Raw genomic sequence first — 115,343 nt, 5'->3', positions numbered from 1 at the left:
TTACTGATCTGGCGCTGTTTTTCACGGCGGCGTTGCTGTGAAATTCGCTGACCAAAGAGTTCGGTTTCGCAGATGATGCTCACAGCGGTTTGCGCCCCTAGCCCCAGTACACAACCACGGGATAAGGGCGAAACGATCAAGCCAAGTTTGGCATCACTTTGAATAAATTCATCAAAATGACTAAATACGCTAGGCTTTAGCTGGATTTTACCAAGAAGTTCGAGCAGCGCTTCACGGCGGCCTTCAGATTCTGCGCTAAACAGCATTCGCGGAGCACGTTCGGCATAATATTCGAGTGCGATTAATGGTTGCTTTAATTTGTGATTGGCGCTTACCTCGGGCAAAACACTGGCATCAATCTGCGCCGCAGCACCATTGGTGTCAGGATTTGGGGCGACAAATTGATAGCGAGGCAGTGGCTTAAAGGCGGCAAATAATTCTTCTATCAGTAAATACAGCTCTTTTGGCGCAAGCAGTGGCCGTAGCGGATCGACTCGCCTGTCTTCATAGCGGGTTTCCACTTCATGCAAATGGGCGCGGGCGGATTTTTCGATATCGCCCAAGGTGACTAACTGAGTGTTCTTCGGCAGGTAATCGAACAGTGTCGCAACCTCATCAAAAAACAGTGGCAGATAGTTTTCAATCCCTGCGGGCATCAGATTGCGGCTTACCAATTGATAAACCGATTCTGGTTCTTTAACTATTACCTCAAAACGGCGGCGATAACGTTGTCTAAAGCCTTCGATGGCGCTGTTATCGGTTGGAAATTCTTTTGCTGGTAATAACCGCACCGCATCGACTGGCGTGGATGAGCGTTGGGTCTCTGGGTCGAAATGGCGAATGGTTTCGACTTCATCATCGAAAAGCTCGATACGCAGTGGCATATTCACGCCAGTGGGGAAGATATCGAGGATCGAGCCCCGAATGGCAAACTCGCCGTGCTCGTAAACCTGTTCAACTAAGTGATAACCGGTATCTGTTAACTGTTGGCGCACATCATGGAGCTGATATTTATCGCCTTTTTTTAGCACAAAAACATTAGAGCTTAAATAGGATTTCGGCGGCAAGCGGATCATCAGCGTTGTCACCGGCACGATAACCACGCTGTGCTCGGCATGGGTGATATGTGACAGGGTTTCTAAACGCTGGGAAATCAAATCCTGATGCGGTGAAAAACTGTCATAGGGCAGGGTTTCACGGTCAGGGAACAGCCGCACCTTAATGGTGGTTTTTGCCAATAAATAATTGAGTTCTAACTCAAGACTCAATGCCGTTGGCGTGTCACTGGTGACGATCAGCGTGGTGCCTTGGTGTTGACGAATAAGACTGGCAAGGGTGACAGCTTGACCAACCCCAGCGATACACGACAGAGTTTGCATTTGAGTGCCATTTTTTACAACGGGCGGTGTTAGTGCTGAAAGTAGTGTCATTGGCGTGGGATAAACGGATTCATTCACAAAAAGTTGCATTTATTGTAGTGACTTGGGCGCAAGGGTGCCAGTGAAAACTCTCGCCTTTATTGGCGTTCGTCCCTAGCAAGTTTACGCAGTTTTAGTTGTTTTTGTTGCACATTAAGGCTCGCTTTGACGAGTTGCTCTACATCCGAATCCAGTATTTGGCTGAATTCTAGATCGACTAAATAGTGCAAAGAAGCATTGTCTCGCTGTGCTTGCGGCGCATCGGATTGGGCTTGCTGTGAAAGCATACACGCGGTGACCTTGGCAAAACATAAAATCGCAACCAGTTCGTCATGGATAAATAAGGTGACTTTGAAATGGCGTCCTAAAGGCAACGCAGCGGTACTTAGCAAGCGAATACCGCTGCCTCCAAATTGACAACCAAGATATTTATCGCCTTCTTGGACCTCTTTCTCGAGCACATGTTGCAGGACTAAATCCACCTTGCGTGATTGCAGCTTAAGAAAGTCCACCACGACCTTTGCTTCGTTATCTAAATTCCGCAGTTGTAATAAACAGCTTGCTTCAAGGGCTTTTACTTCACTTAACAGCTGGATCCCCAAGGATTGCATTGATTTTAAAGCCATTTCACTGGGTAAAGGCCTGTTTTCGTCCCAGAGGCTTAAGTAGGCGGTAAAGGGATGAGGCACACTAAAATACGGATTGGTGTCAGGGAACAAGGCTTGCCTCTTTATTTATAGGACCTAAACCCCTATTATCGTGCCCATCTTTATGATTTAGCAAGTTCAGCACACAGGACGCAGCCCTCTTTCAATGGATCTTCGATTTCCTCTCTACGTTGGTTACCGTTATTGGCGGGCCAGAAAAGCAAACGCATTTGCTTCTTTTATTACCTTATTTGCCGTTTCGGGCATTTTTTTAGGGGTTGCCGCGTTAATCGTGGTCAGTTCGGTGATGAATGGCCTTGAAAGTCAATTAAAGCAGCGCATTCTTGGCGCTGTGCCGCAATTGACGGTTTACACGAAAGCTCCCTTAAGCGATTGGACAAGTGCGGCAGAAAAGCTAACCATGCTGCCCGGCGTGCAAGGGGTGACACCTAGTGTGTCGACGCAAGCCATGGTGCAGTCAGCGGCCAATATCCGTGCGGTACAAGTATTTGGGGTGTTTCCTGAGCTTGCCGAAAAACTTTCTGCGGTGGCGCAACATACTTATTCCGGCGCGTTTAACGAGTTAACCAGTGGCCAGTATCAGGTCATATTGGGCAGCGAACTGGCGCGCCAATTAAAGGTCAGCCCTGGGGATACGGTACGCTTATTAAGTGGCGATGGCGTGGTGTACTCGCCGCTTGGCCCTGTGCCCAGCCAACGCAAGTTTTTAGTGTCTGCGGTGTTTGAAATGGGCTCACAGGTGGATGCGGGTGTCGCTTACGTTCATTATCAAGATGCAAAGCGGTTGATGCGCCAGCCTAGTGATGAAATCAACCAGCTAAGGCTTTATTTAAACGATCCTTTCACAGCGCCTACGCTTGCCAAGGATGTGCAGCAAATCTTGACCGCGCAGGGCATTGAGGCGACGACGAGCGATTGGCGTGACACTTATGGTCATCTGTTTAGCGCAGTGAAGATGGAAAAAAACATGATGTCGCTGATGCTGAGCCTGATTGTCGCGGTAGCGGCATTCAATATCGTCTCGGCGTTGGTGATGATGGTTGTCGATAAAACCACCGATGTGGCGGTGCTTAAAACCCAAGGTTTAAGAACCTCCTCAGTCATGGGCATTTTTGTCGTGCAAGGTTTACTCAATGCAGTATTAGGTTTAGTGCTGGGCTTAGTGGTGGGCATTCTTATCACCCTTAATCTCAATGGTCTTATGGCAACCCTTGGGATCTCGATTTTAGGGGCAGGGCAAATGTTGCCGGTAAAACTGGCGCTTGGGCAATTATCGCTGATTATTGTCGGTACCTTAGTGGTGACCTTAGTGGCGACTCTTTACCCTGCGCTACGGGCTGCAAGGGTGCAGCCAGCCACAGCGCTGCGTTATGAATAACGGTATTTTCAACGACTAAAAAATTGCGCCAAAGTAAAAGTCGAATTTAGACGTGGCACTTAACCCATGTCATATAGAATCAATAGCGAGAATCTCAATGCAAGATGTGTTACTGCAAGTGCAGGCGGTGAGTAAGAGTTATCACGACGGCGATGTGACCACGCAAGTGTTATCCGACGTCGATTTACAGGTATTTAAGGGCGAGCAACTGGCGATTGTGGGCACTTCTGGCTCCGGCAAAAGTACGTTACTGCATATTATGGGGACGCTTGATAAACCTTCATCGGGCAAAGTGTTGTTGGCAGGTGAGGATTTATATCAGGTGAGCAGTGCGCGTCAGGCGCAGATCCGTAATCAGGATTTAGGCTTTATTTATCAATTCCATCATTTATTGCCCGAGTTCACCGCCCTTGAAAACGTGGCTATGCCATCGTTTATTCAAGGCAGAGATCGCGTTCAGGCTCAGGCCGATGCCAAAGTGTTGCTCGAGAGAGTCGGGCTTGGGCACAGAATGAGCCATATTCCTGCTGAGCTTTCGGGTGGGGAACGGCAGCGGGTGGCAATCGCCCGTGCGCTTATCAACAAACCCAAGTTAGTGCTGGCCGATGAGCCAACGGGAAACCTTGATGCCAAGAGCGGTGAGGCTGTGTATGAACTCATTCGCGAATTGGCCAATCAACTTGGTACGGCGTTTGTAGTGGTCACCCACGACCCTAAATTAGCCGCGCGGATGGACAGACAACTCACCATGAAAAATGGTTATCTGCAAGTACCGGAAAGCGCCCAATGAAAGTACCATTAGCCCTCTCTATTGGTTGGCGTTTTTACCGTGCGCGCCAATCCAATAGTTTTATTAGCTTTATTTCCTTTGCATCGACAGCGGGTATCGCCCTAGGCGTAGCCGTATTAATTATCGTGCTCTCGGCGATGAATGGTTTTGAGCGCGAGCTGGAGCAACGTTTACTCGGGGTGATCTCCCAAGCGGATGTGGTGGGCGTGAATGAGCCGATTGCTGACTGGCGCGCTGTTGAGCAAACCGCGCTGCAGATTGAAGGCATTACTGCTGCGGCACCTTTTATTCGTATGCAGGGTCTAGTGCAAAAGCCTGGTGGTTTTCAGGGGCTTGCTGTCGTTGGCATTGATCCTGAGCAAGAGGCAAAAGTCTCGACATTATCGCAATTTATGAGTCCAGAGACTTGGCAAAGCTTGAGTGAAGATGATAATCACATCGTCCTCGGGGAGAGTTTACTGAAAAAACTCGGCCTCGAGGTTGGCGATACGTTGGCGCTGTATGTACAAGATCTCGACCCTGAACATGCGGGAAGTTTACGTGCGGCAAAAAGCCATCGCTTTGTGGTGTCAGGTGTTTATCGCTTAGGTGGTGAGCTTGAATTAACCACGGCTTATATTCCCATGCGTTATGCGGCAAATATTCTGAATTTACACCAAGGCGTGACGGGCGTTCGTATCAGTGTGGCGCAGGTATTTGATGCACCAGCGAAAATTCGCGAGTTAGGCTATGCGTTGAACCAGTCGGTATATATTAGTGATTGGACCCGTACACAAGGGCACTTATATCAGGATATTCAATTAGTTCGCACCATAATGTACCTGGTATTAGTATTGGTGATCGGGGTGGCTTGCTTCAATATTGTCTCAACACTGGTGATGGCGGTGCGGGATAAAGCCAGTGAAATTGCGATCCTTATGACCATGGGGCTTAGCCGATTATCCGTGATGGGCATTTTTATGGTGCAGGGCGCATTAAACGGTTTAGTGGGATGTGCACTCGGCGGGGTGATAGGTATCGCAACAGCGACTAATCTCAGTGCAATTGCCCGTAGCATTGAGCAACTCTTTGGGATCCAATTATTGTCTGCCGATGTGTATTTTGTGGATTTTCTTCCCTCTGAGCTGCATTTGTCGGATGCCTGCTTAGTCATTGCCACAGCGTTTGTGATGAGCCTTATTGCAACGCTCTATCCCGCATGGAAGGCGAGCCGAATTGGCCCCGCGCAGGCATTGGCGGGCAGATAACCAGTGTTGAATATTAATCCAAGTAGCGCTAGGTAAACTTAAAATCTCAAAATAAAAAGGCCAGTGATACTTCACTGGCCTTTTTGATATTGTTTCGGATAAAGGCGATTAACGCTTTAAGCCTTCGTTCAATAAAGGACGCATGGTTTTGACTAACTCAGTGGTCACTTTCGGAGAACCAGCAACGATATTGCCAGAGATCAGGTAGTTGTGACCGCCAGTAAAGTCAGTGACAGTGCCGCCTGCTTCACGACATAACAGATCGCCAGCAGCGATATCCCATGGCTTTAAGCCGATTTCAAAGAAACCGTCTAAACGGCCAGCGGCCACATAGGCTAAATCTAATGCTGCAGAACCCGTGCGACGTAAGTCTGAACAATGACCAAACACTTCGCCGAAGATGGTCATATAGGTTTCGGTATGTTGACGGGCTTTAAATGGAAAACCTGTACCGATAATCGTTGGTGCTAATTCATTTACATTAGTAACGCGAATGCGGAAATCGTTTAATTTGGCGCCTTTACCACGGATTGCGGTAAATAATTCTTCACGAACTGGATCATAAACAACGGCAACTTCAGTTTTGCCTTTGTATTGGAGTGCGATAGAAACCGCAAAGTGGGGAATGCCTCTAACGAAGTTGTTAGTGCCATCCAGAGGATCGACTATCCAAATATAGTCTTTGTTTTCACCGCGGTTTTCGCCTTTCTCTTCACCCACGATAGTGTGATCAGGGTAAGATTTACGAATTTGATAGGTAATAGCCGCTTCTGCTTCCTTGTCTACACTGGTAACAAAATCGTTGATACCTTTAGCACTGACTTCAACTCGGTCAAGTTCAGTGTAGGCACGCATAATAGTTTGGCCGGCCGCGCGGGCAGCGCGAACAGCAATCGTCAGCATCGGATGCATTGCAATCCCCTGGATGTTAAAGAACGTTAAAAATAGCGGGCGGCATTATACTCGATTTGAATGTTATATCAAATACCGATTTTCATATAAGCATTCGCGTACGCCTGTGATAGTATTCGCTCCCTGTGTTTTGTGAATTAAATTAAGTCGTTTCATGCTAAGTAATATTCGGGTGATTTTAGTGGGGACATCGCACCCCGGCAATATTGGCTCCACTGCCAGAGCGATGAAAACGATGGGGTTATCTACCCTGTACCTTGCAGAGCCAAGATGTGACGTCGATGGTCAATCTATCGCTTTAGCAGCAGGTGCTTCGGACATTTTAAAGCATCTGGTGAAAGTGGACTCCTTAGAAGAGGCAATTGCCGATTGTAGCTTGGTGATTGCGACTAGTGCCCGTAGTCGGACGCTAGACTGGCCCATGCTCGATCCGCGCGAGGCGGGACAAAAGTTGGTGACAGAAGGTTTAGCAGGGCCTGTCGCCATCGTCTTTGGTCGTGAAAATCATGGGTTAACTAATGAAGAATTACAGCAATGTACTTACCATGTGGCGATTCCTGCTAACCCTGAATACAGCTCATTGAACCTCGCGCAGGCTGTGCAGATCATTTGTTATGAGACGCGTGTGGCACATTTAGCCCAAACGGAGGTGTCACAAGAGGTTGAAGAATATCCACTCTCTACCGATCTTGAGCGTTTCTTTGTACATCTTGAAAGTACCTTATCATCGACAGGCTTTATTATTAAAAACCATCCCGGTCAAGTGATGACGAAGCTTCGCCGAATGTTTAGCCGTGCGCGCATTGAAAGCCAAGAGATGAATATTCTTCGGGGAATTTTGACTTCGATTGATAAAGTGGTGAGCAATAAACAAAAATAGCCAAAGCATACTTGGCATATAACGTTAATCGCGAAGGATTGAGTAATGGGTGTGATAGCTAGGCTAAAAGAAGACATTGAATCTATATATCACCGTGATCCCGCGGCGCGCAGCGCCTTTGAGATCTTGGTCAACTATCCCGGAATGCATGCCATTTGGTTGCATCGGATAAGCCATAAATTATGGAAGCGTGATTGGCGCTTAATGGCTCGCTGTTTATCCACGTTTTCGCGCTGGCTGACGGGTGTAGAGATCCATCCTGGTGCCACCATCGGCAATCGTTTTTTTATTGACCATGGTATGGGCGTGGTAATTGGCGAAACGGCTGAGATTGGCGATGATTGTACTTTGTATCACGGCGTAACACTCGGTGGAACCACATGGCAAGCTGGTAAGCGACATCCTACACTGGGTAATAACGTCGTTGTTGGTGCTGGCGCTAAAATCTTAGGCCCTATCACCATGCATGATGGGGCGCGCGTAGGTTCAAATTCTGTTGTAGTAAAAGATGTGCCTAAGGATACGACAGTGGTCGGTATTCCTGGGCGTGTGGTGGCCACACCATCACCACAATCGAAAGAAAAATCTGAGCGCCGAAGTGCCATGGCCAAAAAATATGGTTTCGATGCTTACGCGGTATCACCTGATAATCCAGATCCGGTTGCAAATGCTATCGGTCAAATGCTGGATCATATGCATTTAATGGATTCAAAGGTGCAGGAGTTGTGTCAAGCCATCCAGCGTTTAGGCGGCGATGTATGCACCGAAAGATTGCCTGAGCTGAATGTCGGCGATTTTAACGATGTTGAAAAGGCGGCTGCTGATAAGCGCCAAAGTGCGCTAGACGAGTTTGACCCAAGTATTTAGTCCTGACAAAGAGCAGAGTGGATGCGATTGATTCTAGAGCGTAGCCACTCTGCAACCCCGTTTTTATCTTGATACACATCTCCTGTTGCACAGCTTTTGAACACTTCGGACATGTGTTCTCTGCTTTCATTTCAAGATAGTGCGTTAGATCCCGATATCTGGCCGATTTGGCTGATTAATTGCCCTCTGGCATTGAATCTTTGGACAGAAAAAGGTTAAATACCCCACCAAGATTAAAGGGTATTGGTCGACTGCATACGTAAATACTTGAGTGGTTTACTAGGTTTTATACTTGACTGATTTACTCAGGTATGTTGAAATAGCTCCATACCTGTACGGGAGCTATGGTAGTTATGAAACTTACATCTAAAGGTCGTTATGCAGTAACCGCAATGCTCGATGTGGCTATCCACTCGGCTTCGGGACCGGTTCCCTTAGCTGATATCTCTGAAAGACAAGGGATTTCGCTTTCCTATCTGGAACAACTCTTCGCAAAGTTACGCAAACATGGCCTCGTGGCCAGTGTCAGAGGCCCTGGTGGTGGTTACCGCTTAGGCTTAGAAGCAAATGATATTTCTGTTGGCATGGTTGTTCATGCAGTTGACGAGTCTGTCGATGCGACTCGTTGTCAAGGATTAGGCAATTGCCAGAGTGGAACTCGCTGCTTAACTCACTCGCTTTGGGGCGATTTAAGTAAACAAATTTCAGATTTTTTAGATGGTATCAGTCTTGCTGGCTTAATGCAGAAACGAGATGTGCAATTTATCTCACTTAAGCAAGACACTATGCAAAAGGAACAAAGGGTCATCTTGTAGGCTTTTTGTTATACGATAAAAACTATTTTTGTACGTTGTATGTAGCCTCGGCAGAGACTGCTAAGTACGGAGTGTGTTATGAAGCTTCCTATCTATTTAGATTATGCCGCCACCACGCCAGTCGATCCGCGAGTCGCGGAAAAAATGTTCCAATACATGACGATGGATGGCATCTTTGGTAACCCAGCATCACGTTCTCACCGTTATGGCTGGCAAGCAGAAGAAGCAGTGGATGTTGCTCGCAACCAAGTGGCAGATCTTATCAATGCTGATCACCGTGAAATCGTGTTTACCTCAGGTGCAACTGAGTCGAACAACCTCGCTATCAAAGGCGTTGCGCATTTCTACAATAAGAAAGGCAAGCACATTATCACCAGTAAGACTGAACACAAAGCTGTGTTAGATACTTGTCGTCAACTTGAACGTGAAGGTTTTGAAGTCACCTATTTAGAACCAGAATCTAACGGCATTATCCCGATGGCACGTTTAGAAGCGGCGATGCGTGACGATACTATTCTTGTCAGCATTATGCATGTGAATAACGAAATTGGTGTGATCCACGATATCGATGCCATTGGTGAATTATGCCGCTCAAAAGGCATTATTTTCCATATGGATGCGGCGCAAAGCGCTGGTAAATTACCGATTGATGTGCAAGCCACTAAGGTTGATCTGATCTCCATTTCTGGCCACAAAATGTATGGCCCAAAAGGGATTGGTGCACTGTATGTTCGCCGTAAACCTCGCATTCGTTTAGAATCACAAATGCATGGCGGTGGCCATGAACGCGGTATGCGTAGCGGTACTCTGCCAACTCACCAAATCGTCGGTTTAGGTGAAGCCTCTGCGATTGCAAAAGCTGAAATGGCAACAGATAACGCACGAATTGCAAAGCTGCGTGACAAGTTATGGAATGGCATCAAGCATATTGAAGAAACCTATGTGAACGGTGATATGAATCAGCGCACGAGCGGTAGTCTTAACGTCAGCTTCAACTATGTTGAAGGTGAGTCGCTGATGATGGCATTAAAAGATTTAGCCGTTTCATCAGGCTCGGCTTGTACATCAGCCAGCTTAGAGCCTAGCTATGTGTTACGTGCACTGGGCTTAAATGATGAAATGGCCCATAGCTCAATCCGTTTCTCAATCGGCCGTTTTACGACCGAAGAAGAAATAGACCACGCTATCGAAGTTATTACTCAATCTATTGATAAATTAAGAGAAATGTCCCCATTGTGGGAGATGTTCAAAGATGGCATCGACCTGAATCAGGTGCAGTGGGCTCATCATTAATTCGACCAATTACAATAGATAATTTTGGAGCAGTATCATGGCTTACAGTGAAAAAGTGATAGATCATTATGAGAATCCACGTAACGTTGGTTCTTTTGATAAAAACGATCCTTCAGTCGTAACCGGTATGGTGGGCGCACCAGCCTGCGGTGACGTGATGAAGTTACAGCTTAAAATCGGTGCTGACGGTATTATCGAAGATGCTAAGTTCAAAACCTATGGTTGTGGTAGTGCGATTGCATCTAGCTCACTGGTAACTGAGTGGGTTAAAGGCAAGACAATTGAGCAAGCTGCAGCGATCAAAAACACTGATATTGCAGAAGAATTAGCTCTGCCACCCGTAAAAATCCACTGTTCTATTTTGGCTGAAGATGCCATTAAAGCGGCGATTGACGAGTACAAATCTAAACAAGCTAAGTAACATCTGGAGTTAAGATGGCAATTACAATGACCCCAGCGGCAACTGAACGCGTCAGGTCTTTCTTAGCAAATCGAGGCAAGGGCATTGGTCTGCGTCTCGGCTTAAAGACGTCAGGCTGTTCAGGTATGGCTTATGTGCTTGAGTTTGTTGATGCGCTGAACGATGACGATGAAGTTTATGATATTGATGGTGTAAAAATCATTATTGATGCCAAAAGCTTTATCTATCTTCAGGGCATTGAGTTGGATTTTGTTAAAGAAGGCCTGAACGAAGGTTTCCAATTTAACAATCCTAACGCAAAAGGTGAGTGCGGTTGCGGTGAGAGTTTCACTGTTTAATTGCCGAATTGACGCATGAATTATTTCGAGCTGTTTAAATTTTCCCCTACCTTCGATATTGACACCGCAGTGCTTGCAGATCGCTACCGCGAGCTGCAACGGGCGGTGCATCCCGATAAGTTTGCCAATGATACCGAGCAACAACGGTTGCTGTCGGTGCAACGTACTGCGCAAGTCAATGATGGTTATCAAACTCTCAAAGATCCCATCCGCCGTGCTGAGCATATTCTCTCACTGCGTGGTATTGATTTAAGCCATGAAACCACGACGGTGAAAGATACTGCATTTTTAATGCAGCAGATGGAATGGCGCGAAGCATTAGAAGATATCCGTGAGAGTACCGATCATCAAGCCATTATTAATGAACTGTACGATTCTTTTGCGGCTTACCGTCTAAAATTGACTAAATTATTGACTGCACAACTCAGCAGTGGCAGCGACGAAGACGCCTTGTTAGCGGCAGATCAAGTACGCAAACTTAAATTTATGGCAAAATTACAGGATGAGCTGACGCGTATCGAAGACGCTTTGCTAGATTAATTTTCCCTATTGCAGTTATTTTGCCGATTCCGATTGATTTGAGTCGGCGTTACTAAGTTGGATACATATGGCCCTTTTGCAGATTGCTGAGCCCGGACAAAGTGCCGCGCCGCACCAACATAGACTTGCCGTTGGCATCGATTTAGGTACAACTAATTCCCTTGTGGCCGCTGTACGCAGTGGCGTAACGGCGACCTTGCCCGATGAAAACGGACAGCATTCTTTACCTTCGATAGTCCGCTACACTCAAGAGGGCATTGAAGTGGGTTATGTTGCGGCCATGAGTTCAGCACAGGATCCTAAAAATACTATCGTTTCGGTCAAACGTTTTATGGGACGTAGTCTTACGGATATCCAATCTGGCGAGCAATCTTTCCCATATCAATTTGAAGCCAGTGAAAATGGTTTACCGCTGTTTGTCACGCCGCAAGGTCGAGTGAATCCGGTGCAAGTTTCGGCCGAAATTTTACGTCCCTTGATTGAGCGCGCCGAGAAAACTCTAGGTGGCGAGCTACAAGGCGCGGTGATAACTGTGCCAGCTTATTTCGATGATTCCCAGCGTCAGGGCACTAAGGATGCGGCGTCTTTATTGGGTATAAAGGTTTTACGTTTATTAAATGAACCAACCGCAGCTGCGATTGCCTATGGTTTAGACTCAAAGCAAGAAGGCGTGATCGCTATTTACGATCTGGGTGGCGGCACCTTCGATATTTCTATTTTGCGTTTGAATCGTGGCGTATTTGAAGTACTTGCTACGGGGGGCGATTCGGCGCTCGGTGGTGATGATTTTGATCATCTTTTACAAGCACATATGCAGCAAGTGTGGCAACTGACTGATATCGACTCTCAGTTAAGTCGCCAGCTATTGATTGAAGCGCGCCGGGTAAAAGAAGCCTTAACCGATTCGAGTGATACTGAGGCTAGTCTTACCCTTGCCGATGGTTCGGTGCTCAAACAAGTGGTTACTAAGGCGCAATTTGAGAGCCTCATTGCTGCGCTTGTGAAGAAAACCATCGCAAGTTGTCGCCGCACCCTACGTGATGCGGGCGTAACGGCTGATGAAGTGCTTGAAACCGTCATGGTTGGCGGCTCTACCCGCGTGCCATTAGTCCGTGAGCAAGTTGAAGCCTTTTTTGGTAAAGCGCCATTAACTTCAATCGATCCTGACCGCGTTGTCGCCATTGGCGCGGCGATTCAGGCTGATATTTTGGTCGGTAACAAACCCGAATCTGAATTATTACTGCTCGATGTGATCCCCTTGTCGTTAGGGATTGAAACCATGGGCGGTTTAGTGGAGAAAGTGGTGTCTCGTAACACGACTATCCCCGTGGCACGCGCCCAAGAGTTTACCACCTTTAAGGATGGACAAACGGCGATGGCGTTCCATGTCGTGCAGGGTGAGCGCGAGTTAGTCGATGATTGTCGCTCACTCGCACGCTTTACGCTTAAAGGCATTCCGCCGTTAGCGGCAGGAGCTGCCCATATTCGGGTGACCTTCCAAGTCGATGCCGATGGTCTGCTCAGTGTCACCGCGATGGAGAAATCCACCGGCGTGCAAGCAAGTATTCAAGTGAAGCCTTCGTTTGGTTTATCGGATACTGAAATCGCGACTATGCTCAAGGACTCGATGAAGCATGCGAAAGAAGATATTCGTCGTCGTATGCTGGCTGAGCAGCAAGTTGAGGCGGCGAGGGTGCTTGAGTCATTAAATGCCGCGCTCTCAAAAGATGGTGACTTGCTAACAAGCGATGAGCGTCAGCAAATTGATGCTGTGATGGCAGAGCTGGTTCAAGTCGCCAGTAGTGATGATGCAGATGCAATTAAAAAAGCGATCGAAATCCTTGATGAACATACTCAAGATTTTGCTGCAAAACGTATGGATAATTCTATTCGAGTGGCCTTTAAAGGTCAGTCAATTGACAAGATATAGGTGATGTGATGCCCCAGTTAGTGTTTCTTCCCCATGCTGAGTTGTGTCCCGATGGCGCAGTGTTGGAAGCCAAAGTAGGTGAAACGATTCTTGATGTGGCGCTGCGCAATGGCATCAATATCGAGCATGCTTGTGAAAAATCCTGTGCTTGCACTACATGCCATTGTATTGTGCGTGAAGGATTTGATGAACTAGAGCCAAGTGATGAACTTGAAGACGATATGCTTGATAAAGCTTGGGGACTTGAGCCTGAGAGCCGTTTATCCTGTCAGGCCAAAGTCGTCGATAGCGATCTGGTGATTGAAATTCCTAAGTATACAGTCAATATGGTGAGTGAGGGTTAATCAACTCAAGCTAGCTATATCGCCAAAAACCAGTCTTTGTGACTGGTTTTTGGCTTCTAGCGCCCAGCATTTGCGCAAGCGATAATAGCCATGATTGATTTATCCCTAAGCAAGCGTATTATGCCCTCAAAATGTAATGGTTGTCGGAGACCAGAATGAGAATCGCGATCTTATCGCAAGGGCCAGAGCTATATTCCACAAAGCGACTCGTTGAGGCTGCGACATTACGTGGTCACGAAGTTAAAGTGATCAACCCGCTTGAATGTTACATGAACATCAATATGCGCCAATCGAGCATTCATATTGGTGGTGAAGAATTACCGCCCTTTGATGCGGTGATCCCACGTATCGGCGCATCAATTACCTTTTACGGCTCTGCGGTGCTGCGCCAGTTTGAGATGATGGGCGTCTATGCGCTCAATGATTCAGTAGGCATTTCGCGCTCCCGCGATAAGCTGCGCTCAATGCAGTTAATGTCGCGCCGCGGCATTGGTTTACCTATCACGGGCTTTGCGAACAAACCAAGTGATATTCCTGATTTAATTGATATGGTCGGCGGCGCACCTTTAGTGATTAAATTGCTAGAGGGCACTCAAGGTATTGGTGTGGTGTTGGCTGAAACTCGTAAAGCGGCTGAGAGTGTGATTGAAGCTTTTATGGGATTAAAAGCCAACATCATGGTGCAAGAATATATCAAAGAAGCCAACGGGGCCGATATTCGCTGTTTTGTCCTTGGGGATAAAGTGGTCGCTGCGATGAAGCGTCAAGCCATGCCAGGGGAGTTTCGCTCAAACCTTCATCGTGGGGGTACGGCAAGTTTAGTCAAACTCACGCCAGAAGAACGCTCAGTTGCTATTCGCGCCGCCAAAACCATGGGCTTAAATGTTGCAGGTGTGGATTTACTGCGCTCAAACCATGGCCCTTTAGTGATGGAAGTGAACTCCTCGCCAGGCCTTGAAGGTATTGAAGGTGCGACCGCTAAGGATGTCGCTGGGGCCATTATCGAGTTTGTTGAAAAAAATGCCCTCAAGACAAAAAAGCCAACTCAAGCCTAAAGTTGCGCGGTTATTAAGCTAAACTCAGTGTAAATGTACGTAAGCTGCAGTTTGCATCAGGGGAAAAAGATGTCATTAAAGTGGATTGATTCATTAGATATCGCCTTAGAATTACTCGAGAAGCATTCAGAGGTTGATCCCCGTAAGCTGCATTTTACCGAATTGTATCAGTGGGTATTGGCACTAGATGATTTTGGTGATGATCCTAAACATTGCAATGAAAAGGTATTAGAAGCCATTCAGCAATGCTGGATTGAAGAAAAGTAGCTTAGGTCAAGCGCGTTACGAGCCCTGCGGTTGTGTCAACTTGTCCACGGAAATACGATAGAGAGTGATTTAGCTCACGTTTGGTTAGCTTTAATTTGAGATTGTTGTTGGAGTTTGATCAGTATCAAATTCATTATTATTGAATAACGTACCTTGTTATTTATCGGTTAAGTTATTAACCGCTTAATGTTATTTCGCAACGCAAGGATGTTCTCATGAAACTTTTGTTTGCTATGTTATTCACACTGTTACCCGCGTTGGCATGGGCTCATCCTGGTCATGGCGGCGTCGGTTTATTCCATCATTTGCTCGATTTAGCGCCTGCGATTATTTTGGTTGCTTTAATAGCATGGGCAGGAATTTGGGTAAAAAATAGAAAGTAACTTAATTTGACTACGTGTATCGGTACACTAAGCCCTTGAGATATATCGTTGTTAACAATCGCCTGTCGCCATAAAATCCGACTGGCGTTTTTTTGTGTGATCAATCTGGTTACAAATCCAGCCAACGTGCGCAATATCTCAGACTTATGTGCTTTAAAGATAGGATTTACCTTTTAAATTTCGTATAATCCGCGCGAATTTTTTCAAACTTGCTGACAAAGGAAGCTTGTTATGGCGATCGAACGCACATTTTCTATCATTAAGCCTGATGCTGTTGCTAAAAACCACATCGGTGCAATCTACAACCGTTTTGAAACTGCTGGTCTGAAGATCGTTGCAGCTAAAATGTTACACCTGACTAAAGAACAAGCTGAAGGTTTCTATGCTGAGCATAGCGAGCGTGGCTTCTTCGGCGCTCTGGTTGCTTTCATGACCTCTGGCCCAATCATGGTTCAAGTATTAGAAGGCGAAAACGCTGTTTTAGCTCACCGTGAAATTTTAGGTGCGACTAACCCAGCTCAAGCTGCTCCTGGTACTATCCGTGCCGATTTCGCTCAAAGCATCGACGAAAACGCTGCTCACGGTTCTGACTCTTTAGCATCTGCAGAACGTGAAATTGCTTACTTCTTCAGTGCGGAAGAACTGTGTCCACGTACTCGTTAATCTGAGTGCGAGACCGAAGAAGGGAGCCTTATGGCTCCTTTTTTATTGGCTAAGATTTATGCAGTGTGTCATTAATGTGGCAATTTTTTGATAAGACACTATTTTTATTTCATTTTTAAAGTTTTTCATTTTTTCCCTTGAAATCCGTTTTGCTATCCTTATATCTACTACAGGATCGCTCGATGAGGATCCTTGATTAATTCTGTGCCGCAAGGACAGAACTTAACTTCGGCGAGACATATCACGTATGTTTGTGACGATTGTCCGCTAATTTCCCATATTGCTTAAGACAAGGATATGAATATGCGTACTTATGATTTAACTCCTCTTTACCGTAGTGCCATTGGTTTTGATCGTTTAGCCCAGATGGCGGAACATGCCGCTGCAAATAATGGCAACTCAGGTTATCCTCCATACAACATTGAACTCCTTGGCGAAAATCGTTATCGCATTACTATGGCCGTGGCCGGGTTCTCAATGGAAGAGCTTGAGATCAGTAGCGAAGGCGAAAAATTACTGGTTAAAGGTAATAAAGCAGAAAGCCAAACTGAGCGTAAATACCTCTACCAAGGAATTGCTGAGCGCGGTTTTGAGCGCACCTTCCAACTGGCTGATTATGTGACTGTATTGGGTGCCAGCTTAGAGAATGGTTTATTGAATATTGATTTAGTGCGTGAAATTCCTGAAGCATTAAAACCACGCAAGATTGAAATCACCACATCGCGCTTATTAGATAGTCAATCCTAATCTGTGCTGATAAACAAGGGGAGCTTAATGCTCCCCTTATTGTTATCTCTGTCCCGCTCGAATTTGAGATGTTTTCTAAACGTTATCTTTATATAAGCTCTTTAAGCTTTCATCGCTTTTTCACCGCGGGCCAGACCTACTACACCAGAGCGTGATACTTCAACCACTTTGGTCACTTCACCCATCGAATGAATAAAGGCATCAAGCTTTTCGGTCGTGCCCACCAATTGAATGGTGTAGAGATTAGCGGTGACATCGACAATCTGCCCACGGAAGATATCGGCGGTGCGCTTAATTTCTTCCCTAAGCTCCCCTTGGGCACGGACTTTAACCAGTGCCAGTTCTCGCTCAATATAAGCTGACTCGGTGACATTCGACACCTTAAGCACATCGACTAACTTGTGCAGTTGTTTTTCGATTTGCTCAAGAACTTTCTCATCGGCAACCAGTGAGATATTAAGACGTGACAAGGTATTATCGTCAGTCGGTGCCACGGTTAAACTTTCAATGTTGTAACCGCGCTGGGAAAATAGGCCGACAACACGGGATAGGGCGCCGGACTGGTTTTCAAGTAATACAGATATAATTCGACGCATTAGCATTTCTCCGTTTTGCTTAACCACATTTCATTCATCGCGCCGCCGCGGATAAGCATCGGATAAACGTGCTCAGTCTCATCCACCATAATGTCGATAAATACCAATCTGTCTTTCATGGCGAGGGCTTCGGCCATCTTAGATTCAAGCTCAGCGGGATCGCTAATCGTCATGCCAACATGGCCATAGGCTTCGGCAATTTTTGCAAAATTAGGTACCGAATCCATATAGGAATGGGAATGGCGACCAGAGTAGATCATATCCTGCCACTGTTTCACCATGCCAAGGAACCGGTTGTTTAAGTTAATAATTTTAACCGGCGTATCGTATTGCAGAGCGGTTGAAAGCTCTTGAATATTCATCTGAATCGAACCATCACCGGTTACGCAGACGACGGTTTCATCCGGCATCGCCATTTTGACCCCCATGGCGGCGGGTAAGCCAAAGCCCATGGTGCCAAGGCCACCTGAGTTTATCCAGCGGCGAGGTTTATCAAAGGGATAATACAGTGCGGCAAACATCTGATGCTGGCCCACATCCGAGGCGACATAAGCCTCACCATTAGTGAGTTTATAAAGAGTTTCAATCACTTGCTGTGGCTTGATCCGATGACTTTCCTTATCGTATGCCAAGCAGTTGCGGTTACGCCACACAGTGATCTCTTGCCACCATTGGTTGAGTGCATCGCTATCGTTGCTCTCCTTCGATTCTTCAAGCAGGGCTAACATGCTGTCTAATACAATATCGGCCGAGCCGACGATCGGGATATCCACTCGTACGGTTTTTGAAATCGATGAGGGGTCGATATCGATATGTAAAATGGTGGCATTAGGGCAGTATTTTTCGATGTTGTTGGTGGTTCTGTCATCGAAACGCACGCCAATCCCGAAGATAAGATCGCAGTTATGCATCGCCATGTTGGCTTCGTAACGGCCGTGCATCCCCAGCATGCCTAAGCTATGTTGGTGAGTGCCAGGAAAAGCGCCTAGGCCCATTAAGGTGCTGACAACGGGAATATTTAACTTTTCTGCCAGCGTTAAGATTTGTTTTTCACATCCTGAGATAATCGCGCCGCCGCCCACATACAGCACGGGTTTCTTTGCGGTTAACAATGCTTGCAATCCACGGCGTATTTGACCTTTATGGCCCGTTGTCGTTGGATTATAGGAGCGCATTTTAATGCTCTCTGGGTAAATGTAATCGTGCAGTAATGCCGGATTTAAGCAATCTTTCGGTAAATCAACCACGACAGGTCCGGGACGACCGGTTGAAGCGATATAAAAGGCTTTTTTAATGATCTCAGGAATTTGTGTAGGATCTTGAACTAAAAAACTGTGTTTGACGACGGGGCGCGAAATCCCAATCATATCGCACTCTTGGAAAGCATCATTACCGATTAGGTTGCTAGGTACTTGGCCTGATAACACCACAAGCGGAATTGAATCCATATAAGCGGTAGCGATACCGGTAATCGCATTGGTTGCCCCAGGACCAGAGGTTACAAGCACTACGCCCACTTTACCCGTGGCGCGGGCATAGCCATCGGCCATATGCACAGCGGCTTGTTCGTGGCGAACCAGAATGTGTTCAATACCGGGGATAAGGTGCAGGGCGTCGTAGATATCTAACACTGAGCCGCCAGGATAACCAAAAATGTGCTTTACACCTTCATCAATAAGGGAACGCACAATCATGCTGGCGCCGGATAACTTCTCCATGTGAAACTCCTATTGCATAGTACCGTTACGGTAAACAGTATCTTGTTACAGCGACGGTAATCGCTCTAAAAATAAGCCTGAAGGGTAATTCAGACTCCGATTGCTTGGCTTAAAATCACCGATTTCAAGCACTCATCCTTTGGGATGCAGCAGCTGTTGCAATGAACAGAATTTCATCATATTCAAAAAAGAACACATTTCAAGGGTTTTCTGTAAAAAATAACTAACTTGAAACAATTTCATGTTTAGCGGCTAAAAATTGCTATCGAACAGACAGGTTGTTTTGTGGGTGTGTATTTTTATATCTTTAATAACAATATGATATGTAGATTTTTATGATAAATGGCACTTAAGTGCCATTTAATTAGAAAGTACTGAAATTGTGAACAGTAAATATCTGCAGCCTGCGGGATTCGAATTAAAACAATTGCATCAAGCAATCGACAAATCAATGTTTCGGCTTGGCTTGGTGGATTGGCCGATTAAATTGGCAGACTCCTACCAGTAACACCGCCGTGAGCATCAAGGCCGAGAAGGGGACAGCGGTGCCATTGTAAAACACTGCCAGTAATGGCCCTGCTAAGGCGCCAAAGCCGAATCTTAAGGTGCCAATTACGGCGGTTGCAGTGCCCGTTTCCTGCTTGAATTTCATTAAAACTATCGCATCGGCATTGACCGACATAATCCCAAGGCTTCCCATCAGCGGAATAAGCATTAGTACGGTAAAATGGTAACTCAGCCCAAGTAAATTAACCCCAAGTAAACCAGCTGCAGCGAGTGCTCCAAAAAAGGTCGAGACATGCAGCATTCTTAATGAACCATAACGACCGACAATTCGCGTATTGATAATATTTGCCAGCATCAGTGCGCCCACATTGGTACTAAAGAGTAGGGCAAATAAGGACTTATCTAATGAAAACACTTCCATATAGACAAAGGGGGACGCAGTTAAATAACAAAAAAAGGCAAAGGAAGTGAGTACACCGCTGGCAATATTCAGTTTGACGCCGGGGCGTGAAAATACCGTGGCATAAGCGCCTAAAAAGGATTTTTGGCTACGGGAACTCTGGTCTTTATCACTGGGCATTCTTAGCAGAATAGTCACTAATAACAGCAATAAGAGCGCATAGGCCGACTGAATAAAGAAAATCAAATGCCAGTCACCGAGTTCGAGGATGAGGCTGCCAATAGTTGGGGCTAGCAATGGAGCTAACATCATGATAAGGCTTACATAAGACATACCCTTAGCCGTATTTTCCCCATAAACCTCTTTAATATACCCAGGCACGACTACTGTGGCTGCTGCGCCGATAAAGGCTTGTAAAAAGCGTAAGCCTAAAAAAACATTTATCTGCTCGGCTAGACCTAATAAAAAACTGATCATCATGAAGCCGGTGAGGCCCATTATTACCATAGGGCGACGGCCAAGGCGATCGGCAAGCGGTCCAAAACAGAGCATGCCGAGAGCATAGCCGCCCAAATAAACACTTAAGGATTGCTGTACTAGGGTAATGTCGGTATTAAAACTATGGGTAAGTGTCGCCATAGCTGGCAAATACATGTCAATGGCCAAGGGGGTGATTGCAACAATGGCAGCGAGCATAGGGATGAGCAGGGCCAAATGGGGAATGTTGCTTTGTTTGATTGAATAGCTTGACGGTTGTGGATCCACTGTTACCTCGGGTGGCGAAAGAAGGCGGTTAACATAGTCATGTCACACGAAACAAAATTTTAGGCTGACAATTCAGGTACGTAGGCAACTCATTTTAACTCTAAAACCCATCGTATCTTGCCATGTAAATTTAAGAAGTATAGGGAAGAAATGAGTGTTGAGCGAAGCTAAATTGATGTCATTAACTACTGTTAGTTGTGCTAAGCGATGAAGCCCTCACATAGTAAAGTGCTCTGGCAAATAAGCCAATCCTGATGACGATATCTTTACACTTATATTGTAACCCAAAGAAATTAACTGCCTGTCGCCGCCCTGTTCGCTAAGGTTGACGTTACTATATGAGCACCATAGATTATCTTTTCGATGGAATTGTCATTCTACTGTCATTTGAATGTCATCTAACCGTCTTGAGTACGAATTAGTTTAGTGGGCTTTAACTTACGCCCTAATAACAACTTATTCAGGAATGAAGCAATGAAAACAACACGACGGCCACTGGCTGGTGCGATACTGGCAAGTTTACTCCTCGGAGCCTGCAATGGTGATGATGGTGCTAATGGTGAGCAAGGAGATAACGGCTTAAATTCCTTAGTGAAAGTCACTGCCTTAGCCATAGGTGATACCAACTGTCCTGCTGGCGGTCAACGTATCGATACTGGGCTTGATGTAAATCGCAATGGTCAATTGGAAGATGCAGAAATCATTACCGCGCAAACACAATTTATCTGCCAGCCCCAGTCTGCAGGCGTAAAAGCTGAGCTTATTGGTCGTCATCAAACTGGGATTTACGGCCTTAGTGCGGCAGAAATTGTGGAATACCACAGTGACTCTAAGCGTATTTTTGTGGTTAATGCGATTAGCGGTAAAGTCGATATGCTCGATGCCAGCTCACTTGTTAACGCGACTCAAGCCTCAGAACAATTAGCCTTGAATAATCTTGATAAGTTAGGTGAGCTAGATGTCGCTAAAGATGTGGGCCTTAGCTTTATGGGGAGCGTCAACAGTGTCAGTATTTCTGGCAACTTGTTAGCGGCGGCGATTGAGCGCGGTGATGCTGCGGGGAATAAAACGCAATCCAATGGCTATGTGGCTTTCTATCAATTCAATGGCAATGACACGCCACAGTATCTCAATGCGGTTGAAGTGGGGGCATTACCGGATAACGTCGTTTTTAGTCCTGATGGAAAAACCGTACTCGTTGCTAACGAAGGCGAACCAAATCAAGACTATAGTATCGACCCTGAAGGCAGTGTGGCCATTATCGCCATTGTGGATGGTAAACCCGAAGCGACGGCGACGCTAGTGACATTCACCGAGTTTAATCAGGGCAATGCTCGCTATAATGAAATCACCAAGGACATTAAAATCAATGGCCCTATGGCCACTGTCGCGCAGGACTTAGAGCCTGAGTATATCAGTGTCAGCCCCGATAACAGTCGTGCCTTTGTGAGCTTGCAGGAGAACAATGCCATCGCGGTGATTGATATCGCCAATGCCAAAGTAGCGAAGATTTTACCCTTAGGACTGAAGGATTATGGTCTTGATGTGAATAAAATTGATGCCAGTGATAAGGATGATATGGTCAACCTTCAGGCCTATGCGGGCGTGTATGGTATGTATCAACCGGATACCGTCGCGAGTTACCGTTGGAATAATACTGACTTTATTATCACTGCAAACGAAGGAGATTCCCGTGACTATGCTGGTTTTTCTGAGGAAGCTCGTGCAGTTGATTTAACCTTAGACCCAAATCATCCTCAATTTGCCGCAGCAAAAGATAAGACCCAATTAGCCCGTCTTAAAGTGACTAAGAGTACGGGGGATGACGATAACGACGGCGATTATGACAAAATCGTGAGCTTCGGTGCACGTTCGTTCTCAATCTGGACGGCCGATGGTCAACAGGTGTTTGACAGTGGTAGCGATTTTGAGCGGATCACTGCAGCATTATTAGGCAATAACTTCAACAATAACAATGAAGAAAACAAAGGCGATAGCCGCAGTGACGATAAGGGACCCGAGCCTGAAGCCTTAGCCCTAGGCAAAATTGGTCAAAAACTCTATGCCTTTATCGGGCTTGAACGTACCTCTGGTTTTATGATTTACGACGTGACCAATCCCTTTGACGTGCATTTTGTGGATTATGTGGTAAACCGTGATTTTGAGGCGGATTTCAGCATAGATACAGATACTGGCGGAGTGAAAGGGGATGCCAGTTTGGCGGGGGATTTAGGGCCAGAAGGGATGAAGTTTGTAAGTGCCGAGAAGAGTCCTAATGGCCAGCCTTTGCTGATTATTGGTAATGAAGTCAGCGGCACGACGAGTGTCTATCAGATTAAAGTGCAGTAATTGTAGCGAAGAGAAACAGCTGAACCATTTTAAATAGATATCTTGTTTTCGCTGTTTTATCTTACTCATCATGTTGACATTAGCGCCAGCGCATTGTGCTGGCGTTTTTATTGTTCGCATTTGAACTCTGGACCAATCTTTAGCCATTAAACCACCGAATAGGCGTTTTGCTTGAGGGCGTTAAAGGTGGATTCGATGCATTCGAGCGCAAGCTGGAATTGGGTATCGTTTTCGGCGCCACCTAAACTTAAACGGATAAAGTTATCATGGCAGTTAAAGTCATCCCCATTGCGGATCAGTACACCTTTAGCCGCTAAGGCGGTCACCAGATGATGGGCTTTAATGTCTTCTGGTAACTGTATCCAGCCATTTAAGCCTCGCCAGCGTTGTGTTAATCCGAGTCGTTGCCCAAGGGCAATGCATTGCTGTTGACGCTCGCGAATAATCGCATCGCGATTAGCGGTAATGTGCCCACGCTTAATTAACTGACAGGCCAGCTCCACATTGAGTGGCGATACCATCCAGCATTGACTATGAATTGCAAGTCGTAGCGCAGCGATAAGTGGCTCTGGTACTAAGATAAAACCTTGTCTTAGCCCGCCGGAAAATAGCTTAGACAGGCTCGAAATATAAATCACCCTTTGGATATTAAGCGCCTGCGCTAATTGCCAAAGGGGAGAGTGCCATTCCTCTGGGAGACAGTAGTTGACATCATCCTCGATAATATAAAATTGATACTGCTGTGCGAGCTCTAGCAGTTGTTGTCTTTGCTGCTCACTGTATTGAATACAAGTCGGATTTTGATTATTTAGGGTGAGATATATCAGCTTAGGTCGATGGATCTGCACTAAGGCTTCAAATCTGACTAAATCGACTCCTTCTGATGTCAGTGGTACGCCAATGCTATTGATCCCTAACTGTTTGGCACAAATACGAATCCCTGGATAACAATATTGTTCGTGCAGTAGCACATCTCCTTTGGTCAGAAAGGCGTTAAGGCAGGCAAAAATGGCCTGTTGCCCACCATGGGTAAAGATCAGTTGCTCGGGTTGCTGTTCAATACCGCGTTGTAAAAGCCAGTGGTGAAATATCTGTTGATGTTGATCTAAGGGGCTGGCGCGATAGCCAAGGAGTTGGCTGAGCTTGGTTGGATCCTTAGCCAGTTGGCTTAGGCAATCACTCAGCGTACTAATTTGATCCGTCAACGGTTGCTGACAAGTCGCCATATTGAGCTGCAAATGACTGAGCTCTGGCACGGGAGAGGCGTTGACATAGGTACCATCACCGATACGCGCTTCCACATAACCGCGTTGCTCCGCTAGGGCATAGGCTCGTGTGACAGTACCAATCGTCACCCCAAGGGCATCAGCTAACCGACGCTGCGGCGGGAGTTTAGTGCCATGGGGAAGCTCTTTTTGCAAAATACCCTGTTCGATTGCACTGACAAGACGTTGATATTTGGGGCCCACAAAAGCGTCTAGATCAGGTGTCCAAATTGTACCCATGACAATAAATCCATTGATCTCTAACATTCAATCTATATTATTTATTGCATTAACAGTTGTCAATAATTGTATGCGTACAATATAAGGTGTGTATGGATATCCAACTTATCAATGATCCGAAGCTATGGACGTTAATGGCCTCTGCTGCATTCTTTTGTGCAACGATGACCATGACACCCGGCCCAAATAATATTTTACTTGCCAGCTCCGGCGCCCATTTTGGCGTAATGCGAACTCTACCTCATATCGCGGGCATCCGTTTGGGCTCAACTTCACTGCATCTTTCTGTCTTACTTGGCCTTGGCGCTTTATTCGAGGTATTTCCTTATTTGCATCATATTCTTAAATATGCCGCATTGTTGTATTTGCTACATCTTGCCTATCGTTTGGTCACGTCTCCGGTGAACGCGGCTCATTTAGATGAGGGGCGTAAGCCGATGAGCTTAATGGAGGCAGCATTGTTCCAGTGGATAAATCCAAAGTCATGGATGTCGACGATTACCCTTTGTAGCGCTTTTACTTTGGGCGGCGAAGGGTTTTGGCTAAGTGCTTTATTGGGTGTGCTAGTGTTTAATTTGGTGGGCTTTCCCGCCTCATTTACTTGGGTGTTTGTTGGTGCTGCGATCAGCAAAACGTTGAATACCGATAAACGTCGCCGCCACTTTAACTGGTTTATGGGCGGTTTACTGTTGGTCTCGCTGCCAATGATCCTGCGGTAAACAACGCTAATTGCACTAAAACCTTAAATATTCTGGGATACTGGCTCGCTTAATGATTGGCTTTATGCCATAACCAACATATTATTGATGGCTTTTTTAGATAACAGCCTTAATACCTAAACAATCGGTAGATGCTGGATTTTGTGGTTATAACATCTAGATAAGGTGAGTTATTTAACCATAACAAGTTATTAGGGCGTGTTGACGTTTCGAGATTAGATTTTGTTCGTTCTGGCAAGCACGTGCTCGCGAAACGAGGAATGATGTGTAGTTATTCTACTCAAATGACGAGCGGCTCTTATGACAGAAAGTAAGAGCAAGGGCTTGCCAGACGAACCCTTCGGGCTGCATTTGGCTGGCGTTTCTGCTGCGTTATCGTCCGTTTATGTAGAATAACTACACTGCACGGACTTGGCCTTGCTGCAAAAATAACCCTGAAACGTCAACACGCCCTAATTAACTTGGAAGTATATGGAGGTTACCGCGTGAAGTTTCCCAGTTTAGTCTCGTTTATGCCCGGCTTAGCGCTAATGCTGCAATATGAGAAGCAATGGCTTAGGGATGATGTGCGGGCGGGGTTATCCGTTGCAGCTGTTGCCTTACCTGTGGCTATTGCCTATGCCCAACTTACCGGGGTGAATGCTGCCGTAGGCTTATATTCTTGTGTGTTGCCCATGTTAGTGTATGCACTGTTTGGTACCTCAAGACAATTAATCGTTGGACCAGATGCTGCCACCTGTGCTGTTATCGCGGCCGTGGTAACTCCACTTGCCGCTGGCGACAGTATGAAACACTGGCAACTGGTGATGACCATGACGGCGATGACGGGCTTTTGGTGTTTGATCGCCAGTCGTTTCCGTCTTGGCGTTTTGGCGGACTTTCTCTCTAAACCGATTTTGATGGGGTTACTCAATGGTGTGGCCATTACCATTATTGTGGGTCAGTTTTCAAAAATTTTTGGTTTTACCTTCGATGAGCGCTATTTAATCGAGCGACTTTCTGGCGCACCTTCATATTTAACCAAAACCCATTGGCCGACGCTACTGATGGGGTTAGTGACTTTGCTGACCTATGCTTTGGTAAAACGTTATCGCCCGCAGTGGCCTGCATCAATGTGCGCCATGGCGGTGGCAGCATTTTTAGTGTGGGCCTTTAACTTAACCAGCTTTAACATCAATGTGGTGGGTGAGGTGAGTGCTGGGTTACCTTCGTTTCAAGCGCCAGTTTTCGATCTCGGTATTGCACGTGAATTAGTGGTACCCGCACTTAACCTTGCCATGGTGAGCTTTGTGAGTATGATGCTCACCGCACGAAGCTTTGCAGCGAAGAATGGCTATGATATTGATGCAGATAAAGAATTTAGAGCATTAGGTATTGCAAATATCGCTTCTGCTTTATCTCAAGGTTTTGCGGTTAGCGGTGCTGACTCACGCACTGCGGTTAACGATGCTAACGGCGGTAAAAGTCAGCTTGTATCGATTATTGCAGCGGTATTAATTGCGCTTGTTGCGCTGTTTTTTACTGCGCCACTGAAATATATTCCCAGCTCAGCTCTCGGCGTAGTGTTAGTGATTGCCTCTATTTCGCTGATTGATTTAAAGGCGCTATGGAATTTGCGAGTTAGGGACCGTTCGGCATTCTTACTTGCTTGTACAACATTGTTCTCAGTATTGTTTATTGGTGTTATCCCTGGGATCACCTTGGCAGTATTGCTCGGGTTATTCCAGTTTTTAGCGACCGTAATGCGTCCAACGGATCAAGTGTTAGGGCTCGATCATAAAGGTGTTATTCGTAGTGTGGATGATTCTGGTAAGGCTAAATCTGTGCCTGGGGTATTTATCTATCGTTTTAATTCGCCCTTAACCTACTTCAATGCTACTTACTTTAAACGGCGGTTATTGGAGAAGTTTATCCGTGAGCCAGATCCTGTGGACTGTATCATTATCGATGCAGTACCTTGCTTTACCCACTTGGATTTAAGTGTGATGGCGATGCTTGCTGATCTGCATCAATTATTAAAGAAGCGAGGAATACGTTTAGTCTTAGCGGGGCGCAAAAGGCAGATGCTCGGCTGGTTTGAACAGGCGGGGATGCAGTCAGGCGAGGGCGGTATCTTAATTCGACCAGATTTATATCTTGCATTAAAAATGAATCAAAGCTACAAACAAGCACTAGCAGAAGGACAGGCGCCCGTGATCAAAAAAGCGCCTGAGGATGATGTGTTATTACATAGCCATTTATAGGATGTCATTTCAGCAAAAAGCGCGGTAAAGTGCGCGCTTTTTGCTTTACCGCTCAAAAAAAGAGTACATTTAAGCTCGACGCTATATGGCCTCGCCACTAAATTTTTATAAATCAGTCATTTTGAAGTTTATCTAAGGGGATCAACCCATGGTAGGCGTAATAGCCGATGGGCCCTAAAAGTAAACTGAGAAGGCACCAAAGGCATTTTTGGTTGGTGCTGAGGCTAACTTGACTCTTAATTACCCTAGCTGCGAATAAGCAATGCAGCAGGATTAAACCAATTAGCATCGCAATGATTATAATATCCGTATTATCCAAGTACATTATCCCTGTTATTCATCGTGAAGACTTAGCATTAAATGTTAAAAACGATTAAGTTACTTTATCGAAGTGGCACCTACTTTACGTGAACATTTTACCGATTGCTATTGGGTATATTAAAAATAAACGTTAATTCTTATTTACTTATAGACGTCCCTAACAAGCAAATTGGAGAATTTCCAGCATTCCAGATCACATATTTTTCCATAGCGTGTTGAAATACTTCACTGCTTGTTAGCTCAGTTAACCAAGCCGTGAGCCTTGGGTAGTCAGTGTTCAAATCACGTTTGGTGTCTACCGCATGAAATTGGCGGATGAATGGCATAATGGCATAGTCCGCGATAGTGAGTTGATGACTAATGAGATAGGGATGAAGGTGTAGACAGGTTTCGAGCCGTGCTAAGAATAGACTGGCGTTAGCAAAATAGTCTGCTTGAGAGTGCTCAGGATAGCGATCGGCATATTTGTACTTATCTAGCCAAGGTTTGAACTCAATATCATTTTGTATAATCAGTTCGCTGATGAGCCTTTGCTCTGCTGATGTCTGCCCAAGCAGCATCGTCGCTGAGGTTGAATTCCCAAGAGAAATCGCCCAGCTCATAATCTCTAGGCTTTCAGAAATTACTTGGCCGTTGGGGAGTTGCAATACAGGCACCGTTCCTTTAGCTGAAATGGCTAGCATCTCTGCAGGTTTTGCCTTCAAGGTAATTTCCCGTATTTCCACATTGCATTGTCCAAGTATTAAGCCGAGTCTCGCCCGTATGGCGTAGGGGCAACGGCGAAAACTGTAGAGTATGGGTAAGGGCATGTTGTCTGTTCCTCGGCGTTAACAGCAGGATTGCCATTAACGCGACCAGTATAAATGAACAATAATAGTGATTTTTAAGACAGAAAGACTGCCTTACTTTAGGATTACCTTCTGGTTGTCTTGTAAATAAGCAATGACCTTGGTTTTTGTCTGTGTTTATTCGAGTGTGACTCAGGTAGAATTCTGGCCGTTTTTGCGACCCAGCCATGGATTGGGTTATTACTAGGTTTATGCACTGGAAATTAAGTTCCAGCCAGCAGTTGAGGGTGTTATGTCTAACGTCGTTGTATGTGCTTTATATAAGTTTGTTTCATTACCGCATTTTGAGTCGCTGCGTGAGCCACTTCTATCTATGATGGAACAGGCTGAAATTAAAGGTACATTGTTGCTGGCAAGTGAAGGGATTAATGGCACTGTGGCGGGAAATCAAGCCGCAATTGATGCATTGCTCGTATGGCTTAATCAGCAAAATGGTCTAGAGAATATTACTTACAAGTTATCCTTTGACGATGAAATGCCTTTCTACCGCACTAAGGTAAAGCTTAAAAAAGAAATCGTGACCATGGGGGTTGAAGGTATTGATCCGCTTAAAGTGGTTGGCACCTATGTCAAACCTAAGGATTGGAACGCGCTGATTAGCGATCCCGAAGTGATGTTGGTCGACACACGTAACGATTACGAAGTGCAAATTGGCACCTTTAAAAATGCCATCAATCCAGTGACAGAAACCTTCAGAGAGTTTCCAGAGTATGTTAAGCAGAATTTAGATCCCGCTAAGCATAAAAAAGTCGCTATGTTCTGTACCGGTGGGATCCGCTGTGAAAAATCAACAGCTTATTTAAAAGAACAAGGTTTTGAAGAAGTCTATCATCTCGAAGGCGGCATCCTTAAATACCTCGAAGAAGTTAACAAAGCAGAAAGCCTGTGGGAAGGAGAATGCTTTGTCTTCGATAATCGTGTGGCGGTTGACCATGATTTAAAGAAAGGTCAATACGATCAGTGTAATGCCTGTCGTATACCAATCACTGAAGCTGAAAAATTAACCCCAGCTTATGTGCAAGGGGTGAGTTGCCCACATTGTATCGATAAGATTTCTGAGGAACAGCGAAAACGTTTTGTGGAACGTGAGCGCCAAGTGAATTTAGCCAAATCTCGCAATGAAGCTCATATTGGTAGCGATGTTAATCATGTGATTGAAGCCCGTCGTCAAAAGAAAGAAGCGCTGCGCAAACAATCTGCAGAGAAAAACAAAGCGAAACAGGCTAACGCTTAAATCGTGAATAGCTCGTCGCTGGCATAATATGGGATAGACTTTACCGCCAAAGTTATCGATGGCCCGATTTATTCGGGCCATTTTCTATCCATTTGCAGATGACATATTTATGCCGTTTTAACCCTATGGTAAATTGTTGAAATCACGTCTAATTGTTACATAATGCGGCATTGGTTTTACGCATCACATAAAAGGTGAACAAGGGAATGAGCATTTGGAAAGAGCTATACGATATTTTCGATAAAGAACGTAGCCGCTGGCAACAGTCCACAGCAAACAAGCAAGCCATCGCCTTTGAATTAAAAGCAAATTTAGGCTTTCTTGCCGATGCATTAAGCAGTGATTTACCGCCTCTAGCCATCATTCAAGGGCTTGAGTCATCTTTGTTTGAGGCCAAAATAAAAGAAGGGCTAACGCTCACAAGCCTTAATCGAAGCAAGGTGACGTTGACATTTATTGGGGAATTTACCGAGTTTACTAAGTATGTTGGCAAAGATAATGCGGAACTTATCGAAAATGCCTACTCAAAAATTAAATCCCTACAAAAGCTGGCTTTGGCCCAACCCGACAAGAATTATGATCTAAAGATTAAGTCTCTCTTCCGATTTCTGGTGTTTCTCGTTGCCCATCTTGAAAGTCGTCCGTTAAATCAACATTCTGCGCGTAAAATGCATAAGTAAACATTATCTTAACCACTTGGTTGATTGTTTGGGTTATTCCAATGACTGTTCGTTCAATAATATACCTTACAAGCCTGCTTTGACTCACCATCAACTAAATGTGTCAATCCAGCTAGTAGTTGTCAGCGTAAAAATCGTCAAAAGCATGTTGTGCCAACAGGTTTGGCACGAAATGGACACAAATTTAGAAAAACGGCAGATTGTGTGGGAACAGCGGTAAATCTGGATTAAGCAATAGAGGCAAAATCAGGCTGAGCCTAAGGGAGGGGCATGTTTGAATGTTTGTAGAAAAACCTAGAACAGGCACGAAGATTTTATCTTAGGCACAAATGAAAACTAAGCATCTTGATGGATGTTTATATTAAATTGAGGTTTTATAGAGAGTTAAAGCTAGAAATGGTACACCCGAGTGGACTCGAACCACCGACCCCTACCATGTCAAGGTAGTGCTCTAACCAACTGAGCTACGGGTGCACTGTTTGAATTTCGAAGTTTATACTCTTTGAAGAGAGTGGTACACCCGAGTGGACTCGAACCACCGACCCCTACCATGTCAAGGTAGTGCTCTAACCAACTGAGCTACGGGTGCATTGTATTTACTGTATCTAAAGCATTGCGCTTCGGAACGAGCGCTATATTAGGGGGATAGCGAAAGACTGGCAAGCAAAAAAACGAAATTTATTGCCAAATGGTGAATTGATGTTCAACTTGCCCAGTGTTTCAGCAAAGTTACTGATAAAACGGCAAGTTAGGTTTCAAAAATTGCAAAATTAAAAGAAATTAAACAAAACGGCGAGTTAATGCTCGCCGTTGGTTTAAGTAATTATGCCTGCTTAATGGTGCACGCTGTCGCCTTCAATCAGGCTTAAATGTACACCATGTTTTTGGATATAACGCAGGCGGATAAAAAATAGCAGGGCCGCGGAGGTGAGGCCTGCAATCAATCCTGTCCAAAAACCATGGGCGCCCATTGCCGGCACAATAAAGTCGGTATAGGCCAAGGTATAACCTAAGCTCATGCCGATCCCCCAGTAGGAAAATAGCGTGATATAAAACGCACTGCGGGTATCTTTGTAGCCACGCAGCGCGCCCGCGGCGACCACTTGTACTGAGTCAGATAATTGATACAGTGCCGCCATCAGCATCAAACTACCAGCAAGGACAACCACTTCAGGGTCACTGTTATACAACTCAGCAATTTGGAAGCGGAAAAGCACCGTCAGTATGGCTGTCGATAACGCTAAGGAAAGGGCTAACCACAAGCCGACTTTAGCGACTATGGCTGAAATATCCGCGCGATCGCGCCCGAGGTAATAACCAATCCTAATTGATACTGCGATACCAATGGAGAGCGGTAGCATAAACACGATAGCGGAGAAGTTCAGTGCTATCTGATGGCTGGCAACCACAGTGGCACCCAAGGGCGCCAATAAGAGGGCGATGATCGCAAATAGACTAACCTCAAAAAAGAGTGCCATCGCAATGGGCATGCCCAGCTTGGTCATTTTTTTCATAACGCCAAAGTCAGGTCGATGAAATTGGCTAAAGGGCGCTAGTGCGGCAAATTTCTTGTGGAATTGCATGTAAATTGCCATGGCAATTAACATGGCCCAAAACACCAATGCCGTCGCAATACCGCAGCCTGCGCCACCCATAGCAGGTATCCCGAAGTGGCCATAAATAAAGATATAGTTTGCAGGAATATTCACCGCTAGACCCACAAAACCGATGACCATGGTAGGCAAGGTATAAGAAATCCCTTCACTGCAACCACGGAGTACTTGGTAAAGCACAAATGCGGGTGCGCCCCATAAAATACCGTCGATATACCCAATGGTTAAGTTGTACAATTGCGGTTCTAAATTCATATGGCTAAGTACGAGTGGCGCGGATGCGAGAAACACCATCACGCCAAGACCACCGATTAAAGCCAGATAGGCCCCTTGAAATGCTAATGGTTGAATGGCTTTTTGATTATTAGCACCATTGTGGTGAGCAAATAAAGGGGTGAAGGCCATAAGTAGGCCTTGTACAAATAAAATAGCCGGTAACCAAAGACTGGTTCCCACGGCCACGGCAGCCATATCGACAGCACTGACTCGACCAGCCATGACAGTATCGATAAAACCCATCATGGTTTGGGTCACTTGGGCAATCAACACAGGGAGTGCGAGTTGAATTAAGCGTTTGGCTTGAAAGCCTGAATGTTTCATAAATACAGCCTTTAACGAATAAGCGAGCAAAAAATGTTTACTGGTATAGTTCAAGCCACCTGCGAGGTGGTTGCAATACATAAGAAAGATGGCCTAAATACCCTTGAGGTAGCGTTTAAACCTGATTTGCATGAGGGACTTGCGATTGGAGCAAGTGTGGCAAATAACGGGGTATGTCTTACTGTGACTCAGGTTGTTGATGATAGGGTATTTTTCGACGTAGTGGAAGAGACCTTAAGATTGACTAACCTGGCGAGTTTGTCTGTGGGGCAGAGTGTTAACATTGAACGTTCGCTCACCTTCGGCAGTGAGGTCGGTGGTCATATCTTATCAGGTCATATTCATACTAAAGCGAAAGTCACCCACATTAGTCATACCGCGCAGCATTTTGACCTGACCCTTAGCGTCGAACCTAAGTGGATGAACTATATCCTTTATAAAGGCTTTGTCGGGGTAAATGGCTGTAGTCTAACGGTAGGAGAGGTAACCGATAGCAGCTTTATGCTGCACTTAATTCCTGAAACCCTTAAGTTGACCAATTTAGGGCAATGTCAGGTCGGAGATGAGTTCAACATCGAAATAGACAGCCAAACCCAAGCGATTGTCGACACTGTCGAGCGTGTTTTGGCTAAACGTTTTAACGGACTATCTTAATAAAAAAGTCTAGTAAATTTGCTCGTCGTCCGAGTCAATATAGAGCTCAATGGTTCGACGGGCATCATCTACATGTAAACGTAAGTGAATAGGATTACAGCAAATCCGGCAATCATCATAATATTCTTGGTCGCCACTACTGGCGTCAATACTAATATGTTGATGGTGCCCGCAGTGGGGACAAGCAATCACTTTATTCATGATCCTCATGGTGCAACTCCTCACGAATCCAATACTTGGGATGAATGTCATTACTTAGCTAGCAGAGCTCAAGATTCATCACATAATCAACCTCAGTATACAAGCTTAGATTGAACTAACTTAGATAAAGTCGGTATCAAAACTTGCTCGGCTAGATTTTCTAGATACGATTACTCCTGGATTTTTTAACATCATTCTTATAAGCACTTTGAATGCGTCAGAGCGTTGCTCTGAGTGAAGTTGTAATCAAGCGAGTCAGTTTAATCCTTTACGGTGACTGTAACCGCCGGCCCTGCTGGTAATATACCGTCCTCGATGTTTTGTTTAATTGCCTGGGATAACTGCTTCATTTGCTGCTCCAGCTCTGCATGGAGATCCGCCTGCAATCCCTTTGAATCAAATTGGATTTCTACGGGGTCATCAAGATGTGACTTGGGCGGGATCATGGTCATTTGGTTAATCGTCACTGCTAATAGGATGCTTGTAAACATACCAACTCCTTTTGATGAGTTAAGTGCCGCAATTTGTCCGAGCGATATCTATTCAGTCTCATCTCAATATCGCCTTAATCAACTCGGCTAGACTAGGAGGGTTAGATGACTTCCACATGACATATTGACTGCAATCTGATTAATTGAATTGGGAAGGATATCGCGCAATTAACCCTTTTAGCTTGCGTGCCTTTAAGGCTATCCCGTAAAATGGCTGTCCTGCTACGCAAGGCGGCTAAGACTCCTGTACTGTCTTAACCTCGCGAGCATTACTCTTTTTACTTAATCACCATGTGGCCCTACGTGTGGGTCACCACTGGACAAGGATATTTCATGCCTGTAATTACTCTTCCTGATGGTAGCAAACGCGAGTTTGCACATCCCGTATCGACTCTCGATGTTGCCGCTGATATTGGCCCTGGTCTTGCCAAAGCCTGTATTGCGGGGCGCGTGAATGGCGAATTAAAAGACGCTTGCGATCTTATCGAAACCGATGCCGAACTTTCTATTATTACCGCTAAAGACGAAGAAGGTATTGAAATCCTTCGCCATTCTTGCGCGCATTTATTAGGCCATGCAATCAAGCAATTATGGCCACAAACCAAGATGGCGATCGGTCCTGTGATCGATAACGGCTTCTATTACGATATCGATCTTGAGCACAAACTGACTCAAGATGATATCGAAGCCCTTGAAAAACGCATGCTTGAACTGGCAAAAACCAATTATGACGTGGTTAAACGCGTTGTGAGCTGGCAAGAAGCCCGTGATACCTTCGCCGCACGTGGTGAAGAGTATAAAATTGCGATTCTGGATGAAAACATCAGCAAAGATGCGACCCCTGCGCTGTATCACCACGAAGAATACACTGACATGTGCCGTGGTCCGCACGTGCCTAACATGCGTTTCTGCCAGCATTTTAAGCTGATGAGTATTGCTGGTGCCTATTGGCGCGGTAACTCCGAAAATAAAATGCTACAACGCATTTACGGTACAGCTTGGGCGGATAAAAAAGCCCTGAGCACCTATTTAGCTCGCCTCGAAGAAGCCGCTAAACGTGACCACCGTAAGATTGGTAAACAGCTTGATCTTTACCATATGCAAGAAGAAGCACCGGGCATGGTGTTCTGGCATAATGATGGCTGGAGTATCTTCCTTGAATTAGAAAGATTTATCCGCCGTAAACTCAATCAATACACTTACCAAGAAGTAAAAGGTCCGTTAATGATGGACCGTGTGCTGTGGGAACGTTCAGGTCACTGGGATAAATACTCAGAAGCCATGTTCACCACCAGCAGTGAAAACCGCGAATATGCAATTAAACCCATGAACTGTCCAGGCCATGTGCAGATCTTCAACCAAGGGTTGAAATCTTACCGTGATCTGCCATTGCGTATGGCTGAGTTTGGTTGCTGTCACCGTAATGAACCTTCAGGTTCACTACACGGTTTAATGCGCGTACGTGGTTTTACGCAAGATGACGCCCATATTTTCTGTACTGAAGATCAAGTTCAAGCCGAAGTCAGCTCTTGTATCCAAATGGTATACGACACTTACTCCACCTTTGGTTTTGAAAACATTGTGGTAAAACTGTCAACTCGTCCAGAAAAACGTATCGGTGACGATGCAATGTGGGACAGAGCTGAAGAAGCACTCAAGCAAGCTTTACGTGCCAACAATATCGAATTCACCATTTTACCGGGTGAGGGCGCATTCTACGGTCCTAAGATTGAGTTTACACTCCATGATTGCTTAGACCGTGCATGGCAGTGCGGAACTGTTCAGCTTGATTACGCCTTACCAAGCCGTTTAGGGGCAACTTATGTGGCGGAAGATAACAGCCGTCAAACACCTGTGATGATCCATCGTGCAATTTTAGGTTCGTTGGAGCGTTTCTTAGGTATTCTAATTGAAGAATATGCTGGTCGGTTCCCAACATGGTTAGCGCCAATGCAAGTTGTCGTGATGAATATCACCGACAAACAGGCTGATTATGTTGAAGAAGTGGTCAAATTCTTCAAAGAACAAGGTATTCGTGCCTCATTTGACTTGAGGAATGAGAAAATAGGCTTTAAAATACGCGAACACACCTTAAGGCGTGTTCCTTATTTATTGGTCGTTGGTGACCAAGAGATGGAAAATAAGGAAGTCGCGGTGCGTACTCGTGATGGAGTCGATTTAGGTAAGATGCGAATCGAAGATTTCGCCGCTAAAATCCATCAACAGATTTCGCTCCGTAGTCTCAAATTGTTGGAGGAATAGGTCATAAAGATCAAGAAGACAGCAGGGCGTCAGCTGGCCCCTAATAGAATCAATGAAGAAATCACAGGTGTACCTGAAGTACGCTTAACCGGCATTGATGGTGAAGCTATTGGTGTGGTGAGCATCAGAGATGCTCAGAATTTGGCAGATGAAGCGGGTGTAGACCTAGTTGAAATTAGTCCAAATGCTGAACCTCCAGTATGTCGCATTATGGACTACGGTAAGTTCCTGTTTGATAAGGCTAAGTCAGCCAAGGAACAAAAGAAGAAGCAAAAGCAGGTTCAGGTTAAGGAAATTAAATTCCGTCCTGGAACTGACGAAAACGACTATCAGGTAAAACTACGCAACCTGATACGTTTTCTGGAAGACGGGGACAAAGCGAAAATTACGCTGCGTTTCCGAGGTCGCGAAATGGCCCACCAAAATCTTGGTATGGATCTGTTGAACCGTATCAAGACTGATTTGGATGAGTATGCGGTTGTTGAATCTTTCCCTAAAATGGAAGGTCGACAAGCCATCATGGTGCTAGCGCCTAAAAAGAAATAAGTAGGGCAACCTATAAAAGTAGCGAAGGCTATATGCCTTCGCTCGCCTTGCTTTTTATTTAATATCCCAATGCGGAGTTTTAGTAATGCCTAAAATGAAAACCGACAGAGGTGTAGCGAAGCGTTTTAAGAAAACCGCCAATGGTTTCAAGCGTAAGCAAGCCCATTTACGTCACATTCTGACCAAAAAGAGCACTAAGCGTAAGCGTCACTTACGTAACAAGTGTTTAGTTGCCAAAGTTGACGTTCCAGCAATCGCGCGTCAATTACCATACGCTTAATTTAGGAGATTAGAAAATGCCAAGAGTTAAGCGTGGTGTAACCGCACGTGCTCGTCACAAGAAAGTTTTAAAATTAGCTAAAGGTTATTATGGCGCTCGTAGCCGTACTTACCGTGTTGCTGTTCAAGCAGTAACTAAAGCTGGTCAATATGCTTACCGTGACCGTCGTCAGAAAAAACGTCAATTCCGCCAATTGTGGATTGCACGTATTAATGCTGCAGCTCGTCAAAATGGTCTGTCTTACAGCCGTTTCATCAACGGTCTGAAAAAGGCGTCTATCGAAATCGATCGTAAGATTTTGGCTGACATCGCTGTATTTGACAAAGTTGTATTCGCAACTTTAGTTGAAAAAGCAAAAGAAGCGTTAAACTAAGAAATTAGTTTGTCGCACTTAAGAAGGGACCGCTTGGTCCCTTTTTTTGTTGCTGATTGATAGGAATTTATTTCAGTTGAAGCCACAAAATGCAGATAAAAAATAGCAGGCTTAGGTGGTTAACCCGCGCCTGCTCTTTTTATTTGAGTCAACTCATGATCTAGATAAGACTTAGCTCAGATTATTTCTTTGCGTCTAGGTAACGCTCGGCATCTAATGCTGCCATACAACCCGTACCCGCAGAGGTAATCGCTTGACGGTAATGTTGGTCCATAACGTCACCTGCGGCAAACACACCTTCGATGCTGGTTTGGGTCGCGTTACCTTGAAGGCCGCTTTGCACCTTCAGATAACCATTGTTCATCTCTAATTGGCCTTCGAAAATCCCAGTATTTGGGCTGTGGCCAATGGCGACGAACACACCAGCAACGGCCAGATCTGTGATAGCACCATCTTTGGTGCTCTTCATTTTCAGGCCCGTTACACCCATAGCATCTCCAACCACTTCTTCCATGGTTTGGTCAAGGTGCAGGATAATGTTGCCGTTAGCCACTTTATCCATTAAACGGTCGATAAGGATTTTCTCTGAGCGGAAGGTGTCACGGCGGTGAATTAAGTGCACTTCCGCGGCAATGTTACTCAAATAAAGTGCTTCTTCAACGGCTGTGTTACCGCCACCAATGACTGCAACTTTCTGATTGCGATAGAAGAAACCATCACAGGTCGCACAGGCCGATACGCCGCGTCCTTTGAATGCTTCTTCAGACTCAAGCCCTAGATAACGGGCAGAGGCGCCAGTGGCAATGATCAGCGCATCACAGGTGTATTCGCCGTTATCGCCTTTTAAGCGAAAAGGGCGCTCAGTCAGTGTGACTTCATTGATATGGTCGAAAAGGATTTCAGTATCAAACTTTTCAGCATGCTTTTGCATACGTTCCATTAATGCTGGACCAGTTAAATCTTCTGCATCACCTGGCCAGTTTTCAACTTCAGTCGTGGTGGTTAATTGCCCGCCTTGCTGCATACCAGTGATCATCACTGGCTTTAAGTTTGCGCGCGCAGCATAAACTGCGGCTGTGTATCCTGCGGGACCTGAACCTAAAATCAATAGGTTACTGTGTCTGACTTGGCTCATTTTTCTCTCCGTGCCTTTAGCAAATTGCATGGATTGTAGGGAATTTACCTGTAGGGGTAAAGCGCTGTTTAGTGATTCTTTAAGATTGTGCTAATCGAATCCTAAGGCAAATTGTCAGCCTGAGTTTACTAAGGCTCTGCCTTATACCAATCACATTAAATATCCAATCAGTTCAGAACCTCGCAGGCATTTCAATCCAAGGCGCATTGACGCAGAAATGGTCATTCCCTTTTAAGTCAATGCAACACCGGAGTGGGATGTCTGTGTGGCTCCCAAAGGGCGGCTGATGTTCACGCATGGCAACGTGCTTTATACTGTGTTTAAGGTTTTCGACAGAGCACCACCATGCCTTCTAGCCTTCGCCTTGTCTAACGTTGAATTCCCGCTGAATGAACAAATATTTAATACGATTGGTATTAAACCCTGCACGGGTGAAGATATTTGTGAACGGCATAAAAAATCGGCCTCAACAGAGTGAGGCCGAACAAAGCAGAGTAGGTCGCGTGGACCTAGGCTCTCATATGATTAGGCTAATAAACTTGTTGGCGCTGTGTACTCAAGATTTAAAGCCTGCGCCACTTCTTTACAAACCAGTTTGCCATGCATTACGTTCAAACCGTTTAGTAAGTGCTTGTCTTGTAAAAGAGCGGCTTTGTAACCTAAGTTAGCTAACTTGAGGATGTAAGGCAGAGTTGCGTTATTCAGTGCGAAAGTTGAAGTGCGGGCAACAGCACCTGGCATGTTCGCCACACAGTAGTGCACTACATCATCAACGATGTAGGTTGGGTCTTGGTGAGTTGTTGCATGTGAGGTTTCCACACAACCACCTTGGTCGATAGCGACGTCAACAATAGCACTACCTGGCTTCATACGTGAAATCATGCTACGAGTGACCAGCTTAGGAGCCGCAGCACCAGGAATTAATACGCCACCAATCACAAGGTCAGCTTCTAACACATGGCGCTCAATCGCATCGGCAGTTGAGTATACGGCTTTCACCGCTGAACCAAATTGCATGTTTAAGCGACGCAGTGCATCGATGCTACGGTCAAGTACAACTACATCAGCGCCCATGCCCACAGCCATTTGTGCAGCATTGGTACCGACCATACCACCGCCGATGATCACAACTTTTGCAGGTTCTACACCAGGTACACCACCTAATAACATGCCACGACCACCGGAAGATTTTTCCAGCGCCATCGCACCCGCCTGGATTGACATACGGCCAGCCACTTCTGACATCGGGGCAAGTAGAGGCAGTCCACCACGGTCATCGGTTACTGTTTCGTAAGCGATGCACACTGCACCACTTTTGATTAAATCTTCAGTTTGTGGTAAATCTGGCGCTAAATGCAGATAAGTAAATAAAATCTGGTCATGACGCAGCATCGCGCGTTCAACTGCTTGAGGCTCTTTTACCTTTACGATCATCTCTGCTTTAGCAAAGACTTCAGCAGCAGTTGCTAATATTTTAGCGCCAGCATCAACATAATCCTGATCGGTAAAACCAATTCCCGTGCCGGCATTCGTTTCAACAAACACTTCATGACCCTTAATAGTCAATTCGCGAACGCTTGAAGGAACCATACCGACACGATATTCGTGGTTTTTAATTTCCTTTGGTACACCAATAATCATTTTTGAGCCTCAATTACCTGTAAAACCCACTTTTAATGGGCATAATTGTTATTTTATCGTGACCTGAACGTGATTAATTCAGGGATATCTAGTATAGTATCGGCGACGCAGTTTATGCTGCTGAACTTTTGACATACGTAGAATAAAATGTTGTTTTAGTGATAAAGCAAGGTTAAATAAATGGCATATAATAAAAAGAGTCCTGTAAAAGACTTGGATCGCATCGATCGCAACATTCTTAATGAATTACAAATTGATGGACGCATTTCAAATGTGGAACTGTCTAAAAGAGTTGGATTAAGTCCAACTCCGTGTTTAGAAAGAGTGAAACGACTCGAAAAGCAAGGATATATCAATGGCTATACGGCTTTGGTTAATCCTCATTTCTTGGGTGCATCCCTACTGGTATTCGTGGAAATCACTCTAAGCCGTGATACCCCCGAAGTATTTGATAAGTTTAATCGCGCTGTGCAACTGTTGGATGATATTCAAGAATGTCATCTGGTTTCTGGTGACTTTGACTACTTATTGAAAACACGTGTTTCTGATATGTCGGCTTATCGCCGCTTATTGGGCGAAACGCTACTGAAATTACCTTCCGTTTCTGATACCCGTACATACGTGGTGATGGAAGAAGTTAAACATACGAGTCGTGTTGCGATAAACCACCTGTTATCTGATATTTAATACCCTGAACGTTTGTAATAAGGGGCCTAGGCCCCTTATTTATTCCAGTGTCAGCCCTTTCGAACAATATTACTAATCTTGCTTAGCCCTTAGGTTTCCCGCTTAGGGGCATATTTTTATCGAGAATTTATTTTCAATAACGAGCATAATTGGTTGCGCAATAACCAGTTGCAATCTTAAAGTTTAAGTTTGATGAACTGGGAGTGCTTTTTTGTCTTATGCCAGTAAATCTTAGGAGAAAAACCACCTAAGATGCTCCACATTTAGTGGGATTCTGGTATCGTTAGCCCACCTGTTTTCATTTTTATGGATTAAGTCGTTTGTCTCAAGGAAATAGTGTACGCACGCTCTCAGGCCTGCAGCGTCTGCTCGAAGGTGGACTCATCATTTGCTGTGTTCTAGCCGCTTATATTTTGCTCGCCTTAACCAGTTTCAGCCCTTCAGATCCGGGTTGGAGTCAGTCTCATTTTCAAGGCGATATCAAGAACTGGACAGGGGCAGTTGGTGCTTGGATAGCCGATATTCTACTGTACTTTTTTGGCGTGACGGCTTACATCATGCCGATCATTGTCGCTTCAACGGGTTGGTTGCTCTTTAAACGCGCCCATGATCTATTAGAAATTGACTACTTTTCCGTCGCATTGCGCATCATTGGTTTTTTGCTACTCATTCTCGGTTTTTCAGCATTAGCGAGCATGAATGCCAATAATATTTATGAGTTTTCCGCAGGCGGCGTTGCAGGGGATGTCATTGGCCAAGCCATGCTGCCGTATTTTAATAAGCTCGGCACGACCTTGTTGCTACTGTGCTTTTTAGGCTCGGGCTTTACGCTATTGACGGGGATCAGCTGGTTGACAGTGGTCGAGAAGGTCGGTTTTGTCTCTATTTGGTGCTTTAGACAGCTAAAACGTCTGCCGCAGGCGTTTAAACGTGAACATGAAACTGAAGATACTCGCGGCTTTATGTCTGTAGTTGATAAATTTAAGGAACGTCGTGATTCACAGCATGTGCTTGATAAAGCTAAAGCACGTCAGCCTGTTGAGACACCAAGCCGTGTGTTGCATACTCGCGCCATACCAGAAGAGAGCCACGAAGAGTTCATTACTGAAGCCAGCAGTGGTAAGGGGAAGTTATCTTCCCTGGTTAAAATTCTGAGCTTTAATAGCAATAAAGCAAAGGATGAACCTAAAAACCAACAACGTGTTGAGCCACAACTGGATCAAGCCAGTGCCGTTGCTGAATATGGTCATTTTGAAGCACCGCCTTGGGTGGCTAAGTCTCACGATGCTGAATTGGACGATGTTGATACTGGTTTGAATGCCGAATTTTTCGAAGATGATGATGGGGATGAACCCGTATTTCATCGCGAAACCATGATTGATGAAGACGATGATACCTTAAGTTTCAATGATGACGATGTTATTGATTTTGATATTAAAGTGTCAGCTGGCGCAGTGACTCAAGCGCAGCGTCAAAAGCAGACTCCTAAGGCTAAGATAGTCGATGGCATTGTGGTATTGCCCGGCCAAGAAGATAAACCTGTGCCGACTAAGCCTATGGATCCTTTGCCAAGCGTTAGTTTGCTCGATGTGCCTGATCGCAAAAAGAACCCGATTAGTCCTGAAGAATTAGAACAAGTTGCGCGTTTGGTTGAAGCTAAACTTGCCGACTTTAATATCGTGGCCACTGTGGTGGGTGTTTATCCAGGCCCAGTGATCACCCGTTTTGAACTCGAACTGGCACCAGGTATTAAAGCCTCTAAGATTTCAAATCTTGCTAATGATTTAGCACGTTCTCTTCTCGCTGAGCGAGTGCGGGTGGTAGAGGTGATCCCTGGAAAATCCTATGTGGGTCTTGAACTGCCCAATAAGTTTCGCGAAACAGTGTATATGCGTGATGTGCTCGATTGTGAAGCCTTTAGTCAGAGCAAATCGAATCTAACCATGGTGCTTGGTCAAGATATCTCTGGTGAACCAGTGGTGGTTGACTTAGGTAAAATGCCGCACTTATTGGTTGCCGGTACAACAGGCTCGGGTAAATCGGTCGGCGTTAACGTGATGATCACCAGCTTGCTGTATAAGTCAGGCCCTGAAGATGTTCGCTTCATTATGATTGACCCGAAAATGCTTGAACTTTCGGTATATGAGGGCATTCCGCATTTACTCTGTGAAGTGGTCACTGATATGAAGGAAGCGGCCAATGCGCTACGCTGGTGTGTGGGTGAGATGGAGCGGCGTTATAAATTAATGTCTATGATGGGCGTGCGTAATATCAAGGGATATAACGCAAAAATTGCTGAAGCGAAAGCGAATGGCGAAGTGATTTATGATCCTATGTGGAAGTCTTCAGATAGCATGGAACCAGAGGCGCCAGCGCTAGATAAGTTGCCTTCTATCGTTGTTGTCGTTGACGAATTTGCCGACATGATGATGATTGTTGGTAAGAAAGTAGAAGAACTGATCGCTCGTATTGCCCAAAAAGCCCGTGCAGCAGGTATCCATTTAATTCTTGCGACCCAGCGTCCATCGGTGGATGTGATCACAGGTTTAATCAAAGCCAACATCCCCACACGGATGGCATTCCAAGTGTCTTCACGTATCGATTCTCGTACTATTTTGGATCAGCAAGGTGCAGAAACTTTACTCGGTATGGGGGATATGTTGTATCTACCACCTGGGACTGCGGTACCAAACCGTGTCCATGGTGCTTTTATTGATGACCATGAAGTTCACCGTGTTGTCGCTGACTGGTGTGCCCGTGGCAAGCCGCAATATATTGATGAGATCCTCAATGGCGTCAGTGAGGGAGAACAAGTGCTGTTACCGGGTGAAACTGCAGAATCCGATGAAGATTATGATCCGCTTTATGATGAGGCAGTCGCATTTGTCACTGAAACTCGCCGCGGCTCCATCTCCAGCGTGCAACGTAAGTTTAAGATTGGTTATAACCGCGCCGCGCGTATCATCGAGCAGATGGAAATGCAGGGCGTGGTTTCGGCTCAGGGCCATAACGGCAATCGCGAAGTGTTAGCACCTCCGGCGCCAAAACATTATTAATGTTAAGCTAAATATCAGTTTGAACTCGCCATAAAGCGGCGAGTTCGGCTTTTAGTCTAAAGGATAAATATGAAAAAACTGTTATGTGCTGTGCTGTTATCGCCCTTGTTATACAGCAATGCAGTGTTGGCTGATGATGCCAAGCAATTACGAGAGACCTTAACGGGTACAGAATCTCTCAAGGCGGATTTTAAGCAAACCGTTACCGATGTGAATAAAAAAGTCATTCAAAGCGGTGCGGGCGTATTTGCACTGGCTCACCCTAATCAGTTTTATTGGCATTTAACCGCGCCAGATGAGTCAAAAATTGTCGCTGACGGTAAAGATTTATGGATCTACAACCCCTTTGCCGAAGAAGTGGTGATCATGGATTTTGCCGAGGCTATTAATGCATCGCCCATTGCCTTATTAGTTCACCGTGATGATGCTACTTGGTCACAGTACGCGGTGACAAAAAAACAAGATTGTTATGAGATCAAACCTAAGGCGACTGACGGCGGTATTTCTGCGGTCAATGTATGTTTTAACAAAGGCACGCTGAATAAATTTAATGTGCTTGACGATAAAGGAAATCTTAGCCAGTTTGACTTAAGCAACCAACACAGCATTAGCACTGGGGATAAAGCGCTGTTCAAGTTTGTGCTACCGGATAACGTTGATGTTGATGATCAACGTATTAAAACCCAATAGGTTTGAGCGTGAGCAGTTTATCGTTTAATTTTGCTCCTGACTTTCGTCCCTTGGCTGCGCGTATGCGGCCAAGAACGATAGCTGAATATATAGGTCAAGCTCATTTGTTGGGAGAAGGCCAACCACTACGCCAAGCATTAGAAGCGGGCCGAGCCCATTCGATGATGTTATGGGGGCCACCTGGCACAGGCAAAACCACGCTAGCTGAGCTTATCGCCCATTATTCCAATGCCCATGTCGAACGCATCTCGGCGGTCACCTCGGGTGTTAAAGATATCCGTGGTGCCATTGAGCAAGCGCAAGCTATTGCTCAATCCCGTGGCCAACGCACCTTGTTATTTGTTGATGAAGTGCATCGCTTTAATAAGAGTCAGCAAGACGCTTTTTTGCCGTTTATTGAAGACGGTACAGTGATTTTTATTGGGGCGACCACTGAAAACCCTTCATTTGAAATTAATAACGCCTTACTGTCTCGGGCGCGAGTCTATCTTATCAAGCGCTTAAGCCAAGATGAGATTGTTCATATCATTACTCAAGCATTAGCCGATACTGAGCGAGGGCTCGGGCAGCGCGCACTGAATATGCCAACTGATGTGCTCAATAAGCTGGCGCAGTTATGTGACGGCGATGCGCGCAAGGCGCTTAATTTACTCGAGTTAATGAGCGATATGGTGACCGACGGCGGCACTTTTACCACTGATATGCTGGTACAGGTTGCAGGTCATCAAGTGGCAGGTTTCGATAAAAATGGCGATCAGTTTTACGATTTAATTTCGGCGGTACACAAATCGATTCGTGGCTCATCGCCCGACGCTGCACTCTACTGGTTTTGCCGCATTTTAGAAGGTGGCGGCGATCCCTTGTATGTTGCCAGACGATTATTAGCCATCGCCTCGGAAGATGTGGGCAATGCCGATCCTAATGCCATGACAGTTGCGCTCAATGCCTGGGATTGTTTCCACCGAGTCGGACCAACCGAAGGTGAGCGGGCGATTGCCCAAGCGATTGTGTATTTAGCCAGTGCGCCCAAGAGTAATGCCGTGTATACCGCTTTTAATGCGGCGAGGGCACTTGCCCGTGAAACCGGCCAAGAGGCTGTGCCATATCATCTGCGTAATGCGCCAACAAAACTCATGGCTGAAATGGGCTTTGGCGCCGAATATCGCTATGCCCACGATGAGCCCAATGCCTATGCCTGTGGTGAGAATTATTTCCCCGAATCCTTAAAAGAGTCGCAATTTTATTTCCCAACTGAACGGGGATTTGAAAAACGAATAAAGGATAAATTGGTGCAATTAGCACAGTTAGATCAAGCCAGTGAGAGAAAAAGATATGAATAATCTCTTACTTGTGGCCTTGGGTGGTTCCATTGGTGCGGTTTTTCGCTATCTTATTTCAATATTCATGATCCAAGTATTTGGCAGCAGTTTTCCTTTTGGTACACTGTTGGTTAATGTCCTCGGTTCATTTTTAATGGGCGTCATTTACGCACTGGGACAATTGAGTCATATCAGCCCAGAATTCAAAGCATTGATTGGCGTTGGCCTGTTAGGTGCTTTGACAACGTTTTCAACCTTCTCAAACGAAACTTTATTGCTGATGCAAGATGGAGATTGGTTGAAGGCGGCTTTGAATGTGGTGTTGAACCTAAGTCTATGTTTGTTTATGGTTTACTTAGGCCAACAACTGGTTTTTTCTCGCATTTAACTATTAAGAATATATCACATGTTAGATCCTAAATTTTTGCGCAACGAATTAGCCGTGACCGCTGAGCGATTAGCTACCCGTGGTTTTATTTTAGATGTCGCTCATCTCACCCAATTAGAAGAAAAACGTAAGTCACTGCAAGTGGCGACGGAAGAGTTACAAGCTTCGCGTAATGCTATTTCCAAGTCCATCGGACAAGCAAAAGCCCGCGGCGAAGATGTGGATGCCATCATGGCGCAGGTTGGCGATTTAGGGGCGCAACTCGATGCGAAAAAAGTCGAGCTTGCCGCAGTACTTGAAGAAGTTAACGCGATTGCCATGTCAATGCCAAATCTACCGGATGAGTCTGTGCCTGTCGGTGCTGACGAGACAGAAAACGTCGAAATCCGTCGTTGGGGTACACCACGCAGCTTCGATTTTCCAGTTAAAGATCATATCGACTTAGGTGAAGGCCTAAACGGTTTAGATTTTAAGAGCGCGGTTAAAATCACGGGATCTCGTTTTATCGTCATGAAAGGCCAAATCGCCCGGTTAAACCGCGCATTAGGTCAGTTCATGTTAGATCTGCATACCACCGAACATGGTTATACTGAAGCTTATGTGCCATTACTCGTTAATGAGGCTAGCTTATTAGGCACAGGTCAATTACCCAAGTTTGGTGAAGATCTTTTCCACACGAAACCTGCAACCGAAGAAGGCCAAGGCTTAAGCCTTATCCCTACCGCAGAAGTGCCTTTAACTAACTTAGTCCGTGACACCATTGTCGATGAAGATGAATTACCGATTAAGTTAACCGCGCATACAGCGTGTTTCCGCAGCGAAGCGGGTTCATACGGTAAAGATACCCGTGGTCTTATCCGTCAGCACCAATTCGATAAAGTGGAATTAGTACAGCTAGTTAAGCCTGAAGACTCAATGGCGGCGCTCGAGGCACTGACCGGTCATGCTGAAACAGTACTGCAACGCTTAGGTTTACCTTATCGCACAGTCGTGCTTTGCACTGGTGACATGGGCTTTGGCTCAAGCAAGACCTACGATATTGAAGTGTGGTTACCAGGTCAAAACACTTACCGCGAGATCTCTTCATGCTCAAATATGAAGGACTTCCAAGCTCGTCGTATGCAAGGGCGTTACCGTGTGAAGGCCGATAACAAGCCAGCATTATTGCACACCTTAAATGGCTCAGGCCTCGCAGTGGGGCGTACTTTAGTTGCCATTTTAGAAAATTATCAAAATGCCGATGGTAGCGTGACTGTTCCTGAGGCGCTACGTCCTTATATGGGCGGATTAACTCAGATCGGTTAATTGGCATAACACAACACTATGGATAAAGGTCAACGTTATCTTCGTTGGCTTTCCTACACTGCAATTATTGCCGTATTTTGCGCGGTGATGTTGGCGACCCTAGGTAAAGCCGTCTGGGTTGTGTTAGAAAATGTGAATTAGCACGACTCAAATTATAAGACTTATATGAGTAGGGATATCTGTACTAGATATCCCTTCTTTTTATCGTTTAATACGTGATTACTTTGAATACTGATACGTTGAATCTGCCTTCCATGTCCTAAAGCGGAGCTCTGTGCCCTCGGGTAAGTAAAACACTTTTGGTAATCGGCTGTCATAACGCAGTGTTAATTCATCAGGAATTTGCACAAATGCTTCTTTTTTGGCTAATTCAAAACAGGCCATCATAGTGCTTGGCCCCTCAGATATTTCATCTACTTGATAGTAGTTATAACCCCAGCCCTCAACAGTTAGCTCTTTAAGCTGTCCATTCAGCCCATGCTTATTGCAATCGACGAGCTGGGTTTGACCTATTTGGATCTCGACCATATAGTCGGCTTCATTCTCAAGTTTAGGTAATGTCAAAATGTGCTGAACCATGCCTTTTTTAGGGGCTGGAAACATTTTAACTGTTTCCACAGGGGCATAATTATTGGCGTTCATGCTAGATACACTAATCATAGGGGCATCAAGTCCTGTAGGGGGAGGCGGGCTGACTGCGCTGGCATTAAAAGACAGCAGAGTGAAGGCAAGAGGTACTGCAGCTAGATGACACAGTTGAGGTAATTTCATTCATATCTCCTAAAGACTTAAAAAAGGGGCTGCTTGGATATGGAACAACCATTCTTTGCATTCCTGTTCCTATAAACGGCCCGTAGGATAGAAAGGGTTATTTGTTTTTTAAAATATTTTAGAACACGATTAATTGTCATTAATGCCTGATCTAATAGGAAAATACTTACACTTAACGCTATGGTTAGCGATTTTACTTAAGTTATCTCATCAAAATCTAACCATATCAGTGGCAAATTTAACCCTACATTCTTTGGCGGCAACATAGGAAATTTAATACATAAGTCCAAGCTAGGTAACCTATGTATGCTACTTCTCCGTCATTTAAATTGGAGCACATAACAAAACGACTTGGGCAAATGTTTAGTATTCAGCTTTTAGTTATATCAGTAAATGCTCTATAACCTTCAATGTATACATAACATCATAGGCTTATTGGATAGTATCAGATTAGCATTGTGTGATCTTGTTCAAGAAGTATTCAGAGTTTTGGCGTAATACGGAAAAAGGTACTACGTTTAGTTGCAGGGAAAAGTTTCTACCGTAACAGAGTAATAGAAATATAAATAAAAGAGACAGTTAAAATGACAAGCATGGAGCGCAATATCTTTTCAACCACTACTTTGACTTTCGTAGTTGGAGCCGCAGTGTTCTGCTGGTTAATTTGGCTCTCACTCTGGTGGCTAGCATGTTTATCATTACTCTCATCATTAGGTTTTGCTTGGGTACTTCGGTCGCAAATCAACAAATCTACTCACCTTTATCAATCTCGCCAACTCGCCTACGAAAACGAAAAGCGCCGCCATGTTGATCAACAAGTCGCCAAACTTGAAGCCATTATTTCGCGGCTAGTGCCAGTTTGGCAGGGACATATTGTATCGGTTGACCAACAAATGAATCAAAGTGTAGCTAACATGACAGAGCGATTTGGTTCAATTATCAGGGAGATAGAAAAAGTTACCAGCAATTCAAGCGGGATCTCTGATCAACTCCACTCTCCAGGGATAGAAGATGATAAGGCATTACTTTCAGCATTATTTAATGATCTTAATCGGATGAATAGCGCCAAGCTGCACCACTTAGAGCAGTTAACTGCATTAGTTAATGATACTAAAGCGCTTGATGGCCTTGCCGTAGAAGTGAGAAAGATCGCCCAACAAACCAATTTGTTAGCTTTAAATGCGGCAATTGAAGCGGCAAGAGCGGGAGAATCGGGTCGAGGCTTTGCCGTAGTGGCTGATGAAGTTAGAACATTGTCAGCCCAATCTGGGCAGACTGGCGAGCGGATTACTCAGCAAATTACAGCATTAAACCAACGTATGACAGAGCTCTATCAGCTAACCGATGCAGCAACATTGCAGGAAAGTCAGGCTCTTGAAGGCGGCGAATCTATTCTGATCCGAGTCATTGAACACCTCGAAAATCGTACTATACAAATAAAAGATGAAGGTGTTCAAGCACTTGAGCTTGGTAGGCAAGTTAAAAGGGAAATTGAGCAAATTTTGGTGGATTTTCAATTTCAAGATCGATGTGACCAAATGCTAAGACAGCTTGTTGCCAGTATTGATGAACTGACTGAATTGATCCGAGTTCAACAGCAGGCAAGGGAAGCTGGTTTACCGATCCCTGAAGGTGATGTGGATTCCTTGCTCGCCATGATGAAGCAAAGGTATGTCGCGACTGAGCAGCATGTTCACCATGGGACTAAAAATGATAGCCATTATCAACATGCTGAGAAAAGCTCAATTAACTTCTTTTAGTTCACGTTTGTAAGACAAGGATGGCCGCTGAGATGAAAAAAATACTAGTAGTTGATGATTCCGCCTCGATCAGACATGTCGTGAGTATTGCACTTCGAGGAGCTGGCTATGAGGTTATTGATGCCTGCGATGGTAAAGATGCGCTCAGCAAACTTAATGGCGATAAAATTAATCTCATTATCAGTGACGTGAACATGCCAAATATGGATGGTATTAGTTTTCTCAAGGAAGTGAAAAAACATCCTCGTTATAAATTTACTCCAGTCATTATGCTCACTACCGAGGCTGGGCGGGACAAAATGGAAGAAGGGCGAATGGCGGGCGCAAAGGCGTGGGTTGTAAAACCCTTTCAGCCCCCCCAAATGCTCGATGCGGTGGCTAAACTCTGTTTACCGTAAAGGGATTTGTGTATGCCAATCAATATTGTGCTCAAAGATCAATCTATTAAGGTTAACTTAACCGAAGAGTTAACTATCTACAGTGTTATGGAATTTCGTGATGCATTAGTCGGTCATCTGCAACCAGGTGTAGATATTAGTGTTGATCTTTCCCAAGTGACAGAGGTAGATACCGCCGGACTTCAGTGGTTACTCGCACTTAAAGGATTGAATGTAGTACAGCGGGTCGAGTTTTGTCACCACAGCAAAGCGGTTATAGACGCCCTTGAGCTCTCAGGCTTGTCTGGCACATTTGACGATACCATAGTGATATCCTCGGAGGCCCGCGTATGACTGCCAGTGATGTACAAAAACTGTTTATGACTGAAGCGGAAGAATTGCTGACAGAAATGGAAGACGCATTGCTGTCATTAGAGGCCGATTCAGAAAATATAGAGTTAATAAATCAACTTTTTAGAGCTATGCATACGATTAAAGGTGCCGCGGGTATTTTTAATTACAGCGCCATCGTTGATTTTACTCACCCAATCGAAACGTCAATTGATAAGGTGCGTAAAAATGAGTTGAAGATTGATTGTGCACTTATTGCACTGTTGCTTAAGTGCAAGGATCACACATGGGCATTAGTGAATGCGGCAGTGGAAGATGATGAGGCAGCCCTAAATACCTTGAGCATTCAAAGTCAGTTAATTTTGACCGAATTAGGTCGACATGAAAATATAGAATCTTGTTTCCCCCAGACCATCGCAGCAGAGCCGATTACCCCTGAACGCATTGAAGGGCATTATCTCGATACTGGGCATTGGTTAATCTCACTGGATTTTAGAGCCGACACTCTACGTAATGGATTAGATCCATTAAGTTTTATTCGTTATTTACATCAATTAGGCCAAGTGCTTGAGGTCATTTGCTTAAGCCACAAGTTACCGTCTTTTGAAGCGTGTGATTTTGAAAGCTGTTTTTTACGCTATCGGATTATATTTGCCGGAAATTGCACAAAAGAACAAATCGAGTCTGTGTTTGAGTTTGCCCAAGATGATTGCGATATTCAGATTTTGCCCTCTCAGAAAATCTCTGAGTCATTTCAAGCCTTGATAGAACAGCTCAATCCATCAGAAAATCAACGACTAGGTGAAATCCTGTTGTCTATTGGGGCTATCACGGAAAAAGAATTAGCAAAATCGCTCCATTTACAGTCTGACAACGCGGATGACAGTACGACTAAAAAACTGGGTGAAGTATTAATTGCCAACCAACTAGTCGATAAACCTGTGGTCGAACAAGCCCTTAAAAAACAAACTCAAGCTAGAGAGCAGGCACAAACTATCCGAGTTGATTCTAATCGTCTCGGTCAGCTAATTAATTTGGTTGGGGAGTTAGTGACAGCGAGTGCAGCAATGAAGGTCATGGTTGATCGGTATCATTTTCTCGATGCTAATGATCTAGTGGGTTGCGTTGAACATCTTGTTCAAGAAATTAGAGAAAACGCTCTGCAATTACGCATGGTGCAGATTGGAGAAACGTTCTCGCGTTTTCGTCGAGTGGTGCGGGATGTCAGTAATGAACTGGGTAAACAAATTGAATTAACCATTCAGGGCGGAGAGTCTGAACTCGATAAAATTGTTGTCGAAAAGATTAATGATCCCTTAACCCACCTTGTTCGCAATGCCCTAGATCACGGTATTGAACAGCCCCAAGAGCGTATCAACGCTGGTAAATCCGCCGTTGGCCATTTGATGTTAAATGCCTTTCATGATTCTGGGCATATTGTCATTGAAGTTACAGATGATGGAGCGGGACTTAACCCTGAACGGATCCGCAAAAAAGCAGAGTTATTAGGGTTAGTCGATGTAAACCAAGTGCTTAGTCATGCTGAGATTTTAAGGCTTGCTTTTGAACCAGGCCTTAGCACGAAAGAAAAAGCGAGCAATCTGTCGGGTCGCGGTGTTGGCATGGATGTCGTTAAACGTAATATTGAAGCGCTACGCGGTTCAGTGGAGCTGGATAGCGAGTTGGGTAAAGGTACAAAAATCACAATCACATTGCCATTAACCCTCGCCATTATCGATGGCTTTATGGTTGGAGCTGCGAACGAAAACTATGTGATCCCGCTGAATATGGTTGAAGAGTGCGTCGAGCTCAATCAGGGTGAATGGCATGAGCAACAGAAGAATTACATTAGTCTGCGCGGAGAACTGATGCCTTTTATACGCCTTAAAAGTTTTTTTAATATCCCTAATGCAAACCAATACAACCACAGGGAAAGCCTTGTGGTAGTTCGTTTTGGCCGAACCAAAGCTGGGATTGTCGTAGACAAATTATTTGGTGAGCAGCAAACCGTGATCAAACCCCTAGGAAAGATGTTTCAACATCTTAAGGGCTTAAGCGGTGCCACCATTTTAGGTACTGGTGATATTGCCTTAATCCTTGATGTACAGGGATTAATTACAGAAGTAAGTATTAGCGCCAAAAAATATCATCATGTGGCACTGATTGATGAATAGCTTATGTTGAAAAGGAATATTGACTATGTTTAAAAAACTGACGCTCAGCATGCAGATTTCTGGCGGTTATGCATTGGTGTTATTGCTATTGATCGTGATTTCATTGGCCGCCTATTTCGGGTTGATGAAAGCCATTAATGGCTTTAACGATTACCGCGATTTGGCTCGCGACTCTAATATGGTCGGTAGGGTTCAAGCAAATATGCTAACGATTCAAATCCAAGCCTATGATTATATTTTCCAAAAGAATGAATCGGCCTACAAAGTATTTAATGAACGTAATGTTATCGTTAATGACATTATTCAAAAGGCGATGACAGATATCAATGAGCCTGAATTGAGTCAGCAACTTTCAGATATTCGTAAAGATATTGTCGATTACAACAGTCATTTTGAGTCGGTAGTGAAGTTGATTAAATCTCGAAATGATGAAGTGACTAACGTGCTAGTGCCTAAAGGAGCTGAAATTGTAAAACTGATTTCTGACGCCATGCATCAATCCTTTAATAAAGGGCAAATTGAGGTGGCTTACCGAGCGGGTTCAGTACTCGAGTTAGTGCTGAGCGCTCGGTTAGCGGCATCAAAATTTCTTGAGACAAATTTAGATGCGGATTTACAGCAAGCGTTGATGGCGATTGATTTAGCGAAGGGGGAGCGGCTTTCTGCATTAAAAGCTGCGGCAACCGATCTCGATACACAATCAAAATTAGTCCAATTTACAAGCAGCATTGACAATTATGCTTCCTCGTTAAAGTCGGTTTATAACACGATTAACGAACGAAACGACATTGTCAAAAATCAACTGGATCGCATCGGTCTTGACGTGTCTCACCAAACAGAAGATATCAAATTAAGCATCCAAAAAAAACAAGACGCCCTTGGTCCTTTAGTTAAAGTTCAAAATGAACAGACTCTCACCACCGTCATTAGTGTCTCAATCGCTGCTATTTTTATCGGTATTTTCTTAGCCTGGTTTTTAGTGAAGTTAATTAAAAAGCCATTAGGAGGTGAGCCACGTGATATGGAAACAATCGCTCGTTCAATTGCCAACGGAGATTTAACGATAGAGTTAAAACAACGTGAACACGCAACCGGTGTTTATAAGGCAATGATAGATATGATAGATAGCCTTACCTCTGTGATTGCTCAAGTTCGAAGTGGAGCTGATAATTTGTCTAGTGCTTCGTCACAGGTTAGTAGTACCGCCCAAAGTCTAAGTCAAGGGGCAACTGAGCAGGCCGCCAGCGTTGAAGAGACAACAAGTGCTGTTGAGGAATTAAATGCGTCAGTGCAGCAGAATTCTGAAAATGCGAGAGTAACCAACAATATGGCGACGGTTGCAGCAGAAGAAGCAAGACAAGGTGGAATTGCGGTAGAGCAAACCGTGGCGGCAATGAAGCAAATCGCCGCTAAAATTAGCTTGATTGAGGATATTGCCTATAAAACCAATCTATTAAGCCTCAATGCTGCTATTGAGGCAGCCCGTGCTGGTGAACATGGCAAAGGCTTTACGGTTGTTGCTTCTGAAGTCAGAAAACTTGCTGAAAACAGCAGTTTAACTGCTCAAGAAATTAATAAACTTGCTAGTGATAGTGTAGGTATAGCTGAAAATGCTGGCCGTCTAATCGCGAATATTGTACCAAATATCCAAAAAACATCTGATTTAGTTCAGGAAATAAGTTCTTCCTCTGAGGAGCAGGCAATAGGGATCAGCCAGATTAATGACTCCATGCTGCAACTGGATAAAGCCACGCAGCAGAATGCATCTGCATCTGAGGAGCTTGCCGCAACATCAGAAGAACTTAATGGACAAGCTAATCAACTGCTTGATGCTGTGGAGTTTTTTAAACTTGCCATCAGTAGTGAAAGAACTCATCAAGGCAAATCAACGCCAATGGCAGCTTCTGGACGTAAAATGGCTAAGGCCAAACAGCATGTTGAACGTGCCGATTTCGAACGATTCTGATAGAGGACATATCATGAATCAATTAGTCAATGTGGGGCTGACAAATTCCGTGGGGGATATTACCCAATATCTCACCTTTCAATCAGCAAACGACACCTTTGCAATAGGCATCTTAGATGTAAAAGAGATTATTGAAATTGAGGGCATTACAAGGGTGCCCATGATGCCTGAATTTTTGTGCGGTATCATTAATTTACGGGGCAAGGTGGTTCCTGTGATTGATTTGTCAAAAAGGCTAGGGCGTCTGAGTACGGTTATTTCAAAAAAAAGTTGTATTGTTTTGGTTGAAATCAGTCACGAGGATGAGCAGCAAACCATTGGTATGTTAGTCGATGAAGTAAATGAGATTCTTGAAATTGATGATGAGCATACTCAGCCTCCACCGGATTTTGGCGCCGATCTACGAGTTGATTTTATTCGCGCGATGGGGCGTGTAGGTGAACATTTTATGATATTGCTTGATATTAATTATGTGCTGTCGGTGGCTGACATCAGTGCAATTAGCCAACTTAATTTTAGAACTGCTGAAGCTAATGATGAAGTACTATGAAGTCATCGTTGTTGCCACTTGAACATGCCGCTTTAACGCAAAGAGATTTTGAGCTCATTAGACAATTTTTATATGAGGAAGCCGGCATATTCTTGAGTGACATAAAAAAGTCATTAGTGGCCAGTCGATTATGTCGACGGCTAAAAGAAACGGGCTATGAAAGTTACGGAGATTATTTTGAGTTTGTCAAAAATCACTCAGAGCATAGTGAGTATCATCATTTTATTGATGCCCTGACGACTAATGAAACCTTTTTTTTTCGTGAAATAGAGCATTTTGAATTTGTAAAAAATCTGATAAAAGCACATCCGCAAAAAAAAAGCTGGCAGGCATGGTCGGCAGCTTGCTCATCGGGAGAAGAAGCTTACAGTTTGGCCATGTTATTGGCGGATCATTTAGGTATCGATGGCCAGTGGCAGGTGCAAGGTTCAGATATCAGTCAGCGGGTGCTAGCTAAGGCTGAAATGGCACATTATCCCCTTGAACGTAATGACGGCATTGGCTTTGAGAGATTACAAAAATATTGCCTAAAGGGAATTGGCAAACAAAGTGGCACGTTTTTAATTGATGAAACATTAAAGGCTAAAGTGGCCTTTTTTGCGATGAATCTGACTCAATCCTGTGAAAGTGTAGGTATGTGTGACTTAATCTTTATTCGTAATGTGATGATTTATTTTGACACTGCGTCAAAACAACGAGTCATAAACCATGTGCTTAAGCAGTTGAAAGTCGGCGGTTATCTGTTTATTTCACATACCGAATCCTTGATGCACGTAAAACATGGATTAAAACAGATTAAACCTTCAATTTATCAAAGGATTTGATGTGGAAAACATGGCCTTTAACCAAAGAACGGTTGTCATGATTGGCCCTGGTGAGCATTATGTGACCGCAAAAAATGAGGTCATCAAAACGCTATTGGGCTCATGTGTCGCCGTTTGTTTATATGATGCTAAGGCTCAAGTCATAGGGATGAATCACTTTTTATTAGCTGTCGATCGTCGCAAACTTACGCATTTTTTGGATTCACGCGCAGGTTACTATGGCGTACACGCTATGGAGATCTTAATCAATGCCATGTTGAAGCGTGGAGCACAACGGCGATATTTGCAGAGTAAAATATTTGGAGGCGCGAATGTGTTGTCCTTGTGTGCAGACAATATTCTTAATCACTATGATATTGGCGGGATGAATATAGATTTTGTCAGACAGTTTTTGCAGCGCGAACGCATCCCCATAATCAGTGAAGATATAGGTGGCCATTGTGGTCGAGTTATTTATTTTGATCCCACGGATTATTCAGTTTATCGCAGTTTAATCGAGCACGAATATGAAGAAATTGCTTCGCTTCAGGATGAAGAATACCGATATTTTAATCAAGCGAGTGAGGATATCCATTCTTCTGGGGTCCCAGTCGTTATTTGGTCAGATTAGCTATCATTAAGGAGTGTGTGTGATTAAGGTTGCCATAGTGGATGATTCGGCGGTTGTCAGGCAAGTGCTTAGCAGCATGTTGGAAAATCAACCGGATATTACACTATTAGGCTGCGCTCGTGATCCTCTTTTTGCCCTCAAGTTATTCGAACAGCAATGGCCTGATGTCATTATTCTCGATATTGAAATGCCCAGAATGGACGGCATTACGTTTTTAAAAAAAGTCATGGCCGAAAAACCCACGCCAGTGGTGATTTGCTCAACATTAACTGAGCAAGGGGCTTCAGTAACTATTGCGGCACTTGCCGCTGGGGCGGTGGATATCATTACTAAACCTAAATTAGGTTTGAAGGGATTTTTGGAGGAATCACAAGCTCGTTTACTGCAGGCCATTCGTGCCGCCGCAAAAGCCTCGGTAGCTAAATTGCGTGTTAATACCTCGGCAAAACCTATGCCTGTTATCGCAAAACACAACGCCAATGTAGTGTTAGCATCAACAAACCATGCGTTAAACCAAACCACAGATCGTGTTGTTGCCCTCGGAACCTCTACGGGCGGAACCCATGCACTTGAATGTGTGCTAACAGCGTTGCCCCGCACAAGTGCGGGTATTGTAGTTGTCCAACATATGCCAGAACATTTTACGGCCGCCTTCGCCAGCCGATTAAATGGGTTATGTAAAATGGAAGTGAAAGAAGCCGAGGATAACGATAGGGTGATGCCGGGACTCGTGCTCATAGCCAATGGTGGTAAACATATGCTGTTACAACGTAGCGGGGCTCAATATCGTGTTCAACTGAAGGATGGCCCGCTGGTCAGTCGGCATCGCCCCTCGGTTGATGTGTTGTTTCGTTCTGTTGCTAATGCTGCAGGTAAAAATGCCTTAGGGGTTATCATGACTGGCATGGGTGACGATGGCGCTCGGGGATTGCTGGAAATGCATCAGTGCGGAGCCATAACATTGGCGCAGGATGAAGCCAGTTGCGTGGTTTATGGTATGCCCAAAGAAGCGGTTAAACTCGGCGCAGTGAGTCGGCAGGTTGCTTTGGACAATATTGCTGAGGAAATTATTGCTTTTACCAAGCAATAAAAAAGCCAGTGCGGACACTGGCTTTCTTTGACGTAAAAAGGGCGGTTAAACGCGCTTTTTGAATTCGCCAGTACGAGTATCGATTTCGATCTTGTCGCCAACTTTAACAAAGTCAGCCACGCTGATGGTGCCGCCGCCAGTGATAGTTGCAGGCTTCATCACTTTACCTGAAGTATCGCCACGAGCAGATGGCTCAGTGTAGATCACTTCACGTACGATCGTGGTTGGCATTTCAACAGAAATTGCTTTGCCTTCGTAGAAAGTCACTTGGCAAGTTTCTTCCATACCGTCAACGATGTAAGCCGCTGCGTCACCTAAGTTTTCAGCTTCTACGTCGTATTGGTTGTATTCTGCATCCATGAACACGTACATAGGATCAGCAAAGTAAGAATAAGTACAATCCAGACGATCTAAAATGATATCGTCTAACTTATCTTCACCTTTGAAAGTAGTTTCAGTACCAGAGTTAAGTAGTAAGTTTTTCAACTTTAACTTAACGATGGCAGCGTTACGGCCAGAACGAGTTGTTTCTGTTTTCTGTACAACCCATGGGCTGCCTTCAAACATGATCACGTTACCAGGACGGATTTCATGAGCAGTTTTCATTACACAATTTCCTATATGTCGATTTTCTATATCAGCGCAGCATCTTAGCTTTTTTTCACAAATTGGACTAGCCGAGTTGCAAGATCTGCAGCATTTATTGCGTCAATTGGCCATTCTTTAGCATGTTGCAAGAGTGGCAAACTGACAGGATTTAGGTTTTGCCAGTGAGTTTTCACGGCGGATTGCTCGCCTTGGTTAAATGCGAAATTCAATTTAGACCAAGTGTCGGCAATATCAGGGGCAAGATTATCGCAGTAAAGTCGGATAAAAGCTTCTAATTTTATGAGATGGTAATCATCTTCTTGCGGATAAATATGCCAAATAAACGGTTTTGCTGCCCATTGGGCCCGAAGAAAGCTGTCTTCACCGCGTACAATGTTAACATCACAACTCCACAGTAAGCGATCAAACCCCTGTTGGTCAGTCATCGGCAAAATATGTAGAGTTAAATACCCAAGCATAATTTGCTGTCCAGGCATTAACGCGTCTACAGGGCAGGGCAATAGATGCTGCAAACTGTTTAAGCTACGACCTTTGGGGAGCAGCGCATGGATCTTAGCGTCTTCCCTTGCACTTGCTTGCCAGAGTTCACATAGCGCAGGCAATGAATCTGTTTCATAGCTAAATATGCTAAAGACGCAGTCTTGTGCTTGAATGTCTTTTAAACCAAGACTCTCAAAGAGTTGCAGTTTATTAGCTGAGTCCTGTTGCCATGTATCGCGCTCAGCAAATAGCTCACGCTCACAGATAAGTCCGCCAGTTTTTGGGGTAAACCCAGGAAAGTAGAAATACTTTTTGATGCCGCTTACCTGCATCGACGGTAAACCGTGGCAACCATCAACCCAATCCTCGGCACTTAAATATTCCAAATTTAGCCATAAAGGAACCGCTTGCGGGGTGGTTTTATGGAGCGTTGCCAGTTGCAGCTTCACCTCGTCGGGTAACTCACAGGCAAAGGCTTCAATCAATACCTTACCGGGAAGATATGGAATGGCCAGTGGTGTTGTCCAATGATTGATAATGACACCGTTAAAACATTGGCTGACGAGTTTTGGATTTAGCGTCGGTAGAATATGCGAAAAACTGTTTAAGTCATCGACCCAAAGGATGATGGGGATGTGATATTCATTCACGAGCTGCTTTGCCAAGCGCCAAGTGACACCGATGTCGCCGTAGTTGTCGACCACTGTACAAAAGATGTCCCAGTGGGACGCGTTGGAGGATGTTGACATGAGATTATCACTTTGGTGGTAACGAGGAGAGCAAACATAAAAAAAGCGGCGTTTAAGCCGCTTTTTCTACAGGAGCTAGCTTAGTCTTCGAGTTCTGCTAAACACATTTCTTCGTAGATTTGCTTAACCCATGCATCAACACGTTCTTCGGTCAATTCAGGTTGGCGGTCTTCGTCAATCCCTAAACCGATAAAGTGGTCATCATCCACTAAACCTTTAGACGCTTCGAAGTTGTAGCCTGCGGTTGGCCAATGGCCAATGATAATACCACCACGAGCTTGTACGATATCGCCAATCATGCCCATGGCATCAAGGAAATATTCAGCGTAGTCTTCTTGGTCTCCACAACCAAAGATAGCAACCAGTTTGTCTGTAAAATCAATCTGTTCTAACTCAGGGAAAAAGTCATCCCAGTCGCACTGTGCTTCACCGTAATACCAGGTTGGGATCCCGAACAGCAGCAGGTCATATTCTGCGATCTGTTCTTTGGTGCTTTTGGCGATATCTTTCACCTCAACCATTTTCTTACCCAGTTTTTTCTGGATCATCTTGGCGACAGCTTCGGTGTTGCCTGTGTCGCTACCGAAAAAAAGACCTACAGTTGCCATTGTCTATCCTTTATGTCTAGTTCACTTATACGTTAATCTTGCTGCTATTGATTGCTCAGCATTCTATTTTTTGCTGAAGAATTAATTCGATTAACTGGCTTCGGCTGATGTTACTGGCCAACGCCCGCTCATTCAAGGCGTCATATAAATCTTGTGACACCTTTAACTCTATTCGCTTTAATCCTTTGGCTTTATCCCGCTGGATCTGGTTGCGTTTATTGACCTTAAGTTGCTGGCTACGGGACAAAGGATTGCTACGTGGGCGGCCCCGGCGCTTTTCATTGGCAAAAAGGTCAATGGTGGTTCTATCTGTTACTTCTTTTGCCATGTTCTTATTGTTTAACCGATGCCCGAACCTTCCCAGGACATCTGGATAATACCTTTTGCAATAAACCCGGCACAGCCGAGAAATAATACTAACCAAACAATAAATCGACCAAATTTCGGTACATTACCTTGTTTTAGCACATCGTGGATGGCCATGCCGATAAAGAAAAAAATCGCGGCAAAAAACAGGTTCAAGCCGAGGGTCTCAATTTGTTCCATATACTGAGATAACATACTTTCTTAGTCCTCTAGAGTGCTCTAAGGCTAAAAGAGGCGCGAATATATCACATCAACAAGGTGTCGGCTATATGATTTAGGTCGAGAATCATTGTCATTTACACCGTGTGTTTGTCAATAAATTCAGACACAATCCGGTTAAAAATGGAAGGTTTTTGCGCATGTAACCAATGGCCACACCCTTCTAATGTTTTTGCTTGGGCCTGCGGGAATTGCCGCAAAATCCCATCACGGTGCTCCGCTGCGACATAATTTGAATCGCCGCCACGGATAAAAAGGCTCGGACCAGCAAACACTAATTGTGATTCATTGGGAAGATTGTGCCAACCGATGATATTGGAATAGCCGCTTTTTAAGCCTGTGAGATTCATTTTCCAACGAAAGCCAGTGTCGCAGCGCTGGAGGTTTTTGAGTAAAAATTGTGCTGTCGCATCATCAATGCCAGCAGCTAATAAATGAGCAAGGGCGAAGCGGCGGTCTGTATGGCCTACAAGCGGTAAACTCTCAAGCGCCGCAAAAACGGCATCATGGCGTGGTTGATAGGCAACAGGAGCAATATCAGCAGCCACTAAGCTGATGATACGATTTGGGTAAGCTAGTGCGGTCGCCATGGCAATTTTTCCGCCCATGGAATGGCCTACGATATGGACACGCTCAAGCTCGAGATCATCGAGTAAATCCACCATGGCCTTGGCTAAGTTTGGGTAATCCATTTGTTGCCAATGTTCACTTAAGCCGTGATTAGGCACATCAACGCGGATGACTTGATGATGGGCTTCGAGCGCTTGGCCTAATCCTTTAAGATTATCTAAATTGCCAAAAAGTCCATGGATAAGGAGGACTGCTTCTCCTTGACCAGAAGATACAAAATTCATGGAATTGCCTGTGCTGTAGTGCCTTGTGTTGCGAGAATTGTGCCTTCAATGCGTTAAGTTTGACAAGTCTTGTGGCGGTTTCGGATGAGATTTGTGCCGAACTTGCTGGCTTTTTCAGCGATTAACATGCTTGTGCTAATTTGATGTGCGATTTCACGCATTTTTAGATTAATGATGCTTTATCAGATTGATAGAGATAGATACACTGGGGTAACGATCGCACAGATCCTTTGCGAGGATCGTTTGTGGTGCATTTTTTCGGTTATGCCTATCGAATAACAAAGGATAATAAGGTTATGAAATACATCGAAGTGGATGAAGAGCTCTATCGTCATATTGCCAGCAAAACGGAACGTATTGGTGAGAGCGCCTCTGACATTCTCCGTCGATTACTCGGCCTGTCCGTTAATGCGATTGAACCAGCACAGCCACAGGCTATCAGCCAACCGAGTTTGGAGACTGCAACGCCTGAACAATCATTCACGCCACAAGCCGAACCCTCAGTATCTGTAGCTGATTTTAATCAATTGGTGGATGAACATAGGTTAGAGCAGCAAAAAGGTGCGGTGGGGCGATTCTTATTTTTGCTCGAGAGCCTGTATCAACTGAATAAACCGCAGTTTGCACAAATCTTACAGATCCAAGGGCGCGATCGTCTCTACTTTGCGCGTTCCCGTGAGGAGTTACTTAAGGCCAGCGCCACTGCAAATCCGAAGGAAATTGGCCAGACGGGTTTTTGGGTAACGACCAACAACAATACTGCAAAAAAACGGGCAATTTTAGCCGAGGCCTTGGTGCAATTTGGCTGTGATACTGAAATTGCCAACGGCATTGCCGAGCGCGTATAACGACTTATTGACGCCGCAATGATGCGGCGTTTCCATATAATTAACCGATTTTCCGGTAGGAGAGGATCAGGTGGCAATACATCAACGGGCAGGACAAACCGCGAGTCAGACGGATCTGGTGAATATTCCAAAGCTGATGAGCCATTATTACAGCATTAAACCCAATGTGGATGCTGCTGAGCAACGTGTGACGTTTGGGACTTCAGGACACCGAGGAACGGCGTTTCAAGGGAGCTTTAACCAAGACCATATTTGGGCGATTACCCAAGCCGTTGTCGATTATCGCCAATCGGTGAATATCGAAGGGCCACTCTTTTTAGGTATTGATACCCACGCTTTATCTTATGCGGCTTACGTGTCGGCGATAGAAGTGTTAGCGGCCAATAAGGTGACTGTGCATATCCAGCAACATGATGGTTTTACGCCAACACCAGTGGTGTCGCATGCGATTATTTGCGCCAATCGTGAAGCGGCGCTGAGTGGTGCCGCGTTAAGCGATGGCCTCATTATTACGCCGTCCCATAATCCGCCGCAGGATGGTGGGATTAAATACAATCCGCCCCACGGTGGTCCTGCTGAAGGTAATATCACCGCATGGATTGAATCCCGTGCCAATGATTACCTGCGCGCTGCGCTCAAGGATGTGAATAAGCTCGCTTATGCCGATGCGTTAGCCTCTGGTTATGTGCATGCCATCGATTTAATCACGCCCTATGTGACTGATTTAGAAAATGTTGTTGATATGCATGCCATTGCTAAAGCCAAACTTAAGTTGGGTGTCGATCCATTAGGTGGTTCGGGTATCCATTATTGGTCACCGATTGCCAAGCACTATGGCATCGATATCACCTTAGTAAATGATAAAGTCGACCCAAGTTTTAGCTTTATGTCACTGGATAAGGACGGCAAGATCCGCATGGATTGCTCATCGCCCTATGCAATGGCGGGGTTACTGGCCCATAAAGAGTCCTTCGATTTATGCGTGGGTAATGACCCTGACTACGACAGACATGGTATTGTGTGTCCGGGCACAGGGCTTATGGACCCCAACCACTATTTAGCGGTAGCGATTGATTATCTGTTAACCCATAGACCAGAATGGAGCGATAGTTTAGCCATTGGAAAGACATTGGTATCAAGCGCACTTATCGACAAAATTTGTGCCTTTCACGGTAAAAAATTGCTCGAGGTGCCGGTTGGCTTTAAGTGGTTTGTTGATGGCTTAGCCGAAGCAACCATTGCCTTTGGCGGAGAGGAGAGTGCGGGCGCTGCCTTCCTACGCCGCGACGGCACGACGTGGTGTACCGACAAAGATGGTTTTATTTTAGTACTGCTCGCCGCTGAAATGCTTGCGGTCACAGGTAAAACACCAGGACAACGTCATCAAGAGTTGGTAGCGCAGTTCGGTCAAAGCTTTTATAAGCGAATCGACAGCCCAATTAGCCTTGAAAACAAAGCTAAGTTTGCCAAACTCAATGCGGATACCTTAAACGCTACTGAACTCGCGGGTGAGAAGATTGAAGCGGTGTTGACCCATGCACCGGGCAACAATGCATCGATTGGTGGCATTAAAGTCACTACGGCCAACGGTTGGTTTGCCGCGCGACCATCGGGCACTGAGGCGTTATTTAAGATTTACGGTGAGAGCTTTATCAGCGAGCAGCATTTAGCTGAGATCATTAAAGACGCACAAGCGTTGATCGATAAAGCACTTAGCGCTTAATTTAGCGTTTGAACGATAAAAAAACGCACTCATTTTATATCGTGAGTGCGTTTTTATTTGATGCTGTTTTAAGTGGACGTCGATGTAACTTAAACCGAAGCGTTAAGCTTAGTATTCGATATGGCAACTTGGTAAGTTGTTCTTATCAATATAGTTTTGATGATATTCCTCAGCCACATGGAATTGCTGTAACGGCACAATCTCAGTGACGATATGACGCAAGCCCCAACGTCCCGAGCGGGCAAAAGCCAGTTTTGAGGCTTCTGCCGTGGCTTTTTGCTCACGGTCGTGGAAGAAAATCGTACTGCGGTACTGAGTGCCGATATCGCCGCCCTGCATATTGAGCGTGGTCGGGTTGTGGTTCTTCCAAAACACATCCAGCAACTCGTCGTAGCTGACAATCGCAGGGTCAAATTCCACTTGCACGACTTCGGCATGACCCGTCTTGCCTTTTTTGACTTCCTCATAGGTGGTTGCTGAATTATTGCCACCCATATAGCCGCAGGTTGCGTTGGTCACACCGTTGACTTGTCTAAAGAAATACTCCACGCCCCAAAAACAGCCGGCACCGAAAGTTGCTAACGCCATGATAAATCCTAATAGAAGTCTAGATGGCTAAGGATTGTGATAAAACTCATTTCGAAAAGCAAGTGTACTGCTTAAATTAATCTGCTGCTGTGCAAGACATGATAGATGCAAAGGTTTTACCGATAAATGCGCTTGTTTGACCAGAATGACAGAGTAACGGCCCAAAAACTTGTGTTAGTATGGATGCGCTTTTTAAGGTGGGTAGCGATAAGTGCAATGAAACATTAAGGTATTGCCATAACGACTCGCCTCTAACACGCTATATAAGGAGAATTCTGTGTTACAAGCTCTGTTAGATTCGAAGGATTTTCTCGCGCTGACCCTTGCCAATCCTGAAACCCTCGGCGATGAGTTAAGTTTCACCTTAGGGGAACATACTCGAGTCGAGGTGTGGGACACGGGGGTCATCGTCTTTGAACCAGTACAAGCCCAAGGTAAGGATGTCATTCTCTCCTGCGGTGTCCACGGTAATGAAACCGCCCCCATCGAACTCTGCAACACCTTAATCAAACAGCTTCTCCAACAAAAAATCATCGCCAAACAACGTACGCTCTTTCTTATTGGTAATCCATTAGCGATTAATAATGGCACTCGCATTATCGACGAGAACATGAATCGTCTGTTTAGTGGCGAGCATTCAAATCCTCCCGGCTTAGTCAATCCTGAGCGGGTGCGGGCAAAAAAATTAGAAGCTTATGTAGACCGTTTTTTTAAAGCCGTAGCCGCTGGGCGCCAACGTATTCACTACGATTTACATACTGCAATGCGGGCTTCAAAACACGAAAAATTTGCGATTTATCCCTATCGTCCCGGCCGTGCTTATAGCGCCGAGCAAATCATGTTTTTAGCGGCCAGTGGCGTGGATACTGTGTTGTTTCACCATGAGCCGACGACGACTTTTAGTTATTTTTCCTCCGAGCAGTACGGTGCCGATGCCTTTACCATTGAATTAGGTAAGGTGTATCCCATGGGACAGAACGATATGACGCGTTTTATTGCCGCCCAAGAGATGTTTACTCGCCTTATCACCGACAAACCTTTGCAGCTTGAGCCATTTTCGGCAGATAAAGTGAATCTGTATCAAGTGTGCCGCGTGATTAACAAACATTTTGATGATTTTGAATTTACCTTTGCGACCGATGTCGAAAACTTCAGATCTTTTCCAAAAGGTTTTGTCTTAGCCCGCGAGGGGGGGCAAGAAATTAAAGTAGAACAAGAGTTTGAATCTATCGTATTCCCTAATGCCAAGGTGCCCATTGGCAATCGCACCGTGATTTGTCTGATCCCCTCAGTTGCGCCGAATGTTCGTTAAGTTTGTAAAGCAATATATACATGCAAACAGGGGATTAGTTGTCATTTGAACTGTGCCAATGGTTGATAGGTAGTTTACGTTAACGTAATGTTCATCCGGCATATTCGTATAAATTAGGCGCAGTGGTTCTTCTGCTGCGTCACGAGATAACAAGAGCACAATATGAGCAAAGCAACACTCAACACTGATACAGTGCACCGTGTCGGCTTCTTGGATAAGGCATCGCTTCACATTCCTATCCTTCGAATTCTACAAGCAGACGGCACTACCTATGAAACCGCGGTTTTGCCTGTAATAGATGAAGCCTTAGCCATCAAAATTTACGATACCTGCGTGTTTACGCGGGTACTCGACGAACGTATGCTTGGCGCACAACGTCAAGGACGGATCAGCTTTTATATGACCTGTACGGGTGAAGAGGCGGCGATTGTCGGCAGTGTTGCTGCACTTGATCAAGAAGATGTGATCCTCGCACAATACCGTGAACATGCGGCGCTGCGTTACCGTGGTTTTACCACTGAACAGTTTATGAACCAAATGTTCAGCAACGAAAAGGACTTAGGTAAAGGTCGCCAAATGCCTATTCATTACGGCTGCGCGGCGCTGAACTATCAAACCATTTCATCGCCACTTGCCACTCAAATTCCGCAAGCGACAGGTGTCGGTTATAGCCTGAAAATGCAGGGCAAGCGCAATGTTGCCGTCTGTTATTTCGGTGAAGGTGCCGCATCGGAAGGCGATTTCCATGCCGGATTGAATATGGCGGCGGTGTTAAAATGCCCAGTGATATTCTTCTGCCGTAACAATGGTTATGCCATTTCTACCCCAACCGAAGAGCAATTTGCCGGTAACGGCATCGCCAGTCGCGGTGTGGGTTACGGCATGCACACCATTCGCGTCGACGGTAACGATATGCTGGCAGTTTTGGCTGCAACTCAACAAGCTCGTGCCTATGCGATTGAGCACAACGCGCCAGTATTGATTGAGGCCATGACTTACCGCCTTGGCGCGCACTCCTCTTCAGACGACCCATCTGGCTATCGCTCAAAAGAAGAAGAGGCGAAATGGCAACAACACGATCCAGTCAAACGCTTCAAGTTATGGCTGATTAATAAAGGCTGGTTAGCCGAAGCCGATGATGCCCAGCGTTACGAAAAATACCGAGAAGAAGTGTTAGCCGCCGTTAAAGTCGCGGAAAAATTACCTATCCCTATGTTGGATGAGATTATTGAAGATGTGTACGACAAGCCAACGCCAGCGCTGAAAAAGCAACTGAGCGATCTTAAAGAACACATCAAAAAATATCCGCAATCCTATCCCAAAAGTGCAGGGAGGCTATAAGCCGTGGCAGAAATGAATATGTTACAGGCCGTCAATGAGGCCTTGTCGATTGCAATGCAAGCCGATGAACGCATGGTGGTATTTGGTGAAGACGTCGGCCATTTTGGTGGCGTGTTTCGCGCCACTTCGGGTTTGCAGGAAAAGTTTGGTCGCAGCCGCTGCTTTAACACGCCATTGACTGAGCAAGGTATTGCGGGTTTTGCCAACGGGTTAGCCTCCAATGGCATGACCGCTGTGGCAGAAATCCAGTTTGCTGATTACATCTTCCCCGCGTTTGACCAGATCGTCAACGAGTCGGCTAAATTCCGTTACCGCAGCGGTAATGAGTTTAATGTGGGAAGCCTTGTATTCCGTACTCCCTATGGTGGCGGTATCGCAGGTGGTCACTATCACTCACAATCGCCAGAAGCCTATTTTACCCAAACCCCTGGCTTAAAAGTGGTTGTGCCGCGTAATCCAGCGCAGGCCAAAGGGTTATTGCTTGCCTCGATTCGTGATAAAAACCCGGTGATATTCTTCGAGCCAAAACGTTTATATCGCGCTTCTGTGGGTGAAGTGCCAGCAGGTGATTATGAAATCGAGCTCGGTAAAGCCGAAGTGGTACGCGAAGGTAAGGACATCACGTTAGTGGCGTGGGGCGCGCAGATGGAAATCATTGAAAAGGCGGCCGACATGGCAGCCAAAGAAGGGATTTCCTGTGAAATTATTGACCTACGTACACTTGCGCCTTGGGATGTGGATACGGTTGCCGACTCAGTGAAGAAAACGGGGAGGCTGCTCGTTAACCACGAAGCGCCATTAACGGGTGGATTTGCGGGTGAAATTGCGGCCACCATTCAGCAGGAGTGTTTCTTGTATTTAGAATCACCCATCAGCCGTGTATGTGGTTTAGATACGCCATACCCACTGGTCCATGAAAAAGAATATATGCCCGATGCGCTCAAAACATTCGAAGCCATCAAAGCATCAGTGAACTTCTAGGAGTCCGGTATGATTAAAGATTTTATTTTGCCGGACATTGGTGAAGGCGTTGTCGAGTGCGAATTAGTCGAGTGGTTGGTAAAAGAGGGCGATACGATTGTTGAAGATCAGCCCATCGCCGATGTGATGACTGACAAAGCCTTAGTGCAAATCCCTGCGCCATTTGCTGGTGTAGTCACTAAGCTATATTACGCTAAAGGTGATATTGCTAAGGTGCATGCGCCACTTTATGCCGTTCAAATTGAGGCAGAAGAACCGTCGAGTCAAGTCGCACCTCAAACCGTCGAACACTCGGCACCAAACCAAGCTGCAATCAGTGCTGCTAGCAGCAGTATTGAAGAGTTTCTGTTGCCAGATATTGGCGAAGGTATTGTTGAGTGCGAGCTGGTCGAATGGCTCGTACAAGAAGGTGATATTGTGGTTGAAGATCAACCTATCGCCGATGTGATGACCGATAAAGCCTTAGTGCAAATCCCTGCGATTAAAGCGGGTAAAATTGTCAAATTACATTATCGCAAGGGACAGCTTGCCAAAGTTCATGCACCTTTATACGCGATTGAAGTCGAAGGTGGTGTAATTCCCGCTGTTTCTGCTCATGAGACGACGAATGTCGCTGTAGCTAATACCGCAACGTCAGCGGCTTGTGCAACAGCAAGCGTATCACAAGAACCTGCTCGCCAAGGTAAAGCCCTCGCCAGTCCCGCGGTGCGCCGTATGGCTCGAGCCTTAGATATCGATTTAAGCCGCGTCCCCGGTAGTGGCAAACATGGCCGTGTGTATAAAGAAGATATTTCTCGCTTCCAAGCACAGGGCAGCGCGACGCCAGTGGTTGTCCCTGTCGCCACAGCGTCTACTCAACAATCAAGTGTGACTCCATCAGCCGTGCCTATCACTGTGGTGAGTGCAGCCCGTGCCGATATTGTTGAGCCAATCCGTGGCGTAAAAGCGGTGATGGCTAAGTTGATGGTGGAATCGGTGTCCACCATTCCTCACTTTACCTATTGTGAAGAGTTTGATTTAACCGATTTAGTCGCCTTGCGTGAAAGCATGAAGGCTAAATATTCTTCCGATGAAGTCAAGCTGACCATGATGCCATTCTTCATGAAAGCCATGTCGTTAGCCTTAACACAGTTCCCTGTGCTCAATAGCCAAGTGAATGCCGATTGCACTGAAATCACCTACAAGGCACGCCATAACATTGGTATGGCAGTAGATTCGAAAGTGGGATTGTTAGTGCCTAATGTGAAGGATGTACAAGACAAAAGCATTCTTGAGGTGGCTGCTGAGATCACCCGCTTGACCAATGCCGCTCGGAGTGGTCGAGTGGCGCCTGCGGATCTGAAAGAGGGCACCATCTCGATTTCAAACATTGGTGCTTTAGGCGGAACTGTTGCGACGCCAATTATCAATAAGCCAGAGGTAGCGATTGTTGCGCTTGGTAAGTTGCAAACCTTGCCGCGCTTTAATGCCAAAGGCGAGGTGGAAGCGCGTCAGATTATGCAAGTAAGCTGGTCAGGGGATCATCGCGTCATTGATGGTGGCACGATTGCTCGTTTCTGTAACCTTTGGAAACAATACCTTGAGCAGCCGCAGGATATGCTATTAGCCATGCGCTAATCCCATTGACAGCCTATTCATAAACGACAAGGACGCAATTTTGCGTCCTTTTTTATCTGAGTTTCACAAATGGGTTAATCTTTTGAGCTCAATTACGTATAATTCGCGAACGTTGTTATCCCGATGGATTTGTTATGAGCTCCAGCTTATTTGCCCCAACAATCGAAACCATAGATTATCCATTTCCGCCAAAACCCGTGCCGCTATCCGATGCGCAGAAGGCCGACTACAAGACACGTATCAAGCAACTGCTGATTGAAAAAGATGCGGTATTAGTTGCCCATTATTATACCGACCCAGAAATTCAAGCACTTGCTGAAGAAACCGGTGGCTGTGTTTCTGATTCCCTCGAAATGGCGCGCTTTGGCCGTGATCATCCCGCCAAGACGTTAATCGTCGCTGGGGTGAAGTTTATGGGGGAAACCGCTAAAATTTTAAGCCCTGAAAAAACCATCCTAATGCCGACCCTTGAAGCAACTTGTTCATTGGACTTAGGTTGCCCCATCGATAAATTCAGCGCCTTCTGTGACGCCCATCCAGATCATACCGTGGTCGTTTACGCTAACACCTCAGCGGCAGTAAAAGCCCGTGCTGATTGGGTGGTCACCTCGAGTATTGCCCTTGAAATCGTTGAGCACTTAGACAGCGAAGGCAAAAAAATTATTTGGGGTCCGGACCGTCATTTAGGCAGTTACATTGCCAAACAAACGGGCGCCGAAATGCTGATGTGGCAGGGAGATTGTATCGTACACGATGAGTTTAAAGCGAACGCACTGCGCGATATGAAAAGCGTCTACCCAGATGCTGCAATCCTTGTCCATCCTGAATCACCCGCCAGCGTGGTCGCTATGGCTGATGCTGTAGGCTCAACCAGTCAGCTAATCAAAGCTGCCCAAAACATGCCTAACGAGCGTTTTATTGTGGCGACCGATCGCGGTATTTTCTACAAAATGCAGCAAGCAGCACCGGGCAAAACCTTAATCGAAGCGCCGACCGGCGGTAATGGTGCGACCTGTAAGAGCTGCGCTCACTGTCCTTGGATGGCGATGAACGGCTTAAAGGCTATTGAAGCGTCATTAAGTGATAGCGACAAAACGACTCATGAGATCTTTGTCGATGAAGATTTGCGAGTGAAAGCCTTAATTCCGCTGACGCGTATGCTCGATTTTGCGAAGACGCTCAATATGAAAGTGAAGGGCAACGCCTAAGTGCTTTGAGCTCAACACCGAGAGTTCACATAAATATCCCCGCATTGCGGGGATATTTTTTAATCGCAATACGACAAATAACAAAAAGCCCTGCAAATGCAGGGCCTTGATTACGCGTGATAATCAAAGATTATTTGGCGTTCATTAACGCAACCGCGTTGTCTAACATACGGTTACTGAAACCCCATTCGTTATCGTACCAAGCCATTACTTTGACTAAACGGCCGTTAACGCGAGTTTGGGTCGCATCGAAGTTAGATGAAAACGCATTGTGGTTAAAGTCGATAGACACCAATGGCTCTTTATTGACGGCTAACACTTCGCTCAATGGCGCAACGCTAGCTGCACGCTCGATAATCGCGTTAACTTCTTCAACGGTAGTGTCACGTGATGCAATGAAAGATAAATCCACTAAAGACACGTTAACTGTGGGTACACGTACCGCTAAGCCGTCGAATTTGCCTTGTAATTCAGGCACAACTAAACCTACTGCCGCGGCAGCGCCAGTTTTAGTTGGGATCATCGACAGTGCTGCAGCGCGGGCGCGGCGTAAGTCAGTGTGGTAAACGTCAGACAAACGTTGGTCGTTGGTGTAAGCATGAATGGTGGTCATTAAACCCGATTCAATACCAATTTCGTCGTTTAACGGTTTAGCAAAAGGCGCTAGACAGTTAGTGGTACAAGACGCGTTAGAAATTACAGTCATGTCAGCCGTTAATACATTGTTGTTTACACCGTAAACAACTGTTGCATCAACATTTTTTCCTGGAGCAGAGATAATCACTTTCTTTGCGCCTGCCGCTAAATGTGGTTGAACAGAATCTTTAGAAGTGAAGATACCGGTACATTCGAAAACTACGTCAACCTGTAAGTCGTTCCAAGGTAATTTGCCTGGATCGCGTTCTTGGAAGGTGAGGATCTTGTCGCCGTTGACATAAATTGCTTCGGCATCATGCTCAACTTTGGCATTGAAACGACCATGTACAGAATCGTATTTGGTCAGGTGAGCGTTGATTGATGCATCGCCTAAATCGTTAATGGCAACAATTTTAATTGGGTATGCTTTTTCGCTTTCGTACAGGGCGCGTAATACGTTTCTACCGATACGGCCATAACCATTTATTGCTACACGGATAGTCATCTCATATCCCTCTGGTGATTATAAAATTCAACTGGTAGTAAAATTACCAAACTGACAGCTATCGTCAAGTTAATTCGGCAGTTTTGCCAGAATTTAGTTAACAAAATAGGTGTTTTTTTTACATCGGTCGCGAAAATACCATTTTTAGCACGGCATTTGGATAAAAAATTACAAAATGGCAAACATTTTGCCGACGTTACTTAAGGCGTAAACATCAGGGCCTGTTTGGCTTCTCTGGTTCGACGGTCGTTGCCGCAGGCTGTGTTACCTCTGTTTGAGGTGGAGCAAGCCAGAGCGCAACAGGGCTAGTCGAATAGAGGCCATCTTCTAACGCATTGATCAAGTTCTGGGCGTATTCATCTAATCTTGTCGCCAGCGTTTTGTTGCCACCGATTAAGGCTAGCATCTTATCTTCAGAATACTTCTGCTGCGTAAGTATTAAATTGGCTTTTGTCAGCATGTAAGTTTTTTCTAGCGCTTGGGTTTGGCGATAGGCTGCAGCAAGCCCAAGCAACCAATTTGGATCAAAGTCAGCGTATTGGATCTCTGCAAACACAGTAAGGTAGAGTTGTTGCGCTTTGATGGCATTACGGTTGCTGTAGTAGGTGGCTATTTGCGCTAAAAGAAATGGCTCAGTGACTTCGCCAGCATTTTCTTGCGCCAAGAGTCGGTTTAACGCATCCGTGTCACCAAAACGCGTCCACTGGTAATAAGACATAAAGGGATCTTGGCGCTCACGAGTTTCATCCTGCAACTGACTCAAATTTTGTGTACTTAGTCGAAAGGCTCTGGCTCTATCAGCTGTGCGGCTTGTGTGGATAATGTGCTGAACACCAGAGGCCAATTCAATACATCGACTGTAGTCCTCGAGGTAAGTTAACTGTTGATAAAGTTGTTTACCGGTAGGGTTAACATTGTCAATAAGCTCGTATCGACTCTGAATAAGCTTCGTCTTCTCCGCTAAACACCAGCCATCCTTATGCAAATCGGCACAAATTTCAGGATTATTTTTACAAATCGTTTGGATATTTCGGCCATTATCACAACCGAAAATACTCATCACGAGGGCAAATGATGTAATTATTACTAGATTTTGTCTCAAAACACGCTCCAAAATGCAATTTTCTCTAATAAAATTACAGATTTACAGAAAATATCTTACTGGTAAGCAGACACAGATTTCATTACAATGGCGCCGACCAAAACACTGGGTTTTCCCTAAAACCTGCATAAGATTATTGGTCTTTTCGTCATGTTACTCAAACCTTTCAATACATTTTATTGAAAAGTGAGATAAAGGATCTGTAAATGAGCGCTGATAAACACCTACAAAGTTGGCAAGAACGTTTTGAAATGGCAGAGGCAATGCAACCTTTGCTGGGCAAGTTATACCGTAACCAAGGCGTCGAAGTTGTGGTTTATGGTAAGCCATTACTCAATGCTTCTACTATTGAGATTATTAAAGCGCACCGTTTAGTTCGTCGTCATGTCGGCGAAAAGTTACGTTTACGCGAGAGTTTCCCGTTTGTTCAAGCTTTAAGCCGACTCGCTGTTAAACAATGCAAAGTGGATATTGGTAAGCTTGCCGTTAAATACTGGGCTGAACATACCGATACCAATGAAATTGAAAGCTATATGGCACGCGAATTAGCCGCTGCGATTGATCATGCCGATGATATCGCTCCACGTGATGTAGTATTGTATGGTTTTGGTCGTATTGGCCGTTTATTAGCACGCTTACTTATCGAACGTACTGGCCGCAGTAACAAGTTAAGATTACGTGCCATCGTATTGCGTGGCGGTAAGAAGGGCGATTTAGAAAAACGCGCCAGTCTACTTCGCCGTGATTCAGTACACGGTCCATTCAACGGCTCTGTTGAAGTGGATGAAGAGAACAACGCCATCATTGCTAACGGCACGTATATCCAAGTGATTTACGCAAACTCACCAGATGAAGTGGATTACACCAAATACGGTATTACAGATGCCTTAGTGGTAGACAACACCGGTATTTGGAAAGACGAAGCAGGCCTTGGCTTACACTTGAAGAGCCCTGGTGCAAGCAAAGTGTTATTGACTGCACCTGCAAAAGGCGCGATCAAGAACATCGTTTACGGTGTGAACGAAGGCGACATTACGCCAGAAGACATCATCGTGTCAGCAGCAAGCTGTACGACTAACGCGATTACGCCAGTACTGAAAGCAGTAAACGACAAGTACGGTATCGAGAATGGCCACGTTGAAACTATCCACTCATACACGAACGATCAAAACCTGATTGACAACTACCACAGTGCTGACCGTCGCGGTCGCAGTGCACCATTAAACATGGTGATCACAGAAACTGGCGCAGCCAAAGCGGTTGCTAAGGCGCTGCCTGTATTAGCCGGTAAGTTAACAGGTAACGCGATTCGCGTACCTACACCAAACGTGTCTATGGCAATCATCAGCATGAACTTAAATGCTGAGACCAACAAAGACGAATTAAACGAATATCTAAAAGACACGGCGCTGCAATCACCCTTGCAAAACCAAATCGATTATACAGACTCAACTGAAATCGTATCGAGCGATTTAGTCGGTTCTCGCTATGCGGGTGTCGTTGATTCTCAAGCGACGATTGCTGAAGGTAAACGTGCCATTCTGTACGTATGGTATGACAACGAATTTGGTTACAGCTGCCAAGTGGTCGGTGTTATGCAAACGATGTTAGGATTAACCACACTGTCGTTGCCTGCTTAATTTCAATAGCCATTAAAAAGCCAATACCCATATAATGCCGTTCACTTAAGAGTGAACGGCATTTTTCTTTGGTCTAACCGGATACTTATTTTGCTCATTTAAAGGCCCCTTGGATAAGCCGCTTCGCCCAAAGGCTGCTAGATTTTGAACACTATCGGCTGTCCGCCACACCATCGACGCCATACAGGTTCAGACCACATCAATAAGGGTGTTCGGCTCTCGCGTGCTAGGTATTCGCGCTACGGCCGAACACTTCTCGAACGACCTCACTGCCTAATCGTTTACGTACCTGAGTCACTGCACTATGTGCAACATAATCAATCTCTTGTGGCAAAACAATGTCGAGTTTGTTGATGAGTGATCGAACAGACTCCCCTCGGAACAACGGCCCAAATCATCGCATCAATTGCCAATTTGCATCGTCTGAGTGTGGCAACACCTTGTGAGTCTAAACAGGATTGAATTAACTCAGGCTATAACACATCAGCGAGGCAGGTGAATTTGGTTAGGCGGGTAATATGAGTGCGAACAAGTGCTTCTGAGAGTTGCATAAAAATCCGATGACAAGAGGTCATCGGATTTTGATCTTTCTAGCGAGACGGTTAACTGAGCAGTGTTGACTAACCAACATTACATATCCATGGGCTTTTTTGTAGGTGCAAGACAGTCTTTTTAGTCCGGGCTGAGTTCACCCACCAAGTTTTGCAGCATAGCGGTTTTAATCTCAATCGGCTTTAAGTTTTTCGAGAGTAGATAATGCAACTTGGCCAATGCAGCTTCTATTGTCATATCCGCACCGCTGATCACCCCTGCTTTGGCGAGGGCATTTCCTGTCGCATAACCGCCCATATTCACTTTGCCTTGGAAACATTGAGTAAGATTAACCAAAACAATGCCACGTTCATCTGCTTGTTTTAAGGTTTTGAGTAGCGCAGCATCCTGCGGCGCATTTCCAACTCCAAAGGTCAGTAATATCAGCGCTTTAACGGGTTGTTGCAGTATATTCTCAAAAATTTGAGTTGAAATACCTGGGTAGAGAGTGACGACGCCCACGGGCTGAGGGCTGATATTGGCCACTTCCAAGGGTTTATTACTCGGCGTGGCTATTTTGCCTGCACGCAAATTAATTTTGATCCCCGCTTCGAGCAGTAAGGGGAAGTTAGGCGAGGCAAATGCATCAAAACCATCTGCATGGGCTTTAGTGGAGCGATTACCACGGAATAGTTTGTTATTAAAGAATAAACAAACCTCAGCCACAGGATAGTTTGCGGCAATATACAGAGAGTTTAACAGGTTGGTTTGACCGTCAGATCGTAGCTGCGCCAAAGGGATTTGTGAGCCAGTGACAATCACAGGTTTTGATAAACCCTGCAGCATAAATGACAGCGCCGATGCGGTATAGGCCATGGTATCTGTGCCGTGGAGAATAACAAAACCATCGTACTTGTCATAATTGGCGTTTATATCGTCAGCGATCATTTGCCAGTCTGTGGGCGCCATGTTCGATGAGTCGATGAGTGGACAATACTCGTGGATCACAAACTCGGGCATTTCGGCATGGTAGAACTCGGGCATGGATTGTACACATTGGGTGAGAAATCCCGCTACTGGCGCGAAGCCATTATCGGTTTTTTGCATGCCTATGGTGCCGCCCGTGTAGGCGACATAAATGGAGCGTTTAGTCATTCTTGTCGTTATCTTAGCTTCACGTAGGCTAATTATACGATTTTACTGACATAAACCCAATAAAAAAGCCCGAAGGATCGGGCTTTAATCTGAGGTTTGCCCTCTAATGTTTAGGGCGTGTTGACGTTTCGAGATTAGATTTTGTTCGTTCTGGCAAGCTCGTGCTCGCGAAACGAGGAATGATGTGTAGTTATTCTACTCAAATGACGAGTGACAAAGAGCAAGGGCTTGCCAGACGAACCCTTAGGGCAGTATTTGGCTGGCTTTTCTGCTGCGTTATCGTCCGTTTATGTAGAATAACTACACAGCACGGACTTTTCCTTGCATAAAAGCCAGCCAAATTGCTGCAAAAATAACCCTGAAACGTCAACACGCCCTAGTTAATTATGCAGCTATCACAATACACATACACATGATTTGGATCATTAAAGGCGGCGATAGTTTTTAAGTTGCCAGCCCATTGATTCAGCATTTGCTCAAGCAGTGTTGAATGACTGAGTGATGCGGGTAAATAAGCTGAGACGGAAGCAAACATTTGCTGCACAAAACGTTGCTCTGGCGTCAATTCTTGCTCAATTAGGCGGGTATCGAACAGACTCAAATTCGCCAATTGGGCCGCTTTAGTAACGGCTTGGTCGATATCACCGAGCTCATCCACTAAGCCTAATTCCAATGCTTTTTTACCACTCCATACTCGGCCTTGGGCTATTTTATCTACTTGCTCTAAGCTGATTTTTCGTTCTTTGGCGACCAGTGAAATAAAGTCTAAGTAGCCACGCTCAATATGACGCTGAATCACAGACTCGATTTGCGGTGATAGGGTACGGGTTACAGACAACCCCGCCCATTCCGATGTCGATACGCCGTCGGTATGAATGCCTAAGCTTGCAAGGGAATCTTCAAAGGTAGTAATCATACCGAAGATGCCAATAGAGCCTGTCAGTGTCGTTGGCGTTGCGAAGATATAATCTGCACTAGCCGAAATCCAATAACCACCTGAGGCCGCTAGGCTACCCATGCTTACGACAACAGGTTTACCCGCAGCTTTAAGGGCGAGCAATTCTTGGCGAATTTGCTCTGAAGCGAATGCGCTACCACCAGGGCTGTCAACTCGCAATACCAGTGCTTTAATATGGTTATCAAAGCGAGCCTTACGCAGTAGATCTGCCGTGCTATCGCCTCCAATCTGGCCAGCAGGTTGACTGCCATTGAGAATCGTACCGCTCGCAACGATAATGCCGACACTGTCTTGCTCAATAAAGCTTGGTAGCGGTGTCACTAAGGTTAAATAATCGTAAAAGCTAACCTGTTTGAAGCTGTCGCCACTGTTCTCTTTGCCCACGGCATCGAGCATGATTTTACGAAACTCTTCATCGGTCGCAAGCGTATCGACCCATTTCATATTGAGGGCCATAGTCGCGGAGTCGCCTTCGGCTTTATCTAACTGAGCTAGATAGCTCGGAGAATCTAGCACTAACGCATTGGCATCGATTTGGCGATTTTTTGCAACCGTTTGGGTATAACTTTGCCATATATCAGCGAGTAGGGCACTGCTGGCTTCTCTGGCTGCATCCGACATATTGTCTCGCATATAGGGCTCTACAGCGGATTTAAACGTCCCAACGCGGAAGATATGCGCTTTTATCTTGAGTTTCTCGAGTGCGGATTTGAAGTATTGGTTGTACATACTTAATCCATCAAGGGATACGCTGCCTTGAGGATTTAGGTAGATGGTATTAGCAAAGCTGGCGAGAAAATATTGGTTTTGTTCGTAATAATTGCCAATAGCAACGACTTTTTTGCCACTTTCTTTAAAGCGATTAAGGGCATCGCCGATGGATTGCAATTTACTGATCCCGGCTCGCTTTAACTCAGCTAAGTCCAAAACGATAGTGCTGATCCTATTATCATGTGTAGCATTATCAATCACATAAATAATATCCGCGAGCAAGATTTCGCCGTCGCTGCTGCCGTTATTACCTTGCTTGAGCGCGGCTTCAATCGGATCAACTTGTTGTTTTTGATCGACAATTGAACCTGCAAGATTAAGCACAAGTGCAGCGTTATCTTCGACCTTTATGTCTTCACTGCTGCTAATAGCTATCAGAATAAGTGCTAGGAAACCAAAAAAAATCAGGTTGAGTATGAGCTTACGGGTCCCGTTAAGGACGTTCCAAATGAATAAGCATATTCTCTTGAAAAACGATGGGTTAGCGGACATTAGCCACTCCTTTGCATATCGAATGTGCCAATGCTAACTGAAAATCGCTTAACTGGCTAAACACAATTGTAAAGGATTTTAACTTTTAACCTGCTGGCAACTGTTGAGCTTACATTTGACTCAGGGTATGCTCATTTAAATCACTTGTTTAAAAAGGATGTTTGAATGTCGTTTCCCCATTTATTAGAACCCTTAGATCTGGGATTTACCCAGCTGAAAAACCGAGTGTTGATGGGCTCGATGCACACAGGTTTAGAAGAAGAAAAGGGCGGATTTGAGAAACTGGCAGCGTTTTATAAAGAGCGCGCATTGGGCGGCGTGGGGTTAATTGTCACTGGCGGGATATCACCAAACCTACGTGGCCGCTTAACCCCCCATGCCTGTCAGCTCAGTTTCCCTTGGCAAGTGGGTAAACACCGTATTGTGACACAAGCGGTACATGAGGCTGGCGGTAAAATCTGTATGCAAATCCTGCATGCGGGTCGCTATGGTTATCATCCTTTTTCGCAGGCACCGAGTAAAATCAAGTCGCCTATTACTCCCTTTACGCCTTCGGCCATGTCGAGCCGTCAAGTGCGTGGCACGATTAAAGACTATGCCAGTTCCGCCGCATTAGCGAAAAGCGCTGGGTATGACGGGGTTGAAGTCATGGGCTCCGAAGGTTACTTAATCAACCAATTTATCAGTTCGCGCACCAATACCCGCAGCGATGAATGGGGCGGCAGTTTTGAAAAACGCGCACAATTCCCAATTGAAATTGTGAATGCTATCCGCGCTAAAGTAGGCAAAGATTTTATTATTATCTTCCGCTTATCGATGCTCGATTTGGTTGACAATGGTTCAACCTGGGATGAAGTGGTACAACTGGCAAAGTGGCTTGAACATGCCGGTGTATCGATTATCAACACCGGGATCGGCTGGCATGAAGCTCGTGTACCCACCATTGCGACCAGTGTTCCCCGCGGCGCCTTTGCTTGGGTCACTGAAAAACTTAAAAAGTCGGTTGCAGTGCCCCTGATTGCCACAAACCGTATTAATACGCCTGAAATAGGCGAGCAAATTATTGCCTCAGGTCAAGCAGATATGGTGTCAATGGCGCGGCCGTTTCTTGCCGATCCTGAGTTTGTGAATAAAGCTGCAGCCAATACGCCTGAACTTATCAATACCTGTATTGGTTGCAATCAGGCCTGTTTAGATCATACCTTCTCGCTTAAGCGAGCTACCTGTTTAGTCAATCCTCGCGCCTGTTATGAAACAGAGATTAACTTTTTACCGACCACTAACAAGAAGCATATTGCAGTGATGGGCGCGGGCCCAGCTGGGATGGCATTTTCGGTTTATGCGGCGATGCGCGGCCATGAGGTTGTGCTTTTTGAAGCAAAATCCGAGGTGGGTGGTCAGTTTAATCTGGCACGTAAAATCCCAGGAAAAGAAGAATTTAACGAGACCATTCGTTATTTCCTCAATCAAATTAAACTGCATAAAATTGATTTGCGCTTAAATACCCGCTTGGATGCAAAGGTACTGGAAACCGAAAAGTTTGATGAAATCGTCATTGCCTCGGGCGTGGTCCCGCGTGAGTTAAGCTTGCCTGGATTTGATAGCCCTAAAGTGGTGGATTATCAACAGGTACTGACGGGACAAACTGCGATTGGTGACAAAGTCGCTCTGATTGGTGCCGGCGGTATTGGCTTTGATATGGCGCATTATCTTTGTGAATCGGAGTCGAGCACGCTTAATCCTGAAAAATGGTTAAAGCAGTGGGGCATTGACAAGCAATATCAGCATGCGGGTGGGTTAGCCGAGCCTGAAGTCGATAATAGCGATCATAGACAAGTCTATTTGCTGCAACGCAAAACCTCGAAAATGGGCCAAGGCTTAGGTAAAACCACCGGCTGGATCCACCGTTTGGTGTTAAAACAGCACGATGTGAAGATGAAAACGGGCGTCAACTATGAAAAGTTTGATGATGCTGGTCTACATATACGTGTTGGCGAACAAGTCGAAGTGTTGGCTGTGGATAATGTGATTCTCTGCGCCGGACAAGAGTCTAACCGTACTTTAGTGGATGAGATGAAAGCTTCAGGTATTCCCGTGCATTTGATTGGCGGTGTCGATGTGGCCGCCGAGCTCGATGCAAAACGCGCCATTCGCCAAGGTGCCGAGCTTGCTATGCGGCTGTAGTTTTTAAGTATTTTCACCAACAAAAAGCCTGAGTCTGACTCAGGCTTTTTGTTGATTGAGATTGAATATAAGACACTATCTGTAGAGGAGCATCTTCTTAGTTGGGTAAAGCCCATAACTGACGACACGAGTGCCACTGGCCATTGATGTGGTTACCAGGCCATTAAAAATTTGGCTTTGCCGTCACAACAGTCTGTTTCTAGACTGCAAAATTAGCGCACGCACTCAGTTATCGCGCCAAAGTCTTTGATGAGATAAGCTTGACAGCTTTCATAGACGAGTGGGCGTGTGTATTCACCGTAGGCAAAGTTTCTGGTTTTGTTGATCATCGACTCGCCAACCCAAGTCACTCCCAAAAATGCCTAAGAGTTTAAGACAACTATTTTAGTCTTCGACCACTTCTTGCTGTGGCACTGCTTTAAGATTGCCGGTTTTACGCGTCGATGGGGTTTGGGCGCGCCTGTTACCGCAAGAATAGGTCACCACGGCAGCACCTTCGGGGGATAAATCGAGTTCTAAATCTTCGCTAGGAATACAGCAGCAGGGCAGGCATTCGTCGGCATTAAGCTCGGCTAAAGGCTCGGTTAAATAGCTGACGCTGCCGCTAATAATACGGGTTTTGCAGGCGCCACAAAAACCACTACGACATTCAGAGAAAATTCTGACCTTTTTAGCTTCGAGAGCTTGCAGTAAAGAACTGTGCTGCTGGGTGAATAGCAGCACTGGTTGCCCTTGCAGGCGCACAATGGGCGCCTTGGCAAAGGGGCTGTTCAATGGATGGCTCTTGAGCAGGTTCGACTTAGTCATTTCGTAATCTAGTCATTTCAAAATCAAAAGTGATTAGAGATCGAAATCAAGGAATTCATCACTGTCGACGGCGGCATCGATTTGGCCGACCAGATAGGATGACACTTCCACTTCTTGTGGGGCCACTTGTACCGCGTCACTCTCTAGCCAGTTTTTCATCCATGGCAGTGGGTTAGTTTGCTCAGCGTAAGGAAGCGGCAGGTTAACTGACTTCATCCGTTGGTTAGTAATGTACTCAACATATTGGCAGAGGATTTGTTCGTTTAGACCAATCATTGAGCCGTCTTTAAACAGGTATTTAGCCCATTCTTTTTCTTGCTCTGCGGCTTTGAGGAACAGGTTGTAGGCTTCCTGTTGGCATTCAGCGGCAATCTCTGCCATTTCTGGATCGTCTTTGCCGCCCTGCATAATGGTTAAGATATGCTGAGTGCTGTTTAAGTGCAGCGCTTCATCACGGGCGATAAGGCGAATAATTTTCGCGTTACCTTCCATAAGCTTACGCTCTGCGAAGGCAAATGAGCAGGCAAAGCTCACGTAGAAGCGAATCGCTTCGAGCGCGTTAACTGACATCATGCACAGGTACAGGGCTTTTTTCAGGGTGCGGGTATTCACCTCTACTGGCTCACCATCAATCTCATGGGTGCCTTCACCAAGTAGATGATATACCTGAGTCAATTTAATCAGGTGATCGTAGAACTCGGCAATGTCTGTGGCACGGCGGAGGATCTCATGGTTCACCACGATATCATCAAAAATCACCGAAGGATCGTTGACGATATTGCGAATGATGTGTGTGTATGAGCGCGAATGAATGGTCTCGGAGAATGACCAGGTTTCAATCCAAGTCTCTAACTCTGGCAGTGACACCAATGGCAAAAAAGCCACGTTAGGCGAACGGCCTTGGATTGAATCGAGCAGCGTTTGATATTTCAGGTTAGAAATAAAAATATGCTTTTCATGATCTGGCAGTGAGTTGTAGTCGATTTTATCGCGGCTCACATCGACTTCCTCTGGACGCCAGAAGAAAGACAGTTGCTTTTCGATTAGTTTTTCAAACACTTCATATTTTTGTTGGTCATAACGTGCGACGTTCACCGATTGTCCGAAAAACATGGGTTCACGGGTGGCATCGTTGGGTGTTTGGCAAAAAGTAGAGTAGGTCATGTACGAGTATTCCAATAAGTCGGGATCCCATGGGGATCCCGCAACCGTTAACATTGAAGATTAGATTTTGCAAGCGCCGCCAGCACAGCCGTCATCTTCTTTCTCTATGTTGGTAATGTCATCGTGTTGATCCGATGCACCATCGCGAGTGTTATGGTAGTACAGCGTTTTTACACCTAACTTATAGGCATTGAGTAAGTCTTTTAGCAGGGTCTGCATCGGGACTTTACGGCCCTCAAAACGCGCTGGATCATAGTTTGTGTTGGCCGAAATCGCTTGGTCAACGAACTTTTGCATGATACCCACAAGCTGCAAATAACCTTCGTTGCTTGGCATTTGCCACAATAGTTCATAGTTATTCTTTAAGCTGTCGAAATCAGGTACCACTTGTTTTAACTGACCATCTTTACTGGCTTTTACACTGATCAAACCCCGAGGCGGTTCGATACCGTTGGTGGCGTTTGAGATCTGTGATGAAGTCTCAGACGGCATCAGTGCAGACAGTGTCGAGTTACGTAAACCGTACTCTTTAATGTCACTACGCAGTGCTTCCCAGTCTAAATGCAATGGCTCACTGCAAATCTTATCTAAGTCACGTTTGTAGGTATCAATAGGTAAAATACCTTGAGCGTAAGTGGTCTCATTAAATAATGGACACGCGCCTTTTTCTTTCGCGAGATTCATGGACGCTTTGAGCAGATAAAACTGAATCGCTTCAAAGGTCTTGTGCGTCAAATTGTTCGCGCTGCCATCGGAGTACTTCATGCCATTCTTCGCTAAATAATTAGCAAAGTTGATGACGCCAATCCCTAAGGTTCGACGATTCATCGATGAAATTTGCGCCGCCTTGATTGGATAATCTTGGTAATCGAGCAGGTTATCGAGTGCTCGCACTGCTAAGTCTGCTAATGGTTCCAGTTCCGCTAAATCGGTAATCGTACCGAGGTTTAATGCCGAGAGTGTACAAAGGGCGATTTCACCGTTTGGATCGTCAATGTTGTTCAGTGGCTTAGTCGGCAGAGCGATTTCAAGACAGAGGTTAGACTGTCTGATCGGTGCAACTTTTGAGTCAAACGGGCTGTGGGTGTTACAGTGATCCACGTTTTGAATGTAGATTCGACCCGTTGAAGCACGCTCTTGCATCATCAGTGAGAACAGATCCACCGCTTTTAATGTCTTCTTACGAATACTGCTGTCCTGCTCATATTGCAGATACAAACGCTCAAATTCGGCTTGATCTTCAAAGAAAGCATCGTAAAGACCAGGTACGTCCGATGGGCTAAATAGGCTAATGCTTTCGCCTTTGATCAGACGTTGATACATCAGCTTATTGAGCTGCACGCCGTAGTCTAAATGACGGATACGGTTATCTTCAACGCCACGGTTGTTTTTCAGTACCAGCAGCGATTCAACTTCTAAATGCCAAATAGGATAGAAAAGGGTGGCTGCACCGCCGCGCACGCCGCCTTGCGAGCAAGACTTCACCGCGGTTTGGAAATACTTGTAGAAAGGTAAGCAACCTGTGTGGAAAGCTTCGCCGCCACGGATTGGGCTTCCTAATGCACGGATACGACCCGCGTTGATACCGATACCAGCGCGTTGGCTCACATACTTCACGATAGACGATGCGGTCGCATTGATAGAGTCCAAGCTGTCGCCACATTCAATCAGCACGCATGAGCTGAACTGACGAGTCGGCGTACGAACGCCTGCCATGATGGGTGTTGGCAGTGAAATCTTAAAGGTTGATACTGCGTCGTAAAAATCTTTAACGTATTGTAGTCGCGTTTCTTTTGGATAACGGGCAAACAAACAAGCCGCCACCAAAATATAAAGGAACTGTGCGCTCTCATAAATCTCATGGGTCACGCGGTTTTGAACCAGATACTTGCCTTCGAGCTGTTTAACGGCTGCATAGGAGAAATTCATATCGCGCCAATGGTCGATATAAGTATCCATAATGTCGAGTTCTTCGCGGGTGTAATCCTGCAGAATGTGCATATCATACTTACCTAGCTCCACCAGCTTAGTCACATGGTCATATAACTTGGGCGGCTCGAACTGACCAAAGGCCTTCTTACGTAAATGGAATACGGCTAAGCGCGCAGCCAGAAACTGATAATCGGGTGACTCTGGGGAAATTAAATCCGCTGCCGATTTGATGATCGTTTCGTGGATAGCTTCGGTTGGGATCCCGTCGAAAAACTGTAAATGCGTGCGAAGTTCAACTTCAGAAACAGAAACGTTTTTTAATCCCTTGGCTGCCCAAGTAATTACGCGGTGTATTTTGTCGAGATCGATCGTCTCACGGGCACCACAACGTTTTGTAACTGTCATATTGCTATTCATTGAAGAGAGGCCTTGGTTCTGATATCTATTCAGGTGAACTCAGTCACCGTACGTTTCCTTGTAAAACAATCAACCTGAAAACCCTTAATACTACTGACTATAAGTGAAAATAGTCGATTTAGCGGGGAACTTCTAGTGTGTCTGATTGTTACCTATACACAAGATATGGTGTTTTAAATAAGATGAGATACAAGATAGTGAGGTTTGGTGCCATTTGCAAGTCTCAATTCAGGGGGTATCTTGTGGATATCTTGAGGATAAAGAAAAGCGTTAGTAACGACTAACCTTGTAGCTCAAATTGAGAGTAGCGTGCATCTTTTGTGATGAATTTTTGTTCGAATTTAACTGTGTGATCGATCGCTAAAATAAGCAGCGATCGCGATCAGAGGGGTTGACCCACAGTATGAATTCTACTAATTGCTGGCAGTGCGTACCTGTACCGTTATTGTGGGCTAATTTTGTTTACTTACTTTGCTAAGGCTTGGCTTAACGCCGTATGAAGATATAAAGGTGAAGGGTAGTGGGCGTAGGCTGGCCAAGTGCTGGGGGTATCGGTTGCACTTAAATATCCCCAAAGTGCCACTCCGCCGAGCATGCCTGCTGCTTGGGCGGCCAGTAAATCCCGTTCGGCATCCCCTAAATAGAGGATCTGATGTGGCTGGCATTGCAGTTGCTGGGCGCCCAGTAGCATGGGGGCTGTATGGGGCTTAGGGTAACGGGTAGAATCGCCGCTGATCATTACAGACATACGCGCGCTAAGCTTAAGCTTATTCAACAAAGGGCGAGTAAAGCGCGCCGGTTTATTGGTGATCACTCCAAAAGGCACATGGCTTAACTCAAGCCAGTCGAGCAAGGGGGCTATGCCTTCAAACAATTGGCAATGATCGCCATTAATCCGTTGATAATGGGCGAGGAGTCCCTGTTGAACTTGAGTGCGTAGCGTCTCACTAGCATTTGGAATAGCTGCATCTACTAAGGCAAAGCTGCCATGGGAGGCAGCGCTACGCATCGCCGCTAAGGGTTTAGCAGCGATGCCAACATCGCGTAAACTGAGATTCAGGGCTTCAACCAAATCTGGCGCGGTATCGGCGAGGGTACCGTCAAGATCGAATAACACTCCTTTAATCTCAGATAAGCTCATCTCAATCAACCTTCTGTGTTGCAATCATATAGTTCACATCAACCTTTGGGGTGTATTTAAAGATCCCTGTTAGCGGGTTATAGGTGATCCCTAGGGCGTCTTTGCAGATGAGGTCGGTGTTATCGACTAAATCAATCAATTCAGAAGGTTTAATAAACTTATTATGATCATGTGTGCCAATGGGCAGCATCTTCAGTAGATATTCAGCGCCGATAATGGTTTCGACAAAGGATCTTGCATTGCGATTAATTGTGGAGAAAAACACAAAACCACCGGGTTTTACCATATCGCAGCAGGCTTGGATCACTGATTGCGGATTGGGCACGTGCTCGAGCATTTCCATACAGGTCACCACATCATAGTATTCGCGGTGATCTTCCCTATGGGCCTCAGCGGTGTTTTTCACATAATTGATGCTGACCCCAGTTTCCAGCGCATGCAAACGTGCGACTTCTAACGGTTCTTCACCCATATCTAAGCCATCAACTACAGCGCCGATACGCGCCATGCTTTCGGATAAAATGCCGCCGCCACAGCCGACGTCGAGCACTTTTTTACCAAAAATCCCGCCCGCGGTTTGATCGATATAGTTTAAGCGGAGGGGATTTAATAAATGTAGCGGTTTAAACTCGCCATTGAGATCCCACCAGGTTTCGGCCATACGTTCAAACTTTGCGATTTCCTGCGGGTCTACGTTGGTATTCTGTTGCATACGATTACCTAAATCGGCTGAATTGTGCGGCCATTATAACGACAAAGGTTGATAAACACAGTATGGGCTGGATCTAAGTCTTTGTGGTTGGTTGAAATTTCAGCAATTATTCTCTGAGATTTGGCAGTTTGTGATGTAGGGCGTTTTTTTCTGTTCATAGATTAATCAATTGCTGAGATAAATTTCCGATCTAACGGGGTATTTCTATGGGTTTAAAAGCGCAAATTGACAGTGTTTTCATCTATTAAGCCACATCCTTCGCAATTCACGCAGGATAGGTCTGGCGACATTAAATAACTGTGTTAGAATGCCAAATCACGTTTTTGGGCCGCTCAATGATACGGATTATACGTTGTCGGCTAATTTTCAGGGGAACGAGCAGTTTATGACTGATCTGGCATCATCTATTTCGCCAATTAATATCGAAGACGAACTAAAGAATTCGTACCTTGATTACGCCATGAGCGTCATCGTGGGACGTGCATTACCAGACGTGCGTGATGGCCTTAAGCCTGTGCATCGCCGCGTGCTGTTTGCCATGAGTGAATTGAAGAACGATTGGAACAAGCCGTACAAAAAGTCTGCCCGTGTGGTCGGTGACGTCATCGGTAAATATCACCCCCACGGTGACTCCGCGGTATACGATACTATCGTTCGTATGGCTCAGCCTTTCTCACTGCGTTACACCCTAGTCGATGGTCAAGGAAACTTCGGTTCGGTTGACGGCGACTCCGCAGCGGCAATGCGTTACACCGAAATCCGTATGGATAAGTTAGCGCACCAGCTCCTCGCCGATCTTGAAAAAGAAACCGTTGACTATGTACCAAACTACGACGGCACCGAACAAATTCCGGCGGTATTACCGACACGCGTCCCTAACCTGTTGATTAACGGTTCATCGGGTATTGCGGTTGGTATGGCGACAAACATCCCACCGCACAACCTAACTGAAGTGGTTAAAGGTTGTTTAGCGCTGATCGCCGACCCTGCGTTGTCGATTGAACAGCTCATGGACTATATTCCTGGCCCCGATTTCCCAACTGCTGCGATTATCAATGGCCGTAAGGGCATTATCGATGCGTATAAGACGGGCCGCGGCCGTGCAGTGATGCGCGCGCTGGCTGAAGTCGAAACTGAAGACAACGGCCGTGAACGTATTATCGTCACCGAAATTCCTTATCAGGTGAACAAGGCAAAACTCATCGAGAAAATCGCTGAGTTAGTCAAAGATAAGAAGATTGAAGGCATTAGCGGTCTGCGCGACGAGTCTGACAAAGACGGTATGCGCATCGTAATTGAAATTAAACGCGGCGAAGTGGGTGAGGTCGTATTAAACAACCTTTATGCTCAAACGCAAATGCAGTGCTCTTTTGGTATCAACATGGTGGCGTTGACTAATGGTCAGCCTAAGTTGTTCAACCTAAAAGAAATGCTCGAGTGCTTTATCCTGCACCGCCGTGAAGTGGTGACACGTCGCACCGTATTTGAACTGCGTAAAGCGCGCGAGCGCGCCCATATCCTTGAGGCATTAGCGGTCGCGCTGGCCAACATCGACCCGATTATTGCGCTGATCAAAGCCTCGCCAACGCCAGCTGACGCTAAAGTTAAACTGGTTGAGCAGGGTTGGGCGCTTGGTCATGTGCAGGGCATGCTTGAAAAAGCCGGTGATGATGCGGCGCGTCCTGAGTGGTTAGAGCCAGAATATGGTATTCGCGATGGTTTATATTACCTGACTGAGCAACAGGCTCAGGCGATCCTTGAGCTGCGTTTACACCGTTTAACCGGTCTTGAGCACGATAAGATCATCGCTGAATACGAAGAGCTGCTCGAGTTTATCGCTGGTCTGCTGTTTATTTTGCGCAGCCCTGAGCGTTTGATGGAAGTGATTAAAGAAGAGCTAGAAGAAATTCTTGCTGAATATGGCGATGCCCGCCGCACGGTGATCAACGCCAATGAAATTGATATGAGTCTTGAAGACTTAATCAACGAAGAAGACGTGGTTGTGACCCTGTCGCACTTAGGTTACGCCAAATACCAACCGCTGAGCGATTACCAAGCCCAGCGCCGTGGTGGTAAGGGTAAAGCCGCAACTAAGGTGAAAGACGAAGATTTCGTTGAAAAACTGCTGGTTGCGAATACTCACGATACGATTCTGTGCTTCTCAGACTTCGGTAAAATGTACTGGCTCAAGGTCTATCAATTACCGCTGGCGAGCCGCACTTCCCGTGGTCGTCCGATTGTTAACTTACTGCCGCTGGCTGATGGTGAACGCATTACCGCGATTCTGCCAGTTCGCGAATACGCCGAAGATAAATACATCATCATGGCAACCTCTAACGGTACCGTGAAGAAGACTGCATTGACGGCCTACAGCAACCCTCGTGCAAACGGCATTATCGCTGTTAACCTCAAAGACGGTGACCAACTGATCGGTGTCGATATCACCAATGGTGATGATGAGATCATGCTGTTCTCGAACGAAGGTAAAGTGGTTCGCTTTAAAGAAGGCGAAGAAGTAGCCGTTCTCGATGAAAACGGTAACCCAGTGCTAGATGAAGAAGGCAACCCACAGATCAACTTCAAGGGCGTGCGTCCAATGGGCCGCGGCGCGACCGGTGTTCGCGGTATTAAGCTTGAAGAAGGCCAAAGAGTCGTGTCTCTCATCGTACCTAAGGGCGATGGCGCTATCTTAACTGTGACCGAAAACGGCTATGGTAAACGTACTGAGTTGTCTGAATACCCGTCGAAGAGCCGTGCGACCAAAGGTGTGGTATCGATCAAGGTGAGCGAGCGTAACGGTGCAGTGGTTGGCGCGGTACAAGTGGGCGGCAATGACGAAATCATGCTGATCAGCGACAAAGGCACTTTAGTACGCACGCCAGCCAATGGTGTGTCTATCATCGGCCGTAACACGCAAGGCGTGACCATTATCCGCACCGCAAGTGACGAGAAAGTGGTTGGTCTGCAACGTATCGATGAGATCCAAGGCGACGAAGATGAAGTCGAGCTGGATGAAAACGGTATGCCAATCGTCCCAGTTATCGCTGAAGGTGACTCTGTTCAAGAAGAGCCTTTAGAGGAAGAGGATGAGCTGGAAGAATTAGACGAAGAGCTTGACGACGAGCAAGACGAAGACTAATTCGAGAGTATGAAAACGAGCGTCCAATTGGACGCTCGTTTTTTTCATGGCAACGTTTTATTTTATGAATTCTAATATCATGGTTTGTAAATAAGGAGAGTGGCAGTGAGCGCGATTTATAATTTCTGTGCAGGTCCTGCGATGTTACCCGCAGCGGTGATGAAAAAAGCACAACAGGAATTACTCGATTGGAATGGGCTAGGTGTCTCCGTAATGGAAGTCAGCCACAGAGGTAAGGAATTTATCGCGCTGACCAAGCAAGCTGAGGCGGATTTACGCGAGCTGATGCACATTCCACAAAACTACCATGTGCTCTTTATGCATGGCGGTGGTCGCGGTCAGTTCTCTGCTGTTGTGAATAATTTTTTAGGCAATCAAGGTCGTGCCCTGTATTTAGTCAGTGGTCAATGGTCTTCTGCGGCATTAGCCGAAGCGCAAAAGCTGGTGGGCGACGCGCAAATTGATAGTCTGAATATTGTTGAAAAACATAATGGACTCAATGCGGTAGTGCTCCCTGAGCTCCATAAAATAGATGCCGACTACCGTTATGTGCACTACTGCCCCAATGAGACAGTTGATGGTATCGAAATTTTTGATGAGTTAGATAGCCCTTGGCCAATTGTTGCCGATTTATCGTCAACCATTATGTCGCGTGAAATCGATGTCAGCTGTTACGGCTTAATCTATGCTGGTGCGCAGAAGAACATTGGTCCATCTGGCTTATCGATAGTAATAGTGCGCGATGACATGTTGAAACTGCCGAGTTTACCGCAGTCATCCATTATGGATTATCGTTTAGCGGTTGAGCATGATTCTATGTTTAACACGCCACCGACCTTTGCCTGGTACTTAGCGGCCGAAGTGTTTGCTTGGCTTAAATCGATTGGTGGTGTGGCGAGTATCGCAAAAATCAATCAGCAAAAAGCGCAAATGCTATATGCCTGTATCGACGCCAATCCTTTCTATAAAAATGGTGTGGTGGCTGCGAACCGCTCACAAATGAATGTGACCTTTCAACTGGCTGATGAATCCCTTGATGGCGCCTTCTTAAAAGAGGCCGAAGCGGCGGGCTTAGTGGCTTTAAAAGGGCACAGAATCGTCGGTGGTATGCGTGCAAGCCTTTACAATGCAATGCCACTGGAAGGTGTTGCCGCGCTGGTGACATTTATGAACGAGTTTGCCGCTAAACATTACAAGATGTAGTCCGCGCTCACCCTATAGCACATAAGTTTTAAGCGGTTATACGCAAAAAGCGAATGCACATATGCATTCGCTTTTTTGTTAGTTGAATTACGCCAAGTTTCTTACCCTGATAATGAGGCAATGGCGATTGCACTGAGCAAGCCTGTGAGCCAGTACGCATAACAGACCAATATACTTAGCAATCTATTGGGTAAGTTTTATCTTATTGTTTATCATGATGAAAAGTTGATATTTTGATTTTTACCATAAGATAAATTACCAGGAAACCACTGATGGATTTAGCCAAGCTTTCGCGCATTAGTATGAAGCACTTAATCACTTTGCATGTGATGCTCGATACCTTGAGCGTCACCGCCAGCGCCGAACGTTTATGTTTAAGTCCTTCATCGGTTAGCAAAACTTTAAGCCAGCTTCGAGACAGTTTGAATGATGAACTGTTCTACCGTAACGGTAACTCACTGGTTGCAACGCCTTTAGCCAAACGATTAGGCCCAAGCGTGCAACAAATGATCAATGATATGAATCAGATCATGAGTCAAGATGCGTTTACCCCAATAAACTATGAGGGGCGGTTTACACTGGCAATGCGTGAAAGCACCTTTGAACTGCTGGCCGCTAAACTTAGCGCCCATATTTTGAGTTTGGCGCCCCATATTCATCTCGATATTTACAGCAAAGACAATATTGGTTTTGATGGACTCATTAATGGCTCGTTAGACTTTGTACTGTTACCCCATGATTTGAGTCAGCCTAATCCTTCGCAAGATGATCTAGTGTGGGAAACCTTGTTCAGTGATGAAATGATTTGCTTAATGAATGCATCCCATCCCTTGGCCAAACAATCGCATATCAGCTTTGATGACTACCTAAGCTACAGCCATATAGGCATCACAGATACGGATCTGAGTACACCTTATTTTGATATTTTACTCGCTCAGCAATCTAAAAAACGTGCCGTCCCCATTTCAGTGCCAGACTTTGGCAGCGCGGCGTTAATGTGTCACCACAGTGAACTGCTGTTTACCTGCTCGCGCCGCTGGGCATCCATCGCGAGCCAAGCCAAAGGCTTAACAGTGAAACCGTTACCCATCGAATATGGAAAAGTGGCTTACAGCCTCGTTTGGCATAAACAAAGTATGAAGGATCCCGCGCTACGCTGGCTGTACGAGCAGATCCTACTTTGTAGCCGTTAAAGGTAGATGGACGGTAACACGATATTTGTTAAACCTCGCTGGGTAAGAGAGGCCGCTAAGGCTTCAATATCCGTCTGTGTGCAACTAGGCCAAGTTAACGCTTCATCAACCACGCCATGGTGGTGAAAGGCGTTTAATTTCACCCGCGTATCGGCACCGAGTCTCAGTAAATAGCAAGATAGCGCGTCTATTTCCTGTTCAAAATCCGTAATGCCTGGAATATGCAGCAATCTTACTTCATACAGTTTTTGCTGCTGCGCCAAAAGTTCAATTGATTTGAACACCGCATGGTTATCTCGCCCGGTAATGTACCTATGGGTATCTCGTTGCCACGCTTTAAGATCCACCATAGCGCCGTCTAAAAAGGGCAGCAGTTTATGCCAGCCCGTGAGGCTCAAACTGCCATTGGTATTAAGCATACAGGTTAACTGTGATAACTGCGGTGAGGCCTTAATCGCTTTAAATAATTCAATAATAAATGGCAGTTGTAGACTTGCTTCACCACCGCTCACCGTAATGCCATTAATAAAGTGACGCTGATGGTGAAGAATCGCCAAGATTTCTTCAACAGTGTATCGGGTGACTTTGGGATTGGCTTGTTGTGGACACACAGCAAGACAAGTATCGCACTGGCTACAACGATCTTTGTCCCAATGGATTTGATGCTTATTGTTAGCCTTTATCAATGTCAGCGCCTTGTCAGGACAGGTGGCAATACAATCGCCACAGCCATCGCATAATCCGATGGTATGTGGGTTATGGCAGTTTTTACATTGATAGTTGCAGCCCTGCAAGAATAACACGAGCCTGCTGCCAGGTCCGTCGACGCAAGAAAACGGCAATAGCTGACTAACTATTGCCTGCTTATTTATGGCCGCTTTATTGAATGACACAGGGGGAGTGCTCATGGGCAATAACGCGTGCTTGGCGTTGCAATATTCCGGTATTTTGTGCTGCTTCTGCCCCTAAACCCGTGGTATTAAGGCGCGAGCCGCATTGTTTAAATGCTTCAATATCAGAGCGTTTTACCATATAGCCAGTGACACGCATTAAATCGTTAGAGGCCACATTGGCGGTAAATTCTCTAAAGCCTAACTCCAGTGCCGCTTTACACAGCTGGAACATAGCTTGAGGATTGGATTTGACGGTTTCATCTATGGTCAAAATATCGCTGATCCCCGCCGTATAATACTGGTGATGCTGCGCGAGGGCTTGAATATGAGCGATGGGATTGGGTTCAGTGCCATAGGGAATACGCACGCCGGGTGTCACGTCCTTATCGAGACTGATACCGCCCTGTGAATGCAGCAGCGCTCGTCCATGGTAGCCATAGGTGACGGGTGTGGATTTTACTATGGTATCGAGGGCGGCAGAAATACGGTAGCCAAGTTGGTTTGCATCCGTGCTATGACCATAGCCTGTGGGTTTGTTTGATTGAGATAATTTGTCGGTCTCACTTGTCATCTGAGCTTGCAGAATATTCACCGCTTCAGCCATACCGTAAATACCAAACATGGGGGCAAAGCGCGATTCATCAATCAATTGTTCTTTAACTAAAAAGCTATCAAAGAAGTGCGACTCTTGATGTAAAAAGGCCGAACGCGCCTCGATAAGTTCGAAGGTGAGTGAGCAGTAATAGGGCAAGACACGCTCAAAAAAATCATTGATTGACGTTGCCTTCAATGCCACTTCTTTCAGATTGAGTCTAACCAAGGTATTTGCACCGCCCGCTAATGGTAAGGCATTGTAGCAACTCACAATACCAAAGCCGCGCTTGTCAAATGCACTGGCATGCAGTGGATAGTTGGCGATATGCGGCTTACTGCACTGACAAATATTGGTTGTGGCAATTTGCAATAATTCATCCGGGGTGATGGCGGGGTCATACATAAAGGTCAAATTGGGGGCAACTTGTTTGAGTTCGGCATCAATGCGCAGTAGGGTTCGGCAAACAATATTGTCTGTTGGGCCAATATTGACGTGCATAAAGGCGTCGGGCAGGGTTCTGTCGAGCATGATCCAGAACAGCTTTAGTTTACGATAAAGGACATCCGCATCCATTCCTTCCACGAAAGGCATCAAAATGTCGTCCAACTGACCTAAATACACAGGTATATTGGTCACCGATGGCACATGGTGATACAGAATCGTTAAGGCATTGAGGGCTTCATCTAAATTTTGCGCGGGAACAAGCTCTAAATATTCAGAGCCTTGCTCAAGATAGCGGGCATAATCTGGCAATACATAGCGTGGTTTAAACGGCGTATGGCCTTCAAACATATCGCAAATAACACCGTCATTCATCGCTGTTTGTACTTCATCTGATATTGGCATGTAGGGCAAACTCGCCTCCGCCTCCAACGCTAAATAGTTAGATTTTTGCTTAGGTGAAAGCTGCGGGTTGGTGACGATTTGCATTAATTTATCTTGTAATAACATGGCGGAATATCCACAAGTTCAATAATGACGATTAATCTACTGGGCGGCTTTGGCTTTAAAAAGTGAAAATTGCCGTAGCCCCGATTGATAAAATGGAAATCCGCTGACCGAGATCACAACGTGCGGTTTATTGTGATAAGACCGTGGAGTCAACATCATTCAAATAGGGTTTTACGATTGAAAATAAATGCTTAAACGGTGAGGATGGCGTGGCTTATGAGGTTTTTGGGGAGAAATGAAAAGGAAGACTCGTCAATCCAAACTAAATGGACGAGTGTAATATTTACAAGCGGTAGATAAACTCTGCTGCATCTTAGATAGAGAATACAGCAGAGTAAGTAGATGGTTAAAAAGTACTAAATTGCTTGTATTAAAGCACTTGTATTTAAAGCACTTTGGCAATCGACTTAGCTAAGTAATCCACATTGTCTTCGCTTATGCCTGCAATGCTAATGCGGCTTGAGCCCACCATATAAATGCTAAATTCTTTCTGTAGACGCGCCACTTGCTCAGGATTAACCCCTAGGAAGGAGAACATGCCTTTTTGGCGAGCGATAAAGCTAAAGTCGCGCTCAACGCCATTAGCTTTTAGTTTTTCAACTAAAATCGCGCGGTTACCATTGATGCGATCGCGCATCACTTTGAGTTCATCAAGCCATTCTTGGGTTAATTCTTTTGATCCTAAAATCGTCTCAACAATCGCCGCGCCGTGGGCTGGCGGCATGGAGTAGAGGCAGCGAACCACATAAAGCAGTACAGATTGCGCGATATTGGCGGTATTGGCATCTTTGGCAATCACAGAGCAGGAACCAATACGCTCACGGTACAGGCCAAAGTTTTTCGAGCATGAGCTGCACAGGATCATATTATCGACCGCGGCAGCCATTTTACGCACGCCGTAGGCATCAATATCAACACCATCACCAAAACCTTGGTAAGCCATGTCGATAAGCGGGGTAAAACCTTGCTCTTTGGTGAGGGCAACCACTTTGTCCCATTGCTCAGTGGTTAAATCCATCCCACTTGGGTTATGGCAACAAGCGTGAAATAACACCACGTCATCAGGACTCACTTGCAATAATGCAGCAAGCATCTCATCAAATTTCAACGATTTACTATCGTAGTCATAATAGGGATAAGTTTTTACTGTGATCCCAGCAGCTTCGAATAAACCAGTATGGTTAGCCCATGTGGGATCGCTTACCCACAACACCGCATTAGGATTGCAGCGTTTAATAAAGTCACCAGCTACACGCAGGGCGCCCGTACCGCCGGGTGTAGAAACTGTACGAATACGGTTAGCGATAATCGCGCTATGATCACTGCCAAAGGCTAACTCTGTCATCAGGGTATTAAACTGAGGTGAGCCGGTTGGACCGATATAGACCTTTGTTGTCTCGGTTTCTAAACGAAATTTCTCGGCTTTTTTTACACAATTGAGAATGGGGGTGTTTCCCGCGGGGTCTTTATAAACACCGACACCTAAGTCTACTTTCTGTGGATGTGTGTCTTCGCGGTACTGGGTCAACAAGCCGAGGATCGGATCCGCAGGCATTGCGATGAGTGAGTTAAACATAGCTCCATCTACCTTTCTAGTTATTTAGCGACAGCATGAATTGCATAGGATATGCGTGATTTATCGTTTGAAACCTAGAATAACGTGGATAGATGAAACATTTAAAGTAAAAACTGTGATTTTAGGCCAATTAATCTGGCAAAAAAGTCTGCCAAAAAACTGTTTAGATCACAAATTTGCCAATCATATTTAATATTTTTGTTATTTTTAGACTGACTTGAGTAATTTTCCGGTTTAAAAAGCCATTTTTTAGTAAAAAACGGTTGAATCCTGCGTCACTATCGGTAATTTTATAACGACGAAGCACCAACAAGGCCCCCAATCTCCTTTTATTAGTAACGTAAACTTGACGTCATGTAGTGTGAAGTTGCCATTTTGCCAATTCAGTCCGCGTGATCCTATTGATCATGCCCAAAGAGAAAGAAGATTTATTCATGAAGCAATTACGTCTTGAACCTGTTGTGCAAGTCCGTGGTGAGATTAATATTCCCGGCTCGAAAAGTATTTCAAACCGTGCCTTGCTCTTGGCGACCTTAGCCCAAGGCACGACTAGGCTCACCAATTTGCTTGACTCAGATGATATTCGCCATATGCTGGCTTCCCTTAAGCAATTAGGGGTTGAGTATCGTTTATCCCATAACAATACCGTATGCGAGTTGAGCGGATTAGGGGGCGTGATGTCATCGGAGCAGGCGCAAACCCTATTTTTAGGAAATGCAGGCACGGCCATGCGTCCGCTATGCGCCGCTTTAACCTTAGGCCAAGGTGAGTTTACCTTAACTGGCGAGCCGCGCATGGAAGAGCGTCCAATAGGCGATTTGGTCAATGCCTTAAGACAACTAGGTGCCAATATTGTTTACCTTAAAAATGATGGTTTTCCGCCATTGACCATTAATGCGACTGGCCTAAATGGTGGCGATGTGGAAATTGCCGGGGACCTCTCAAGCCAATTTTTAACCGCGCTGTTAATGGTTGCGCCCCTCGCTAAGGGCAGCGTGAATATTCATGTTAAAGGTGAACTGGTTTCAAAGCCTTATATCGACATTACCCTAGCCCTGATGGCACAGTTTGGCGTTCAAGTGATTAACCATGACTATGCCCGCTTTGAGATCCCAGCCGGGCAGCAGTATGTGTCTCCGGGTAAAGTGTTAGTGGAAGGGGATGCCTCTTCTGCATCGTACTTTTTAGCGGCGGGAGCCATTAAAGGCGGTGAAGTAAAAGTCACTGGCGTTGGCCGTTTAAGCATTCAGGGCGATGTCAAATTTGCCGATGTGCTGGAAAAAATGGGCGCCGATATTGAGTGGGGCGATGATTACATTATTGCCCGCGGTGCACCGTTAACCGCGGTTGATTTAGATATGAACCATATTCCCGATGCGGCCATGACCATTGCAACGGCCGCCTTATTTGCGAAAGGCACAACTGTTATTCGCAATATCTACAACTGGCGCATCAAAGAGACTGACCGCTTAGCGGCGATGGCAACTGAGTTGCGTAAAGTTGGTGCGTTAGTGGAGGAGGGACATGATTACATTAAAATCACTCCGCCGGATGTACTCAATACTGCAGAGATTGACACCTATAACGACCACCGCATGGCCATGTGCTTCTCCATGTTAGCCTTTGCCGACTGCGGTATCACCATCAATGATCCCGATTGCACCTCAAAAACCTTCCCTGACTATTTTGTTCAATTCGCCAGCCTCAATGCCTAATGTTTTCTGATAACAGATTGGCATATGGGCATATCAAATAAAAGAAGCCGTATTTGAGCGGCTTCTAAACTTCATGAAAAATCCACGGATTTTATTTGGGTATTATTGTATAATGCGGCGCGCTCATTTTCGGGGCTCTACTTATGAACTCACGGATGATGATTATTTTTTGCGGAGGAATGTATGTCTGAACGGGCTCCTGTAGTCACAATCGACGGCCCAAGTGGTGCTGGTAAAGGAACAATTAGCCAATTACTGGCTAAGCATCTAGGATGGCAACTGCTTGATAGTGGTGCAATTTATCGAGTACTTGCGCTGGCTGCCATTCATCACGACGTAGAACTGGAAAATGAAGAATCCATCACATTGCTGGCTTCACACCTTGATGTGAAATTTTTGACAGGCAATGAAAAAGATCCAGTTCAAGTTATTCTAGAAGGTGAAGACGTCACCACTGCGATACGTACCCAAGAATGTTCTAATGCCGCCTCTAAAGTGGCTGCGTTTCCCCGAGTAAGGGAAGCCTTATTGCGTCGCCAACGTGCCTTTAGAACCGCTCCCGGATTGATTGCCGATGGTCGCGATATGGGGACGGTTGTTTTCCCAACCGCATCGGCTAAATTATATTTAACCGCATCTGCACAGGAGCGTGCCCAAAGACGCTATAATCAGTTGCAGGACAAGGGCTTCGATGTTAATATCGAGCGCCTTTTAGCTGAAATTATCGAGCGAGACGACCGCGATATGAATCGTCCAGTGGCACCATTGGTCCCGGCCGAGAATGCGCTCGTTATCGATACAAGCGATAAAGGTATTGATGAAGTACTTGAGCTCGCGCTCAACTACATCAACCAACAATTATCCAGCACTAACTAAATTATTGCTCGGATAGGTATTCGTATTAAGGATGATACGGATAATTTGACTGACTCCACGTCTAGGATTGACTGTGGTTTATTACATTAAAGTAACTTAAACATGACTGAATCTTTTGCTGATCTATTTGAACAATCCCTTCAAACTCTGGAATTCCGTCCAGGCTCTATCGTTCGTGGTACTGTAGTTGCTATCGAAAACGGTATGGTTTTGGTTGATGCAGGTCTGAAGTCTGAAAGCCCAATCCCAGCTGAACAATTCAAAAACGCTCAAGGCGTTTTAGAAATTGCTGTTGGTGATGAAGTTGACGTAGCTCTTGACTCTGTTGAAGACGGCTTCGGTGAGACTCAACTGTCTCGCGAAAAAGCGAAACGTCACGAAGCTTGGATCGTTCTGGAAAAAGCTTACGAAGATGCTGAAACTGTAATCGGTATCATCAATGGTAAAGTGAAAGGCGGTTTCACTGTTGAATTAAACGGTATCCGTGCCTTCTTACCAGGTTCTCTAGTTGACGTGCGCCCAGTTCGCGATACCGCTCACTTAGAGTACAAAGAATTAGAATTCAAAGTTATCAAACTAGACCAGAAGCGTAACAACGTTGTTGTTTCTCGTCGTGCAGTTATCGAATCAGAAAGCAGCGCTGAGCGTGATGCACTGTTAGAAAACCTGCAAGAAGGTCAAGCAGTTAAAGGTATCGTTAAGAACCTGACTGACTACGGTGCATTCGTAGATTTAGGTGGCGTTGACGGTCTGTTACATATCACTGATATGGCATGGAAACGCGTTAAGCACCCATCTGAAATCGTAAATGTTGGTGACGAAATCAACGTTAAAGTTCTGAAGTACGATCGTGAGCGCACTCGTGTATCTCTAGGTCTGAAACAACTTGGCGAAGATCCATGGTTAGAAATCAGCAAGCGCTATCCAGAAAACACTAAGTTAACTGGTCGCGTAACTAACCTGACTGACTACGGCTGTTTCGTTGAAATCGAAGAAGGCGTTGAAGGTTTAGTTCACGTTTCTGAAATGGATTGGACTAACAAGAACATCCACCCATCTAAAGTGGTTAACTTAGGTGATGAAGTTGAAGTTCTGGTTCTGGACATCGATGAAGAGCGTCGTCGTATTTCTCTAGGTCTGAAGCAATGTAAGACCAACCCATGGGATGACTTCGCAACTCGTTACAACAAAGGCGACAAGGTTTCTGGTAAGATCAAGTCAATCACTGACTTCGGTATCTTCATCGGTCTTGACGGCGGTATCGATGGTTTAGTTCACCTGTCTGACATTTCTTGGAACGGCACTGGCGAAGACGCAGTATCTGAGTACAAGAAAGGCGACGAAATCCACGCAGTGGTTCTGTCTGTTGACCCAGAGCGTGAGCGTATCAGCTTAGGTGTTAAACAAACTGAAGACGACCCATTCAACGCTTACTTAGCTGACAAGAAGAAAGGTACTATCGTACACGGTACTGTTTCTGCTGTTGATGCTAAAGGTGTGACTGTTGAACTGGCTGATACTGTTGAAGGTTACATCCGTGTAGCTGACATCAGCCGTGAGCGCATCGAAGATGCATCTACTGTTTACTCAGTAGGTGACGCAATCGAAGCTAAGTTCATGGGTGTTGACCGTAAGAACCGTTCTATCAGCCTGTCAATCAAAGCGAAAGACGAAGCTGAAGAAAAAGAAGTAATGGCGACCTTGAATAAACAAGAAGACGCTGTTATTAGTAATGCAATGGCTGAAGCGTTTAAAGCAGCTCGCAAATAATCGCCTGTTGTATGGGGAGATTTTCTCCCCATTAGGTGACTGTGTTTGGCTTGATAATAGGGGATAGCTAGGATGACAAAATCCGAACTGATCGAAAAACTCGCCACCAGGCAGTCGCAGCTGTCGGCGAAAGAGGTAGAAGGCGCAATCAAAGAGATGTTGGAGCAAATGGCAACGACATTAGAAAGCGGTGATCGTATTGAGATCCGTGGCTTTGGTAGTTTCTCGCTTCATTATCGTGCGCCGCGTACTGGCCGCAATCCAAAGACTGGTTCATCAGTCGAATTGGAAGGCAAATACGTCCCGCACTTTAAGCCAGGCAAAGAACTGCGCGAACGCGTTGACGCTGTCAATGTTTAATTGACCGCATTGCAAAAAGCCTCCGCAAGGGGGCTTTTTTATACCTAATGGAAGGCAAAGCTGGTCAGCTTAGTAAATTTCTTGGATAATCAGAAAATTGAAAGGCAGTTAGGGAGTCCGACGTGAAATCTTTTGTAGCGACAGTCCTTGTGGCACTGTTATTTATCGTGGCTTTAGTATTTGGCGCACGTAATGAACAAGTAGTGACAATCAGCTACTTTGTGGCTCAGGGTGAGTACCGTTTACCCGTCGTGTTAGCGGTGGTTTTCTTTACGGGCTTCATGCTCAGTTGGCTCGTGGCGAGCTATTATATTGTCAAACTCAAATTGGCTTTAGCGGCGACGAGAAAGAAATTAACGCTTCAAACCGCTAAAAAACCTCAAGGTGTAGACGCCTAATATGCTTGAGATCCTCTTCCTGTTGCTCCCAATAGCTGCCGGTTACGGTTGGTATATGGGACGACGGAGTATAAGGCAAAATCAGAGTAATCAGCGTAAACAATTAAGTCGTGATTATTTCACTGGCTTGAATTTCTTGTTGTCTAACGAGTCGGACAAAGCGGTCGACTTGTTTATCAGTATGCTTGATGTGGACGATGAAACCATCGATACCCATCTCTCCCTTGGTTCTTTATTCCGTAAGCGCGGTGAAGTTGACCGCTCGATTCGTATTCACCAAAACTTAATTGCCCGCCCAACATTGACCAATGAGCAGCGCGATATCGCCATGATGGAGCTGGGTAAAGACTATCTTGCAGCGGGATTTTATGATCGCGCCGAGGAAATTTTTCTAAATTTAGTCAGTCAAGATGACCATAGTGAAGAGTCAGAGACACAATTAATTGCGATTTACCAAGTGATTAAGGAATGGCAAAAGGCTATCGACATCACCAAACGTTTAAGCCGTAAACGTCAGCAGGTGCTCAAACCGATTACAGCACATTTTTATTGTCAGCTTGCCGATGAAGCCAGCGATGATGCAGAGAAGATCAAGTTACTGCAGCAAGCCTTAAAACAAGATCCTAAATGTGGCCGAGCTTTACTGACCCTTGCCAAGAAATTTCTCGATGCGAAGGATTACAGCCAGTGTAAATCTATGCTGATAGCCCTCAAAAAGGTCGATATTGAGCTTTTTGCCGATGCATTGCCGACAGCGAAACAAGTGTATCGCGATACCCAAGATAATGAGGGCTATCAAGAGTTATTGGCTGGTGCAATGGCGGAAGGCGCTGGCGCATCCGTAGTGGTGGCGCTTGCCCAACATATGATAAACCTTGATGAGCTAAAAGCCGCCGAAAACATGGTGCTAGATGCGCTTTATCGCCATCCTACTATGAAGGGATTTCAGCACTTAATGCAGATGCATCTTCGCCAAGCAGAAGAAGGGCAAGCCAAACAAAGTTTGACGATGCTAGAGCAACTTGTAGAACAACAAATTAAATTCCGTCCAAGCTACCGCTGTAAAGAATGTGGTTTCCCATCCCATACACTATATTGGCATTGTCCTTCTTGCAAAAAATGGGGCACCATTAAACGGATCCGAGGCTTGGACGGTGAATAACCTTTTGAAATATCTAGTTAGTGTAACCCTGTTGGAGAGATGATGACAACTAAACCTATCCTCGTAGCGCTTGATTACGATAATAAAAACCACGCTTTACAATTGATAGATCAACTCGATCCCAACATGTGTCGCCTGAAAGTCGGCAAAGAAATGTTTACCCTGTTTGGCCCGCAACTGGTGAAAGATATCCACGAACGTGGCTTTGATCTTTTCCTTGACTTAAAGTTTCACGATATTCCCAATACTGTTGCTAAAGCCGTAGCTGCAGCAGCGGAACTTGGGGTGTGGATGACAAACGTCCATGCCAGCGGCGGCCCGGCCATGATGGAAGCGGCAAAAAAGGCTTTGCAGCCTTACGGTAAAGAGGCGCCAATGCTGATTGCCGTGACGGTATTAACCTCAATGAGCGATGAAGACCTTAAATTGATAGGTATTGATGTGCCAGCATTTGAGCATGTTCAGCGTTTAGCTAAATTGACTAAACAGGCAGAACTTGATGGTGTTGTCTGTTCGGCCCAAGAGGCGAGCGTGCTTAAGTCATTATTAGGTCAAGACTTTAAATTGATTACCCCAGGCATTCGACCTGTCGGTAGTGATGTTGGTGACCAACACCGCGTGATGACGCCGCCAGAGGCGCTTGCCGCCGGTGCTGATTATTTAGTGATTGGTCGTCCGATCACTAAGGCGACAGATCCTCTGACTGCGCTGCAGGCGATTCATCAATCTTTGGTTTAGTGTACAGATTTGCACCATTTTTAGCTGTTAAGGATTACATTCGCGACTCACTTTAACCGTTCACGGAGAACGCCCATGCTCAATACTACGATGTGTAATTATCAAGGTAAGAATGTTGTCGTTGTCGGTGGTACCAGTGGTATAAATCTCGCAATCGCCATTGCGTTTGCACAAGCGGGTGCCAATGTGGCGGTGGCGAGTCGTAGCCAAGATAAGGTCGACGCCGCTGTGTTACAGCTTAAACAAGCGCATCCAGAGGGTATCCACCTTGGGGTGAGTTTTGATGTGAGAGACTTAGTCGCTGTTGAACAAGGTTTTGAGACGATAGCCTCTGAGTTTGGCTTTATTGATGTGTTAGTTAGCGGCGCTGCAGGAAACTTCCCTGCAACCGCCGCGAAACTTTCGGCAAATGGCTTTAAAGCGGTGATGGATATTGATTTGTTGGGCAGTTTCCAAGTGCTGAAAACGGCTTATCCTTTACTGCGTCGCCCACAGGGTAATATTATTCAAATTTCTGCGCCGCAGGCATCGATAGCGATGCCAATGCAGGCCCATGTGTGCGCTGCAAAAGCAGGAGTTGATATGCTAACACGCACATTAGCGATTGAATGGGGCTGTGAAGGAATTCGAATTAACTCCATTATTCCAGGCCCGATTACAGGCACAGAAGGCTTTAATCGTTTAGCGCCAAGTGCGGTCCTTCAGCAGCAAGTGGCACAATCTGTACCGTTAAAACGCAATGGCGAAGGGCAAGATATTGCCAACGCAGCGTTATTTTTAGGCTCTGAGCTGGCATCCTATATCACGGGAGTAGTTCTTCCCGTCGATGGTGGTTGGTCACTGGGCGGCGCCAGTATCGCGATGACAGCCTTAGGTGAATTAGCAGCAAAGGGCAGTAACTAAAATAGTTATAACTCATTTATTTAATAAAAAATCGGGTGAAAATCCATGGCGAATGCATTACAAGAGCAGCTACTGAAAGCTGGACTTGCCAGTAAACAAAAAGTGCGTGATGTGAAAACGCAAAAGCGTCGTGATAAAAAGGCGCGGGTTGACGATGGCTCAAGCGCGTTAAAACTCGAGATTGCCGAGCAAAAACGCTTACAAGCTGAAAAAGACAAAGCCCTCAATGAGCAACGCTTTGCAGAGGCAACTGCCCGTGGACAAGTGCGTGGATTAGTGAGTGAATTCACGCAATTTGCTATCAAGATCCCAAGTCATGCCGAGATCAAATTCAACTATACGCTCGACAATAAAATTTACTCTGTCTATATCGATGAGAAAATTCAATCCGAGTTGCTAAAAGGGCAATTAGGGATTGTTCGATACGAAGATAAGAGCTATCTAGTCCCCCATAAGCTTGCCGAACGTGTGAATCTATTGGTGCCACAATGGTGTGGCTATTTATGGCAGCAGGACGCGGGCAAGGCAGTAGAAGTCGAAGATGACCCTTACGCTGATTATGCGATCCCAGATGATTTAATGTGGTAATCAATACGTTAATCGTGAGCTAAGCCGACGACAACCTAGTTCAATTCTGGCTACACTACAACCCTTAAGGCAACTTAAGGGTTTTTTATTGCCTGTTCTTCAGTCTGACGCTGTGTGTCTATTTGCGCATTGTATCACGGTGAATTTGTAATGAGATTGTTTTCTGTATAGAACTGGTATAAATTAAAACAACTGTTTAAATCCTACGTTTAAGAGTCTCCCAATGAATCCTTACCAAGCCCCGTTAGCAGATATGCGTTTCTTACTGGAACAAGTTTTTGATGCCCCCAATACTTGGTCACAATTACCTGATATTGCAGAAATGGTTGATATGGATACGGCCAATGCAATCCTTGAAGAAGCGGCAAAAATCAGTGCTGAATTAATCCATCCGCTAAACCGAGCTGGTGATGAGCAAGGTGTTTTACATCAAGACAATCGCGTGATCACCCCCGATGGTTATAAAGCGGTTTATGATCAATATTCCCAGGGCGGGTGGGTCGGTTTATGTGGTGAGCCTGAGTTTGGTGGCATGGGCATGCCCAAAATGCTTGGTGTATTAGTGGATGAAATGGCTTATAGCGCCTGTAACGCGTTTACGCTTTATGGCTCGTTAACTGCGGGGGCCGCTTTATGTATCAATGCCCACGGCAGCGAAGTATTAAAACAAGCCTATTTACCTAAGTTATATTCCGGCGAATGGGCAGGAGCGATGGATATGACAGAGCCACAGGCTGGCTCTGATCTGCGTAATATTCGCACTCGCGCAGTCCCATTGGAGGATGGCAGTTATGCGATCAGTGGCAGCAAAATCTTTATCACTGGCGGTGATCACGATCTGACCGAAAACGTCATTCACTTAGTGCTGGCAAAATTGCCAGAAAGTAAAGGCATTTCACTGTTTCTCGTGCCCAAAATCACCGTTAAAGATGATGGCTGCTTAGGTGAGGCTAACGGTGTTAGCGTGGGGTCCATTGAGCACAAAATGGGCCTTAAGGGCTCTGCAACCTGCGTGATGAACTTTGATGAGGCAAAAGGTTATCTGATTGGTGAGCCAAATCGTGGCCTTGTCTGCATGTTCACAATGATGAACTACGAACGTTTAGCCATTGGTATTCAAGGGCTTGGCAGCGCACAAGCTGCATATCAAATGGCAGCCGATTATGCAAAAGAGCGTAATCAAGGCGTTGCCGCCGGTGGTTCGCCCACGGGGAGCGATTCTGATCCGATTATTGTCCATGGCGATGTACGCCGTATGTTACTGACAATCCGCGCAATGACAGAAGCGGGGCGCGCGTTGTCTGTATTTACTGGTAAGCAGCTCGATTTGGCTAAATATGCGCAAGATGACGTAAAAGCCAAAGCTGCCCGCTATGTTGGTTTATTAACGCCTGTCGCTAAAGCGTTTTTAACCGACCGTGGTTTAGATGCCACCATTATGGCGCAGCAAGTCTTTGGTGGGCATGGTTATATTCGCGAAACCGGCGTTGAGCAACTGGTACGTGATACCCGTATCGCGCAAATCTATGAAGGGACAAATGGTATTCAAGCCATTGATTTCCTTGGTAGAAAAGTCACGGGTGACAACTTGGCGACGCTAAAAGAGTTTGTGGCTGAATTAAAAGCAAAAATGCGTGAGTTCACGCAGGTCGATGGCGTAAAAGTTGCCGCCGTTTGTGCTCGTTTGGATGCCTTAGTCAATGTGGCCGAATCGATCAATGAGCAAAAACTGACACAACCAGCGTTAATCAATGCCTGTGCTGTCGACTTCTTAGATGCCTTTGGTTATAGCGTATATGGTTTTTATTGGCTAGCCATGTTGGATAAAGTCCCGAGTGCTGAGGATAAAAACTTCGCCGAGCAGAAAGCTTACCTTGCGAAATTCTATTTTGATAAGTTATTGCCTAAAGCGGACTATCATTTAGCACAAGTGCGTGCGGGTGATGCCAGCACGATGGCGATGCCAGCTGAATTATTCTAAGTTTGGATAAACGGCAGTAAAAGATAAAAAGCACTGACTTATCAGTGCTTTTTAGTTTAATCAGTTAATTTTTTAACCGTGTTAAGTTCTTTGACGGATGTTTGGCTAGTGTGTTTGCTGTTCAACAGTGGCCATTAGTCGAGTTAAAAAGTCCGCGCTAAACGCAGGTTTGCGTTGTTTTTTCGTTTCAGGGCTTATGCCATTCTCAAGTACGACAAATAAGATATCGCGCTGCTCTGGTATTCGAATAAAACCTGCTAAATTGGCAACCCCTTGCATTGAACCTGTTTTGGCAAAAACACGGTTTTTGAGTGGTGGTTGAGTGTAACCCCGTCGATATTTTAACGTACCGCTGACTCCCGCCTCGGGCAAACTATCAATCAAGCTGTGAAAGCGGGCATCTTGATACATGAGTGTAAGCACATCAGCTAATTGCCTAGCACTCAACAAGTTATAACGAGAAAGCCCTGAACCATCGACGATATTGGCATTGGTTAAGTCTATCCCTAACTCAGTCAGAATATGTCGCATGGCCGCCGCGCCATAGGCAAAATTCCCCTGAGTTTTATAATAGTCTTGCCCCACACGCTTAAACAAACTGTCAGCGATCAGGTTGTCCGACTTAAGTAACATTGTCTTTAATAGCTCGGTTAATGGCGCACTGCGATGGCTGGCAATAAGTTTTGCCTTATCAGGGAGTTCATGGCCAATTTTAACCTTGCCCGACAGGGAAATTTTTCCTTTTAGCGTCGCTGTTAAGGTGTCGATGGCAAATTTTTGCGGATCGCTAATTGCGATCGCGAGCGGTATGGCTTCACTGCCGGGATAACAGCCCCGTAGATGATATTGATTTTGGCTTAAGCGGACTAAATCAAGTTGGCAAAAATCATGATTCGCTTGAGGGGAAAAAATGGCATCACTGCTGACGTTAACACCATAACTTGTCGCGCTTAATGTTACCCGAGACGTTTGTTTTGCAGAGTTGGGCACAAACTGTCCATATACACAGTTTTGATTGATGATGTAACTCGACACTGGCGCTGCAAAACAAATGCCGAGATCGTCCCAAACCCAGCCTGGCGCTTGTAATTGTTCTTGTTTATCTCCAACAAGATATAAGTGCCCCTCAATTCGCTTTATGCCCAATTTTTGTAGCTGAGCGAATAAAGCTTTCAAATCCTCGTGGGTTAATGTGGGATCGCCACTAAAGCGTAAATATACACTGCCTTCAATATGTCCCTGGCGGATTGGGGTATCACTCCAAAGATCTGTCACATAGCTAAACTCTGGTCCAAGTGCTGCTAAGGCTGTGACAGCGGTAAGCACTTTTTGGGTACTGGCAGGGATAAATAAGGTATCGGCTTGCTGGCTGTAAAGCTGTTTGTCGTTCGACATATCATGGGCAAGTAGTGCAACTTGCGAATGAGACGGCGCGATATCACTCATTTGTTGGGCAAGCGTATTCTTACTATCCGCGGCAGCTGCCCACACATGACTTGGGAATAGGGCTGTTGCCACTACCGTTAGCAGTAAGCCCGTTGAACTCGCTAAGGTGAATACTCGGGAAAACGTTTCCATGTCTGTTGTTTATTAGCTCTCTTTGTTAGCGATCATGACTGCCGTCATCTTTTTCCATCAGACGATACAGCCTAAGGGTGACAAATAAAACCAACCCGATAAAAAGTGGCAAAATGAGTAATCCAAGTTGCGCTTTAAAATGAAAAATTCCCCAAGCTAAGGCTAAGGTAAGTGCAAGGGTAAACAGGATTTTTTTATTCATAAGTTTGTAGTGTTGACTGAAGACGTTTTAGTTTACGCTAAAACACTCAAGACAAGCACGCTTGCATCCGTAAGAACCAATATTTTGTGATTTAACCACCATTTTGTGATTACTGCTGTGATAGATACTTATGGCATAAAGAACAAAGGCTGAAGGACGCTTGCCACTGCATATGCATTTAGGCAGAATCAGTCTAATCTTGCACTTATCATTGGCAATCAATCGTTTCCGGTCAAATTACCAGCAAAATAGGCATTGCACCGCGCTCTTTTCATCGAAAAGTCTTGCCGAGTTGCAGTGAAGTCGGTAATTTCTACCCCCTACGATTTTAGGATCTCAGGTAACCACTAAAACCATGCCTCATATTAGTATGCGCGGCTTACCACAGGCAGTCGTTGCAGAGCTTAGCCAAACATTACTGCAGTCTTTGGCGGCTATATGTAAAGGTAAAGCAGAGAGTTTTACATTAGATTGGATACCCAGCATCAGTTACCGAAATGGTAGAATTGATCAGCGCTTTGTCCAAATCGAATTGCTCTGGTTTCCAGTAGACCCTGATATTCATCTTAAGGTAGAACAAACAATCAGGTTGGCAGTGACAGAGGCCTACCCAGAATTAACGCAGATAGCTGTGATGTTTTTGTCACTGACCCCAAGCGCTTCCTATCGGGGTGGTCAGCATGTTTAAAGGAGGATGCCTTGCTAGATAAGCTTGGTGGAATAGCCGTTCAACCCGAGGCTTTAACGTGGTTGCTTACGCCATGCCGATTTAAGGCAGAGTTACTCACTCGAATCGAAAATGCCAAGACCAGCATCTATATCGCTGCACTCTATTTAGAAGATGATGAAGCAGGGCGTGAAATTTTACAGGCCTTGATGACGGCGAAGGCTAATAACCCTGCGTTGGATATCATCATTCTGGTTGATTTTCACCGCGCTAGACGTGGCTTGATTGGCCATAAGGGCGATAGCGGTAATTATCTGATGTACCGCAAAGTCATGGCAGAAGCGAAGCATCCCATTGAGATTATGGGTGTGCCAGTCAAGTCACGTGAGTTTATGGGCGTATTGCATCTTAAAGGCTTTGTGATTGATGATGCAGTGATTTACAGCGGCGCAAGTCTTAATAACATCTATCTACAACAAAACGATAAATACCGTTTTGACCGCTACCATGTGATTGAGTCGGCAGAGCTTGCGCGCAGCATGCGGGCAATGATCCAGCGTTATATCATTGCCGATCCGGCGGTCACATCGCTCACTCAAGATGCGCAGCAGGAAGTGTTACCGCCTAAAACCGATGTGCGCAGCTTTAAATTACGTTTGTCACAGGCACAGTACGAGTTTAACGCAACTCGAACGGGTAATCGTGTGACGCCATTACTTGGCCTAGGCCGTAAACATAATCTATTGAATAAAACGGTTATTGCGATGGTTGAGGAGTCAAAAGACAGGCTCTTTATCTGCACGCCTTACTTTAATCCTCCGTATATTTTGGTCCGAGCTTTAGCTAAACACCTGCGCAAAGGCAAACGGATTGATATCGTCGTCGGGGATAAAACGGCGAATGACTTTTATATTCCGCCTGAGCAAGATTTTTCCACCATCGGTGCCTTGCCTTATTTGTATGAACAATCACTGCGTAAATTTGCGAAACGTCAGCAGTGGGCGATTGATAATGGCCAGCTCAATATTCACCTGTGGAAGCATGGGATCAACAGTTATCACCTCAAAGGCATCAGTGCTGATGGGCGTAAGCATTTGATCACAGGCTCGAATCTAAACCCTAGAGCATGGGCATTGGATCTTGAGAATGGCATACTGATCCACGATGAAACGGGTAGCTGGAAGGCGCAATTTGAGGCCGAGCAAGCTCATATCCTTGAACATACACAGAGGTTATATCACTACAGTCAAGTGGATACCTTGCAAAGCTATCCCGATCCCGTAAAGAAGATTATGAATCGTATTAGAAGGTTAAAAGCAGACTTTTTACTAAGACGTATCCTGTAATCGATAAGCATCGGATAAAACCAAAGCCCACATAAGTGGGCTTTGTTATTTTGATGGAGCAAACCTTAGGTCTTTTGCGGCAATAGCGTTTGATGGGTATCGTTTTGATCCCGCGCATAATGCAAGGCCACAATCACTAAAAGCACCATCACAGCGCTCAGTAAACCGATACTCAATTGACCGCCCATCGGCACGAGTGACATAGTTAATGCCGCCAGTCCTGCCCCAAAGTTTTGTAACCCACCCAGCAAAGCCCCCGCAATCCCTGCTTGACGCGGAAAAGGTTCTAACGCAGCCGAGGTTAATGTAGGGAATAGCATGCCCGCACCACTAAAAAACAGAATCGAACCAACCAATAAGCTCCAGCCAACAACCAGTTGAAAAAGCCCTGGGATCAACATAAACAGCGCACCAGCGCCGAGCAAAGCTACACCTTGGAATACCGAGCGTTGTGCTTGTTTTTGTCTACCCGCAATCAGTGCGCCGAGTAAATAGCCAGGGATAGGCGCCACAAAATAACAGCTCACCATAAAGGGCGTTAATTGCAGATATTGGCCATAGAGTACGCCCGCAATGGCTTCAAAGGCGGCAATGCCCGCAAAGGTGGCAATTAATGAAAATAGATATGCCCTAAAGCTGCGGTGGCGAAGCACATGCCGATAGGAGGCTAATACCGGCTGTTGTTCTCGTTTGTCTTTTGGTAAAGACTCTTTAAAACCAAAACAAAGCAGTAGCCAAACAAAGACGCCGAATCCAAATAAAACCCAATAAACGGCTTGCCAACCCAAGTAGGCCGATGCAAGGCTTCCTAAGAAGGGCGCGACCAAGGGAAGAAACACCACGGCCATGGACACATAACTGTTAAATTTTAATAAGTTATCACCAAAATAATGATCCCTCGGAATACTGCGGCACAGGGCGCCCGCACTGGCTGTACCTAGACCTTGAAGCAGACTTGCGCAAATTAACTGATTAAAGCTTGTGGCTTGTGTAGCCAGTAACGCGCCAATCATAAAGATCCCAATACCAATCAGCAGTGGGAGTTTACGGCCATATCGATCAGATAATGGGCCATAGATAAATTGAAATAAACCGTAGGCAAGTAGATAACAGGCCATGACTGCTTGTAGCTTGCTAGCATCAACGGCTAAGCCTTGGGCAATCAGCGGGAGTGCTGGCACAAAAATCGTTTGGGCCATTTGTCCGCAGGCGACCATAAAGACCAACATAAAGAGCAATCGAGTGGTACCTCCTGTTGATGGAGTCGACGCTTTTGGTGAGATTAAAGACGGTTTTTCGCCTGACATCATAATTCCGTAAAAAAAGCACAGTTGAACAATGGCGCGCATCTTACGCCCAAAATCCAGCAGTTCAAGGGCTAACCATCTTGATTTATCGGAATATTTTTTAATCCAATGCATAAGTTTTTCTATGCATTTATGACTGTAAAACTAAGCTTACACTTGGTTTTTGTCTTGTTAGTTAGGTTTGTAAATTGATATTGGTCATGTTCTTATGTCAACGAAATGAAGCTGTTTGTTAACATGGATTTTTAATGCTTAAAGAAAGATATTAGCGTTAGATGAATTGGACGGAGAGAAAAACCTCTCCATCTTGGCAACTGATGCACTGAACTGCAATATTAAGAGGCGATATCAGTTCGGGAGCTTTTCTAAGCCAGTTAATATCTGGTATCCCGCCTTCACCCGTGGCGGCACCGGATAATTTTTATTACTCAATAACACCATTGCCAGCTTTTTAGCTGGAATATAAGCCACATAGGCGGCAAAACCGCCAGTTGAGCCAGTCTTATTTATCCAGACATTTTGCTGTGGCGATTGGGGTGGTGTGATGGCTTTCACTGGCATGCTGCCAAACACCACTTCCTGAGTATGTCCAGCAAGGAGCTTATCAAGGCTAATCGGATAGGGATATTGCTCCCAAATCATCTCTTGAGTCATCGGGCCAACATCAAAATCAAACCGAAACTTGGACAAACCGAAACTGAAACCGAAACTTGAAACCGAAACTGGACACCCAGCCTTAATTGCGCGGTAGCTAACCTCCGACTATGCTTTGGCTAAGCATTAGACAAGGAGGTTTGTATGCCGCGCCCTCGCAGAACTCAGATAAGTCTTGAAGACACACCCTATTACCATTAAAACCGAAACTGGACACCCAGCCTTAATTGCGCGGTAGTTAACCTCCGACTATGCTTTGGTTAAGCATTGAACAAGGAGGTTTGTATGCCGCGTCCTCGCAGAACTCAGATAAGTCTTGAAGACACCCCCTATTACCATTGCTGTAGTCGCGTTGTTCGGCGCGCTTTTTTATGCGGCGATGATAGTTACTCAGGTAAAAACTATGACCATCGCCGCGCTTGGGTAGAATCGCTACTGTTTGAACTTGAGGCGGTTTTTGCTATTGATATCGCGGCCTTTGCGGTAATGTCGAATCATTTGCATGTGGTGTTACGGGTGGATATCGACCGTGCTAATCGTTGGACTGATCGCGAAGTGCTTGAGCAGTGGCATAAGCTATTTAAAGGCGATGAATTAACGCAAAAATTCGCTAAAGGTGAGTTGGTTGAACCTCACCAAGTCCTCAGGCTAAAGCATACAATAGCAATTTACCGTAGCCGTTTATGTGATATCAGTTGGTTCATGCGTTGCTTAAACGAACCGATAGCAAGACAAGCAAATCAAGAAGATAACTGTAGTGGTCGTTTCTGGGAAGGCCGCTTTAAGTCACAGGCTCTACTTGATGAAGCTGCGGTTTTAGCCTGTATGACCTATGTTGATTTGAATCCCATCAGAGCCAAAATGGCTAACACGCCAGAACAATCAGACCATACCAGCATTCAGCTACGCATTAGGGCTGCATTGAAAGGTGAACAGCCTAACAATTTACTGCCTTTCATTGGTAATGAACGCGATAACCAACCTAATGGAATCGCGTTTACGCTCAAGGATTATCTTGAGTTAGTTGAGGATACAGGGCGGATCATTCGCAATGATAAACGTGGAAGCATCAGTGAAAATAGCGGTAAGTTACTGACTAGATTAAATATCCCCCATGACAATTGGCTCAAGCTAACCACCGAGTTTGGCAAACTATTTCATGGCCCAGTCGGTACGTTGCAAGAACTGACCGATTACTGCGAGCATTTAGAGAAGCAACGACGGCACTTTGCTAAATGCTGTCGGTACCTTAACACTGGCTGATTTCAAGCCTGTTTCATTGCTCGTTCCTTCAAGACCGCCAACGAGGCAATGGGTTGGGCTTGTTTTACTAAAAATATCGG

At 45.5% G+C, this 115,343-nt stretch carries 104 protein-coding genes, 2 tRNA genes and 2 pseudogenes (1 of these 108 running past the window's edge); 68 read left to right on the top strand and 40 right to left on the bottom strand.

What is annotated here, in order from left to right; translation table 11 throughout:
• Both mfd and H9J30_RS14105 read right to left on the bottom strand, forming a co-directional pair.
• Positions 1-1,430 carry the beginning of a transcription-repair coupling factor gene (gene mfd, locus H9J30_RS14110; protein WP_240131593.1) on the bottom strand. It extends 2,065 nt beyond the left edge of the window, so 1,430 of the gene's 3,495 nt are visible here — the first part of the coding sequence; its start codon is at positions 1,428-1,430; its stop codon lies off the left edge, out of view.
• Positions 1,431-1,516: 86 nt separating this feature from the next.
• Entirely contained in the window at positions 1,517-2,137 is a 621-nt protein-coding gene (locus tag H9J30_RS14105) for a hypothetical protein (protein WP_240131564.1), read from the bottom strand.
• Positions 2,138-2,231: 94 nt separating this feature from the next.
• Between H9J30_RS14105 and H9J30_RS14100 the strand changes: the two genes are divergently transcribed.
• From H9J30_RS14100 to lolE, 3 genes are all read left to right on the top strand, one after another.
• Positions 2,232-3,464 carry a lipoprotein-releasing ABC transporter permease subunit gene (locus tag H9J30_RS14100; RefSeq protein WP_240131563.1) on the top strand — a complete coding sequence of 411 codons (1,233 nt, stop codon included), beginning with the start codon at positions 2,232-2,234 and terminating at the stop codon, positions 3,462-3,464.
• Positions 3,465-3,561: 97 nt separating this feature from the next.
• Positions 3,562-4,254, top strand: coding sequence for a lipoprotein-releasing ABC transporter ATP-binding protein LolD (lolD, locus tag H9J30_RS14095; protein WP_240131562.1), 693 nt, complete (start codon positions 3,562-3,564; stop codon positions 4,252-4,254).
• Complete coding sequence (gene lolE / locus H9J30_RS14090) at positions 4,251-5,501, top strand: lipoprotein-releasing ABC transporter permease subunit LolE (RefSeq protein ID WP_240131561.1); 1,251 nt, start codon at positions 4,251-4,253, stop codon at positions 5,499-5,501. Before lolD ends, lolE begins: the two co-directional genes overlap by 4 nt.
• Positions 5,502-5,609: 108 nt before the next feature.
• Here the strand turns inward: lolE and suhB are convergent, their stop codons facing one another.
• The gene (gene suhB / locus H9J30_RS14085) at positions 5,610-6,413 is read right to left on the bottom strand and encodes an inositol-1-monophosphatase (RefSeq protein ID WP_240131560.1); all 804 of its coding nucleotides are present in this window, start codon (positions 6,411-6,413) and stop codon (positions 5,610-5,612) included.
• 154 nt (positions 6,414-6,567) lie between these two features.
• On the opposite strand from suhB, the gene trmJ reads away from it, so the two are divergent.
• From trmJ to H9J30_RS14015, 14 genes are all read left to right on the top strand, one after another.
• Complete coding sequence (trmJ, locus tag H9J30_RS14080; protein ID WP_240131559.1) at positions 6,568-7,293, top strand: tRNA (cytosine(32)/uridine(32)-2'-O)-methyltransferase TrmJ; 726 nt, start codon at positions 6,568-6,570, stop codon at positions 7,291-7,293.
• Between the two features lie 45 nt (positions 7,294-7,338).
• Positions 7,339-8,160: a serine O-acetyltransferase gene (gene cysE, locus H9J30_RS14075; protein WP_011072274.1), complete on the top strand. Its 822-nt coding sequence runs from the start codon at positions 7,339-7,341 to the stop codon at positions 8,158-8,160.
• A gap of 353 nt (positions 8,161-8,513) precedes the next feature.
• The gene (iscR, locus tag H9J30_RS14070) at positions 8,514-8,975 is read left to right on the top strand and encodes a Fe-S cluster assembly transcriptional regulator IscR (RefSeq protein ID WP_011072275.1); all 462 of its coding nucleotides are present in this window, start codon (positions 8,514-8,516) and stop codon (positions 8,973-8,975) included.
• Between the two features lie 78 nt (positions 8,976-9,053).
• Positions 9,054-10,268, top strand: coding sequence for an IscS subfamily cysteine desulfurase (locus H9J30_RS14065; RefSeq protein ID WP_240131558.1), 1,215 nt, complete (start codon positions 9,054-9,056; stop codon positions 10,266-10,268).
• A 37-nt stretch (positions 10,269-10,305) separates the two neighbouring features.
• On the top strand, positions 10,306-10,689 hold the full coding sequence (gene iscU, locus H9J30_RS14060) for a Fe-S cluster assembly scaffold IscU (RefSeq protein WP_011072277.1): 384 nt from the start codon (positions 10,306-10,308) through the stop codon (positions 10,687-10,689).
• Between the two features lie 14 nt (positions 10,690-10,703).
• Entirely contained in the window at positions 10,704-11,027 is a 324-nt protein-coding gene (iscA, locus tag H9J30_RS14055; RefSeq protein ID WP_011072278.1) for an iron-sulfur cluster assembly protein IscA, read from the top strand.
• A gap of 15 nt (positions 11,028-11,042) precedes the next feature.
• Complete coding sequence (gene hscB / locus H9J30_RS14050; protein ID WP_240131557.1) at positions 11,043-11,567, top strand: co-chaperone HscB; 525 nt, start codon at positions 11,043-11,045, stop codon at positions 11,565-11,567.
• Positions 11,568-11,634: 67 nt separating this feature from the next.
• Positions 11,635-13,497, top strand: a complete 1,863-nt coding sequence (gene hscA / locus H9J30_RS14045; RefSeq protein ID WP_240131556.1) for a Fe-S protein assembly chaperone HscA — start codon at positions 11,635-11,637, stop codon at positions 13,495-13,497.
• A gap of 8 nt (positions 13,498-13,505) precedes the next feature.
• Complete coding sequence (gene fdx, locus H9J30_RS14040; RefSeq protein WP_011622515.1) at positions 13,506-13,841, top strand: ISC system 2Fe-2S type ferredoxin; 336 nt, start codon at positions 13,506-13,508, stop codon at positions 13,839-13,841.
• 155 nt (positions 13,842-13,996) lie between these two features.
• Positions 13,997-14,896: a 30S ribosomal protein S6--L-glutamate ligase gene (rimK, locus tag H9J30_RS14035; protein WP_011072282.1), complete on the top strand. Its 900-nt coding sequence runs from the start codon at positions 13,997-13,999 to the stop codon at positions 14,894-14,896.
• 69 nt (positions 14,897-14,965) lie between these two features.
• The gene (gene iscX / locus H9J30_RS14030) at positions 14,966-15,163 is read left to right on the top strand and encodes a Fe-S cluster assembly protein IscX (RefSeq protein ID WP_240131555.1); all 198 of its coding nucleotides are present in this window, start codon (positions 14,966-14,968) and stop codon (positions 15,161-15,163) included.
• Positions 15,164-15,378: 215 nt separating this feature from the next.
• On the top strand, positions 15,379-15,546 hold the full coding sequence (locus H9J30_RS14025; RefSeq protein ID WP_011072284.1) for a hypothetical protein: 168 nt from the start codon (positions 15,379-15,381) through the stop codon (positions 15,544-15,546).
• 231 nt (positions 15,547-15,777) lie between these two features.
• Entirely contained in the window at positions 15,778-16,209 is a 432-nt protein-coding gene (gene ndk / locus H9J30_RS14020; protein WP_011072285.1) for a nucleoside-diphosphate kinase, read from the top strand.
• Between the two features lie 303 nt (positions 16,210-16,512).
• Positions 16,513-16,956: an Hsp20 family protein gene (locus H9J30_RS14015; protein ID WP_037430809.1), complete on the top strand. Its 444-nt coding sequence runs from the start codon at positions 16,513-16,515 to the stop codon at positions 16,954-16,956.
• 101 nt (positions 16,957-17,057) lie between these two features.
• On the opposite strand, the gene ilvN is transcribed toward H9J30_RS14015, so the two are convergent.
• The 3 genes from ilvN to H9J30_RS14000 all read right to left on the bottom strand — a co-directional run bounded on the left by ilvN (position 17,058) and on the right by H9J30_RS14000 (position 20,942).
• Positions 17,058-17,552 carry an acetolactate synthase small subunit gene (ilvN, locus tag H9J30_RS14010; RefSeq protein ID WP_011072288.1) on the bottom strand — a complete coding sequence of 165 codons (495 nt, stop codon included), beginning with the start codon at positions 17,550-17,552 and terminating at the stop codon, positions 17,058-17,060.
• Complete coding sequence (locus H9J30_RS14005; RefSeq protein WP_240131554.1) at positions 17,552-19,270, bottom strand: acetolactate synthase 3 large subunit; 1,719 nt, start codon at positions 19,268-19,270, stop codon at positions 17,552-17,554. Before H9J30_RS14005 ends, ilvN begins: the two co-directional genes overlap by 1 nt.
• Before the next feature lie 448 nt (positions 19,271-19,718).
• The gene (locus H9J30_RS14000) at positions 19,719-20,942 is read right to left on the bottom strand and encodes a multidrug effflux MFS transporter (RefSeq protein ID WP_240131553.1); all 1,224 of its coding nucleotides are present in this window, start codon (positions 20,940-20,942) and stop codon (positions 19,719-19,721) included.
• 474 nt (positions 20,943-21,416) lie between these two features.
• Here H9J30_RS14000 and H9J30_RS13995 point away from each other — a divergent pair, with 474 nt between their 5' ends.
• The gene (locus H9J30_RS13995) at positions 21,417-23,291 is read left to right on the top strand and encodes a choice-of-anchor I family protein (RefSeq protein ID WP_240131552.1); all 1,875 of its coding nucleotides are present in this window, start codon (positions 21,417-21,419) and stop codon (positions 23,289-23,291) included.
• Between the two features lie 146 nt (positions 23,292-23,437).
• Here H9J30_RS13995 and H9J30_RS13990 read toward each other — a convergent pair whose 3' ends face one another.
• Positions 23,438-24,796 (bottom strand): aminotransferase-like domain-containing protein, encoded by a 1,359-nt coding sequence (locus tag H9J30_RS13990; protein WP_240131551.1) that lies wholly within the window; start codon positions 24,794-24,796, stop codon positions 23,438-23,440.
• 92 nt (positions 24,797-24,888) lie between these two features.
• Here H9J30_RS13990 and H9J30_RS13985 point away from each other — a divergent pair, with 92 nt between their 5' ends.
• The gene (locus tag H9J30_RS13985) at positions 24,889-25,515 is read left to right on the top strand and encodes a LysE family translocator (protein WP_240131550.1); all 627 of its coding nucleotides are present in this window, start codon (positions 24,889-24,891) and stop codon (positions 25,513-25,515) included.
• Between the two features lie 485 nt (positions 25,516-26,000).
• Complete coding sequence (locus H9J30_RS13980; RefSeq protein ID WP_240131549.1) at positions 26,001-27,758, top strand: SulP family inorganic anion transporter; 1,758 nt, start codon at positions 26,001-26,003, stop codon at positions 27,756-27,758.
• A 458-nt stretch (positions 27,759-28,216) separates the two neighbouring features.
• On the opposite strand, the gene H9J30_RS13970 is transcribed toward H9J30_RS13980, so the two are convergent.
• The gene (locus H9J30_RS13970; RefSeq protein WP_240131548.1) at positions 28,217-28,888 is read right to left on the bottom strand and encodes a glutathione S-transferase; all 672 of its coding nucleotides are present in this window, start codon (positions 28,886-28,888) and stop codon (positions 28,217-28,219) included.
• Positions 28,889-29,159: 271 nt separating this feature from the next.
• Here H9J30_RS13970 and trhO point away from each other — a divergent pair, with 271 nt between their 5' ends.
• Both trhO and H9J30_RS13960 read left to right on the top strand, forming a co-directional pair.
• Positions 29,160-30,161, top strand: coding sequence for an oxygen-dependent tRNA uridine(34) hydroxylase TrhO (gene trhO, locus H9J30_RS13965; RefSeq protein WP_240131547.1), 1,002 nt, complete (start codon positions 29,160-29,162; stop codon positions 30,159-30,161).
• A gap of 206 nt (positions 30,162-30,367) precedes the next feature.
• Entirely contained in the window at positions 30,368-30,841 is a 474-nt protein-coding gene (locus H9J30_RS13960) for a hypothetical protein (RefSeq protein ID WP_240131546.1), read from the top strand.
• A gap of 397 nt (positions 30,842-31,238) precedes the next feature.
• Here the strand turns inward: H9J30_RS13960 and H9J30_RS13955 are convergent.
• The 3 genes from H9J30_RS13955 to H9J30_RS13945 all read right to left on the bottom strand — a co-directional run bounded on the left by H9J30_RS13955 (position 31,239) and on the right by H9J30_RS13945 (position 33,054).
• A tRNA-Val gene (locus H9J30_RS13955) sits at positions 31,239-31,315 on the bottom strand.
• Positions 31,316-31,353: 38 nt separating this feature from the next.
• A tRNA-Val gene (locus tag H9J30_RS13950) sits at positions 31,354-31,430 on the bottom strand.
• Positions 31,431-31,674: 244 nt separating this feature from the next.
• Positions 31,675-33,054 carry an MATE family efflux transporter gene (locus H9J30_RS13945; RefSeq protein ID WP_240131545.1) on the bottom strand — a complete coding sequence of 460 codons (1,380 nt, stop codon included), beginning with the start codon at positions 33,052-33,054 and terminating at the stop codon, positions 31,675-31,677.
• 33 nt (positions 33,055-33,087) lie between these two features.
• On the opposite strand from H9J30_RS13945, the gene H9J30_RS13940 reads away from it, so the two are divergent.
• The gene (locus H9J30_RS13940) at positions 33,088-33,708 is read left to right on the top strand and encodes a riboflavin synthase subunit alpha (protein WP_240131544.1); all 621 of its coding nucleotides are present in this window, start codon (positions 33,088-33,090) and stop codon (positions 33,706-33,708) included.
• 9 nt (positions 33,709-33,717) lie between these two features.
• On the opposite strand, the gene H9J30_RS13935 is transcribed toward H9J30_RS13940, so the two are convergent.
• The gene (locus H9J30_RS13935; protein ID WP_240131543.1) at positions 33,718-33,918 is read right to left on the bottom strand and encodes a CPXCG motif-containing cysteine-rich protein; all 201 of its coding nucleotides are present in this window, start codon (positions 33,916-33,918) and stop codon (positions 33,718-33,720) included.
• A 251-nt stretch (positions 33,919-34,169) separates the two neighbouring features.
• Positions 34,170-34,400, bottom strand: coding sequence for a hypothetical protein (locus H9J30_RS13930; RefSeq protein WP_240131542.1), 231 nt, complete (start codon positions 34,398-34,400; stop codon positions 34,170-34,172).
• A 333-nt stretch (positions 34,401-34,733) separates the two neighbouring features.
• On the opposite strand from H9J30_RS13930, the gene thrS reads away from it, so the two are divergent.
• The 4 genes from thrS (at position 34,734) to rplT (ending at position 37,861) form a co-directional block, all read left to right on the top strand.
• The gene (thrS, locus tag H9J30_RS13925) at positions 34,734-36,662 is read left to right on the top strand and encodes a threonine--tRNA ligase (RefSeq protein ID WP_011072301.1); all 1,929 of its coding nucleotides are present in this window, start codon (positions 34,734-34,736) and stop codon (positions 36,660-36,662) included.
• A gap of 3 nt (positions 36,663-36,665) precedes the next feature.
• Positions 36,666-37,208: a translation initiation factor IF-3 gene (gene infC / locus H9J30_RS13920; protein ID WP_011072302.1), complete on the top strand. Its 543-nt coding sequence runs from the start codon at positions 36,666-36,668 to the stop codon at positions 37,206-37,208.
• A gap of 85 nt (positions 37,209-37,293) precedes the next feature.
• A complete protein-coding gene (gene rpmI / locus H9J30_RS13915; RefSeq protein ID WP_011072303.1) occupies positions 37,294-37,488 on the top strand; it encodes a 50S ribosomal protein L35 in 195 nt (64 codons plus the stop codon).
• A 16-nt stretch (positions 37,489-37,504) separates the two neighbouring features.
• Entirely contained in the window at positions 37,505-37,861 is a 357-nt protein-coding gene (gene rplT, locus H9J30_RS13910) for a 50S ribosomal protein L20 (protein WP_006081652.1), read from the top strand.
• Positions 37,862-38,042: 181 nt separating this feature from the next.
• Here the strand turns inward: rplT and trxB are convergent, their stop codons facing one another.
• Positions 38,043-38,996 carry a thioredoxin-disulfide reductase gene (trxB, locus tag H9J30_RS13905; RefSeq protein WP_011717030.1) on the bottom strand — a complete coding sequence of 318 codons (954 nt, stop codon included), beginning with the start codon at positions 38,994-38,996 and terminating at the stop codon, positions 38,043-38,045.
• Between the two features lie 525 nt (positions 38,997-39,521).
• Complete coding sequence (gene ald, locus H9J30_RS13900; RefSeq protein WP_240131541.1) at positions 39,522-40,637, bottom strand: alanine dehydrogenase; 1,116 nt, start codon at positions 40,635-40,637, stop codon at positions 39,522-39,524.
• A gap of 180 nt (positions 40,638-40,817) precedes the next feature.
• Between ald and lrp the strand changes: the two genes are divergently transcribed.
• From lrp to H9J30_RS21645, 7 genes are all read left to right on the top strand, one after another.
• Positions 40,818-41,324, top strand: a complete 507-nt coding sequence (lrp, locus tag H9J30_RS13895) for a leucine-responsive transcriptional regulator Lrp (RefSeq protein ID WP_007647640.1) — start codon at positions 40,818-40,820, stop codon at positions 41,322-41,324.
• Positions 41,325-41,644: 320 nt separating this feature from the next.
• Complete coding sequence (locus tag H9J30_RS13890) at positions 41,645-44,380, top strand: DNA translocase FtsK (RefSeq protein ID WP_240131540.1); 2,736 nt, start codon at positions 41,645-41,647, stop codon at positions 44,378-44,380.
• A 69-nt stretch (positions 44,381-44,449) separates the two neighbouring features.
• Positions 44,450-45,070: an outer membrane lipoprotein periplasmic chaperone LolA gene (gene lolA / locus H9J30_RS13885; protein ID WP_240131539.1), complete on the top strand. Its 621-nt coding sequence runs from the start codon at positions 44,450-44,452 to the stop codon at positions 45,068-45,070.
• Positions 45,071-45,078: 8 nt separating this feature from the next.
• Positions 45,079-46,410, top strand: coding sequence for a replication-associated recombination protein A (locus tag H9J30_RS13880; protein ID WP_240131538.1), 1,332 nt, complete (start codon positions 45,079-45,081; stop codon positions 46,408-46,410).
• Positions 46,403-46,777, top strand: coding sequence for a fluoride efflux transporter CrcB (gene crcB, locus H9J30_RS13875; protein ID WP_240131592.1), 375 nt, complete (start codon positions 46,403-46,405; stop codon positions 46,775-46,777). Before H9J30_RS13880 ends, crcB begins: the two co-directional genes overlap by 8 nt.
• An 18-nt stretch (positions 46,778-46,795) precedes the next feature.
• A complete protein-coding gene (serS, locus tag H9J30_RS13870; RefSeq protein WP_240131537.1) occupies positions 46,796-48,082 on the top strand; it encodes a serine--tRNA ligase in 1,287 nt (428 codons plus the stop codon).
• An 18-nt stretch (positions 48,083-48,100) separates the two neighbouring features.
• Positions 48,101-48,223, top strand: a complete 123-nt coding sequence (locus H9J30_RS21645) for a hypothetical protein (protein WP_011072311.1) — start codon at positions 48,101-48,103, stop codon at positions 48,221-48,223.
• 78 nt (positions 48,224-48,301) lie between these two features.
• Here H9J30_RS21645 and eco read toward each other — a convergent pair whose 3' ends face one another.
• A complete protein-coding gene (eco, locus tag H9J30_RS13865) occupies positions 48,302-48,853 on the bottom strand; it encodes a serine protease inhibitor ecotin (protein WP_240131536.1) in 552 nt (183 codons plus the stop codon).
• A gap of 647 nt (positions 48,854-49,500) precedes the next feature.
• Here eco and H9J30_RS21700 point away from each other — a divergent pair.
• The 9 genes from H9J30_RS21700 to H9J30_RS13820 are packed head-to-tail and all read left to right on the top strand — an operon-like array spanning position 49,501 to position 58,555.
• Positions 49,501-50,613 (top strand): methyl-accepting chemotaxis protein, encoded by a 1,113-nt coding sequence (locus tag H9J30_RS21700; protein ID WP_427915917.1) that lies wholly within the window; start codon positions 49,501-49,503, stop codon positions 50,611-50,613.
• Between the two features lie 32 nt (positions 50,614-50,645).
• Complete coding sequence (locus H9J30_RS13855) at positions 50,646-51,011, top strand: response regulator (protein WP_011072313.1); 366 nt, start codon at positions 50,646-50,648, stop codon at positions 51,009-51,011.
• Positions 51,012-51,023: 12 nt separating this feature from the next.
• Positions 51,024-51,344, top strand: a complete 321-nt coding sequence (locus H9J30_RS13850) for an STAS domain-containing protein (protein WP_240131535.1) — start codon at positions 51,024-51,026, stop codon at positions 51,342-51,344.
• Positions 51,341-53,515, top strand: a complete 2,175-nt coding sequence (locus H9J30_RS13845) for a chemotaxis protein CheA (RefSeq protein WP_240131534.1) — start codon at positions 51,341-51,343, stop codon at positions 53,513-53,515. Before H9J30_RS13850 ends, H9J30_RS13845 begins: the two co-directional genes overlap by 4 nt.
• A gap of 25 nt (positions 53,516-53,540) precedes the next feature.
• Entirely contained in the window at positions 53,541-55,481 is a 1,941-nt protein-coding gene (locus tag H9J30_RS13840) for a methyl-accepting chemotaxis protein (RefSeq protein ID WP_240131533.1), read from the top strand.
• Between the two features lie 13 nt (positions 55,482-55,494).
• Complete coding sequence (locus H9J30_RS13835) at positions 55,495-56,031, top strand: chemotaxis protein CheW (protein ID WP_240131532.1); 537 nt, start codon at positions 55,495-55,497, stop codon at positions 56,029-56,031.
• Positions 56,028-56,855 carry a CheR family methyltransferase gene (locus H9J30_RS13830; protein ID WP_240131531.1) on the top strand — a complete coding sequence of 276 codons (828 nt, stop codon included), beginning with the start codon at positions 56,028-56,030 and terminating at the stop codon, positions 56,853-56,855. The genes H9J30_RS13835 and H9J30_RS13830 overlap by 4 nt, the downstream gene beginning before the upstream one ends.
• Before the next feature lie 10 nt (positions 56,856-56,865).
• Complete coding sequence (locus H9J30_RS13825; protein WP_240131591.1) at positions 56,866-57,465, top strand: chemotaxis protein CheD; 600 nt, start codon at positions 56,866-56,868, stop codon at positions 57,463-57,465.
• A gap of 19 nt (positions 57,466-57,484) precedes the next feature.
• Complete coding sequence (locus H9J30_RS13820) at positions 57,485-58,555, top strand: protein-glutamate methylesterase/protein-glutamine glutaminase (RefSeq protein WP_240131530.1); 1,071 nt, start codon at positions 57,485-57,487, stop codon at positions 58,553-58,555.
• A gap of 45 nt (positions 58,556-58,600) precedes the next feature.
• Here H9J30_RS13820 and efp read toward each other — a convergent pair whose 3' ends face one another.
• The 6 genes from efp to H9J30_RS13790 form a co-directional block, all read right to left on the bottom strand.
• Positions 58,601-59,161, bottom strand: coding sequence for an elongation factor P (gene efp / locus H9J30_RS13815; RefSeq protein ID WP_037418480.1), 561 nt, complete (start codon positions 59,159-59,161; stop codon positions 58,601-58,603).
• A gap of 44 nt (positions 59,162-59,205) precedes the next feature.
• On the bottom strand, positions 59,206-60,393 hold the full coding sequence (gene earP / locus H9J30_RS13810; protein WP_240131529.1) for an elongation factor P maturation arginine rhamnosyltransferase EarP: 1,188 nt from the start codon (positions 60,391-60,393) through the stop codon (positions 59,206-59,208).
• An 80-nt stretch (positions 60,394-60,473) separates the two neighbouring features.
• Positions 60,474-61,001 carry a flavodoxin FldA gene (fldA, locus tag H9J30_RS13805; RefSeq protein ID WP_023265275.1) on the bottom strand — a complete coding sequence of 176 codons (528 nt, stop codon included), beginning with the start codon at positions 60,999-61,001 and terminating at the stop codon, positions 60,474-60,476.
• Between the two features lie 55 nt (positions 61,002-61,056).
• Positions 61,057-61,329: a LexA regulated protein gene (ybfE, locus tag H9J30_RS13800; RefSeq protein ID WP_240131528.1), complete on the bottom strand. Its 273-nt coding sequence runs from the start codon at positions 61,327-61,329 to the stop codon at positions 61,057-61,059.
• An 11-nt stretch (positions 61,330-61,340) separates the two neighbouring features.
• Positions 61,341-61,562: a DUF2788 domain-containing protein gene (locus tag H9J30_RS13795; protein WP_011072324.1), complete on the bottom strand. Its 222-nt coding sequence runs from the start codon at positions 61,560-61,562 to the stop codon at positions 61,341-61,343.
• A 101-nt stretch (positions 61,563-61,663) separates the two neighbouring features.
• Entirely contained in the window at positions 61,664-62,440 is a 777-nt protein-coding gene (locus H9J30_RS13790; protein ID WP_240131527.1) for an alpha/beta fold hydrolase, read from the bottom strand.
• Positions 62,441-62,736: 296 nt separating this feature from the next.
• Between H9J30_RS13790 and seqA the strand changes: the two genes are divergently transcribed.
• Together seqA and pgm are read left to right on the top strand one after the other, a co-directional pair.
• Positions 62,737-63,288 (top strand): replication initiation negative regulator SeqA, encoded by a 552-nt coding sequence (gene seqA, locus H9J30_RS13785; protein WP_240131526.1) that lies wholly within the window; start codon positions 62,737-62,739, stop codon positions 63,286-63,288.
• A 70-nt stretch (positions 63,289-63,358) separates the two neighbouring features.
• Positions 63,359-65,011 (top strand): phosphoglucomutase (alpha-D-glucose-1,6-bisphosphate-dependent), encoded by a 1,653-nt coding sequence (gene pgm, locus H9J30_RS13780; protein ID WP_240131525.1) that lies wholly within the window; start codon positions 63,359-63,361, stop codon positions 65,009-65,011.
• 108 nt (positions 65,012-65,119) lie between these two features.
• Here pgm and msrA read toward each other — a convergent pair whose 3' ends face one another.
• A complete protein-coding gene (gene msrA, locus H9J30_RS13775) occupies positions 65,120-65,599 on the bottom strand; it encodes a peptide-methionine (S)-S-oxide reductase MsrA (RefSeq protein ID WP_240131524.1) in 480 nt (159 codons plus the stop codon).
• Between the two features lie 277 nt (positions 65,600-65,876).
• On the opposite strand from msrA, the gene astE reads away from it, so the two are divergent.
• From astE to nadA, 5 genes are all read left to right on the top strand, one after another.
• Positions 65,877-66,911, top strand: a complete 1,035-nt coding sequence (astE, locus tag H9J30_RS13770; protein WP_240131523.1) for a succinylglutamate desuccinylase — start codon at positions 65,877-65,879, stop codon at positions 66,909-66,911.
• A 162-nt stretch (positions 66,912-67,073) separates the two neighbouring features.
• Complete coding sequence (locus tag H9J30_RS13765; RefSeq protein WP_240131522.1) at positions 67,074-68,252, top strand: thiamine pyrophosphate-dependent dehydrogenase E1 component subunit alpha; 1,179 nt, start codon at positions 67,074-67,076, stop codon at positions 68,250-68,252.
• Positions 68,253-68,255: 3 nt separating this feature from the next.
• Positions 68,256-69,233, top strand: coding sequence for an alpha-ketoacid dehydrogenase subunit beta (locus H9J30_RS13760; RefSeq protein ID WP_099458031.1), 978 nt, complete (start codon positions 68,256-68,258; stop codon positions 69,231-69,233).
• A 9-nt stretch (positions 69,234-69,242) separates the two neighbouring features.
• Positions 69,243-70,850, top strand: a complete 1,608-nt coding sequence (locus H9J30_RS13755; RefSeq protein WP_240131521.1) for a dihydrolipoyllysine-residue acetyltransferase — start codon at positions 69,243-69,245, stop codon at positions 70,848-70,850.
• A 134-nt stretch (positions 70,851-70,984) separates the two neighbouring features.
• Positions 70,985-72,058: a quinolinate synthase NadA gene (gene nadA / locus H9J30_RS13750; protein WP_240131520.1), complete on the top strand. Its 1,074-nt coding sequence runs from the start codon at positions 70,985-70,987 to the stop codon at positions 72,056-72,058.
• Positions 72,059-72,188: 130 nt separating this feature from the next.
• Here the strand turns inward: nadA and gap are convergent, their stop codons facing one another.
• Positions 72,189-73,199, bottom strand: coding sequence for a type I glyceraldehyde-3-phosphate dehydrogenase (gene gap / locus H9J30_RS13745; protein ID WP_240131519.1), 1,011 nt, complete (start codon positions 73,197-73,199; stop codon positions 72,189-72,191).
• Between the two features lie 214 nt (positions 73,200-73,413).
• Positions 73,414-74,301: a DUF2989 domain-containing protein gene (locus H9J30_RS13740; RefSeq protein ID WP_240131518.1), complete on the bottom strand. Its 888-nt coding sequence runs from the start codon at positions 74,299-74,301 to the stop codon at positions 73,414-73,416.
• 206 nt (positions 74,302-74,507) lie between these two features.
• On the opposite strand from H9J30_RS13740, the gene H9J30_RS13735 reads away from it, so the two are divergent.
• Positions 74,508-75,941, top strand: a complete 1,434-nt coding sequence (locus H9J30_RS13735; RefSeq protein WP_023267065.1) for a glyceraldehyde-3-phosphate dehydrogenase — start codon at positions 74,508-74,510, stop codon at positions 75,939-75,941.
• A 105-nt stretch (positions 75,942-76,046) separates the two neighbouring features.
• Here H9J30_RS13735 and H9J30_RS13730 read toward each other — a convergent pair.
• From H9J30_RS13730 to sppA, 3 genes and pseudogenes are all read right to left on the bottom strand, one after another.
• A pseudogene (locus H9J30_RS13730) lies at positions 76,047-76,492 on the bottom strand (transposase domain-containing protein); the annotation flags it as partial.
• A 121-nt stretch (positions 76,493-76,613) separates the two neighbouring features.
• Positions 76,614-77,627 (bottom strand): asparaginase, encoded by a 1,014-nt coding sequence (ansA, locus tag H9J30_RS13725; RefSeq protein ID WP_240131517.1) that lies wholly within the window; start codon positions 77,625-77,627, stop codon positions 76,614-76,616.
• Positions 77,628-78,003: 376 nt separating this feature from the next.
• Positions 78,004-79,848, bottom strand: a complete 1,845-nt coding sequence (sppA, locus tag H9J30_RS13720) for a signal peptide peptidase SppA (protein ID WP_240131516.1) — start codon at positions 79,846-79,848, stop codon at positions 78,004-78,006.
• A 165-nt stretch (positions 79,849-80,013) separates the two neighbouring features.
• Here sppA and H9J30_RS13715 point away from each other — a divergent pair, with 165 nt between their 5' ends.
• Positions 80,014-82,032, top strand: a complete 2,019-nt coding sequence (locus tag H9J30_RS13715; protein WP_240131515.1) for an oxidoreductase — start codon at positions 80,014-80,016, stop codon at positions 82,030-82,032.
• A 384-nt stretch (positions 82,033-82,416) separates the two neighbouring features.
• Here the strand turns inward: H9J30_RS13715 and yfaE are convergent, their stop codons facing one another.
• From yfaE to ubiG, 5 genes are all read right to left on the bottom strand, one after another.
• Entirely contained in the window at positions 82,417-82,839 is a 423-nt protein-coding gene (gene yfaE / locus H9J30_RS13710) for a class I ribonucleotide reductase maintenance protein YfaE (protein WP_240131514.1), read from the bottom strand.
• A 33-nt stretch (positions 82,840-82,872) separates the two neighbouring features.
• Positions 82,873-84,003 (bottom strand): class Ia ribonucleoside-diphosphate reductase subunit beta, encoded by a 1,131-nt coding sequence (gene nrdB, locus H9J30_RS13705; protein ID WP_240131513.1) that lies wholly within the window; start codon positions 84,001-84,003, stop codon positions 82,873-82,875.
• Between the two features lie 60 nt (positions 84,004-84,063).
• Positions 84,064-86,352: a class 1a ribonucleoside-diphosphate reductase subunit alpha gene (gene nrdA / locus H9J30_RS13700; protein ID WP_240131512.1), complete on the bottom strand. Its 2,289-nt coding sequence runs from the start codon at positions 86,350-86,352 to the stop codon at positions 84,064-84,066.
• 466 nt (positions 86,353-86,818) lie between these two features.
• Positions 86,819-87,493 (bottom strand): HAD family hydrolase, encoded by a 675-nt coding sequence (locus tag H9J30_RS13695; RefSeq protein WP_240131511.1) that lies wholly within the window; start codon positions 87,491-87,493, stop codon positions 86,819-86,821.
• Position 87,494: 1 nt separating this feature from the next.
• Positions 87,495-88,205 (bottom strand): bifunctional 2-polyprenyl-6-hydroxyphenol methylase/3-demethylubiquinol 3-O-methyltransferase UbiG, encoded by a 711-nt coding sequence (gene ubiG / locus H9J30_RS13690; protein WP_240131510.1) that lies wholly within the window; start codon positions 88,203-88,205, stop codon positions 87,495-87,497.
• A gap of 385 nt (positions 88,206-88,590) precedes the next feature.
• Here ubiG and gyrA point away from each other — a divergent pair, with 385 nt between their 5' ends.
• The 3 genes from gyrA (at position 88,591) to H9J30_RS13675 (ending at position 93,740) form a co-directional block, all read left to right on the top strand.
• The gene (gene gyrA, locus H9J30_RS13685; protein ID WP_240131509.1) at positions 88,591-91,344 is read left to right on the top strand and encodes a DNA gyrase subunit A; all 2,754 of its coding nucleotides are present in this window, start codon (positions 88,591-88,593) and stop codon (positions 91,342-91,344) included.
• A 105-nt stretch (positions 91,345-91,449) separates the two neighbouring features.
• Positions 91,450-92,547 carry a 3-phosphoserine/phosphohydroxythreonine transaminase gene (gene serC, locus H9J30_RS13680; RefSeq protein ID WP_240131508.1) on the top strand — a complete coding sequence of 366 codons (1,098 nt, stop codon included), beginning with the start codon at positions 91,450-91,452 and terminating at the stop codon, positions 92,545-92,547.
• 272 nt (positions 92,548-92,819) lie between these two features.
• Complete coding sequence (locus H9J30_RS13675; protein WP_240131507.1) at positions 92,820-93,740, top strand: LysR family transcriptional regulator; 921 nt, start codon at positions 92,820-92,822, stop codon at positions 93,738-93,740.
• Here H9J30_RS13675 and H9J30_RS13670 read toward each other — a convergent pair.
• The 3 genes from H9J30_RS13670 to H9J30_RS13660 all read right to left on the bottom strand — a co-directional run bounded on the left by H9J30_RS13670 (position 93,737) and on the right by H9J30_RS13660 (position 97,755).
• Positions 93,737-94,648 carry a YjjW family glycine radical enzyme activase gene (locus H9J30_RS13670; RefSeq protein ID WP_240131506.1) on the bottom strand — a complete coding sequence of 304 codons (912 nt, stop codon included), beginning with the start codon at positions 94,646-94,648 and terminating at the stop codon, positions 93,737-93,739. The genes H9J30_RS13675 and H9J30_RS13670 overlap by 4 nt on opposite strands.
• Entirely contained in the window at positions 94,620-96,179 is a 1,560-nt protein-coding gene (locus H9J30_RS13665; RefSeq protein WP_240131505.1) for a YjjI family glycine radical enzyme, read from the bottom strand. The genes H9J30_RS13670 and H9J30_RS13665 overlap by 29 nt, the downstream gene beginning before the upstream one ends.
• A 385-nt stretch (positions 96,180-96,564) precedes the next feature.
• Entirely contained in the window at positions 96,565-97,755 is a 1,191-nt protein-coding gene (locus H9J30_RS13660) for an amino acid aminotransferase (RefSeq protein ID WP_240131504.1), read from the bottom strand.
• A 434-nt stretch (positions 97,756-98,189) separates the two neighbouring features.
• On the opposite strand from H9J30_RS13660, the gene aroA reads away from it, so the two are divergent.
• From aroA to H9J30_RS13610, 10 genes are all read left to right on the top strand, one after another.
• A complete protein-coding gene (aroA, locus tag H9J30_RS13655) occupies positions 98,190-99,470 on the top strand; it encodes a 3-phosphoshikimate 1-carboxyvinyltransferase (protein WP_240131503.1) in 1,281 nt (426 codons plus the stop codon).
• Positions 99,471-99,653: 183 nt separating this feature from the next.
• On the top strand, positions 99,654-100,346 hold the full coding sequence (cmk, locus tag H9J30_RS13650; RefSeq protein WP_240131502.1) for a (d)CMP kinase: 693 nt from the start codon (positions 99,654-99,656) through the stop codon (positions 100,344-100,346).
• A gap of 102 nt (positions 100,347-100,448) precedes the next feature.
• Entirely contained in the window at positions 100,449-102,116 is a 1,668-nt protein-coding gene (gene rpsA / locus H9J30_RS13645) for a 30S ribosomal protein S1 (RefSeq protein WP_011072381.1), read from the top strand.
• A 72-nt stretch (positions 102,117-102,188) separates the two neighbouring features.
• Positions 102,189-102,476: an integration host factor subunit beta gene (ihfB, locus tag H9J30_RS13640; RefSeq protein ID WP_011072380.1), complete on the top strand. Its 288-nt coding sequence runs from the start codon at positions 102,189-102,191 to the stop codon at positions 102,474-102,476.
• A 122-nt stretch (positions 102,477-102,598) separates the two neighbouring features.
• Positions 102,599-102,874 carry a LapA family protein gene (locus H9J30_RS13635; RefSeq protein WP_240131501.1) on the top strand — a complete coding sequence of 92 codons (276 nt, stop codon included), beginning with the start codon at positions 102,599-102,601 and terminating at the stop codon, positions 102,872-102,874.
• 1 nt (position 102,875) lies between these two features.
• Positions 102,876-104,036: a lipopolysaccharide assembly protein LapB gene (gene lapB / locus H9J30_RS13630; protein WP_240131500.1), complete on the top strand. Its 1,161-nt coding sequence runs from the start codon at positions 102,876-102,878 to the stop codon at positions 104,034-104,036.
• 42 nt (positions 104,037-104,078) lie between these two features.
• Positions 104,079-104,774, top strand: a complete 696-nt coding sequence (pyrF, locus tag H9J30_RS13625; protein ID WP_240131590.1) for an orotidine-5'-phosphate decarboxylase — start codon at positions 104,079-104,081, stop codon at positions 104,772-104,774.
• Between the two features lie 75 nt (positions 104,775-104,849).
• Complete coding sequence (locus H9J30_RS13620; RefSeq protein ID WP_240131499.1) at positions 104,850-105,677, top strand: SDR family oxidoreductase; 828 nt, start codon at positions 104,850-104,852, stop codon at positions 105,675-105,677.
• Positions 105,678-105,722: 45 nt separating this feature from the next.
• Entirely contained in the window at positions 105,723-106,265 is a 543-nt protein-coding gene (locus H9J30_RS13615) for a DUF2058 domain-containing protein (RefSeq protein ID WP_037428086.1), read from the top strand.
• A gap of 223 nt (positions 106,266-106,488) precedes the next feature.
• Complete coding sequence (locus H9J30_RS13610; protein ID WP_240131498.1) at positions 106,489-108,246, top strand: acyl-CoA dehydrogenase family protein; 1,758 nt, start codon at positions 106,489-106,491, stop codon at positions 108,244-108,246.
• Between the two features lie 105 nt (positions 108,247-108,351).
• Here the strand turns inward: H9J30_RS13610 and dacB are convergent, their stop codons facing one another.
• A complete protein-coding gene (gene dacB / locus H9J30_RS13605; protein WP_240131497.1) occupies positions 108,352-109,824 on the bottom strand; it encodes a D-alanyl-D-alanine carboxypeptidase/D-alanyl-D-alanine endopeptidase in 1,473 nt (490 codons plus the stop codon).
• Positions 109,825-109,849: 25 nt separating this feature from the next.
• Complete coding sequence (locus H9J30_RS13600; protein WP_011072372.1) at positions 109,850-110,026, bottom strand: hypothetical protein; 177 nt, start codon at positions 110,024-110,026, stop codon at positions 109,850-109,852.
• A gap of 355 nt (positions 110,027-110,381) precedes the next feature.
• Between H9J30_RS13600 and H9J30_RS13595 the strand changes: the two genes are divergently transcribed.
• Together H9J30_RS13595 and pssA are read left to right on the top strand one after the other, a co-directional pair.
• The gene (locus H9J30_RS13595) at positions 110,382-110,714 is read left to right on the top strand and encodes a DUF1904 domain-containing protein (protein WP_011072371.1); all 333 of its coding nucleotides are present in this window, start codon (positions 110,382-110,384) and stop codon (positions 110,712-110,714) included.
• A gap of 11 nt (positions 110,715-110,725) precedes the next feature.
• Positions 110,726-112,039 carry a CDP-diacylglycerol--serine O-phosphatidyltransferase gene (gene pssA, locus H9J30_RS13590; protein ID WP_240131496.1) on the top strand — a complete coding sequence of 438 codons (1,314 nt, stop codon included), beginning with the start codon at positions 110,726-110,728 and terminating at the stop codon, positions 112,037-112,039.
• Between the two features lie 65 nt (positions 112,040-112,104).
• Here pssA and emrD read toward each other — a convergent pair whose 3' ends face one another.
• Together emrD and H9J30_RS21760 are read right to left on the bottom strand one after the other, a co-directional pair.
• Positions 112,105-113,349, bottom strand: coding sequence for a multidrug efflux MFS transporter EmrD (gene emrD / locus H9J30_RS13585; RefSeq protein WP_427915918.1), 1,245 nt, complete (start codon positions 113,347-113,349; stop codon positions 112,105-112,107).
• A 345-nt stretch (positions 113,350-113,694) separates the two neighbouring features.
• Positions 113,695-113,865, bottom strand: a pseudogene (locus H9J30_RS21760) (serine hydrolase); the annotation flags it as partial.
• Positions 113,866-114,285: 420 nt separating this feature from the next.
• On the opposite strand from H9J30_RS21760, the gene H9J30_RS13575 reads away from it, so the two are divergent.
• On the top strand, positions 114,286-115,263 hold the full coding sequence (locus H9J30_RS13575) for a transposase (protein WP_240131495.1): 978 nt from the start codon (positions 114,286-114,288) through the stop codon (positions 115,261-115,263).
• Positions 115,264-115,343: the final 80 nt, after the last annotated feature.

Origin of the sequence: Shewanella cutis (assembly GCF_022410515.1) — a bacterium.
Classification (GTDB): domain Bacteria; phylum Pseudomonadota; class Gammaproteobacteria; order Enterobacterales; family Shewanellaceae; genus Shewanella; species Shewanella cutis.
Note: the sequence above shows the minus strand (reverse complement) of the source record. Positions and strands in the feature narration are given on the sequence as shown.

What these genes read in the sequence shown, in the direction of transcription:
- H9J30_RS14100 (WP_240131563.1), top strand. Translation starts at nt 2,232, where the DNA reads ATGGATCTTCGATTTCCTCTCTACGTTGGTTACCGTTATTGGCGGGCC.
- lolD (WP_240131562.1), top strand. Translation starts at nt 3,562, where the DNA reads ATGCAAGATGTGTTACTGCAAGTGCAGGCGGTGAGTAAGAGTTATCAC.
- lolE (WP_240131561.1), top strand. Translation starts at nt 4,251, where the DNA reads ATGAAAGTACCATTAGCCCTCTCTATTGGTTGGCGTTTTTACCGTGCG.
- suhB (WP_240131560.1), bottom strand. Translation starts at nt 6,413, where the DNA reads ATGCATCCGATGCTGACGATTGCTGTTCGCGCTGCCCGCGCGGCCGGC.
- trmJ (WP_240131559.1), top strand. Translation starts at nt 6,568, where the DNA reads ATGCTAAGTAATATTCGGGTGATTTTAGTGGGGACATCGCACCCCGGC.
- cysE (WP_011072274.1), top strand. Translation starts at nt 7,339, where the DNA reads ATGGGTGTGATAGCTAGGCTAAAAGAAGACATTGAATCTATATATCAC.
- iscR (WP_011072275.1), top strand. Translation starts at nt 8,514, where the DNA reads ATGAAACTTACATCTAAAGGTCGTTATGCAGTAACCGCAATGCTCGAT.
- H9J30_RS14065 (WP_240131558.1), top strand. Translation starts at nt 9,054, where the DNA reads ATGAAGCTTCCTATCTATTTAGATTATGCCGCCACCACGCCAGTCGAT.
- iscU (WP_011072277.1), top strand. Translation starts at nt 10,306, where the DNA reads ATGGCTTACAGTGAAAAAGTGATAGATCATTATGAGAATCCACGTAAC.
- iscA (WP_011072278.1), top strand. Translation starts at nt 10,704, where the DNA reads ATGGCAATTACAATGACCCCAGCGGCAACTGAACGCGTCAGGTCTTTC.
- hscB (WP_240131557.1), top strand. Translation starts at nt 11,043, where the DNA reads ATGAATTATTTCGAGCTGTTTAAATTTTCCCCTACCTTCGATATTGAC.
- hscA (WP_240131556.1), top strand. Translation starts at nt 11,635, where the DNA reads ATGGCCCTTTTGCAGATTGCTGAGCCCGGACAAAGTGCCGCGCCGCAC.
- fdx (WP_011622515.1), top strand. Translation starts at nt 13,506, where the DNA reads ATGCCCCAGTTAGTGTTTCTTCCCCATGCTGAGTTGTGTCCCGATGGC.
- rimK (WP_011072282.1), top strand. Translation starts at nt 13,997, where the DNA reads ATGAGAATCGCGATCTTATCGCAAGGGCCAGAGCTATATTCCACAAAG.
- iscX (WP_240131555.1), top strand. Translation starts at nt 14,966, where the DNA reads ATGTCATTAAAGTGGATTGATTCATTAGATATCGCCTTAGAATTACTC.
- H9J30_RS14025 (WP_011072284.1), top strand. Translation starts at nt 15,379, where the DNA reads ATGAAACTTTTGTTTGCTATGTTATTCACACTGTTACCCGCGTTGGCA.
- ndk (WP_011072285.1), top strand. Translation starts at nt 15,778, where the DNA reads ATGGCGATCGAACGCACATTTTCTATCATTAAGCCTGATGCTGTTGCT.
- H9J30_RS14015 (WP_037430809.1), top strand. Translation starts at nt 16,513, where the DNA reads ATGCGTACTTATGATTTAACTCCTCTTTACCGTAGTGCCATTGGTTTT.
- ilvN (WP_011072288.1), bottom strand. Translation starts at nt 17,552, where the DNA reads ATGCGTCGAATTATATCTGTATTACTTGAAAACCAGTCCGGCGCCCTA.
- H9J30_RS14005 (WP_240131554.1), bottom strand. Translation starts at nt 19,270, where the DNA reads ATGGAGAAGTTATCCGGCGCCAGCATGATTGTGCGTTCCCTTATTGAT.
- H9J30_RS13995 (WP_240131552.1), top strand. Translation starts at nt 21,417, where the DNA reads ATGAAAACAACACGACGGCCACTGGCTGGTGCGATACTGGCAAGTTTA.
- H9J30_RS13990 (WP_240131551.1), bottom strand. Translation starts at nt 24,796, where the DNA reads ATGGGTACAATTTGGACACCTGATCTAGACGCTTTTGTGGGCCCCAAA.
- H9J30_RS13985 (WP_240131550.1), top strand. Translation starts at nt 24,889, where the DNA reads ATGGATATCCAACTTATCAATGATCCGAAGCTATGGACGTTAATGGCC.
- H9J30_RS13970 (WP_240131548.1), bottom strand. Translation starts at nt 28,888, where the DNA reads ATGCCCTTACCCATACTCTACAGTTTTCGCCGTTGCCCCTACGCCATA.
- trhO (WP_240131547.1), top strand. Translation starts at nt 29,160, where the DNA reads ATGTCTAACGTCGTTGTATGTGCTTTATATAAGTTTGTTTCATTACCG.
- H9J30_RS13960 (WP_240131546.1), top strand. Translation starts at nt 30,368, where the DNA reads ATGAGCATTTGGAAAGAGCTATACGATATTTTCGATAAAGAACGTAGC.
- H9J30_RS13945 (WP_240131545.1), bottom strand. Translation starts at nt 33,054, where the DNA reads ATGAAACATTCAGGCTTTCAAGCCAAACGCTTAATTCAACTCGCACTC.
- H9J30_RS13940 (WP_240131544.1), top strand. Translation starts at nt 33,088, where the DNA reads ATGTTTACTGGTATAGTTCAAGCCACCTGCGAGGTGGTTGCAATACAT.
- H9J30_RS13935 (WP_240131543.1), bottom strand. Translation starts at nt 33,918, where the DNA reads ATGAGGATCATGAATAAAGTGATTGCTTGTCCCCACTGCGGGCACCAT.
- H9J30_RS13930 (WP_240131542.1), bottom strand. Translation starts at nt 34,400, where the DNA reads ATGTTTACAAGCATCCTATTAGCAGTGACGATTAACCAAATGACCATG.
- thrS (WP_011072301.1), top strand. Translation starts at nt 34,734, where the DNA reads ATGCCTGTAATTACTCTTCCTGATGGTAGCAAACGCGAGTTTGCACAT.
- rpmI (WP_011072303.1), top strand. Translation starts at nt 37,294, where the DNA reads ATGCCTAAAATGAAAACCGACAGAGGTGTAGCGAAGCGTTTTAAGAAA.
- rplT (WP_006081652.1), top strand. Translation starts at nt 37,505, where the DNA reads ATGCCAAGAGTTAAGCGTGGTGTAACCGCACGTGCTCGTCACAAGAAA.
- trxB (WP_011717030.1), bottom strand. Translation starts at nt 38,996, where the DNA reads ATGAGCCAAGTCAGACACAGTAACCTATTGATTTTAGGTTCAGGTCCC.
- ald (WP_240131541.1), bottom strand. Translation starts at nt 40,637, where the DNA reads ATGATTATTGGTGTACCAAAGGAAATTAAAAACCACGAATATCGTGTC.
- lrp (WP_007647640.1), top strand. Translation starts at nt 40,818, where the DNA reads ATGGCATATAATAAAAAGAGTCCTGTAAAAGACTTGGATCGCATCGAT.
- lolA (WP_240131539.1), top strand. Translation starts at nt 44,450, where the DNA reads ATGAAAAAACTGTTATGTGCTGTGCTGTTATCGCCCTTGTTATACAGC.
- crcB (WP_240131592.1), top strand. Translation starts at nt 46,403, where the DNA reads ATGAATAATCTCTTACTTGTGGCCTTGGGTGGTTCCATTGGTGCGGTT.
- serS (WP_240131537.1), top strand. Translation starts at nt 46,796, where the DNA reads ATGTTAGATCCTAAATTTTTGCGCAACGAATTAGCCGTGACCGCTGAG.
- H9J30_RS21645 (WP_011072311.1), top strand. Translation starts at nt 48,101, where the DNA reads ATGGATAAAGGTCAACGTTATCTTCGTTGGCTTTCCTACACTGCAATT.
- eco (WP_240131536.1), bottom strand. Translation starts at nt 48,853, where the DNA reads ATGAAATTACCTCAACTGTGTCATCTAGCTGCAGTACCTCTTGCCTTC.
- H9J30_RS13855 (WP_011072313.1), top strand. Translation starts at nt 50,646, where the DNA reads ATGAAAAAAATACTAGTAGTTGATGATTCCGCCTCGATCAGACATGTC.
- H9J30_RS13850 (WP_240131535.1), top strand. Translation starts at nt 51,024, where the DNA reads ATGCCAATCAATATTGTGCTCAAAGATCAATCTATTAAGGTTAACTTA.
- H9J30_RS13845 (WP_240131534.1), top strand. Translation starts at nt 51,341, where the DNA reads ATGACTGCCAGTGATGTACAAAAACTGTTTATGACTGAAGCGGAAGAA.
- H9J30_RS13840 (WP_240131533.1), top strand. Translation starts at nt 53,541, where the DNA reads ATGTTTAAAAAACTGACGCTCAGCATGCAGATTTCTGGCGGTTATGCA.
- H9J30_RS13835 (WP_240131532.1), top strand. Translation starts at nt 55,495, where the DNA reads ATGAATCAATTAGTCAATGTGGGGCTGACAAATTCCGTGGGGGATATT.
- H9J30_RS13830 (WP_240131531.1), top strand. Translation starts at nt 56,028, where the DNA reads ATGAAGTCATCGTTGTTGCCACTTGAACATGCCGCTTTAACGCAAAGA.
- H9J30_RS13825 (WP_240131591.1), top strand. Translation starts at nt 56,866, where the DNA reads ATGGCCTTTAACCAAAGAACGGTTGTCATGATTGGCCCTGGTGAGCAT.
- efp (WP_037418480.1), bottom strand. Translation starts at nt 59,161, where the DNA reads ATGAAAACTGCTCATGAAATCCGTCCTGGTAACGTGATCATGTTTGAA.
- earP (WP_240131529.1), bottom strand. Translation starts at nt 60,393, where the DNA reads ATGTCAACATCCTCCAACGCGTCCCACTGGGACATCTTTTGTACAGTG.
- fldA (WP_023265275.1), bottom strand. Translation starts at nt 61,001, where the DNA reads ATGGCAACTGTAGGTCTTTTTTTCGGTAGCGACACAGGCAACACCGAA.
- ybfE (WP_240131528.1), bottom strand. Translation starts at nt 61,329, where the DNA reads ATGGCAAAAGAAGTAACAGATAGAACCACCATTGACCTTTTTGCCAAT.
- H9J30_RS13795 (WP_011072324.1), bottom strand. Translation starts at nt 61,562, where the DNA reads ATGTTATCTCAGTATATGGAACAAATTGAGACCCTCGGCTTGAACCTG.
- H9J30_RS13790 (WP_240131527.1), bottom strand. Translation starts at nt 62,440, where the DNA reads ATGAATTTTGTATCTTCTGGTCAAGGAGAAGCAGTCCTCCTTATCCAT.
- seqA (WP_240131526.1), top strand. Translation starts at nt 62,737, where the DNA reads ATGAAATACATCGAAGTGGATGAAGAGCTCTATCGTCATATTGCCAGC.
- msrA (WP_240131524.1), bottom strand. Translation starts at nt 65,599, where the DNA reads ATGGCGTTAGCAACTTTCGGTGCCGGCTGTTTTTGGGGCGTGGAGTAT.
- H9J30_RS13765 (WP_240131522.1), top strand. Translation starts at nt 67,074, where the DNA reads ATGAGCAAAGCAACACTCAACACTGATACAGTGCACCGTGTCGGCTTC.
- H9J30_RS13755 (WP_240131521.1), top strand. Translation starts at nt 69,243, where the DNA reads ATGATTAAAGATTTTATTTTGCCGGACATTGGTGAAGGCGTTGTCGAG.
- nadA (WP_240131520.1), top strand. Translation starts at nt 70,985, where the DNA reads ATGAGCTCCAGCTTATTTGCCCCAACAATCGAAACCATAGATTATCCA.
- gap (WP_240131519.1), bottom strand. Translation starts at nt 73,199, where the DNA reads ATGACTATCCGTGTAGCAATAAATGGTTATGGCCGTATCGGTAGAAAC.
- H9J30_RS13735 (WP_023267065.1), top strand. Translation starts at nt 74,508, where the DNA reads ATGAGCGCTGATAAACACCTACAAAGTTGGCAAGAACGTTTTGAAATG.
- ansA (WP_240131517.1), bottom strand. Translation starts at nt 77,627, where the DNA reads ATGACTAAACGCTCCATTTATGTCGCCTACACGGGCGGCACCATAGGC.
- sppA (WP_240131516.1), bottom strand. Translation starts at nt 79,848, where the DNA reads ATGTCCGCTAACCCATCGTTTTTCAAGAGAATATGCTTATTCATTTGG.
- H9J30_RS13715 (WP_240131515.1), top strand. Translation starts at nt 80,014, where the DNA reads ATGTCGTTTCCCCATTTATTAGAACCCTTAGATCTGGGATTTACCCAG.
- yfaE (WP_240131514.1), bottom strand. Translation starts at nt 82,839, where the DNA reads ATGACTAAGTCGAACCTGCTCAAGAGCCATCCATTGAACAGCCCCTTT.
- nrdB (WP_240131513.1), bottom strand. Translation starts at nt 84,003, where the DNA reads ATGACCTACTCTACTTTTTGCCAAACACCCAACGATGCCACCCGTGAA.
- nrdA (WP_240131512.1), bottom strand. Translation starts at nt 86,352, where the DNA reads ATGAATAGCAATATGACAGTTACAAAACGTTGTGGTGCCCGTGAGACG.
- H9J30_RS13695 (WP_240131511.1), bottom strand. Translation starts at nt 87,493, where the DNA reads ATGAGCTTATCTGAGATTAAAGGAGTGTTATTCGATCTTGACGGTACC.
- ubiG (WP_240131510.1), bottom strand. Translation starts at nt 88,205, where the DNA reads ATGCAACAGAATACCAACGTAGACCCGCAGGAAATCGCAAAGTTTGAA.
- gyrA (WP_240131509.1), top strand. Translation starts at nt 88,591, where the DNA reads ATGACTGATCTGGCATCATCTATTTCGCCAATTAATATCGAAGACGAA.
- H9J30_RS13675 (WP_240131507.1), top strand. Translation starts at nt 92,820, where the DNA reads ATGGATTTAGCCAAGCTTTCGCGCATTAGTATGAAGCACTTAATCACT.
- H9J30_RS13670 (WP_240131506.1), bottom strand. Translation starts at nt 94,648, where the DNA reads ATGAGCACTCCCCCTGTGTCATTCAATAAAGCGGCCATAAATAAGCAG.
- H9J30_RS13665 (WP_240131505.1), bottom strand. Translation starts at nt 96,179, where the DNA reads ATGTTATTACAAGATAAATTAATGCAAATCGTCACCAACCCGCAGCTT.
- H9J30_RS13660 (WP_240131504.1), bottom strand. Translation starts at nt 97,755, where the DNA reads ATGTTTAACTCACTCATCGCAATGCCTGCGGATCCGATCCTCGGCTTG.
- aroA (WP_240131503.1), top strand. Translation starts at nt 98,190, where the DNA reads ATGAAGCAATTACGTCTTGAACCTGTTGTGCAAGTCCGTGGTGAGATT.
- cmk (WP_240131502.1), top strand. Translation starts at nt 99,654, where the DNA reads ATGTCTGAACGGGCTCCTGTAGTCACAATCGACGGCCCAAGTGGTGCT.
- rpsA (WP_011072381.1), top strand. Translation starts at nt 100,449, where the DNA reads ATGACTGAATCTTTTGCTGATCTATTTGAACAATCCCTTCAAACTCTG.
- ihfB (WP_011072380.1), top strand. Translation starts at nt 102,189, where the DNA reads ATGACAAAATCCGAACTGATCGAAAAACTCGCCACCAGGCAGTCGCAG.
- lapB (WP_240131500.1), top strand. Translation starts at nt 102,876, where the DNA reads ATGCTTGAGATCCTCTTCCTGTTGCTCCCAATAGCTGCCGGTTACGGT.
- pyrF (WP_240131590.1), top strand. Translation starts at nt 104,079, where the DNA reads ATGACAACTAAACCTATCCTCGTAGCGCTTGATTACGATAATAAAAAC.
- H9J30_RS13620 (WP_240131499.1), top strand. Translation starts at nt 104,850, where the DNA reads ATGCTCAATACTACGATGTGTAATTATCAAGGTAAGAATGTTGTCGTT.
- H9J30_RS13615 (WP_037428086.1), top strand. Translation starts at nt 105,723, where the DNA reads ATGGCGAATGCATTACAAGAGCAGCTACTGAAAGCTGGACTTGCCAGT.
- H9J30_RS13610 (WP_240131498.1), top strand. Translation starts at nt 106,489, where the DNA reads ATGAATCCTTACCAAGCCCCGTTAGCAGATATGCGTTTCTTACTGGAA.
- dacB (WP_240131497.1), bottom strand. Translation starts at nt 109,824, where the DNA reads ATGGAAACGTTTTCCCGAGTATTCACCTTAGCGAGTTCAACGGGCTTA.
- H9J30_RS13600 (WP_011072372.1), bottom strand. Translation starts at nt 110,026, where the DNA reads ATGAATAAAAAAATCCTGTTTACCCTTGCACTTACCTTAGCCTTAGCT.
- H9J30_RS13595 (WP_011072371.1), top strand. Translation starts at nt 110,382, where the DNA reads ATGCCTCATATTAGTATGCGCGGCTTACCACAGGCAGTCGTTGCAGAG.
- emrD (WP_427915918.1), bottom strand. Translation starts at nt 113,349, where the DNA reads ATGATGTCAGGCGAAAAACCGTCTTTAATCTCACCAAAAGCGTCGACT.
- H9J30_RS13575 (WP_240131495.1), top strand. Translation starts at nt 114,286, where the DNA reads ATGCCGCGTCCTCGCAGAACTCAGATAAGTCTTGAAGACACCCCCTAT.